The organism is Pirellulales bacterium (assembly GCA_019636345.1).
Lineage (GTDB): Bacteria > Planctomycetota > Planctomycetia > Pirellulales > Lacipirellulaceae.
Genome location: JAHBXQ010000002.1, coordinates 692,058 through 807,400, shown reverse-complemented (window position 1 = coordinate 807,400; position 115,343 = coordinate 692,058). Strand labels below are relative to the sequence as shown.

The following is a 115,343-nucleotide window of genomic DNA, read 5'->3' as shown; positions in this document are numbered from 1 at the left end:
AGTCGATCCCGTGGCGCGCCCGAGCCCGCAGCAGTTCGTTTTGCAATCTCTCTGTCACTAGCGAACTGTGCCGCGGCTGTCTGATCGCCGACGTGCCGGCGATCGTCGGCTCGCTCGACGTCGTCATGGGCGAGATCGACCGGTAGCGCTCCCCCCAATCCGGCCGCTAGATCCGCAAGGCGAAGAATCGCCCATGCGAAAACACCGGGACGCTTTGCTGCGCATCGTCAGCCGCGGGCGAGCGAGGCGTGGTCGCCTCGCTCGCCTCAACAGGGCCTGCGTGTTCTCAGATCATCGGTTTACGCCGCCGACATGCGTCGACTGCGCCGAGTTCGCAGCACGACGGCCAGCCCTGCCGCAGTGATCGCGGCAAGCCCCCCCGTCGCCGGTTCGGGGATCAGGCACTCGTGGATAAACAGGCCTTCCACGAACACCGGTCCCGTTTGGCCACGATTCTCAATGTGAATGCTCACCTGAGGCGGACAGAACGGGATAAGGAATTCCAGGGGCGGAGTCCCGGAAGTTGAGCCGAACGTCATGACCTGACCGGGCTGCAACGGAATCTGCAGAGGCGGGCTGGTGAAGACGTCGTTCGGCGGCGGCACGCGCGGGTCGAGCCAATCGAACCAGAAGTAAACCAAGGCCGGCGCGGACGTACTGCCGTTGCCGATCGATCCCTCGAAGCTGAGCCGCTTCGGATGATCGAGGTCGAACACGTTGGGATAGAACTGTTCGAACGTCCCGCCGGGGGGAATCGAGGTCACGATCGGCTCAATGCCGATCGTGCCGCCCGTTTGAGCCTCGGCGATGGATGTCAACAACGCCACGGCGACGAGCGCCGAGAATCCTTGCGCAATTCTGATCATGAGGTCAGCCTTTTCTTGAAAGCAGAACAATATCGAGAAGCAACGGCTGCGATCAGCAAACAGGACGCCTCCTCAGGGCGGCAAAGAAGCACGCGAATCCGAGCGTCCCGAGCCCGACTGTCGCCGGCTCGGGGATCAGACATTCGTGGATGAAGACCCCGTTGACGGCCAGGGGAAATCCGGGCCCCAACGCCTCGATGTGAATGCTCACCTGCGGCGGGCAATACGGGATGATCCACATTGGCGCGCTCGGGCCGAACAGGTCCGTCGGCACGCCGGGAACGATGGTGTGGACGACCGGGGGCGAAGTCGATATGCCGCCCATGATGTCGAGCCAGTCGAACCAGATGGCGACTTCGCCGGGTCGATTGTTCGGGTCGTCGTTGATGATCACCCCCTCGAAGGTCAGCTTCTTGGGATGATCCAGATCGAACACGTTCGGATAGAACTGTTCGAACGGCTGGCCGGGAACGATGATCACCGGCGCCGTGGGGTCGCCGATCGGCTCGATGCCGATGAGTTGGCCGGAGACTGAAGACGAGAAGGTCGCCGCCAGCAGAAAGCAGACAAGGGCCGCGACTTTGCCGAATGAAGCGTACATGAGCACCTCTTAAGCTGGAGTTCGTTGCCTCGCGGAACCGTCCGCGACGCTCGAATTGCGCCTCTTCTCCAGCATCGGGCGACGAACCCTATTCAGGGCCGCGCCGCAGGACGCTCGACTTCGTGGCTGAGTGGTTCACCGCATAGGCGCATCTCCCGATCGCAAACCCGCCGAACGCGTCCAGCCGGGGGTGCGAACTGCTTGACCAGACTCCGCGACAGAAAAGAAAGACTGAAACAGCATGACGCGATGGCCGGGAGCACAGTCGGCGGTCGCGTCGGCGGCACCTCGGCGCAATCTAACTCGCAAAGCGCAGCAACACAATCAAATTTGCCGTGCGGGGGTGCAGGACGCGCAGAATTCGTCTCGGGCGGCTCGTCGGAGGGGAAAAAACGGCGTTTGGGGGGCTTGTTGTGCGAGCCGACTTCGTGCAATATTTCACGATCTTCCGTGGCGGCGCCTGCACAAGCGCTAAGTGTCGCTGCGTCAAGGTCTTGAGGATTTCGCTCGCCCCTTGCCGCGAGCCTGCCGCCCGTCACGGAAAAACGACACGTGGCTGAGTTTCTCGCCCAGTATTTTCAGTTGCCCGTCTGGTTGGCCTACGCCATCGCCGGGCTCGTCCACGTCGGGCTGATCATCAATTTGGTCGCCGTCGGGGCGCTGGTCTTCATTTGGCTGGAGCGGAAGATCTCCGGCCGCATCCAGGACCGCCTTGGCCCGACCCGCGTCGGCGGCAAGTTCGGGTGGCTGCAGACCCTGGCCGACGGGCTAAAGCTGCTGACCAAGGAAGACCTCATGCCGGCGGGCGCCGACGGCATGCTGTTTCGCGTCGCCCCGTACGTCAGCTTCTGCGCCTCAATCGCGGCATTTCTGGCGATTCCGTTCGCCGGGGGCGAATACCCGTTCATCGTCCAGCACGTCAACGCCGGGGTGTTTTTCGTGTTGGCCGTGTTGGGGCTCGAGGTGTTCGGCGTCATTCTGGCCGGCTATTCCTCGGCGTCCAAGTGGTCGCTGTTCGGGGCGATGCGCGAGGCGGCCCAGGTGGTCAGCTACGAAGTTCCGCTAGGACTTTGCGCAGTCGTGCCGGTGCTGATCGCCGGTTCGATGGATCTGGTGGTCATCGGCGACATGCAGCAGGGCTGGTTCACGAACTGGCACCTCTTTCACGACCCCGCAACGTTCCTCATCTTCTGGGTCTACTTCACCTGCGCCACCGCCAGCGTGAACCGCGCCCCCTTCGACTTGGCCGAGGCGGAAAGCGAGCTCGTGGCCGGGTTCCACACCGAATATTCGGGGCTCCGCTGGAGCTTCTTCTTCATGGCCGAGTACGGGTCGATGTTCTCGGTGAGCCTGCTGGCCTCGATCTTGTTCCTCGGCGGGTGGCACGGGCCCGTGCCGGTCGCCCAGATATTGGGGCTGACCGCGGAAAACGGCAATCTGGCGTGGTATCTGGGCGCGGTGCTCGGGACGGCGAACGTAATTGGCAAGGCGGTCGTCGGCGTGTGCGTGATGATGTGGATTCGCTGGACGCTGCCGCGGTTGCGGATCGACCAAGTGATGACGACCTGCTTGAAGTACTGCACGCCGCTCGCGGCGATGATGTTCGTCGGAGCCGTGGCTTGGCAATGGTCGCTTCCCGATCGGTGCTTCTTCGGCCTGCTCGCCGCTCCCAGCGTCACTGCGGAGATTAGCGAAGGCTGGCATCGCGGCCAGCAGGCAGCGGCTGACGAGGCCGAATCGCAGGACGACTCGGCCGACCAAATCGTCGCGACGCCGACGGGCGCCGCGGCCCTGGCCCTTCAATTCCAGGGAGGCAAGTGACCGTGGGCGACGGAATCTACTGGCCGACCTTCTTGTTTCTGCTGTTCGCGATCCTGGCGTGCGGTTTTGCGCTGGCGGTCGTGTTCTCGCGAAACGTCGTGCGGATGGCGTTTTACTTGGTGCTGTCGCTGGCGAGCACGGCGGGGCTGTTCTTCCTGGCCGGGGAGGACTTCGTCGGCGCCATGCAACTGATGATTTACGTCGGCGGCACGCTGGTGCTGCTGATTTTCGGCGTGATGCTGACCTCTCAGCAGCAGTTCGTCGAGATGAAGACGATGGCCGGCGATTGGGTCGTCGGATTGCTCGCGGGGGGGGCGCTGCTGGCTGTGCTGCTGATCGCCGCGTTCAGCGTCCCCGAGTGGAAGCCGCTCGACCGCGCCGCGGCCGAGGCGGTCGCCGTGCAACCGACCGCCACGCCGATCGGCGTGGCGCTGACCAACGGCCGGGTCGACCAACTTGACCAGCCGGACGAAACGCTGCGAGCCGGGATGTCGTCCTACGTGCTGCCGTTTGAGATCGTTTCGGTCCACCTATTGGTCGTGCTGATCGGCGCAGCCTATCTGGCCCGGGCCAAGCGGCGCACCCCCGAGGCCGCCCTGGGATAGCCGGCGCTCGTCGCCGCTGCTCGCCCCGCCCGCCCCCTCAATTCGCTTTGTTCGCTATGGACCTGCCTCTTGCCAATTTGCTGACCCAGCCCGTCGGGGTCGCCCACTACATGGCCGTCGGGGCGGTGCTGTTCGTGTGCGGAGCGCTGTGCATGGCGCTCAAGCGAAACGCCCTGGGAGTGCTGATGGGGATCGAGCTGGTGCTCAACGGCGCCAATTTGAACTTCATCGCCCTGGGGAGCCGGTTTCTCCGCGGCGACGGAACGGGGTTGGGGCTCGACGGGCCGTTGATGGCCCTGTTCGTCATCGTGCTGGCCGCGGCCGAGGCGGCCGTGGCGCTGGCGATCGTGCTGAATTTTTACAACAACCACGACTCGGTCGACGTCGACCGGGCCGACCAACTGCAAGGTTGATCGCCGGGGAGACCGGGGCCCTGTCGTCCCGCTCGCTGCTGCGTCGAGATCAATGGATATTGAAGTCCTTCCCAATCTGCTGGCGACCGCCTGGCTGCTGCCGTTGGCCTCGTTCGTGCTGATCCTGTTTTTCGGGAAGCGGATGGGCCGCCACGGCGAGGGCGCCGGCAAATTGGCGACCGCCGCGATCGTGACGAGCAGCGTGCTGAGCTTCGTCGCCCTGTTCGGCGTGTGGCTGCCGAACAGGAAGCTGCCGGAACCGCACCACGCCTCAGCCCCCGCCGAGTCGGCGCCAGTTCGATTAGCGAGTACGCCGGCGGACCATCCCGGGCCGTCGCCGTTCCGCCTCGCAGCCGAATCGCACGGCGCCGGCGAGCACGACGACCACGCTCATCTGAAGCCTAACCCGGCTCCGCCGTACGAAACGGGCGTCTTCTACAATCTCGCGACCTTCGGCAAGCTGAAGCTCGACGTCAGCTATTACATCGACTCGCTGACCGTGGCGATGTTCTGCGTCGTGACGCTGATCGCCTCGTGCGTCCATTTCTACGCGATCGGCTACATGCATGACGAGTTGCACGAGGACTACGTCGACCACGAAGTGACGCTCGCCAGCGGCGGGCATCTGCATCGCAAGGGGCGGTTCTATCGCTTCTTTCAGTACCTGTCGCTGTTCTGTTTCAGCATGCTGGGGATCGTCATCGCCGGCAACGTGGCGATGGCGTTCGTGTTCTGGGAACTGGTGGGCATCTGCTCCTATTTCCTGATCGGCTTCTACATCGAACGCCAAAGCGCCTGCAACGCCGCCAACAAGGCGTTCATCGTGAACCGCATCGGCGACTTCGGCATGCTGATCGGCATGATGGCCCTGTGGTCGAGCCTGGGAACCTTCGCCTTCGGCGACCTCAAGAACAAAGAGGGCGAGGTCGTCGAGCAGGGGATCTTCAGCCTTGTGCGGTCCGAGGACAACGAGTACGCCCTCGAACCCACCGAATCGATGGAGGCCGAGGGACGACGAATCGTCGGCCCCGGATCGGACGAGAAGCCGAACAAGGCGGGCCACTGGCTGCTGCTCATCGCGGGCGTGGGGATCTTCTGCGGTTGCGTCGGCAAGAGCGCTCAATTCCCCCTGCACGTATGGCTGCCCGACGCGATGGAGGGGCCGACGCCTGTGTCGGCCTTGGTCCACTCGGCGACGATGGTCGCCGCGGGGGTCTACCTCGTGGGCCGGTTTTACCCGGTCTTCTCGCCGGAAGCGCTGCTGGTGATCGCCGTGGTTGGTTGCATCACGCTGTTCATCGCCGCGACGATCGCCATCACTGCGACAGACATCAAGCGGGTGCTGGCCTACTCCACGGTCAGCCAACTGGGATACATGATGCTCGCCTTGGGCATCGGCGGCTGGTCCGCGGGGATGTTCCACCTGATCACGCACGCGTTTTTCAAGAGCCTGTTGTTCCTCTGCTCGGGCTCAGTAATTCACGCCGTCCACACGAACGACATGACGTTCATGGGGGGCCTGCGAAAGAAAATGCCGGTTACGGCTTTCACGATGCTCGTGGGCTGCCTGGCGATCATCGGGGCCGGCGTTCCGACAACTGCGTTCGGCCTGTCGGGCTACTACTCGAAAGACGCGATCATCGAGCAAGCGTGGAGCTTCGCCGGCGCCAACCGCAGCCATCCGCTGCTGTCGATCCTGCTGTTCGCCCCTGCGGCGGGCGCCGCGATCACGGCGTTTTACATGTTCCGGCTGTGGTACATGACGTTCGCCGGCGAGCCGCGCGATCATCATCGGTACGATCACGCCCACGAATCGCCGCGGGTGATGACGATGCCGCTGGTCGTGCTCGCCGTATTCGCAATCGGCGTCGGCTGGGCCGTGCCGGGAACCAATCTGAGCGTGACCAGCCTGCTGGAACAGGCCCAACCGATCGGCACGGCCGCGGGCGGCAGCGGCGAGTTGTTCGCCGCGCTCGACGTCCCCGCGGAGGCGCTCAGCCATACTCGCGAGATCAAGTTCAAGGCGGGAATGCTCGCGTTCAGCGCCGCGGCGCTCGGCGTGCTTGGGGCGACGATCCTGTACCTCTGGCGTCTGCTCAACCCGGCGGAGATTCGCGACTCGTTCAAGCCGCTTTACAAGTTCCTGTGGAACAAGTGGTGGTTCGACGAGTTGTACGACGCGATCTTCGTGAAGCCGGTCATGCTCGTGTCGAACCTTGCGGCGAAGTTCGATCGCTCGGCGATCGACGGCCTGATTCATGGCACGGCCGCGACCGCCAAGGGCGCTTCGAAGATCGTCGGCCACGTGTTCGACCAGACCGTCGTCGACGGCACGGCCAACGCGATCGCCAACCGCACGTGGGACATCGGCTTGTTGCTCAAGCGGCTGCAGACCGGCAAGGTGCGGCAGTACGTGTTGTTCATCGTCATGGGAACTTGGCTGTTGTATCTGGCGGTCTCGTTCCTGATCGTCGCCCGCGGGGGCGCCGCGTCGACCCCCGTTCCGTCCGCTGAAGTGCGCAACGCCAGCACCGTCATTTCGCATCACGCCCGTTAAGGATCGTCGCGTCACCATGTCTTTCAGCGACCCCGCCCTTTACCTCAGCTTCCTCGTGTTCCTGCCCGCGTTGGCGGCGCTGGCGATCGCGTTTTTTCCGCGCGAGAACGACGAGGCGATCAAGTTCACCTCGTTGGGGGTGACGATCTTCACGTTGCTTTTGACGCTGGGCCTGTTCCGCACCGGCCCGAACAGCGTGAAGTTCGAGGCCGGAGCTGCCGAGATGCAGGAGATGTTCGCCCTGCCGTGGATCCCCTCGTTCGGCATCCAGTATTTGATGGGACTCGACGGGATCAGCTTCCCGCTGGTCGTGCTGACGGCGTTTTTGTCGGTGCTCGCCATGGGCGCCAGTTGGCCGATCAAGAAGCACGTGAAGGCGTACTGCATCCTGTTTCTGCTGTTGGAAACCGGCATGCTGGGCGTGTTCATGGCGCTCGACTTCTTCCTGTTCTACGTGTTCTGGGAAGTCATGCTGCTGCCGATGTACTTTCTCATCGGCGTCTGGGGCGGGCCGCGGCGCGAGTACGCGGCGATCAAATTCTTTCTCTACACGCTCGTCGGCAGCGTGCTGATGCTGATCGCGATTCTGATGCTGTATTTCCACAGCGATCTGTCGCGGCTGACGCCCGAGCAGTTGGCGGCGGCGGGGATCGTCCCCGCGGCGGCCGGGGCCGAGGGAGGCGAGATTCAGGCTGCGCACGACAAATGGCTGGCAAGCGAGGACCCGCTGGCCGTCGCGGTGAAGGCCGCCAAGGCGGAAACCGATCCCGGCCAGAAGAAGGGGGTCCACACCTTCAACATCCTCGCCTTGCAGCAAATGGGGCAGCATACCGACCTGTTCGACGGCGAGATGTGGCTCGGCAAGACGCTGCAGTGGTGGTCGTTCGTGCTGCTGTTCATCGGGTTTGCGATCAAAGTCCCCAGCGTCCCGCTCCACACGTGGTTGCCCGACGCCCACGTCGAGGCCCCGACCCCGATCTCGATGATCCTGGCCGGCGTGCTGCTGAAAATGGGCGGCTACGGCATTTTGCGAATCTGCTACCCGATCTGCCCGCAGGCCGGGTACGACCTCGCCTACGTCGTCTGCCTGATCGGCGTGGTGAGCATGGTCTGGGGCGCCTTCGCCGCGTTGGCTCAAAACGACTTCAAGCGGATGGTCGCGTACAGCTCGGTCAGCCACATGGGCTACGTCGTGCTGGGGTTCGGCGTCTGGAGCCTCGGCGCCACATGGACCTCTGACAGCGGCGCCGTCAGCTACGCCGCGGACTACTGGAAGATGGGCGTCAACGGCGCCATGTTCCAGATGATCGCCCACGGCATCAGTTCGGCCGGCATGTTCTTTATGGTCGGCGTGATCTACGACCGGGTCCATCACCGCAACCTCAACGAGTTCGGCGGGCTGTTCGCCAAGATGCCGGTCTACAGCGGTCTGTCGGTGGCGATCTTCTTCGCGGGTCTCGGCTTGCCGGGGCTGTGCGGATTCATCGGCGAAGTGCTGGTCGTGCTGAGCGTTTGGAAGTACAGCTACGTCCTGGCGATCATCTCGGCCGCGGTCGTGATCCTGACCGCCGGCTATATCCTGTGGGCCATTCAACGGGTCTATCTCGGCGCCGAGTACAAGGGCCCGCACGGCGAAGCGCTGACTCCGATCACCTCGCGCGAGCTGTCCATCGCGGCTCCGTTGGTGGCGCTGGCCGTGCTGCTCGGCGTGTATCCCAATGCGTTGTTCCGCTACATGCAGCCGTCGGTCGACGCCCAAATCGATCAACTTGCTCGCTGGACCGAAGACTTCGACGCCAACCGCGCCACGGTCAATCAGGCGCTGGGAAGCGACGGAGATCAGATGGCGTCTGCGGGCGGGCGACTGCAGTAGGGGCGCTTGGTGCGACCTTGTTTGTTTTCCTTTCCGTTGAACCTTAACCCTCGCCGCCTGCTTTGACTCTGCAATCGATCATCAACGCCCTGGTCAACGACGCGGTCGAGACGAGCCTGCCGCTGTTTCGGCCGGAGTTGACGCTGTGCGTCGCGATCGTCGTCCTGCTGGCGACGCGGTTGATTCCAGGACTGAATCGCATTCCGGCGTTCCCCCTGGCGCTCGTCGGGTCGCTGGCCGCGCTGTGGGCGGCGATCCCGCAGGAAGGGTTGGCCGAGTGGGGCGCCATCGAGCGGCAAGAGCTGTTCACGGGGATGCTCGTCTACGACGCGGTGACCGCGTACGTTCGGCTGTTCCTCATGGCTTTCGGCGTCCTGTTCGTGATCCTCGCCCGGCTGACGGGCATTGCCGACAGGCAGGACGGGCAGGACTTCTATTGCCTCGTGTTCGGCTCGCTCGTGGGCATGTGCCTGATGGCCTCGGCCAATCACCTGCTGATGCTGTTCATGGGGATCGAGATGGCCAGCGTGCCATCCTACGTTCTGGCCGGCGTCGTGAAAGGCCGACGGCGGAGCAGCGAGGCGGCCCTGAAGTACGCCGTCTACGGCGCCGGCACGGCGGGCATTATGCTGTACGGCGTGAGCCTGCTGGCTGGAATCCTGGGGTCAGCCCATCTGCCGACCATGGCTCGGCAACTTGCCGAGTATGACATCGCCGGCAAGCTCGCCTCCGGTGACGGTTACGTGCAAGTGCTCGTCCTGGCCTTGGGAGGAATGATGCTGGGGGTGGGACTGGCGTTCAAGCTGTCGGCAGTGCCGTTCCATTTCTGGTGCCCCGACGTGTTCGAGGGCGCCTCGGCCGAGGTCGACGGATTCCTGTCGGTCGCGTCGAAGGCGGCCGCGCTGGCGCTGCTGGTCCGCGTGGGCTTGGGCTTCGGCCATATCCCCGGCGAGACAAATCCGACGGAGGCGAACATCCCCCGCACCGCCGCGACGCTCGCGGCGACCGACGCCGGCGGACGCGTGCCGGCGCGATTTGCCTCCGACGCCGCAGCGGCGGCTGACGAAGTTCCGGCCGTCGATGCCGGCCCGTTGTCCCCGGCCCGCAGCTTTTTCGTTCACCTCGTGGGGATCGCCTCGGTCGTCACGTGCACGTTCGGCAACTTGGCCGCGTACGGGCAGAAGAACATCAAGCGGATGTTCGCCTATTCGACGATCGCTCACGCCGGCTACATGATGATGCCGGCCGCTGCGGCGGTGGCGCTGGTCGGCCGCGATCAAGCGGCGGCAGGGACTGCGGTGTCGTCGCTGTTGCTCTACGCCGCGTTCTACCTGTTCATGAACTTGGGGGCGTTCGCAATCGTCGCGTTCCTGCGGAACTCGATGCAGAGCGAAGAGATCGAAGATTACGCCGGCCTGATCGGCCGCAGTCCGTTGGTCGCCGTTTGCCTGACGGGCATCCTGGTAAGCTTGGTCGGCATCCCGCCGATGGCCGGGTTTATCGGCAAGTTCCGCATCTTCCAGTCGCTGGTCGAGGCGGGGGGCCCGTTGATGATCTTCATGCTGGTCGCCGCGGGCGTGAACACGGCGATCTCGCTGGTGTACTACCTGCGGGTCGCCAAGACGGTCTGCATTGACAGTCCCCCCGACTCCAGTCGACCGGTCGAACTCGGCTTCTTCCCGGTCGCCTACGTGTTGGCCCTGTCGCTGCCCGTGCTCGTGCTGGGGATCCTCCCGAATCGGGTCGCCGAGTGGGCGCAGCAAGCGACGGCAGGCCTGTTCGGTTAGTCGGCAATCCACGCCCGGCCGCCTCGCGTGCGGCGCCGCATCACGACTTCGTTCGACGGCATGAAACCTGAAATCGTCAACCTGCTCAACCGCCTGCTGGCGATCCAGCTCAAGTCGTTCCCACAATACCTGCGCTGGTCGCGTCCGTACGTCCCCCCAGGGCGCGAGGAGGTGCTGGAGACGCTCGTCGCGGTGGCGACGGATCAGGATTCGATTGCTCGTCGGGTGAGCGACATGGTCAACGACGCCGGCTACCTCCCCCGGCAAGGTGAATTCCCGATGGAATTCACCGACATGCACGACCTGGGGATCGACTTTCTCATCAACGCCGCGGTCGCCTATCAGGAGCAGGACGTCGCCGCGATCGCCGCTCTGGTGGAGCGCCTGCAAACGGCGCCCGCAGGCAAGGCGATCGCCGAGGAAGCCCTCGGCATGGCCAAGGGGCATCTGGAGACCCTCCGCGAGCTGCATGCGACCGCCGCGGGGGCGGCGGGCTGACGCGAGAGAGGCGCTCCGTGAGCGGCGATTGGCGTGCGTTGCCGGCGATTGGTTCGCTTGATCTTCAACCGCTGGCCAGTCGTCGGCGACCAATTGCCAGCGGCAAGTCCTTTTCCCTGCCATGCTCTTCGACACCCACGCTCACCTCGATCAGGATGAGTTCGACGCCGATCGCGACGAGGTTGTCGCGCGGGCTGTTGCCGCGGGAGTGACGGACACTCTGGCCGTGGGAACCACGGTTGCGACGAGCGAAAAGTGCGTCGCTCTGGCTGCAAATTCTCCGCATGTTCACGCGGCGGTCGGCATCCAGCCAAACTACGTCCACGAGGCGGGACATGGCGACTGGGACGCAATCGTGCGGCTGTCGTCGGCGCCGGGAGTCGTCGCCCTCGGCGAGACGGGGCTCGACCGCTACTGGGACGACGCCCCGTTTGCGCTGCAGCAGGACTACTTCGACCGCCACCTGCGGCTGTCTCAGCAGACGCGTCTGCCGTTCATCGTCCACATGCGCGACTGCGAGGCGGACGTCCTGGCGATGCTCCGCGAAGCCGCGAACTGCGGCCCGTTGCGAGGGGTGATGCACAGCTTCACCGGCGACTGGCCGATGGCCGCGGAATGCCTGGCGCTGGGGCTCGACCTGAGCTTCGCGGGGATGGTCACGTACAAGAAATCGCAACCTTTGCGCGACGTCGCGGCTCGGGTCCCGCTCGATCGGCTGCTCGTCGAGACCGACAGCCCTTACTTGTCGCCGGAACCGGTACGCAAGGTGCGGCGCAACGAACCGGCCCATGTCGTCCACACGGCACGGCTGCTGGCGGAGGTCCGGGGGATCTCGCTGGAAGAGCTCGCCGCCGCGACGACGGCCAACGCCCGGCGACTGTTCGGCGTCTAGGCCGGGCTCGTCGGCAGACGCGGTTACCGCGTGCTCGGTTCGCTCGGATCCGGAATCGCCGCCAATTCGGGTACGGCGTTGGGAGCGCGACAGTACCCGGCGTCGCCGGGGCCGAGGTAGTTGCCGTGGCAATCGCACGGTTCGCAGCACGCCGGGGGATCGTTCTGCCACTCGCACCAGTAGAGCTCGCCGCAGCCGCTGCATCCGCTGCATCCGCACAGCGCTCGGGCCCACTTGCCGGAGAAGAGTCCCAGGAATTTCTTGTCGCGACAGCGGCAAGCGCAGCCGTCGCCGGCGCAGCGATCGCATTCTCCGCCGGCGCATGCGTCGCAGGGCTCGTCGCAGCAGGCGTCCGTGCAGGAATCGCAACTGCTGCCGCAGCAGCCCGACGTACATCCGCCGAAGCCGAAGCCGCCGCCGCATTGTTCGCAGCAGGCCTCGTATTTCATTCCGGCGAAGGAGCGGCCATTGCGGCCGGCGGCGCAATCGCCGCTGCCGCAGCAATCGGAGCGGGTTGCGGCGCACCCCAGCCCGCAAGCGACGAGCGAACAGCCCCACAACGCGGCGAGCAGCCGTTGATGCATGAGATTCCCCCCCGAATCGCGGGATTTGGCGTCGTCGCCCCCCTGGCGAGCGGCGCAGTCCCGTGGTGATCATCGTCGACCCGGGTCGCGAGAATCCATGGAATCGCTAAAATTGGCTCCGTCGCTGTCATATGCTAGCGGCGCCCGAGCGGCGACGTGCTTCGCCGCACCGCGTCGTCGCCCCGCCCACTCCCCGCCTCGCCAAGCGTCTTGCCGTGCCCCCTGCCCCGCTCGCTCCTGGCCGCGTGAATCATGTCGCCTTGCCGACGGCCGATCCGGTCGCCGGCGCGCGGTTTTACGTTGAGACGCTGGGATTTCGCGAAACGGAGCGACCGGGCTTTTCGTTTCGCGGCAGTTGGCTGTGGCGCCCCGAGGCGGGTTTGATGATCCACCTGATTCACGACGAGGGTCATCGGCCGCCGACCGGGCCGATCAACACGCGTACGCACCACCTGGCGCTCGAGACGCCCGACTACGACCAAGCGATCGCCCAGTTGCGGGCCCACGGAGTCGAATTCGTCGAGCGCGTCCTCCCCGACTACGGCTATCGCCAAGCATTTTTCCGCGACCCGGACGGCAACGTCCTGGAACTGGGCGAGTGGCCCCCGCCGGAGGTCATGCTGGGGGAGGAGTCGGTAGGCGACGGCCGGTAGGAGGTTGTTGTTGTTGTTGATCGACTCGCTTCAAACGGCTGCCTATCGCTTCCCCTCCCTGCTGCGCCTTCCGCCATTCCTCCTTCCCCCGACAATCGACCACGGACGACAAACGCCCTATGGATCCCTCCGCGAAGAAGTTCTTTCAGCAAATCCTCGAAACGCCGAGCCCCTCGGGATACGAAGAGCCCGTGCAGCGGATTGTGCGCAAATACGCCGAGAAGTTCGCCGACGAAGTGCGGACCGACCTGCACGGCAACGTGATCGCGACCTGCAACCCCGGCGCCCCGCTGCGAGTGATGTACGCGGGCCATGCCGACCAGATCGGGCTGATCGTCAGCTTCATCAGCGACGAGGGGTTCATCTACACCAACACGATCGGCGGCTGGGACCCGCAGCAGCTCATCGGCCAGCGGATGACGATCCACGCGGAGGGGGGACCGATTCCCGCGGTGATCGCCCGCAAAGCAATCCACTTGCTCGACGAGACCGAGCGCAAACAGGTCGTGAAGTCCAAGGAACTGTGGCTCGACATCGGGGCCATGAACAAGGCCGAGGCGGCCGAGGCGGTGCGGATCGGCGACCCGGTGACGTTGCAACTCGGCTATCAGGAGATGCGCAACGGGTTCGCCAACTCGCCCGGCATGGACGACAAGACCGGTCTGTGGGTCGCGTTCGAAGCGTTGCGACGAGCCAAGAAGAAGGGACTCGACGTCTCGCTCACCGCGGTCGCGACGGTGCAGGAAGAGATCGGTCTGCGAGGCGCTCACACGAGCGCCTACGGCGTCGATCCGCACGTCGGGATCGCCATCGACGTGACCCATGCGACCGATTGCCCGACGATCGACAAGACCCAGGAGGGGGACCTCAAACTCGGCGGCGGGCCGGTCGTTTACCGCGGGCCGAACATGAACCCGATCGTGGTGCAACGACTTCGCCAAGCGGCCGAGGTCGAAGAGATCGACGTCCAGTGGGCGGCCAGCGGGCGCGGGACGGGGACCGACGCGAACGCGATCCAACTCTCACGCGCCGGGGTGGCCGCAGGGCTGGTGAGCATCCCCAACCGCTACATGCACAGCGCGGTCGAGATGATCTCGCTGGAGGACCTCGATCAAGCGGCGAATCTGCTCGCGGCATTCGCGACGCAGTTGTCGCCGGGAGATGATTTTACGCCGGTGTGAGGGAGCGGCGAGCGTCAGCTCCCCGGAGAGGACGCACGCCCGTCCCCTCTACGCCGGTTCGTTCTCAAGCATCTGCAGATAGCTCTCGTACCGCCGCACGTCGAGGTAGCCGTCGGCGACCGCATCCTTCACGGCGCACGGTTCCTCGTGATTGTGCGTGCAGTCCGGGTAGCGACATTGGCTGACGTAAGGCCGCAGGTCGCGAAAAAATCCGGCGAGCTCCTTCGGCTCGACGTCCCACAGTTGGAACTGACGGATCCCCGGCGTGTCGACGACGAACCCGCCGCAGGCGAGCGGGATCAACTCCGCGGTGGTCGTCGTGTGGCGGCCCTTCTGGTTTTCGGCGCTCACCTCTCCGACGCGCAGATTCAGCGACGGGTCGACGGCGTTCAACAGGCTGCTCTTGCCGACGCCGCTCTGCCCGGTGATGGCCGACTGGCGACTCGTCAGCAGCGATCGCAGCTCCTCGATCCCCCAGCCCAAGGTCGCCGAGAGCTGGACGACGCGATACCCGTATTGGCTGAAGACCCCCACGAGGGGCTGCAGGTCGGCCCGGTCGACAAGGTCGACCTTGTTGAGACAGATGATCGGCTCGACGCGATGCCGCTCGGCCGCGACAAGATACCGGTCGACGAGATGCGGCTTGAGCGCCGGCTCGGCGACGCTCACCACGATCACGACTTGGTCGACGTTGGCCGCGATGACGTGCTGCCGCCCGCGACTGCCGCGGGCGATGACTCCGTGACGCGGTTCGACCCGCTCGATGATCCCCTCGTCGACCCCTTCGAGACGAACCCACACGCGGTCTCCCGCGACGACGACGTGCCGCTGGTCGGTCGCGAGCGTCTTGAGGATGCGACGCGTCGCACACTTGCGGACTTGGCCGTCGTCGAGCTGGACGAGGTTGACCAAGCCCTGAACGCGCAACACGCTCCCCAGCCGGCAGAGGTCCCGATCCACGCCGGGGAGGAGCTCGGCGCCTTCGTCTCCCTGGTGGACCTCGGCGCCGGCGAGGGTCCGTTTGCGGGTGAGCTCGCCCTTGCCGGAGATGTTCTGCCGGGTGGCAAGATCCGCCACCTCGTCGGCGTGCGGGTCGACGCCCTGCGACCACGTTTTGTCGCGCGGACGGACAGCACGGTTCTTGCGGAAATCGGCGCGAACCTTGCGTTTCTTGCCGCTCATGATCGCATCCTGCGGCACGCCGCGGTCAAACCGGGCGGTCCGGCAATTTGATCTGGCCGGCGCCGTCGTTCAGCACGTCGTAGCGGCTCCCTTGCTGACGCTGGCTGCGACGATCCTCGGGCGAGGCCTTGCTCGACTGCAGCCCGGCCCGCGACAGGAGCGACTCGTTCATGATTTCGGCCGGCAGATCGTCGGCCGGCGGCGGGCCGACGGCGCCGAGATCGGACGGCGAATACATCATCTCGTATTTGTGCTTGGCGACGGCAAACTGGTCGCCCGGGTCAATCCGTTTCTCGGTGACCCGTACGCCGTTGACCTTGACCCCGTTGCGACTGTTCATGTCGCGCACATACCAGTACCCGCCGTTGATGTACAACTGGCAGTGGTGGGCCGAGACGTTGGCAAAACGGAGGACGATGTCACAGCTTTCGCGGCGGCCGATCAACAGTTGCTTCTTCAGCAAGGGGATCGGATCGCCGCCGCCCACGGGAATGAGTTCGCCGTACATAGAGGTTCCACTCTTGCAAGTCGCGCGTCAGGCCCCAAGATGGATACGACGCCGCGCAGGGCGCGGCAAGGTTGCGTCAGGGCGCCCCCTGTCGAGTCGCGGCTGCCCGGCCGGGCTCTCGACGCTGGCCACCTACCACTCTACGAAGTGACCCAAGTGCAGTCAACCAAACCGGTTACGCCCCCCGATTCGGTCCCTTCGTGGCGCGTCGCGGGGCTGCGGTTCTATTCCTACAACCACTTTCTCCGGCAGCGGTTTCGCGGCCGCGTGCAAAAAGTGAGCGTCGACGCCGGGTTCACCTGCCCGAACGTCGACGGCACGGTGGCCGTGGGGGGCTGCACGTTCTGCGACAATCGAAGTTTTAGCCCCAGCCGGCGGCTCCCCCGGGCCGGGATTTTGGGGCAAATCGACCAGAGCATCGCCCGAATGCGGGTCCGGTACGCCGATTGCCGCCAATTTCTCGCCTACTTCCAGCCCGCCACGAATACCTACGGCCCGCTGGACAAGTTGCGGCGGGTCTATGCCGAGGCCCTGACCCATCCCCAGGTCGTGGGACTGGCGATCGGCACCCGCAGCGACTGCGTCCCGGACGAGGTGCTCGATCTGCTGGCCGAGTTCGCCGCCGGCCGATATCTGTCAGTCGAGTACGGGATGCAGACGATGCACAACCGCTCGCTGGAGTGGATGAACCGGGGGCACGACCATGCGTCGTTCGTCGACGCGGTCGAGCGAAGCCGCGACCGGGGGTTCGAGATCTGCGCCCACGTCATGTTGGGGCTGCCGGGCGAATCGCACGAAGACATGCTCGCCACGGCTCGCGAGTTGGCTCGGCTGCGGGTGGACGCGGTGAAGCTCCACAATCTGTACTGCGTCAAGAACACGAAGCTGGCCGAGCAGGTCGCTGCGGGCGAGGTGACGCTCATGGAACGCGACGACTACGTGCGGACGGTCGTCGACGTGCTGGAACTGCTTCCCCCGGAGATGGTCGTCGAGCGGATCAGCGGCGATGCCCCGCCCGACTATTTCGTCGGCCCGGCCTGGTGTCTCGACAAGGGGGGCGTGCGCCGCGAACTCGACGCCGAATTCGCCCGGCGCGACTCGTGGCAGGGAAAACGGTACGGTGCGAATTGAACCGACCAGCAGGCCCAGAAAGCCGTCCAGGTCGCCGTCTCTCGCCTCGAATCCGATTTCCTGCTCCCTGCGACTCTGCGTGAGATCCGTCGCGGAATCGCTGCCGAATGCTCGTGCAAATCGGGCCGAGGCCTGAGGTTCGACTGCCGACGGCGGTCCGCGTACAATGCCTACTCGAACGCGGAGACGACGGGGCGATCGCCGGCGGTGCGGCAACGCATCGCGGGAGGAAAGTCCGGGCGCCGCAGGACAGGATGGTGGGTAACGCCCACCGGCCGCGAGGCCAGGGAAAGTGCCACAGAAAACAGACCGCCGGGGGAGCGGGCCAGGGGAGCTTGGAGCTAATCGCCTCGAGCTCCTCCCGCCCGCTCCCTCGGTAAGGGTGAAACGGTGCGGTAAGAGCGCACCAGCAGGCGGGGCGACTCGCCTGGCTCGGTAAACCCCATCCGGCGCAAGGCCAAGCAGGGAGCAGAATCGGTCCGATTCGCCACGACTCCCGGGTAGGCCGCTCGAGGCGGCGGGCAACCGTCGTCCTAGATGAATGATCGCCGGTCGCGTGCAAACCCGACCACAGAACCCGGCTTACAAGTCGTCTCCGCGTTCGATTTTTTTGCGGTGCTGGTTGACGTTGGCTTTCAGCCGGCCGACTGCAGGACAACGCCCGTATCAGGACTATTTGTAGTTTTTTTTGCCGCGGCGCCGATGATGTCTTCCGTGATTCGGATTCTCTGGGCTTCGCCATGGTCCTTGGCGGGGGCGTCCCTGGGACTCTTGGGACTGGCGACCGGCGGTCGGGCCCAGGTACGTTCCGGGGTGATCGAGTTTCACGGCGGGGCGGTGACGTGGTTGTTGCGTCGGATGCCGTGCATCGAGCCCGTTGCGATGGCGCTGGGGCATACGGTGCTGGGGCAGTCGCCCGCGGCCCTCGACGTTTGCCGCAAGCATGAACTGGTCCATGTGCGGCAGTACGAGCGGTGGGGGCCGCTGTTCGTGCCGGCGTACTTCGCCTGCTCGGCGTGGATCTGGCTGCGGGGAGGCGATCCGTACCACGACAACCCGTTCGAGCGGGAGGCGTATTCGCTCGCCCCATGAGCCTCACGTTCGCTTCCCAAGCTGACCGGCAGTTCGACTGCGTCGTCTGCGGCTCATGCGTCGTCGACGTGCTCGTGCGGCCTGTCGATCTCTCGCGGCCGATTGGGACGGGTACGCTGGTCCGCACGGAACCGCTTGCGCTGAGGACCGGCGGCATCGTCTCGAACGCCGGCATCACGCTCGCCCGGCTTGGCATGCGGACCGCCGCGATGACCTATCTGGGCGACGACGAGTGGGCCGCAGTGATCCGCTCGCGCTACGAGGCCGAGGGCATCGACTGCCGCGGCCTCGCGACTCTCTCCGGCAGTCCGTCCAGCACCAGCGCCGTGCTGATCGACGAGCGGGGCGAACGGAGCTTCCTCCATGCGGTCGGGGCGCCGAAGCGGCTCGACCAGCGGGCGTTTCTGGAGCGGCTTGAGTTGTTCGCCGCCAGCCGGGCGATGCTGCTGGGGTACTACCCGCTGCTGCCGAACTTGCTCCCCGACTTGCCCGCGGTGCTGGCCGCGATCCGTGCAACGGGCTGCGTCACGGCGCTCGACGCCGCGGGGGACGGGGGGGATTGGGAACCGCTGCGGGCGATCCTGCCGCACGTCGACCTGTACGTGCCAAGTCGCGCCGAGGCGGCGCACCAGACAGGGACGTCAGATCCTGCCAAGATGATCGCCGCGTTTCGCGACGCCGGCGCCGCAGGAATCGTCGGCGTCAAGCTCGGGGCGGAAGGGGCCTTGTTAAGTCCAGCCCCCGGCGCGCTCCGACGCATCTCTGCCGTGAAGCCCCCGGGGCCGATCGTCGACACGACGGGCGCGGGAGATTGCTTTCTGGGGGGCTTGCTCGCGGGGCTCTTGCGGGGCCTGCCGTTGGCTGACGCCGGCCGTCTCGCGGCCGCCGCCGGCGCCTGCTGCGTCACGGCGCTCGGCGCCACGACGGCCATTCGCAACTACGACGAAACGGCGCAATTGGCTGGGATAGCAACGACTGCTGAACACGCCGCCAAGAGAATTTGAACCACGACGAGCACGATGCAAGTCATCGCTACGGACTGTTGCATTCGACCCTTGGCGCTCTTGGCGGTTCACGCGGCTCGGCGATTCACGCAGCCGCCGCTCACACGTCGAACTTAATCCCCTGCGCCAGCGGCAGGTCGGTCGAATAGTTGACCGTGTTCGTGGCCCGGCGCATGTATTGCTTCCACGAGTCGCTGCCCGACTCGCGACCGCCGCCGGTTTCCTTCTCTCCGCCGAACGCGCCGCCGATCTCGGCGCCGCTGGGGCTGGTGTTCACGTTGACGATGCCGCAGTCCGAGCCGGCCGGACCGCAGAACTGCTCCGCCTCGCGGACGTCGGCGGTCAGGATCGCCGAAGCGAGCCCCTGCGGCACCGCGTTGTGCATCTCGATGGCCGCGGAAAAGTCGCGGTATCGCAGCAGGTACAGAATCGGGGCGAAGGTTTCCTGCTGGACGATCGGCGCCGCGGGGTCGATCTCGACGATCGCGGGTTGCACGTAGCACCCCCCCGCGGGGACCCCGGCGCGGACCCGCTCGCCGCCGTGGACGACTCCCCCCTGCTCTTTCGCCGCGGCGAGGGCAGAGCGCATCCCTTCGTACGCCGCTTCATCGACCAGCGGACCGACGAGCACCCCCGCCTGCCGCGGGTCGCCGATCGGCAACCGCGAGTACGCAGCCAGCAGACGATCGCGAAGCGAATCGGCGAGCGACTCGTGCACGATCAATCGCCGCAGCGACGTGCAACGCTGGCCGCACGTGCCAACCGCGGCGAACACAATCGAGCGGATCGCCAGTTCCAGATCGGCCGAGGGAGCGACGATCATCCCGTTGTTGCCGCCGAGTTCCAACAGCGACCGCCCCAGGCGACGGGCGACTGCCTCGGCGACGGCGCGACCCATGCGCGTCGATCCCGTTGCGGACACCAGCGGCAATTGCGGCGACTCGGCGAGCATCCGTCCCACGTCGGCGCCGCCGACGACCAAGCACGATACGCCCGCCGGGATTTCGGGCGATTCGGCGAGCGTTTTGGCGACGAGCGCCTGGCAGGCAACCGCGGTGAGCGGGGTCTTTTCCGAGGGTTTCCAAACGACCGGATCGCCGCAGACCCACGCAATCGCGGCGTTCCACGCCCAAACGGCCACGGGGAAGTTGAACGCGGAGATGACGCCGACCGGCCCCAAGGGGAGCCACTGCTCGGCGAGCCGATGGCCGGGTCGTTCGCTGGCGATCGTCTTGCCGTACAGTTGGCGACTGAGCCCCACGGCAAAGTCGCAAACGTCGATCATCTCCTGAACTTCGCCAAGGGCCTCGGTCGCGATCTTGCCCGCTTCGAGGGCGACCAGCGCGGCAAGGTCGGACTTATGCCGGCGAAGCTGCTCGCCGAAGCGGCGGACGAACTCGCCGCGCACCGGGGCGGGGACGACGCGCCACGCGCGAAACGCCTCAGCGGCCTTGGCGATCGCAGCGGCGGTTTGCTCCGAGGTCGCGGCGGGGAGCGTTGCGAGCGGGGCGCCATCGATTGGCGAGCGGACTGCGAGCGACTCGCCGCGGCCGACCTCCCACCGTCCCCCGATGGCGATCGCCGCGGGCTCGCCCGGCATGCCTAATCGCTTCAAGACCTCGGTTGCCTCGCTGCTCATGCCGACACCTCAAGAGACTGACTGGTTGACCGGCGGGCGACGCTCGGGAACGGAGGAACCGCGGATTGTGCTGGGGGAGTCGCGGCGTCGCCGTCACGTCAGCTTGGGGAGCGGAGGGCGTGAGCGCCCTCGTTTTGCGAGATTGTTTGCCTTGTCCTGCTTCGAACCCGCGACTCTCCAAGCTCACCTCGGTTGAAACGGCCGGATCGGCATCGTGCCCGCGCCGGTGCTGAAGCGGGTGGCGCTAGCCGCGTCGTAACGCTTGCCGAACCGGTTGGCGAGAAACTCCTCGAACCCAACCTCTTCTTGACGGACGAAACCCTGGCTTGGCAAGCGCCCCGCTGCGTGCAAGTCGACGACGGCGCAGATGCCCGCGGCGGTCGTAATCTGGATGGCGCTCCAATTCTCGTCGCCGATGAGCTCGTGGTAAATCTTACGGGCGTCGGTCACCTGGACCAGTTGGCCGTTGCGCCAGCCGGTGACGGTGGTGAACGTGACGACGACGTCCTGGAAGGTAATTGGCACGGCCTGCTCGAGGATTTCCTTGAGCAGATCCCGCCTTTCGCCGAGTTGAAGTTCGTTGACCAGCAGCACCATCTGATCGCGATGCCCCTGATAACGGATCGTTTTGTAGTTCAATTCGCGGACCGACTTCTCGAGCGTCTCGCACAAGGTTCCCAGCCCGCCGCTGGTGTTGAACGCCTCGTAACGGACGCCGTCGAGCGAGAAGTTTTCGAGCCCCTCGAGCGGCAACACGTCGATCCGTCGACCGGCGTACACGGCATCGCAGGGGTTGCAGTATTCGTTGATGAGCCCGTCGGTCGACCACGTGAGGTTGTACTTGAGCGACCCGGTGGGAAACTGCGGCAGAGCGCCGACGCGCATCCGCACCGTGTCGAGCTTCTCGAAATACCGGGTCAGATGGTAGGCGACGATCGAAATGAAGCCGGGGGCCAAGCCGCACTGCGGCATGAAGATTTGCCCGGGGCGAGCCTTCGCGGCGATCTCGCGCACCCGACGAGTGGTCTCGACGTCTTCGGTCAGGTCGAAATAGCTCGTCCCCGTCTCCAACGCCGCCTCGGCGACGCGGGGATTGTGGTAGTAACTGAGCGCCGAGACGACCGTGTCGGCCCCGTCGAGCGCCTTGACCAGCGAGGTCTGGTCTTCGACGTTCAACTCGATCGGTTCGACGGCCAGCCCGCGGGCAAGTCGCTCGAGCGCAGCAGGATCGTTGTCCGCGACGCGAACGCGGTAGTCTCCCGAATCGACCAGAAACCGGGCGATCATCCGGCCGATCTTTCCGGCGCCGAGCAAGACGACTGTGTGCATTTCCACCACCTGAAACCCAATTCGCCCGAACCGATGGCGGCCCAAGAGGCGAGGACGGAATTGGTTGCGTTTAGGCGGGCGCAACGCAATTCGGACTAAATCGTACCACCTGCACAAGCGGCGGTCGCCACGCCCTGGCGGTCGCGGCGCGATTTCGCGACGGCGCTGCGCAGAATAGATCGCTTAATCGCCGCAACCTGAAGAACTTCCTTCGCGTCGCGCAGAACGTCGCCTTCGACGCGCAAGGTCAGATCTCGAGTCCGTGAGACCTTCGCGTTCCACGATCGACCGCGAACCTCGCGCAGCGGCGCGCAGGACGGATCTTGCCGGGCAAGAGAAGGAGCGCCGGGGGACGCCAGCCAGTGCCACGTGCGGACGGCTGGACTCGAATCGAACCTTCGCCAGGGCCAATGGTTCGCGGGTGTTCGCGAGTCTCGCGGTACCGACGGGTGCAGCGGTCGGCCAAGGCGCCCTCACTGCGCAGCGGCGAAGCGGCGGAGCGACAAGAACTCGATCGGCAGACGACTCCCCCCGTCGAGGGCCAACTCGGCGAGCGCCTCGCCGAGCGCCGGCGCAAACTTGAATCCGTGTCCGGAGAGCCCCGCGGCAAACACGATCCGCGGGTCGCTCGGCAAGGCGTCGACGAGGAAGTGTTCGTCCGGCGACATCGTGTACATGCAGACCGAGTGGCCGCTTCGCGCGCCATGCACGCCGGGAAGGCGCGCGCGGACGAATTCGTCGAGCGGCTCGGCATCGGCGACGCGGAGACTGCGATCGACGTCGAGCGGGTCGGCAACGTCGTCCCCCCCTGAATGTTCGCCGACCTTGGCCCCTTGATCGTCGAAGGCCGGGAAACCGTAAAAGACCCCCGTCGGCAGTTCGAACAAAAAGCAGGGATAGCCGGCCGCGGCGTGCAACTGTTCGGCGGCGCCGTACCACGCGACCACCTTGCGCCGCACCTGAACGGAAACGTTCGTCTCGGCCAAGAGCGGACCGGCCCACGGCCCGGCGGCGACCACCAGTCGATCGGCGCTGAACGTGCCGACAGTCGTGTTCACGACGAGCGGCGACCCCAAGGACCAGCCGAGGACCTCGGCGTTCATGATGATCTCAGCACCGGCGGCGCGCGCAGCCGTAAGCTGGGCGGCGACGCATCGCTCGACCAACAGCGCCGCGGCGGCCGGCTCGTAGACCGCGGCAAGCCCGTCGGCGGCGAAGCCGGGCCAGCGGCGGCGTACCTGGTCCGATTCCAACTGCTCGACATGCAATTGATGCTCGCGCGCCGCAGTCAGCACGCCGCGCACGACCGCTCCGTCAGCCGGGCCGAATTGCACTAAGCCCGTGTTGTGCCGGAGGGGCTGGCCGCCGGCTTGCTCGAGTTCGTCCCACAAGCGGTAACTTGCGCGGGCCAGCGGCACGTAGTCGGGGTGTTCAAAATACGCCTGTCGCAGGATCCGCGTCTTGCCGTGCGAACTCCCCCGATCATGCGGCGGCGCAAAGCGGTCGATCCCCACGACCGATATTCCTCGCTGGGCCAACCGCCAAAGCGCAGCCGAGCCGACGCCGCCGAGCCCCAGGACGAGGGATTGAAAACGCATTCTCATGAACAAAATCGACCTGTTCCTAGAAGCACTAGGGGTGTTCACGCTACAAGACTGACGTTTCTCATTTTTCGCTTCAATTGTACAATCAACGGGCAAATCGACATCCTTGATATTCTCTCTCCCGACTGGTCCATCATTGGGTGTACGTCTTGACCCGCGATGCAGCGATCAAGGCGAAGGAGGTTTTACGATGTCCGCCTCGCTTGCGTCCTCAGGGCCCGCTGACTCATCGATTGCACCGCTCGTCTGCGATCGATGCAACTGCGCACTGCCGCTTCGATCTGCGGGGCCAGGCGAACATGCCGCGATCTGGTTGTGCGCGAATTGCGGGATTCCGTTTCCGGCAGTCTGCCTGCCGGAACTCTTGGCCTCCCAAAGCGCTCGCGTTGCCCTTGACGACCGCTACTTCGACACGAGTTATCTGCCCCCGATCTCACCTGACTTGTTGCTTGAGATCGGCCAGCTATCTGTTTCGGTCATGGAAAACGGGGCAAAAGCCTACAGCCGCTGCTCACCCCGAGTGACGATGGCATTGGTCGCATCTGCCGTGGAACTTGACAATGATTTCTTCCCGATCAGTCCCACTTTTCAAATGATGGTCGTTAACGTCTCAACCGAAGGGATCGGCCTCGCGGCCAGGGGATCGATCTCGGCCCCGTATCTGGCGGCCAAGCTCCGCTCAACCTATCGAGCAGAGCCGATTCAAGTTGTCATTCGAATCCGCAGACAGGAGGAACTGAAGGCCCCTTTTTACCTCATCGGCGGCGAGTTCGTAGTTCGGCTCGGTTCGTAGGACTGTTGAGTTCCTTTGCGCAGTCCGCGCGGCAGGCGGATGGTGAGCTGGAAGTATCAATCATCAGTGAGCTTTTCGTGCTGCGAGTATTCGGATACCAAGCGGCGCCACGCGATTGGGCCGACGCCGCCTAGCCCCAGGACGAGCGTCTGAAAGTGCACGACCGCTACAACCAAATTGAGGGGAACGAGGTCGCGACCAGGGCCCGCCGAGCACGGAAAAACGCCCCCGCACGCCCGGGGAAGACAACGTATGTTTTCAATGATCGCAAGATTCATTCGCGCCGGCGGATTTGCGAGCCCGTCAACTGGACGGCATAGGGGCAGACTATGTCAAGTTCACTCGCGGCAGCGCCGCCGCTGCACGCCGCCTTCTCGCCGATTGTCTGCAATCGGTGCGAATATGCGCTGCCGTTGCGGTTGGCCGGAGCGGGAGAGCAGGCGTCGGTTTGGCTCTGCGTCGAGTGCGGGCTCCCCTACGCGGCAATGTGCATCCCCAGTCGACTGCGGCAATTGAGCGAACGGGTCGCCTTGGACGACCGGTACTTCGACACCAGTTATCTGCCTCCCATCGCGCCCGACACGCGGGCCGAAATCGCGCGACTCAGCTTTCAACACGATCAAGCCTACGGCTTCAAGGAGCGCCGCCGATCGGCCCGCAGACCTGTCGCCTTGCCTGCGGCGGCGGTGGAACTGGACCATGACCTGAATCCGATCAGCCCCACGTTTCAGATGATGGTCGTCAACGTGTCGACCGAGGGAATCGGGCTGGTGACCAAGGGGTTGATCACGGCCCCCTACTTGGCCGCCAAACTTCGCTCGTCCTACCGGGCGGAGGCGATTCAGGTCGTCATCCAGATCCGGCGGCAGGAGACGCTGCGGCCTCCATTTAACGTGATCGGCGGCGAATTTGTCGTCAGGCTCGGTTCGCGCGGCCGTTGAGGTCGTCAAACTGCGCAAAATGCGGCGATTGGCGAGCCGGCAGACTGTCAGCGGCTGGGGCATGTTCGGGGCTCGCTACTGGTCCCAAAGAACGACCCCGCATCGTCGGCGCCAGCAACACTCGCGTTGCCTCGTTTGCCGCGTTTGAGTAACTTGCTCTCCAGGCGGCTGCGGTGCGCGCAGAACGGCACGGTCGCCGACGCCCTCGAAGAATCTAGGCCTGCGCCCCGGAGCGGGCGACGCGTTGCAAGGATGCAGTCGATGAACGTCACAGGGCTCACGCTGGCCGGCCAGGACGGCCGATCCGATCTCGCCTTCGAGCGACTCGCCCCGCAGGTGAACGTCCTCTACGGCCCCCCGCGGAGCGGCAAGAGCGCCGTCGCTCAATTGCTGGGGCATTTGCTCTACGGCAAGACGCACGTCGGCGATCGATCCGCCGGCGCCACGAAACCCGCGGCGGCCGGGTCGCTCAGCGTCGCCAGTCGCAATGGCCAGTACGTTCTCCGGCGCCATCGCGACGAATCCCCGCTTGGCCGGCTGACGGTCGCGGCGGCCGACAGATCGGCGATCGACGGGCGGAGCATTCAGCGATTGCTCGGCAACGCCCCGCCGCGGCTGCTCGCCCGGCTGTACGCGGTCGACTTCGCCGCAGGGACGCGCGTCGAGGATCTGTTCTCAGCGGCGTTCGCCCGCGATTTTAACGCCCATCTTGCGGCGATTCAGCAACCGGACGCCAACGGTCACGCTCCGGAAGACCGACCGGCTGAGAGCTCTGGCCGGCGCTCGCCGCGGACACGCGACGGCGGCTCCGAATCGATCAACAAACAGCTCGACGCCCTCATTGCTCGTCGCGACGAATTGGCCTTGCAGCTTGAGGGCCAGCTCTCAGGCCGGCGTCACGAAAGCGGCGATCTGCAGCGGCAATCGGCCGAACTGCAGCGCTCGCTGCAGTCACGCCGCGGACAGCGCGAGGACCTGCTCGCCGAGTTGCAGCGTCTGCAGGCCGAGCAAGCCGGGCTGGGGACGCGACTGCGGTACTACGCCTTGGAATCGACCGCCTGCCGCACCGCACCGGGCGACCGCGAAAAACAACAACTCGAACTGGAAACGCTCGACGCCGAGATCGGTCGTTGCCGGCAGACGCTCGCCAATCTGCAGCAACGCGAAGCAACGCTGCGTCGCGAGTTGGCCGAAGCGCATCCCGACGGCGCCGCTCACTCCGAGGACAGCCTCGCCGACCAGCGCGCGACGCTGGGGGTCATCGAACGGCTGCTCGGGGACCTCGATGCGGAAACGGCCCAACTGGCGCGTACGATCGACACGGCTCGCCGTCCGGGAGCCGAGGCCCACGCGCGCATCTCGCCGGTGGCCGACATGCTGCGGCAGCAGGCGTACGCCCTGTGCGGCCAGATCGCCGAGCAGGAGCGCGCCGTTCGTCGTCAACGCCTCAAGGCCGAGGCGCGGCAAGTCTCACGGGCGCAAACCGATCTCGCCGAGCAACTCGAACAACTGCTTGATTCGCGGCAAGGACTGCTCCACCGGCAGCGACTGGAACGCCAGGGAGTCGTGCAGTATCCGCTCGGCCCGATCGACGGGCATTGCCAATGCGAACACCACGGGCGGTTCGTCGTCGAATCGGACGCGATGCTGCTGGGGCGCGGCGACCGGGTCGCGCGCGAAGAGGCGGCACGGCGCGATGCGGCGGAACTGGCGGCGCGGATTGCGCAAGCGGAAGCCGAACTCGACGCGGCCGAGCAAACGCTCGCCGCCGAGCAGCGGGCGTGGGAGCAGCTCCAACGCCGCCGAGCCGAGTTGCTCGGCCCCGAGGCGATCGACCGCATGCGCGACGAACTGCAGCGGCTTGAGGCCGAGATCGGCAGACTGCTGGGCTGCGGCTGCGAGCATCGCCGGCACGAGTCGCCCGCCGGTTGGCGCGCCTCGGACGTGCTCGCCCAGTTGACCGACGGCCGTCTCGTGCAGATTCGCACGCAGCGCGGCGGCGCGGGCGCTGTCGGCGAAGTGATCGATCGCGACGGTCGCCGCCGTTCGTTCTCCGAGCTGACTCCCGCGGAACGCGATCAGGCGTATTTGGCGGTGACGCTCGCCCTGGCCGCGACGCACGCCGATTCAGGAGAGCGGCTGCCGCTTGTGCTCGACGAACCCTTCCTGCGGCAGACCCCCGCCGACGCGGCCGCAATGGCGGGGGTGCTGGCGTCGTTCGCGGCCCGCGGACAGCAGGTGATCGTCGCGACGGCCGACCAGGACGCCGTGCAGCGGTTCGAGGGCTTGGGGGTCGAGATCTTCCGGCTCGATGCGTTGCAAGCGGAACGTCCCTGCGTGGCGTCCGTCACGGCGCCGCAAGTCGAGCCGGAAACGCGAACCTCGATCCGGCTCGTGCGCACGACGACCGATGGTCCCGCCCCGGCCCTGCGGGTCGCCGGCGCATGGCCGAACAACGACGGCAATCGGCCCGTCTACTATCTCACGGAAGACGCCTCGATCGCCGATTTCCCCGTACTGGGCAACAATACGGCAGCGCGGTTTCATGCGGTCGGCGTACGTACGACCGGCGAATTGCTTGCCGCCGATCCGGAACGGATCTCTGCATCGTTGGCCCTGCCGAGCGTGACCGCGGCGGTCGTCCGGTTGTGGCAGACCCACATGCGGCTGATGTGTTTCGTGCCGGACGTGTCGCTGAACGATGCGCAAGTGCTCGGCGCGTGCGGCGTGACGACCCCCGACGAATTGGCCGGCGTTGACGTCGACGACTTGATCGCAACGGTCGATGCGTTCCTGGCGACGGAGCGCGGTCGGCGATTCGCCTCGGCGAGCGACCGCTTCTCGCGAGATCAGCTTCGCAATTGGCGTCGCGCCGCCGAACGACGCAGCGAGCGCTGGCGCCGGTCGTCGGCATTCGCCAGTTGGCAACGCAATCTCCGCGGCGAAGGGATCGCGACCGTTACCCCGATCGTCAAGCCCCACCGACCGGCGCCGACGCCCATACCCTCCGTCAAGGGTGCGCGCGATCGATCGGCCCGCAAGTCCCGCACTGCCGCATCGCCCTCCCAGCGAGCCCAGCGCTACTTCTTGGAACTGGAGAGCCCGGTCGTCGACGCCCCGGCCATCGGCGAGAAGATGTCGCAGGCCCTCGCTGGCGTCGGCATTCGCACGGTGGCCGATCTGCTGGCGTGCGACCCGGGGTCGGTCGCTGAGGAACTGGGGGATCGCCGCATTACGGTCGAGCGGATTCGCGACTGGCAGACACAGGCTTGGCTGGTATGCCGCATCCCCGAGCTGCGCGGAGTCGCGGCTCAACTGCTGGTTGCATGCGGTTACGCCGCCCCGGAGCAGATCGCCGGAGCAAACGCCGGTGAACTTGCCGAGCGCATCGGCACGCTCTGTCGCACGACGGACGGCCAGCGCATTCTGCGGAACAGCCCCGTACCGACGGTCGCCAAGGTGGCGCAGTGGATCGTCAACGCCGGTCGCACGCGGACGCTCGGCGCGGCCTAGTCGAGCAATTCGGGCGTGCCTTGCGGGCGGAATCGTTGCCGATGCGCAACCGGCACCCATGGTTTGCGCAGCATGGCAATGTGAACGCCCAGTCGAGTGCGGCGGGGGACGAGCGAAGCGAGCCCCCCTTCCCCAGAACGACCTCGACCTCACGCCCCGGCCAGCTTGGCGGTAGGCGATGCGCTGCGTCGCATGGTACAACGGGGGGAACGCCGTCGAACTCTTTGGATTTTCGTCCATCGTGCTCGGCGTCGGCGGGCGCGTAACGACGGGCCCGCTCCGCGACTCCGCGAGACTCGCCCGTGCGACTGCGCCGCGAAGTTTGTCGATTGACCGCGTGTGCGTCCCTCGGGACCTGGGCGCTGGTCCTTGCGTTCCCCGGGACGTGTCGTGCAGCCGACGCTCCCGCCCCGCTCTCTCCCGAGGCGCTCGACGCCTTTGAACGCCGCGTGCGTCCGGTGCTGGTCGAGCACTGCTACGAGTGCCACTCCGGCGAGGCGACCGCGGTGAGCGGGGAGTTGCGACTTGATTCGCTGGCCGGGTTGGCCCGCGGAGGGAGTTCGGGGGCGACGATCGATCCGGGCGACGCCGACGCGAGCCTGTTGATCTCGGCCCTTCGCTACGAATCGCTGGAGATGCCGCCGCAAGGCAAACTGCCGGCGGATGTCGTCGACGAGATCGCCGCGTGGGTCGGCGAACTCGACACGAACTTTTTCACAGCCGCCGACGAAGCGACCGGCGGCGATCGACGTGCCGAGCCTGCCGCGAGCGGGCCGTTGTGGTCGCTCCAGCCGCCCCGTCGCGTGGCGCCGCCGAAATTGCGCGACGCCAGTCGCGTGCGGACCGAGGTCGATCGTTTCGTCCTGGCGCGGCTCGAGTCGCACCGCTTGCCGTTGGCGCCCGACGCCGCACCGCGGGACTTGCTGCGGCGGCTCTCGTACGATTTGACAGGGCTGCCGCCCTCGGCCGAGGAGGCCGAGGCGTTTGCGGCCGATCCCAGCGACGACGCTTACGCCGCAGCGGTCCACCGAATGATGACTTCGCCCCAGTACGGAGAGCGCTGGGCTCGGCTCTGGCTCGATCTGGCTCGCTATGCGGACACCAAGGGGTACGTGTTCCAGGAAAGTCGCGACTATCCCGGCGCTTGGAAATACCGCGATTGGGTCGTCGCGGCGCTGAACGCCGACATGCCGTACGACGAGTTTCTCGTCGCACAGCTTGCGGGGGAACAAACGGCCGAACCGACCGCGGCGGCGCCGGCGGCGGGGTTCCTCACGCTCGGCCGGAGGTTTCTGAACAATCCGCACGACATCATCGACGATCGGATCGACGTGACGACGCGATCGCTGTTGGGACTGACCGTGGCGTGCGCCCGCTGCCACGATCACAAATACGATCCGATCCCGACCGCCGACTACTACGCGCTCTACGGCGTGTTCGCCAGCAGCGAGGAAACGGTTCGCGAGGAATTGCCGCCAGGACTGGCGGATCGGGCGACGCCGGTCGAACCCGTCGTATTTCTGCGCGGAAATCCGGGAGCTCACGGCCCGCACGTCGTACGGCGGTTCTTGACCTGTTTGACCGACGCGGAATCGCCGCCGTTTCAGCAGGGGAGCGGTCGTTTGGAACTGGCCCGGAGAATCGCTTCGCCCGACAATCCGCTGACGGCGCGGGTGTGGGTCAATCGCGTCTGGGCTCGACTGCTTGGCCGCGGGCTGGTGACGACTCCCAGCGACTTCGGCACGCGCGGCGAGCCCCCCACGCATCCGGAATTGCTCGACTGGCTGGCGACTGAGTTCGTCGACCGCGGCTGGTCGACCAAGCGGCTGGTGCGGCAGATCGTGCTCTCGACCGCTTACCGCCAATCGACGGTTGCGGACCCGGGCGCACTGGCAATCGCCGAAGCGAGCGATCCCGACAATACGCTGCTGTGGCGTGCGCACCGCAAGCGGCTCGATTTGGAACAATATCGCGACTCGCTGCTCACGGCCGCGGGGCGGCTCGACGCGACCCTCGGCGGAGCGCCTGTTTCGCTCACCGACGGTACGGGGGGCGAACGTCGAGCGCTGTACGGATTCGTCGAGCGGCAGAACCTGCCGGCGTTTTTTCGGACTTTCGACTTTGCGAATCCCAATGCGCACTCGCCGCAGCGAGCACAGACGACGTCGCCTCACCAGGCGCTCTATGCGCTGAACAGTCCCGTCGTCATCGAGGCCGCCTGCGGATTGGCCGCCCGAGCTGCGGAAGGCGACGCGAGCGGCGATCCAGCGCCGCATTCCCGCGCCGCAATCGAGCGATTGTTCCGCAACGCGATCGGCCGCTCGCCCGCCGAGGCCGAGGTCGAAGCGGCCGCAGCTTTCCTCGCCAGTTCCGCCGCGGGAGACGAGGACGCCGTCGCGGCTCGTTCGCCGTGGAGCTACGGCTGGGGGAAGTTCGACGAGGCTTCGCAACGCGTCGAGTTCGCCCCATTTGGGCATTTCACCGGAACCTCGTGGCAAACGGGGCCCGAGTTCCCGCACCCTGAGCTCGCGTACGCGCATTGGAGCGCCGGCGGCGGCCATCCAGGCAGCAGCGTAGATCAGGCCGTCGTGCTGCGGTTTACGGCCGCGAAGGGGGGCTCGTTGCGAGTCTCCGGCCGGTTCGCCCGTCCCTCTGATCAAGGCGACGGCGTTCGCCTGCGGCTTGTCAGCAGCCGGTTGGGACAACTGGCCGCATGGGACCTGACGCACGGCGAGATCCGCCTGGACCCGCCCGCGACGACGGCGGACGTCGGCGAACAGGTCGACCTAGTCGTCGAGTGCCGCGGCGACGACACGTACGACACCTTCGAGCTGGCCGTGGAAGCGAGCGTCGAATCGCCCGGCGAGAAGCGGGTCGTCCACCGCTCGACGGCCGATTTTCACGGCCCCGAGCCCCCGTTGCTCGATCGCTGGCAGCAACTCGCACAGGCGCTGCTTATGAGCAACGAGTTTCTGTTTCTCGATTGACGGTGCAGCGAGATGAGAAACCGCGACGACACGACGAGTACGACGACAAGTGCAACGGGCCCCTTCGCGGCCTTCGTCGTGTCCGTTGCGCCGTCGTCGTGAATCCGAACGTGCGTCCCCGGACTTTGGCTCCCTTGAAAGTTGGTTCCGTGCTCAATCGCCGACAACTGCTGACTCGCTGCGGAATGGGGTTCGGCGCCTTGGCGCTCGGCGACTTGTTCGCCTCGCCGGCGATGGCGGCGGCCGAGAACCCGCTCTTGCCGCGGACGCCCCACTTCGCTCCGCGGGCGAAACGGGTGATTCACCTGTTCATGAACGGGGGACCGTCGCACCTGGACACCTTCGACCCCAAACCGGCGCTGCGGCGGTACGCGGGGCAGGTGCTCCCCGGGGGCGCTCCGCAAACCGAACGCCCCACCGGCGCCGTGTTCGACACGCCGTTCCCATTCCGTCGCTACGGCCAGAGCGGCATCGAGGTGAGCGATCTGTTCCGCCGCACGGCGCAGTCGATCGACGACATTGCCGTCGTTCGCTCAATGCACGCCGACGTGCCGAACCACGAGCCGTCGCTGCTCCTGATGAACTGCGGCGACGCCCGGCAGATTCGCCCCAGTCTGGGCTCGTGGCTGGTGTACGGCCTGGGGGCGGAGAATCAGAACCTGCCGGCGTTCGTGGCGATGTGCCCCGGCGGGTATCCGATCCAGGAGACGCAAAACTGGCAGTCGGGGTTTTTGCCGGGGATTTTCGAGGGGGCCTACCTCGACACGCAGCATGAGGCGATCGAGAAGCTCATCGAAAACATCCGCAGCACGCGAACGGCTCCCAGCCGGCAACGCGCACAGCTTGATCTGATGGCTCGGCTCAACGAGCTCCGCGCCGGTCCGGCGCCCGATGCGACGCTCGACTCGCGGATTCAGTCGTTCGAGCTCGCGTTCCGCATGCAGACCGAGGCGGCCGAGGCGTTTGACGTAAGCCGCGAACCGCAGCATGTACGCGACATGTACGGCCCTGGAGTGCAAGCTCGGCAAATTCTCATCGCCCGACGTCTCGTCGAACGCGGCGTGCGCTTCGTCCAAGTGTGGCACGGCGAGGGGCAGCCGTGGGACAGCCACGACGACATCGAGGTGCAACACCGCAATCTCGCCGGTCAGTGCGATCAAGCGATCGGAGCGCTGCTCGTGGATCTCAAACAGCGAGGACTCCTGGACGAGACGCTGGTGGTCTGGGGCGGCGAGTTCGGCCGCACGCCGACCGTCGAGCTGCCCAAGGAGGGGCTCAACCAAGGCAAAGTGAACGGCCGCGATCACAACCACTACGGATTCACGATGTGGCTCGCCGGCGGGGGGGTGCGCGGCGGGTACGTCCACGGAGCGACCGACGAGTTCGGCTTCCGAGCCGTCGAGAACCGGGTGCACGTTCACGACCTGCACGCGACGATCTTGCACTTGATGGGCTTCGACCACCAGCGGCTCACCTACCGCCACGCGGGACGAGACTTCCGCCTGACGGACGTCCACGGTCGCGTGGTTCACGAACTGATCGCGTGAACGTCGCCGTCGCGTTGCAAGGCGCTCGACCGCCGTTTCATGGCGGTTGTCTTGATCCGCCAACCGCGCCAAGGGCGCGAGAACGAGCCGCAGAATCCGCCGGGGAACGCAGATTCTCGCGAATGTCATCGCGTTCCAGCGTGTTCCTCGGCGGTTCCGTCGTCCGGCGCCTCGGCCGACGCCTGCCGGACCTCGGGATCCGTGGTCGCAGTACGCTCCGCTGCGGCGAGGGCGTCCGCTCGGCGGCGTTCGGCGGCTTCGTGCCGCGGACGTTTCAGGACGTGCCCCGTCGCGGCGCCGGCCAACCTCGGGCCGAGTTCGAACGACGTGAAGACCTGCCCCAGCTGTCCGCCGACTTCGGCCCCGTACTGCGGCGTGAGCACGTCGTACGCCTCGCGGCGCTGGTGCGGGTCGCCCGTGCGGGTCACGTAATCGAGGACGTCGTCTTTGGCGATCTTCTCGGGGAACAGGTTCACCAGCGGCAGCGAGGTGAGCGTCGCGTACGTTCCCGGACGTTCGCGATTGCGAATGTTCTTGGCGTGGGCCGCCTGCTCCATGGCCAGCGGCGGCAGGTCGGAGTAAATGTTCACCGTGTCGGTGTACGGGTTATACGAGTCGCGTCCCAGCAGTCGCCCGGGCAAAATCGTGTAGCCCAGCGTCGTGATTGCCCCGAAGGTGTATCGCCACCCGGCGCCGACCTCCTTGTTCGCCGCCAGTCGCCGCCACTCGTCGCCGGGGGCGTACTGGTTGATGCGCACCTTGGTGGTCGAGAGCCCGTTGACCGCGGCGTACTGGGCAACGGCCGCCTCGGTGTCGGCGGAAACGGCGTGATTGCGTGCTCGGCGGTCCCAGAGGGCCAACTTGTCGAACACGCCGAGCACCGATCCGGCCGTATCAAGCGCACGATGCGGTCGGCCGCGCTCGATCTGACAGGTTGCGCAGTCCTCGTCGCACTGCTGGGCGCGGGCCGTCGTCGTGTCGACGCCCAGCAGCACGACGCCCAGTAACACGACTCCCAGGACGAAGGCGATCGACGACTCGACAGGAAAAACGCTGCGTTTCACGGATCTGTTCCTCGGGATGAGCGTTTTCGAACGTTCGGCCTCCGGCGCCGCAGAATTCGCCGGGAGCTTGTAACACACGGCCGCGGATCGCGACCAGACCGTCCGTGAGTTGTCGGTCGGCGATCGAAAAAGCGGCGGGCGCTCTGGACAAGGGCCTTGCTTGCGCACCATAACGCTAGCGGCCCTGGCGGCGGGCCGCGGCGACTGCGTTGCAGTCGCCTTCGCGAACCACTCGCACCTGACGAGGCCGCCATGCTCGCCCCCGCCGATTTGGTCATCCCGACGCTCGGACCGAACGAAATCCCCTCGCCGCTGAAGCTCGTGTCGAGCACCCCCGGGGACGGCCTGGGGGACTTTGTCTGCGGCAGTTCGCGGGTGAGGCACCAACTCGACCTTTCCCCCGACGCCCCCGGCCAGGATGTCGCGTTCGAACGGGCCGGGCCGCGAGCCAAGGTCTACTTCGACCCGTATTTCACTACCGCCGCAATTGTCACCTGCGGCGGGCTGTGCCCAGGGCTGAACAACGTCGTACGGTCGATCTTTCTAGAACTGCGGCACAACTACGGCGTGCGGCGCGTGTTGGGAATCCGCAACGGCTACCTGGGACTCACCCCCGAGGCGCGGCTCGACCCGATCGAGCTGACTGACGAACGGGTGTCGCACATCCACGACGTCGGCGGAACGATCCTCGGCTCGAGCCGGGGGCCGCAGGACCCGCGTGTCGTCGTCGATTTCCTCCAAGGGTCGCACATCGACGTTCTGTTTTGCGTCGGCGGCGACGGAACGCAGCGCGGCGCTCATGCGATTCACGAGGAAATCCATCGCCGCGGATTGCGGATCGCCGTCGTCGGCATCCCCAAGACGATCGACAACGACATCATGTACGTGTTCCGCACGTTCGGCTTCGCGACCGCGCTTGAGACGGCGCAGAACGCGCTGTCGTGCGCCCATGTCGAGGCAAAGGGAGCCCCGCTCGGGATCGGGTTGGTGAAACTCATGGGCCGCGACGCCGGGTTCATCGCGGCCTGGGCGACGCTCGCCAGCCAGGAAGTGAACTTCTGCCTGGTCCCGGAGATCGAGTTCTGCCTCGACGGCCCCAACGGACTGTTGCCGGCCCTCAAGCAGCGGCTGCTCGAACGCAAACACGCCGTGATCGCGGTGGCCGAGGGCGCCGGCCAGTCGCTCTGCGGCGGGGACGACCAACGGGGGACCGACGCCTCGGGCAACCGAGCCTACGGCGACGTCGGACTGTTCCTGCGGAGCGAGATCAACGCCTATTTCAAGAACGAGGGGATGGACGTCGCTCTCAAGTACATCGACCCCAGCTACCTCATCCGCAGCGTCCCGGCCAATACCGCCGACCGCCTGCTCAGCGACCAGATGGCCCGCTACGGCGTCCACGCCGCAATGGCGGGGAACACCGACATGTTGATCGGCATGGTCAACAACATGTTCGTCCACGTCCCCATCTGCACGGCGATCGCTCACAAGAAGCGAATGGAGGTCACCGGCGATTTGTGGACGAACGTCCTGTTGGCGACAGGACAACCCCCCTGGCCGGCGAGCCAGCCGAACGAGCCGTAGCGTTGCTCTCGCGCTCTCCGAATCCCGGAATCAGTACGGCATGAGGATCGACTCGCCGCTCGATGCATCGAGCCCGGGGAACTCGCCCGCGGCCAGCTTCTCGCCAAGCTGCCCAAGGCGCCGGTAGGAGCTGTTGCTCGGCCGGCGAAATGTGACGCGCTCGGCGAGCTCGGTGCAGAGCACGTCGGCAGCCATGCGCAACACCTCGCTCTCCTGGCGGGCGCCGTACAACGCCGTGCACAGGATCACGATCAGGTCCTGACTGCGTTGCGACAGGTCGACCATCCGACACTGACGGTCTGTCAGCGAAAGCTGGAACTTGCTCATTGTGCCGCTGATCTCAAGGGCCAGCTTTTGCAGTTCCTTGCAAGCGAACTCGGCGTGCGCGCGCAGCTCGCTCGGCATCCGAGCCGGCAACTCGACGCCAGCCGCAAAGCGAAGCTTGCGCCCCAGCAGCCACTTCACATACGGCCAGGCCACCCCCTTGAGCGCCCACGCATGGCGGGGGTTTGCCGGATTGAGCTTCTTGATTTTCGCCGCGGCCAAGGCCTTGCCGACCGGCTCGAAATATCGCTTGCCGTGGTCCTTCACCAGCGACTTGAAGAACCCCATGGCAAGCATCTCCCCCTCCCCCTCGTAGATGCAGGGGGCGAGATACTCGTGGACGTTGTCGCCAAAGGGGTGCCCGTGGAGAAACGATCGCCCGCCGTGGGTTTTCATGAAGATCTCGACGGCGGCCCGCTTCTGAGCCTCGCTGCCGAAGATCTTGGCGACGACGCACTCCATTTCGCCGCGGTAGCCGCGGTCGATCAGCCCCGCGCACCACGCGACCAAGGCGTCGCAGCCGACGATCATCCCCGCGAGTTGGGCGAGCCGCCGCTGGACGAGCTCGCGCTTGGCGATCGTTTCGCCGTAGGTGACGCGGAAGTTCGCCCAGGGGAGCAGCGACGCGAGCATCTGCCGCATCGTGCCGGCGGCGTTCGCGCACAACGCAACGCGGCCCAAGTTGAGCCCGTGGTAGGCGATCGTCAACCCGTCGCCCCGCGGCGGGGCGAGCAAGTTCTCCGCCGGGACGCGGAAATCGCGGAACACAATCCCCTGGTTGTAGGTGTGCTTGAGCGCCCACAGGCCGTATTTGCGAAGCTGGAAGGATTCGTTTTCAGCATGAGGCAATTCCGCCACCAGGACGGCGGGCTTGCCTTCCAACAGACACACCAGCCCGATCGTGCGCCCCGGGACGACGTTGGTGATGAACAGTTTTTCGCCGTTGACGACGAAGTGGTCGCCGTCGCGCCGGGCCGAGGTGCGCAGCGCGGTCAGGTCGCTCCCCGCGCACGGCTCGGTAAGGGCGAACGCGCTGAGCCGCTCGCCGCTCGCGAGCCCGGGCAGAAATCGCTCGCGCTGTTCGACCGTGCCGAATGTACGAACCGGGTCGACGGCGCCAATGCAGCCGTGGACCGACGCCAAACCGGCGATCGTCGGATCGACGGTCGCCATACGAGTCAAAAACGGCGCGAACGAGGCGAAGGGCGCCCCGAGTCCGCCGTACGCGCACGGCACGAGCAACCCCCAGTAGCCCGTCGGCCCCAGATCTGCCAGCACGTTCTCGGCGATCTTGCCCTCGTCGTTGCGAAGCGTCCCCGCGTCGCGATGCCGGCGCACCACGTCCACCGCCGCGTCCATCGCCCCCTGCACGTCGGCGGGGGTGCGGGCAGGCTCGCTCTGGAACAATCCGACCGGCACGCCGCGGTCCCACACGGCGCGATGCGCCGGGCTGTTGACCGTCTGGTACTCGGGGGCGAAGAGCCGTTCGACCTGGTCGTCGGCTGCGTCGATGGCGCCAGTGCGACGAGCTTCGTCGGCGCTCTTGCCTCCCAGCACCAGCGCGGTCTCGGCGAACGACGGGGCGGCGTGATCGGTCTCGGTGGACATGGCGTTCGGAAGAGGGTCAGAGGCGAGAGGACAGGGATCGGAGGCGAGCAGTCGGAGCCCCGGAAAATTCGCGATCAAGCCGCGACCGCGCAGGTCGCCGGCCCGGTACAGGGAAGTTCCCCACGCTGAATTCTACCGCGAAACGTCCTGCAGGGCTGCTGCCTTGCCCGGCTTCGCGGTACAATCCTTCGCGACGCGCGCGGTCGCTTACGACGTTTGCGCGTGGACATCTGCGCCTCGCGCCGTCGGCAATCACGTCCGGTCGCAGCCGCATGACCTCGTGTGCGACTTCGCTCATGACGCCGTCTTACTGGCGTTCGGATCTTCGCGCTCCCCTTCAACCTTTGCTCGCTTGCCATGCATGATCCGCGTATCGACAAATTGGCCGCCCTGCTGCTTGACCACAGTTGCCAACTTGGCGCCGGAGAGCGGGTTCTGATCGAGGCGTTCGACTTGCCCGAACCGCACCTCGTATGCGCCCTGGTCGAGGGGGCCGCCCGGCGGGGGGGGGTTCCGCTGGTGTCGACCAAGAACAACTCCGTATTGCGGTCGTTGTACGCGACGGCCACCGAGGAGAGCATGAAGGCCGCGGCCGAGTTTGAGGGCGCCCGCATGCGGAGCGTGCAGGCGTACATCGGCATCCGCGGCGCCGCGAACAGCTCGCAGTTCGCCGATGTGCCGCAGCCGAAGATGGACCTGTACCAGCAGCACTGGTGGCATCAGGTTCACGGTCAGATTCGCGTCCCCGAAACCAAATGGGTCGTGCTCCGCTACCCGACCGACTCGTTCGCCCAAGCCGCGGGGATGAGCACTGCGGCGTTTGAGGATTTCTTCTTCGACGTCTGCACGGCCGACTACGCCGCGATGGCCAAAGCGCAAGAGCCGCTCGTGGCTCGGATGGAGGCGGCCGATCGCGTGCGGATCGTCTCGCCGGGGACGGAACTCGAATTCTCGATCAAGGGAATCCCCGTGCGGTCGTGCATCGGCGATCGCAACATCCCCGACGGCGAGGTCTTCACCGCCCCGGTGCGCGACAGCATCAACGGAGTCATCTCGTTCAACACGCAAAGCCGGTATCAAGGAACCGTGTTCAGCGACATTCGCTTCGAGTTCAAGGACGGCCAGATCGTCAAGGCGACGGCCAACGACACGCCGAAGCTCAACGCGATCCTCGACTCGGACGAGGGCGCCCGCTACTGCGGCGAGTGGTCGCTGGGGACGAACAACCGGGTCAAGCACCCCATGCTCGACACGCTGTTCGACGAGAAGATCGGCGGCAGTTTCCACCTCACCCCCGGCAAAGCGTACGAAGACGCCGACAACGGCAACCGCAGCCGCATCCACTGGGATCTCGTGCTGATTCAGCGCGAGGACTACGGCGGCGGCGAGATCTGGTTCGACGGCGAACTGGTGCGCAAGAACGGCCGTTTCCTGCCGAAGGAACTGCAGGGGCTCAACGAAGGGCTGTGAGGGCGTCCTCGCGCAGAGGCGGCAGAGGACGCAGTGCAAGGCCGCGGAATCAGTCAATCGCTGCGTTGCTCGCGAGTCGCCCAAGTTGGCCGGCTCCTCGAAGCGATTCTCACAATCAACGGAATGCCATGACGACCTTCGCACCAAGAGTCCGCTCCGTTTCCGTGCTCCTGCCGCTGCTGGCGGGCCTCCTTCTCGCGACGGCCGCAAACGGTCGAGCGACCGCCGTCGAGCCGTTGCGCGTCATGTCGTTCAACGTCCGCTACGGCACGGCGCCCGACGGGGAGAACGCTTGGCCGAAGCGGCGGGACTTGGCGTTCGCCGTCGTCCGAGATTTCGCTCCCGACGTGTTGTGTTTGCAGGAGGCGCTCGATTTTCAAATCGACGAACTGCTGGCAGCGGTTCCTGGGTACGTCCGTCTCGGCGTAGGACGCGATGACGGCAAGAACCAGGGCGAATTCTCGGCGGTCCTCTATCGCAAGGAGCGGCTGCGCGAGTTGGTCAGCGACACGTTCTGGCTTTCCGACACGCCGGACGTTCCCGGATCGAAGCACTGGGGCAATGAAATCACGAGGATCTGCACCTGGACGTCGTTCGTCGACCGCTCGGCGGAGCGATCGCCCCAAGCCGGCGATCCGGCGCTCGGGAAGCCCGTTTCTTTTCGCGTCTACAACACGCATTGGGACCATCAATCGCAACCGGCGCGAGAGCGCAGCGCTCGCTTGATGACGAACACGATCGCCGCGCACATCGCCGACAAGCTCCCGGTCCTCGTGACGGGCGACTTCAACGCCGCTGAAGACAACCCGGCCTTCCGCGCCCTGCTCGGCGGCCCCGCCGGGCTCGCCGATACGTTTCGCAAACTCCATCCCCAGGCGAAGGAAGTCGGCACGTTCCACGGATTCCAAGGGACGGTCGCCGGCGGGAAGATCGACGCGATCCTCGCCTCGCGTCACTGGCAAGTGCTCGATGCGGAGATCGTTCGCACGCAGCGTGACGGCCGCTTTCCATCGGACCACTTCCCCGTGACGGCGGTCGTTCAGTTGCGGGGCGACGGGGAATAGCGGCGCGGCGGAAGCCCGCCTGGCGCCCGCAAGACCGCTACGACCCGTCCGCCGGGACGCCGATTTTCGCAAACGGGAACCTGCGAGCTATTGCGGGGCCCGCCGTTGCACCGCCGGCCGGCTGCCGCAACGAGAATTTCGGCCGATTTGTGGCGCATTCTGCGGCGCGAATTATACTGAGGGTTCCCCGGGGCGGCTCTTCGCTTGGGGGAAACGGGGCTAGGCGCCGGAACCGCCCGCTGGCTTTCGACGCGATCACGGCCGAGTCTTCGGCCCGTGCTCGTTCCCCGGAACAGTGTCTTCGATCACCGTGCAGAGGCGACACCCATGGTATTGACGCGGCGTATTGTCTGCTTGTTCGCACTTTCAGCCCTGGCATGTTCCGCCGCCAGGGCCCAGACCATGCGGTTCGAGACCAGCGTCGGCAACATCGACATGGTGCTCAATCCGACCAACGACGCGAATCTGCAGCCGTTGGTCGACAACATGGTCGCCTACATCGGACTAGGTCGTTACCACTACACGGCGATCAACCGTGCCGCGGAAGACTTCGTACTGCAGATGGGAGGCTTTTTGGGCTTCCAGCCGTTGCCGAACTTGTTCGCCGGCGGGCGAATCTCCGTCGACGCCCTCACGCCGGTCACGACCGACGCCAACGGCGACGGGATGGTCGACTTTTCGACGCTGTCGAACGTCCGCGGCGAGGTCTCGTTGGCCCTGCGAGCGGGGGATCCCAACAGCGGCACAAGCAGCTTCTTCATTAATCTCGGGAACAACTCGTTCTTGGACTCCCAGGGCTTCGTGCCGTTCGCTCGCATCGAGAATATGACGACCATCGACCGGATCATGCAGCTCATGCAATCGGACCAAAGCGGCGGCACGGGCGATCTGTCGCTGAGCGACATCCCCGTGCTCGACAGCGGCCGAATGGTCGTCGTCCAGCGCGTGTTCGTCCTGCAGGCCGATCCGGAGTTTTCGTTCGTCGGCCCGGTGGCGACGGCCCTGGAACTGGCCTCGAGGGACTCGGCCGCCGCGACGGCGACCGCGGCGGCGAGCGAGTCGATCGAGGCCGCCGCACTCGCGGCGATCGCCCCCGTCCCTGAGCCCGCCAGCGTACTCTTGGCCGGACTGGCCGCGTTGGGGTTGTTCGGCGCCCGGCGCTTTGTCCGCTAAGACGCGAGCTGCACGTCGCATAACGCAACGAGCCGGCGAAGTCTCAGGCGACTTTGCCGGCTCGTCGTCGTTTGAGCGACTTCAAGGTCGTTACGGCGTCGGGATGTTGCCGGCGTCGTTGGTAATCGTGCCCGTCAAGTTCACGCCGCCCGTATTGTTGGCGGCCACGTCGGCCAGATCCTCGACCCGGAAGGTCCCCGCGGTGCGGGTCAGGAAGAACCCGTCGCCGCTGGTCGCCGAGGCCGTGTTGCCGTTGAGGTTCAGCCGCGCCAGCGCCGAGCTGCTGGTCGTCCGCATGTCGAACGGAACGCCCGGGGTCGCGTCGTCGTTGGTGAACTGATTGTTCAGCACGTTGGCGTTGAAGGTGGTGCTGGCCCCGATGTTGATGCTGGCCGCCGGCGCCGTGGCGTCGTCGTTGCTAATCGTGTTGCCCTGCATCAGGAAGTTGACGGTCTTGTTCGTGACGTCGGTGGTCGTCAGCAGGAACGCTTCGTCGGCGCTGGTGTTGGCCAGGTTGTTGTTCGTGACGGTGATGTTGGCAGTGGTCGCCGTGCCGTTGATCCGCATCCGGACCGTTTCGTCGGCCGTGTTGCCGATCGAATTGCCGTTGAGCGTCAAGCGCGACGCGGCGGAGGTGCTGACCAGGTAATCGACCCCTTGCGCCCCCGTGGCGTTGATGTTCATGTGATTGATCGACACGTTGGCGGCGTTGGTGACCACGATGGCCGAGCCGGTGGTGTTCTGAATCGTGCCGCCGTCGCCGACGGAGTTGCCCTGCAGGCCGACCGAGACCTGCCCGCCCGTCACGTTGTTGAGCACGATGCCGTTGGTGGCGCCGTCGACCGTGACGCTGTCGAACCGGACTCCGGACGCTCCGACGGCGACCGTGTTGAGGCTCAAGCCGACGCCGGTGGTCGTTTCGATCGTATTGCCGGCGTTGAGCACGGTGACGGTGTGCCCCGCGCTGTTCGCGGCAATGAAGCCGGCGCCAGAGGTCGTCTTGATGTCGATATTGTTGAACTGCGTGCTGCCGGCGGTGTTGCTGGCGATTTCCACGCCCGCGGCGTTCACGTCGTCGATGTCCAGCGTGACCGCTCCGGCGAACAAGACGCTGCCGCCGGTGTTGTTGAACGAGCGGATGCCCAGCCCCGTGCTGTTGATCGTGCTGGTGTTGCTGAACACCACGCTGCCGCCCGTGTTGCCTTCGATCTCGACCGGCCGCGAGGAATTCGTCGTGATGGCGCCGGTGTAGGTGAAATTGGCGCTGGAATTGGCCAACCGCACCGCCGTGCCGGTCGGGTTGGTGATGTCCGTGTCGGAGAACGTGAATGTGCCCGAGGAACCGTTCAGCACGTCAATCCCCGCGTCGCCGCCGTTGAGGACGACCTTGTCGAGGAATTGGTACGAACCGTCGGCGTTGTTGAACTGCAGCCCCGTGCCGGAAGCGACTTCGATCACCCCGTCGCCCGCCGTAAACTCTTCGAACCGCAACGTGCCGGTATGCCCGCCGGTGACGCTGACCGTCGCCACGGCGCCCGCGGTGCGGGTGATCTTGCCGGTGAAGTTCATGCTGGCCGAACCGCCGTCGACGTTGACGGCGACCCCCGAGGGATCGGTGATCTCGGCGTTGGCCAGGCTGATGCTGGCAGCCGAGCCGTTGACAATGTCGATCCCCGCGTCGCCGCCGTTGAGGGTCACCTTGCTGTTGAAGGTGTAAACGCCGTCGGCGTTGTCGAACTGCAGGCCGTCGCCGTTCGTGGCGGTGATCACCCCCGCTCCTGAGGTCGACTCGGTGAAGGTCATCGACCCAGTATGCCCGCCGGCGACCTGCACCACCGAGGCGTTGTTCGCCTGCGTGATGTTGCCGGTGAAGTTCATGTTGGCCGATCCGCCGGTCACTTGAATCGTGTCGCCGCCGGTGTTGGTGACCGTCATGCCGGACAGGGTGTGCGTTCCGGCGCTGTCCTGAATGCGGACGGCATAGCCCGCCGTCTCGGTCGAGGTCGACCGCCCGCCGACGACGACGTTCGTGCCGTTCACCGTGGTCGTGGCCGCGGCAGTGGCGTCCTTGATCAACAAGGCGCCGGCGCCGGTCGTGCCGCCGTCCCAATCCACGTTCGTGATCGTCGTCGACCGACGCATGTCGTCCAGCACGATGCCCGTCCCCGTGCCGTTGGTGCTCTTGTAGTCCGAAATGGCCACCGTTCCGGAGTTCGTCGTTTGCGTCGTCGTCCCGTCCATGTGGATGTCGTCGCCGCCGACGGCGTCGAACGTGACGTCGTCGATCGTGACCGCCATCCGAGCCCGGGTCGTGCTGTTGGCCAGGGTCTCGGTGAGAGGCGTCAAGTCGATACCGTTGCCGGTCGTGTTGGCGATGCTCATCCGGTTGATGTTGACCGAACCGACGCCGGTCGGCGAAGCGATGCCTCGCGTGCCGCCGTCGATGCTCATGTTCGAGATCTCGATTCCGGCGAGCGTCGAGACGTCCGTATTGCCGCCGGCGAGGATAATGGCGTCGCCCAGCGCGTTCTGAATCAGCGGAATCGCCCCCGAGAGCGACCCGGCCGACGTTTCCGGCAGGGCGATCGTTCCCAACAGCGAGGTCACGACGTTGTGCGTCTGATTGCCCCCCTCGCCAAGGAACCGCTGCGCGTCCTGCAACGTCGCCGACTCGCCGGTGAAGCTGCTGCCCGAATGGACAAGGACAATGTCCCCCGTCTGCGAATTGCCCTGGATGTCGTTCAGGCTGTTGAGCGGATTCTCGAACGTGCCGTCGCCGCCGGGAGCCGCCGTGCTGTCGACGTGAACGATCCGGAACTCATTGCCGCTGACGTCGGTCAGGGCCTGGACGCCGACGACGTCGAGCTGCCGAGTGGCGACGTACATGTTGCGGTAGACGTGCTCGCGCATCCGGTCGGCCAAATTGTGGCTCCACGACGACATGCCTGGCGTGGTCCGGCCTGGGGTCCAGATGACCTGAAACACGGTGTTCGTGCCGAAGAGCTCGTCGTCCGTAACGCTCACGTCGACGGCGACGTCGTTGGTGACGTATCCGCGCACGCCCCCCTTGGCGCCCAGGTCGCTGACCCCGCCGCCGTCCATGTAGTACCCGCCGCCGTAGACCCAGGCGTTCAGCCCGAAAATCCGCGGCGCCATCTCGAAGTCGACGATTCGCAGCGAGCGATCGGCGCGGGTCAGGGTCTCGACGCCCAGAATGTTTCCGCCGTACGCGGGAGTCGTCCCGACGCTCGTGTTGCCGCTGAGCTTCTGATCCTCGAGCGGGAAGTAACCGTTGATGCGGAAGTCGCATGACGGGCCGAGCCGTTCGAGACTCACGCCGATCTGATTGAACCAGTTGTTCAGCCGCGTGTCTTCGCCGTCGTACCAAATGCTGGCGCCGAAGATGTTGGGAAAGCCGAACTCCCCGTCGTCAAAGAACCGGAAGCCGAGGCCCGCGTTGGCGCTGACGTCGCTGTCGGAGTTGCCGGCGCGGAGTTGGCCGTCGATGAACGCCAACCCGAATCCGGTCTCGGCCGCCCAGTGGGTGCCCAGGGCGGTTTCCGCCGTTTCCTCGCCGTAGCCGCGGGTCGTGTGCCATACGCGGATCGGCGCCGTGCCGACGTTGAACGTCCCGCCCCCCTGGACGATTGACGGCATCCCTTCAAGCAGGGCTTGGGAACGGGCCGTCGGGGTGCTCAGGGCCGCCCACGACGACAGAGCGCCGAACAACGTCAAAGCCAACGATGTGCGGTGAAACCCGGAAAGCATGGTCAAATCCTTATCCCATGGGCGAGGCGACTAGCCGCGCTGTGCGCTCATACGATCGCTACGACCCGCAAAGTCAATGCAGCTTCTGGACGTGTGTATCGGCGCGCACCCTGGTCGAAACATGAGTGCAACAGGTCAGAAGGCGCCGATTTGGCAAACTTTGACGCTGGCGCCGAAAAAGCGCTCTCGCGACGAATGAAGCGATTTCCTAGTCTCCCGTCCGCCTTGTTCCCCAACTGCGACAAAAGCGCTGGCTGAAGCGCCGACGCCGGGCCCGCAGGTCCGCCGTGAAAGGAGTTTTGCGATGCGTCATCAATCCATCGTGGCAGCCGCAGCCGTCCTGACCGTGCTAGCGACCGGCTGCGGACGCCTCGGCGGCGACGAGCCGACCGCACGCCTCGGCGGGGTGGCCGTGATCGACCTCGATCTCATCGCCGCGCGGTTGGGGAGCGACCGACAAATGGTCGACGCGATCTCGCGCCGCGAATCCGCCCTGAACCAACAGCTTGCCGAAATCGCCCGGTCTTACAGCCAGCAGATCACCGAGAAGAAGATGTCGCTCGCGGACGAGCCGCCGCAGGACGGGGTCACGCTGGCGACGTTCGAGCAGGCCGCGGCGGAAAGTCTTGAGCAGGTGAAGCGACAGGCGGTCCAGGACCTGTCGGCTCACAAGGCCCAACTTGTGCGCCAGTTCCGCGATCAGCTCCGACCTGCGGCCCGACAAGTCGCTCGCGAGCGCGGACTGTCAATCATCGTCACAAAGAACGACGCAGTCGTTTACGACTTCGCCGGCGGGGTCGACATCACGGAAGGCGTGATCGCGGCGCTCCAAGCGGGGACGCCGAGCACAACCCCGAAGACAGCTTCCACGGCGCAGGCGCAATAGCGCTTGAAGCCGTTCTTGCAGCGGCGTCGATCCGAGCGACCGCGGGCTAAAACGTCCGGACCGCAAAGCGATCCCGCCAGGGAACCGCGAGCCGGGCATACAGCTGCTGTTCTGCGCTCTCGATCGATGCACCGCGCGAACTTGCCTGCTTAGCGAGTTTCTCCCAACGCGATTCGCCGAAGCTTGTGAAACTTTTCACAAGGTCGGCCTTGTGAATTTTTTCACAAGTCCTTTTTCGCCGATGCCGCTTTCAAATCGTCCGGGCGCGATGGTATCCTTGAGTTACCGGCCCCCTGGCGACCGCGCACTTGTCGGACTCCGACGCTGCGCCGATCGACGTTGAGCCGCGACTTTTCTTTTTTTGTGACTCTCCCTCCGCCGAGCGAACGTTCGCTCGGCAGCGCCTCGATAGGAGACGCGACAATGTGCCGGCTCACTGCTCGCGATTTCATGGTCACGAAGCTGATCACCCTGCGGCCCGAGATGGACGTCATGAAGGCGGTCCAGTTGCTGCTTAAGAACCGCATCTCGGGCGCCCCGGTCGTCGACGCGGACGGCAAGTATCTCGGCGTCTTCTCGGAGAAGTGCGCCATGCACGTCATCCTCGACGCGGCGTACGACCAACTGCCGACGAACGAAGTGCGGGCGTTCATGGACGCCGAGGCGATGACGATCGGCCCCGACGCCCATCTGCTGACTGTCGCCCAGGCGTTTCTGATGACCAACTTCCGTCGCTTGCCGGTGCTGGAAGAGGATCGCCTGCTCGGCCAAGTCAGCCGGCGCGACGTGCTCAAGGCCGCCATGGCTGATCTCGACCAACCGCGCGCGCAAGACTTCAAGCCGTCGCTTCTGTACCTGAGCGCAATTCGCGGCCGCGACGAGGCGCCGGTTTCCTGACGATTGGCGCCGGTTCGATCGGCGCCGACGCCCTGCATCCTGCGCAACACGGCTCAGCCGCCGAGGATCGCATCGATCGCCGCGAGCTCCTCCGGCGCGAATTGCCGATTGGTCAGGCAGCCGAGGTTCTGATCGAGCTGCGCGACGCTGCTGGCCCCGATCAGCACGGTGGTGATCCGCGGATCTTTGAGCACCCACGCCAGCGCCATCTGGGCCAGCGACTGTCCCCGTCCCGCAGCGATCTCGTTGAGCTTGCGCACCTGCTCGACCCGCTGGGGCGAGACTTGCTCGGCCTTGAGAAAACCGTGCGGCTTCGACGCCCGGCTCCCTGCGGGGATCCCCTGCAGATAGCGATCGGTCAACAGCCCCTGCGCCAGCGGCGAGAACGGAATGCAGCCCACCCCCTCGGCCGCGAGTACGTCGAGCAACTCGGCTTCGACCCACCGTTCGTACATCGAATACTTCGGTTGGTGGATGAGGCACGGGGCGCCGAGATCGCGCAAAATTCGACATGCCTCGCGGGTCTGGTCGGCCGAGTAGTTCGAGATGCCGGCGTACAAGGCCTTCCCCTGTCGGACGGCACTCGCCACGGCGCCGAGAGTCTCCTCGAGCGGCGTGTTCGGGTCGGGGCGATGACTGTAGAAAATGTCGACGTACTCGAGCCCCGTCCGCCGCAGGCTTTGGTCGAGGCTCGCCAGCAAGTTCTTTCGCGAGCCCCACTCGCCGTAGGGGCCGGGCCACATCAAGTAGCCGGCTTTGGTCGAGACGATGATCTCGTCGCGGTACGGCATGAGATCAAGCCGCAGCATCCTGCCGAAGTTCTCCTCGGCGCTCCCCGGCGGCGGGCCGTAGTTGTTGGCCAAGTCGAAGTGGGTCACCCCGCGGTCGAAGGCGGCGCGGACGATCGCTCGCCCGGTCTCGAAGGAGTCGACCCCGCCGAAGTTGTGCCACAGCCCCAGCGACACGCCGGGGAGCAAGAGCCCGCTCCGTCCGCACCGCTGGTAGGTCATCGTGGCGTAGCGGTCGGAGACGGCTTGATACATGGCGGAGGAAGGGATGAGAGGCGATGGGTCGGAGGTCAGAATCGGAACGCTGAAAACTCGCTGGGGTTGCCGCGGGGGTGGTCGCTCGTCGGCAAGCTGCCGAACGGATCACTTCTCGGGCGTCGCGCCGGCGTCCCCCGCGCCTGCGGAATCGCCTTGGCTGCGCCGCACGTAGTCGCGCACCCGCTTGTGGAGGTCGTCGCTGTTCCAGCCTTCGCGTTCCGCAGCGGCCAACATGCGACGCTGCTCCTCGTGCGACAGCCGGGCCACCGCGGCATGCGCGGACCACGACAAGGCAGGCCGGCGATTCTGCGGCGGCACGCGGCGGGCGACCGAAGCATACCGGCTGACCATCTCGGTCGATAGCGTCTCGCCGCAGGCCTCCCCGAATTCCTCGCCGAACAGATCCTCGCCGGCGTTGATCATGTCGCCGATCCACCAGGGACTGGCCCGCTGGCACCACAAGGCGAACTGCAACGGGCCCTTCCACTCGTCGATCGCGGGCTTGCCCGAGACGACCGCACACGCCGGGCGCAGAAAAAACGGTCCGAGGTGGATCTTGGGTTCGTTGGCGGCCATGGCGAAGCGAACGTGCCGTGCGCAAAGGGTCCCCGGACGACCCCGGGCCGGTAGATTTTAAGCCGAAGGGGTTCAATAATGAAACCGCACCACCGAGAGGAACCGCCAAGAGCGCCGGAGGCACGCTGAGCGGCCGGGGCGGCAGTGCAGCGAAGTCCCGGGCGTTCACCGGGGCTCGCTCCGTTCGCCCCCCGCCGCGCGACGCGGACGAACGCAACCACGGCATGCGATCCTTGCAGGTCTGCATTCCTCTGCGTTCTTTGTTCGTCTTGCGTCCCGCGGCGATTCGTTGGCGCAAGTTCGTCGGTTGGGGGTCTCCCTCTGTTTCGTCAGGTTGATTTCGCATGAGCTTTGAACCCGCCGCGTCTGGTCCTTCGTTTCCTACGACGCGGATGCGCCGGCTACGGCGGCACGACTGGTCGCGGCGGCTGGTTCGCGAGGCGGCGCCGTCGGTCGACGATCTGATTTGGCCGTTGTTCGTCTGCGAGGGAGCCGACCGGCGCGTAACGGTTCCTTCCATGCCGGGCGTCGAACGACTCAGCGTCGATTTGATCGTCGACGCGGTCGGCGAAGCGGTCGAACTGGGCCTTCCCGCGGTGGCGCTCTTTCCGGCGACCTCGCCCGCGCTCAAGACCCCCGAATGCGAAGAAGCGGTCAATCCGGACAACCTCGTCTGCCGTGCGGTCCGCGCCGTGAAGCAGGCCCACGGCGACGCGATCGGGGTGATCTGCGACGTGGCGCTCGATCCCTACTCGAGCCACGGCCAGGACGGGCTGGTGCGAACTGGCTACGTCGTCAACGACGAGACGGTCGCCATGCTCTGCCGACAGGCGGTCGTCCAGGCCAAGGCGGGGTGCGACGTCATCGCCCCCAGCGACATGATGGACGGCCGCGTCGGGGCCGTACGCCGAGCCCTCGACGGGGCGGGGTTCGAGAGCGTGCAGATCATGGCCTACGCCGCGAAGTACGCCTCGGCGTTCTATGGCCCGTTCCGCGACGCCGTCGGCTCGGCGACCAATCTGGGGAGCGGCGACAAGCGAACCTACCAAATGGACCCCGCCAACGGCGACGAGGCCCTCCGCGAGGTCGCGCTCGACCTGGCCGAGGGAGCCGACAGCGTGATGGTGAAGCCGGGGATGCCGTATCTCGACATTGTCCGGCGGGTCAAGGACGCGTTCGGCGCCCCGACGTTCGCGTACCAAGTGAGCGGCGAGTACGCGATGATTTGTGCCGCCGCGGCCAACGGCTGGCTCGACCGGGACAAGGTCATGCTCGAAAGCCTCGCCGCGTTCAAACGCGCCGGCGCCGACGGCGTGCTGACCTACTTCGCACGGGACGCGGCGCGGTTGCTCTCGCGCGGTTGACGCATGGTTTGTCCTGATTCAACGTGAACTGGAAGTCTCAGTCTTGACAATTCTCTGCAGTTGACCCGCCGGCATCGCAGGGCCGATCAGTTTTTCGTAATGCCCGAGGAAGCGCAAGAATTTCCGGGGTTGGTAAGCGAAAAGCAGCGACGACCGGACCTGCCGAAACCACGACTCCCCTGTCGTGACGCTTGCCGTACGCCCCAATCCACGCCACCATCAGACATTCCTCCCCGACAACCCGCTGGCCGGATTTGAAGCGCCGATCACGGGCTGGGTTTGAAGCGCCGATTGACACTGTGACGCGCCACACGTTCACGCCACAACCCCGCACGCTCCGGATCAACGCTCCGCGCCATCACAACCTCCTACCAACCGCTTCGGCGAATCGACCCCGGTAGGCTAGCAGGGGCGTCAAGCATGGTTGTGGCGGGCGCTTACAATTCAACCTTTCAACCCGCTAACGTCCGAAGGTCAGAATTCCAGTTCACGCTGAACCAGGACAGTAGTACTAATGCCTAGAAATGTCGGCGGACTCGAATACCCAGTCACCCAAAACGCCAAAGGAAAACTCGTTGGCGGTTGACTCTCCGAGCCGCTGGTCGCGATGGACCAGTAAACGACGGCCGTTCACGCTCACCATCAGGCCCCCTTTCCGACACTCATACTGGATGGTGTTTGTTCTGCCAGAGACAAAGACGGCACCGTATTTCGCAGTGTGATCGCTCCGCGGGTCCTTTCCGTCGACAATGACGCAACTGCCGTCTTCTGCAAGCTGCACAATGAACTCGGTGCCACCTTCTCCAAAGTAAAACGCTACGCAAGTCGACTGCGTAACGCCACTTGGAGTAGCTCGGACGGTTAGACGGAATTGGTCGGGCAGTTTCAATAGAAAAGCAACTGCACCGTCGCCATTATTTCCCGTATACAGCAATTGCCCATTCCTCGTCTGCCAATTGCCCTTCCGAAACAGCGGCGCCGGGCCAACGGTCAACAGATTTGTTGCACCGGATCGAGCGTTCGCGGCAACGAAGCCCTCACGTGGTTTGCCACCCTCCACGTCGCTTCGAGCAACTTCGGCTGAATGGGAGAGAATGATCTCACCCGTTGATACCTTCGTCAGACGAAGATTCGCGAGCAGTCTATCGCCTTCGTCCGAAACTTGCCCAACAACGATAGCCGACGCTCCAAGGAGGCCACCAACTTTCTTTGCTCCGTCTGCACGAAACAAATCAGATTGCTGGATCTCAAGCTCCGTCAGCGCGTCGGCAAGTCGGGTTCGCTCAACGAGAGGTATCCCGGCGTCGGCTAAAGCGGTCGTCAGCTGCTCTGTAAATCGCATGCTATCCGCCGTTACCTCCCCAGAAGCTTCCTCAATCGGGAAGACCGCGATTGTCGGCGGTTGCTTTGGCTCTACCTCGTCGCCGACTTTGAACTCGATTTCAAACTGCCCTGCGTTTCGGCACTTCGAGATTCTGTTTCGCACCTCAACGACCTGCAAATTGCCAATCAGGCGCCGGATTCGATCAAGCACTTCGTTTGTAGTTGGGTCGCGAATCTCCGTCGCACCTCGGTAGACGGCAAGATCCTGCCCGACTTCCAGTCCGTCGTCGATACCCAGGTTCACATAGACAGCCGCAAAATCAACTGTGGCAATGGCACCTTTAGGTATCTTTAGTGGCATCGCCTTTCGGATCTTCCAAGCAAATAGTCGTGTTGGATCCACCCGGCTCGCAATTGCATCCTCTGTCAGCCCCCTTCTGATTTCTTTGAAGTCTTGTGGCGTGACTTGCTTAACCGAGCCAGCCTGGATGTCGAAGACCGTGAGCGACTCATCACTTTCCTGGAGGATTTCAACCGTAATCGGTTTGTTGTGATTTACTGCTGGAAAGAGTCGTGCGTACGGCACATCGTCAACGGCAAAGGCCATGTCCGGCACGATCAGCAGCATGCAAGCTCGAAAGAAGTTTTGCATACACTGGGTCATCGTGATGGTCCTTCTGTCCTGAGTTAGGATACCCACAACCGCTAGGCCAGGAGTCGTGGCTGAGTGCATCTGGAGCCATTCATTTATCGCATTCCATGGCAGGCGACTCAACCGTTTGTGACCGCCATTCCAAAAACGTAGCGCCCGGCAGGAGGGCTGGGTTAGTGTACCCTCTGTTCTGTAAAAGTCCCTGCAGGGGCCGCGTTGGTGCGGGGCGTAGCGACGGCGAGCGTAGCGAGCCGAGCGAAGCCCCGCACCAACGCGGCGCGCGAACTTGGGCGGCTTGAAAGGAGCGGGCCAAGACGGTTTCCTAGTTTGGTTTGGTTCTCAATCAATCCAAGAAAGGAAGCTCCCCCATTACCCGCCCGCTGCAATCTACCGCGATCGACGAAGTTGTCCAGCTCCTCGCCGAGCACGGCTTCGACGGATTGGCCGATGCCGTGACCGTCGTCCTCAACGAAGCGATGAAGATCGAACGAACCCGCGCCCTCGGCGCCCAACCCTACGAGCGGACCCCCGCCCGCCGCGGTCAAGCCAACGGGTTCAAGCCCAAGACCGTCCTGAGTCGCCTCGGCAAGCTCGAATTGAAAGTGCCGCAGACCCGCGACTCGTCGTTCTACCCGTCGGCTCTCGAACGGGGCGAGCGGAGCGAACGGGCTCTCAAGGTCGCCCTGGCCGAGATGTACGTCCAAGGGGTGTCGACCCGCAAGGTGAAGGCGATCGTCGAAGAGCTGTGCGGCAGCGAGGTCTCCAGCACCCAGGTCAGCCGCTGCGCCGCCGAGCTCGACGAAGAATTGACCAAGGGGACGAAAAGGGGACAGGTCCATTTCCTCCACTCCATCTTCCACTTCCTCAGCCCGTGCGGGGCGGGGGAATGTTCGAAAAGCTGCCGACGCCTGTCCGCTGTGTTAATCTGGACCTCCCCCCTTATCCCTCCTGCGGCGACTTCACCTTTGAGGCAGCGGCGGACTGCCCCCCGTCTAGGAGGACGGAGCGTCCAAGGAACGCAGTTCATTTTGTAACGGCTTGACACGGTCCGGTTCGTCTGTCGGCATGCCGCACACTGCTCGCTACGCACTCGATGGGAATGATTTGCGGCGCGCTCAATCGCGCCTTCAGGCCCGGCAGGGTGTCGCCAGGGCCGTGAGGCCCTGATTTCAGGTCGCGCACTCGTGCGCAGAGTCCCGGCACGGGCGACGGGAAATCGGACTCGCCCGGGGCCTGAGATGGGGCGACAAAGAGCGGGCGCGGCGCGCCTAACGTTGCCAATTGCGACATCAGCCCCCGGCTCTGCCGGGGGGTCGGACGACCGCCGCTGCGCAGTGGCGCGTGGCTGGCGAGCGACCCCTGGCCAGAGGCCAGGGCTGCCTGCGCGCGGGAGGCATTTCGTTGCCGCGCGGCGCTCCGTGGGGGGCGGCGGTGGCGGGGAATACTCTTTGCTCGCGCTCTCCCTTGCGGACAAACGGTGCTGCCCGCTATTGCTCCCAAGAGGATCAATGCCAAGCTGCAAGGTTCCGGCACGACGCTTGCGATGCGAAAACCGATCGAATCGCTCTGAAACGCGGGACTGACTCCGATCAACGTGTTCGTGGCATTTAGTACTGTTTCAATGTTCCCCCAACTGCCGCCCGAATCTCTTCGATTCTTACTTGGAAAATCATTCCGGCGATCAAACGAAGTTTCATCCCATTCCGAAGCGTTTCCGCCTAAACCGTAGGCGCCGCTGGGACTTGGAAGCCCAACGTTGGATACGTTGTGTGGACCAAAGTCCAATCCCCCGTCAAAAAACACCGCATCGAAGATCGTGTCCCCAGCGAAGTCAATGCCGTCGGGGACGTTGTCGCTGCCGGTGGGGTAATCCCAGTAGTGACCGGCTACGAGATCGTAATACGCGGCCTTGTGCCACTCGTCGGTGCTCGGCAGAAAGTACTTGGCCTGTTTGTTGCGGTAGAGGTTCGTCGCGTCGTACCCCGGGTCGGTCGGCAGCCAGAGTTGGAAGGCGCCGGCCCCGTCGAACTTGTACGCCGGCGGATGGCCAGCGCTTGTGTTGAGCCAATTGGCGAACGCGGCTGCCTCGAACCACGTGACGCTGGTCGCCGGCTTGTCGGGGCCGCGCGTGTCTGTGGTGATCCCGAGGGCCCCCAAGGCGTTCGCCTTCTCGACCATCTGCTCGCTGATCTCGTACGTGGCGATGCGATAGACGTAGGGGACGGCGCCGGCCGTGTTGGGAAGCGCATCGGGCGGATTCCCCGGCGCGCCGATCGTGACGAACTCGATCGCGAACGCATGCTCGCCGCCGCCGAAGTCGTCGCCCGACGCGGACGAACTGACCGCGGCGAGGATGGCCAAGCCGCTGAGAAGAACCTCTCGAATTCTCATATTCCCCATCGCGGAGTCCCTTGTCGTGATAGCGCGGACTCCCCCCGCGCTTCACCATACGGCTAGCAGGAACTGCTCGCAAACAGAATCGAGGCGAATTGTTTGAGCAGGTTCGCTCGATCCGATTCTTGTGGCATGTCCCCCCCACGTTGGAGGGGTGTTTCGGAACTTGGGAATGCGTGCTCAGTCGGCGCATGGAAGGGCGGCCGTCACGGCAACTGTGTGCCGCTGGCGCGTTCGGGATTTCTTGTAGAAATTGGGCCGCCGCCTCGCGTACAACCAAGATGTTGCGTCACGCGGGCCGAAGTCGGCGGTCGTGCGGTCCCTGGGACGGTCAGGGCTTGTCGGCTTCGCCCGGGGATTCGGCGCGGGGCGACACGAGGAGTTTTGCTCGCCCCCCCGGAGTTCTGCTAGCAAAACTCGGCCACGGCCCCCGGCGGTCGTTCGGCTAAGTCGCCGGCATGTCTGGGGTTAGGACCAGGACCGCACGCGCTGTCCGCTGGGTTTTGCACGAATCACGCATTGAGTTTTGCTCCACGGAGGTCCCGTACGCACCGCCAAGGCGAGCCTCGAACAGCCCGGCGGGACGGCCTCCGCGTTCTCCGCGGCGACGTCGCGCTTGCGAACCAAGACACGCGCTATCGCGACTCGCGATACTGTACGTAGCTGGCGTACCCGCCGCTGAGGTTGGCGGCGTTGAAGCCGTGTTGCAGCAGGAGGCGCGTGGCGAGGTAGCCGCGCATGCCGACTTGGCAGTAGGCGACGATCGGTTGGTCGCGGGGGATCTCGTCGAGCCGGCTGCGCAGTTCTTCGATCGGGATGTTCTTGGCGCCGAAGACGTGGCCGCGGTGGAACTCGGTCGGGGTGCGGACGTCGAGGACGAACCGTTCGGCACGCGGGGGGGGCGAGTACCCGGCGCCTTCGCCCGCGCCGCCGGGGACCGGGCCCTCGAGCAGCTCGGCTGGATCGCCTGTCGGGTGATCGCCGCGAAGCATCCCGGCGCCCACGAACCCGAGCATATTGATCGGGTCCTTGGCCGAGCCGTACTGCGGGGCGTAGGCCAGTTCCATTTCTTCAAGGTCGTAGACGGTCATGCCGGCTTGGATGGCGACGGCCAGGACGTCGATCCGCTTGTCGACCCCCGCGCGGCCGACCCCCTCGGCGCCGAGCAGCTTGCCCGTGTCGGGGGCGAACATGAGTTTGAGCGTCATCGCCTGGGCGCCGGGGTAGTAGCCGGCGTGGTGGCCCGGGTGGATCGTCGCTTTGCGGAACGGGATTCCCGCGGCGGCGAGGGCCTTCTCGCTGAAGCCGGTCATCGCGGCGGTCATGTCGAACACGCCGACCACCGCCGTGCCCTGCGTGCCGCGGTACGCGCTGTCGCGGCCGAACATATGGTCCGCGGCGATGCGGCCCTGCCGATTCGCGGGTCCTCCCAGCGGGATCTGCACGGGCGAGCCGTCGATGACGTGCCGCACCTGGACTGCGTCGCCCACAGCGTAAACGTCGGGGTCGGAGGTTTGCATGTGTCGGTTGACGACGATCCCGCCGCGGGGACCGACTTCGAGCCCGGCATCGACGGCCAGCTTGTTCTCGGGCCGGACGCCGATCGCCAGAACGACGAAGTCGGCTTCCATCGCGGCGCCTGATTTCAGCTTCACGCGCACCTGGCCGTCGGCGAGCTGCTCGATCGCCTCGGCGGCGTCTTGGAGTTTGAGCTCGACGCCGCGATCGCGCAGGTGCTGCGCGACGGGAGCGACCATTTCGGCGTCCCACGGGGGAAGCACCTGCGGGGCGAGCTCGACCACGGAGACCGTGAGCCCGCGGCGGACGAGGTTTTCGGTCATTTCGAGGCCGATGAACCCGGCGCCGACGACGACCGCCCGCTTGGCCGTCGCGGCGAGAGCATGGAGCCGATCGGCGTCGCGGAGGTCGCGGAGCGTGTAGACGCTCGGCAGATCGGCGCCTGGGAAAGGGGGCCTTAGCGGCGAGGCGCCCGGGGCGAGCACCAGCTTGTCGTACGGAAGCGTGCTGACTTCGTCCGTTGTCAGATTGCGCACCGTGACGCTCTTCGCCTGTCGGTCGACGGCGAGGGCCTCGGTCCGGGTGTGGACGGTCAGGCGATACCGGTCGACCAACTGGGCGACGGGCGCCACGAGCAGCTTGTCGCGCGACTCAATCACCCCGCCGATGAAGTAGGGAAGCCCGCAGTTGGCGAACGAGGGGGCTTCGCCGCGCTCGACGAGCGTGATTTCGGCGTGTTCATCCAATCGCCGGGCCCGCGCCGCCGCCGAGGCCCCTCCGGCCACGGCGCCGATGATGACGACTCGCATTATTGTTCGCTCCTTGAAACGCGTGGGTGAACGGTTGTCAGTCGACTTGCCGCAGAGACCACCGAGGGCACGGAGAGGGGCGAGGCCTGAGATCCCTCCTGTGGTCAGAGGAGGAAGGCAAGCTCCCCAGGGAGCTCTTCAGTCCGTCGGATCAAGATGCCGCTTTTGCGATCCTCCCCTCTCCGTGTTCTCCGTGCTCTCTGCGGCGCCATGGTGCGTTGGCCGGCAAGTTCACCGGACCGAACAGCTCGCGGCGTCGCGCACTTGGTTCCAGGGCATCTTGGCCAGCATCAGGCCCATGCCGCAGGTGTCGGTGACGCCGGCGAAGACGAGGCCCGCGCCGACGAACGCGCACAGCCCGACGAAGGCAGGGTGAACGAACCACGCAAGCGCGGCGCCGAGCACGACGAGCGACCCGGCTGCGATACGGACCTGCCGTTCGAGCGAGACGGTTTTCTTGCCGCGGACCACCGGCAGCCCGGCAGCTTCCCAGGCGGCGGTCCCCCCCTCGACGTTGACGACGTTGGCGCAGCCGGCGGCGAGGAGCTTCTCACAAGCCTTCTGTCCTCGCCCGCCGCTGCGGCAGATGACGTAGGCGATCTCGCAGTCGGCGACGTGTTCGGCAGCGAGTTGGTCGAGCGGCACGTTGCGGGCCGGGGTCGCATGGACCTCGCGGAACTCGGCGGGGGTGCGGACGTCGATGACCGTCGCGCCGGCGTTGCGTTGCAGGGCTTCATGAAGTTCTTGAGGCGAGATCGTGGCGATCGCAGCAGTCATCGAAGTGCTCCGGGCGTAAATTGTCAAATTGTCGTGATAGTACGATATGAGTGGCGAAAAAAACTTGCCGCCGATCAAGCGGCCCCGAACCGGCTTTCAATACAGCCCAGAATCGCGGCCAAGTGCGGCTCGGCGATCGTGTAGTAGGTCTTGCGGCCGTCGCGCTCGCTGCCGAGCAGGCCGCAGTGCTTCATGAGTCGCAGGTGCTCCGAGGCCATGTGACTGGCGATGCCGCACGCTTCGGCCAGTTCGCCGACCGTATACTCGCCCTGCAGCAACAACTGGACCATTCGCAACCGATGGGGATGGGCGAGGGTGCGCAGGCACTCGGCCGCCTGCTCAAGAGCGGCAAGATCGAGCAACTTGGGGGGAGATTTCTTCTTGGTCGACATGCGGTTCGCCCGGGAGGACTGTCAATCAAATATATCGTCAGATTACGACATATTCAAGAGGATAGTCCGCGGAAATGCGGGAATTGGCCCTGGCCGGTCGGAGACGGCCTTTCAGGACGAAGGCATGGGCGTTGTAAGTGGCGTGCACTCGACCTGCGCAATCGGTTGGTTTAGCGGCGCCCGTTGCAGGCGATCGCGCCAGCAGCCGCTATGCGGCCAGACGGGCGGGCTGCGACTGTACGGTCGTGCCGTCGGCGAGGGTGAGCCGGCAGACGTTCATCCGGCCGACGGCTTCGACGGAGATCGCTCCGTGCGCAGCCGCCGGGGCGCCCCAGTGCCACGCGGCGACGTGCGGACAGACGCCGATGCGGACATTGAATCGCTGAGCTCGGACGAAGAATTCCAACTCGTTGCCGACGACAAGTTGCGGGTCCCAGCCCCCCATCGCGCGAACCTTGTCGGTCCGCGCAGCGAAGAAATGATGGGCGTAGTCGCACACCTGGTACCCTTCGCCCGCGGTTCGTACGCCGGCGTGGAGGGCGAGGCTCCCCTTGTCCAGTTGGAACGTACCGTGGCCGGGAGCGGGCTCGCGGTTGGTGAGCACCAGCAACTTTTTGCGACAGCGGACCAACTCGCCCGCGGCCAGATCAAGCCGCCCGGCGAGGACGGGGGCGAGCAAGTCGGCCAGGGCCGCGCCGCGATGGAGCTCCAGTTCGTCGCCGACCAGCGCAAAGTGGGGCGTGCGCACCCGAGCCAGCATTGCGTTGCGGGCCGCGCCGGGCGAAATGCCGGCGGCAGTCTTCACCACGTCGACCTCGGGACAGGCCTCGGCGGCGGGCCCGGCGGCGATGAGTCGCGCCGCGGGGTCGATCGCCCGCAAGCTGGCAGCCAAACGAGCCAGTCCCCCCTGGGGGCCGAACGCAGTGCACAGAACGGTCAACGGGACAGCGGGGGCGGACATGGCAGTTCCCTCGGCGTGGTCGACGCAATCCATTGCGTACGCACACCAATATCGCCGCGCGGATGTCCGAAGGTGCAGAGATTTCGACTCCGTGGGCGCCGAGACCGCAAGCTGCCTAGATTCACACAAGGGAGAATCGCGTCGGCTGTCAGGCTGTTGAAAATGAGAACAGACGCGCTCGCGGAAAGCCGCTTTTGTCTATTGGCATTGGTCCGCGAGCCAGTCGCCCTTCTCGACAGGCTGCTACTCGTCCGCATCCCCTGCTAGCAGCGGGGCGAGGTCGAGCGTCGTCGTCGGCAACGCCGAGACCGGGGGCTCGCCGATCGCCAAATGGAGTCGAAGTCCTCGCGGCTCGAACACCATCGTCTGCAGCGTGTTGTCGTCCTGGTGGACCGCGTGCATCAGCCGCTGCACGCCGGCGACGTTCCATTCGCGGCTCGACTGTGCATCGGCGAGCCGATCGTAGCGCCAGCACTTCTCGCCGACCGAAAGTCCGGCGGCGCGGAAGTGGTTCGTGCACCGCAGGACCCCGTCGCCAGGATCGCGGCGGCCGATCGTCGCGGGGGTGATTTCCAGCACGGCCGCGGTGCGGACGTCGCAGACGATCAGGTTCATCCAGGTCGTCGCCTTCTCGGCCCGCAGCAGCGCCTCGGCCTCGTCGACGGTCGTGCATTCCTCGAGCATCCGACGAAAGACGAACGCCAACGGCGTACCGGTCGGGTCGAACTTGCGCGACTTGTCAGCGGAACGTTCGACGTCGAGCGTCGCCACGGCAAGTCCCGCATCATTCATTCCCGACAGGACCCCCCCGAGTCCAGGAAACCCGACCGACGCGAACGCATGCTTGCCGGTCGGTCGGACGACGAACACGATGCTGTATTTGTGGAGGATGCCCAGCGTCGCGAAATCGAAGTTGCGGCCTAGCAGCGGACCATCGCCGGCGGTGCGATCATCCTCCAGGGCGACGGCCGAGCACCCCAGGCGCCGCAATTCGAGCAGCGTGTTGGCCACGGGGAGGACCTCGCACATCGCTGCGTCAATGGCGCCATGGGTCTCGGCCGCGGCCAGTTCGCGACGATAGGGTTCGGGCGCCTGCAACATGAGCGTGCGACCGGCCTGGACCACCAGCGGCCAAAACGCCTCGGCGCCGACCGCGGCGATGAAGCGTTTCGGGAAATCAAGCACGGGGGTCGCCGAGGGTCCCAGAAGCGCGGCGTGCTGCCGGCCGATTTCCTCGGGGGAGCCTTGCAAGAAAACGACGGGGATCGGGCCGTGGTAGACGAGTCGCCCCCCCTCGGCGGCAAGCGGGCGAAAGACTCGCGGCGCAGCGACGGGATCGGCGTCCGGGGCTTCGCGTGCCGGCGCGACTGCGGAGCACGAGGCGACAGCCAGCGCAGGAGCGAGAGTCAGTACGTGTCGGATGGCTCGGCAGATTTGGAAATGCTCGGTTGTCATCAGGATCGCCGATCGACAAGAATCAGTGAGTTCGCCAGCAGTGCGAGTCGACCCGGCCGCGGGGCTCGTCTCGTCGCGTTATAGCTGAAAATTGCGATTCCGTCCGCAGGGCTTTCCGCGGGCGATTTCGTCATCACCCGGTTGAGCAAGCGGTTGTCACGATGTCGATTCAGTTCGTCTATTTTGATCTCGGCGGGGTGCTGCTGTCGTTCTGCCACGACCAAATGTGCCGGCAAATGGCCGCCGTCGCCGGCGTGGAGGCAGCTGCCGTGCGGCGAGCCCTGTTCGACGGGCGCGGCGGGGCGTCGTTTCAGTGGCGGTTGGAGCGAGGCGACGCGACTCGCGAGGAGGCGTACAAGCACTTCTGTCAGGAGACGGGCACGGAGCCAAGTCGCGAGCGACTGTACGCCGCGGCCAGCGACATCTTCGCCCCGATCGAGCCGACGATCTCGTTGGCCCGCGCGTTGCATGCGGCGGGGATGCGGATGGGAATCTTGTCGAACACCAACGCGTTCGACTGGGGGTTCGTGACCGGCGGTCGGTTTCCGTTCGTCGGCGAGCTGTTTCCGCTGGCGGCGCTCAGCTTCGAGGCGCGGGCGATGAAGCCCGAGCCGGAGATCTATCGGTACGCCGCGGAACTCGCCGGGGTCGAACCGGGAGCGATTTTGTTCACCGACGACCGGGAGGAAAACGTCGTCGGCGCTCGGGAGGCGGGGTTCGACGCGGTGCAGTTTCGGGACGCGACCCAACTGAGGGGCGAGCTCGCGGGGCGCGGCATCGACTTGGCGTAGCGGTCGATTCTCGTCTCTAGGGTTCCGAAAAACCGCGGTAGGCGTCGGGTGAAGATTGTGTTAAGACTCGGTGACAGCAGCGATCCTATGTGCTTGCGTTAGCGGGGATTGCGTCGATAGCAAGCAGGGCGCAGCGCGCCTCGGGAGCCGTTCACACGCGACGATGCGCATGGCAGCCAACGACTACAAGACCGGCGATTGGGTGATTTATCGGCTCCAGAAGGTGAGCCCCAGCCCCGGTCCGCGGGCCCAGGACGTGATCCCGGCCGCCCATGGGGACGAATACAGCTATCTGGTCGACAAGTACTGGGTCGTCGAGGAGGTGCTCCCCGACGCTCGACTACGGTTGCGAACCCGGCGGGGGAAGACGCACGTCGTCTCGTCCGACGACCGGCGCCTGCGGCGTCCGCGGTGGTATGAACGGCTGCTGCTTGCCAGTCGGTTCCGGGCCGTGGAATCGGCGACGGTCGACGACTCGCCGAAGGAACAATGACGCGGGCCGACTCGCGTTGCTGGCATCGAGCCGGTCGGGGTATATTGCGCCCGCTCCGAGTGCAATCGCTGCTTTTCGGCGGGGCGAATCCTCGGCAAACTTCTCCTTTCACCCGGCGGCACGGATGCGACTGGGCGTCTTTCTACCGAATTGGATCGGCGACGTCGTCATGGCGACGCCGGCGCTGCGGGCGCTGCGGAAACTTGCCGGACCCGACGGGCGGTTGGTCGGCGTGATGCGACCCTACGTCGCCGAGGTCCTTGCCGGGCAATCGTGGTTCGACGAGATCGTCCTGTCGAGCAAGGACCGGCGCGAACCCGAGCGCGGGTCGGCCGCGACGATCGCGCGGCTGCGCGAACAACGGCTCGACAAGATTGTGTTGCTGACCAACTCGCTGCGAACCGCGTGGTTGGCGTGGCGCTCGGGGGCCCGCGAACGGATCGGCTTCGCCCGGGACGGGCGCAGCCCGCTGTTGACGACGCGGCTCTACGAACCGCGCCGCGGTTGGCGACGGGTTCCCGCGCCGACGATCGATTCGTACTTGCAGGTCGCCATGGCCGCGGGCTGCGACTGGGAGCCGCCGCGGCTGGAGTTGGCGACGACCGCCGAGGACGAAGCGGCCGCGGACCGGGCGTGGGCGGCGCTGGGCTTGCCCGCGGGGGAACGGGTCGTCGTGCTCAACTCGGGGGGAGCGTTCGGCGCCGCCAAGAGCTGGCCTGTCGAGCACTTCGCCGCGCTGGCGGCGCGGCTGGTCGACGAGCGGGGGCTCAGCGTGCTGGTCAACTGCGGACCGGCCGAGCGCGACGCCGCACGCGACATCGTCCGGCAGGCGGCTCGCCCGGCCGTGACGAGTCTGGCCGACTTTGACGTCCCGCTGGGGCTGAGCAAGGGGGTGATCAAGCGCTGTCGGCTGTTGGTCACCACCGACAGCGGGCCGCGATTCTTCGGGGTCGCGTTCGGGCGGCCGGTGGTGACGTTGTTCGGTCCGACGGGGCCCAAGCTAACAGCGACCCACTACGCGGGGGAACAGTGTCTCACGTTGGGGCTCGACTGCCAGCCGTGCATGGCCCGCACCTGCCCGCTGGGGCACCACCGCTGCATGCAGGACCTCTCGGTGGAGCGGGTGCTGGTGGCCGTGGCGAAGGGGCTGGACGGGTCGGCGACGGGCGCCCGTTTTGGTCGCGGGGCGGCTTGAGCCTAGGGAAGCGACTGCTCGCTAAGGGCGAGCTATCTGGAAGCGGGGCGCCATCGGAGGCCGGTGGGCCGCTGGCTGGGGAGCGCGGCTTGCGACTCGGAAGCCTGCGGGCCTGTCGGTCGGAGAAATCGGCATAATCAGACGGGGTTCCCGCGGCTCCCCGCGGAGGCGAGGTCGATTCGTGGACGCTTATGCACGGGCATGTTACCGTGAAAGTACTGTCCCAAGGGGGGACGTTCGCGCGCCGCGTCGCCGTGTTTTCGCCTGATTGACCCGCTCTGCCATGCCCTTTCGACGTGATCGCCGCGGTTGCCGTGCGCTACTACTTGTTGTTCTGATCGCAGGTTGGGCGCTGACGAGTCCGAACCGGGCGGCGGCGCTGGTCGTGCGATTCAATTCGTCGCAGGGGCCGATCCTCGTTCGGCTGTTCCACACGGCAACTCCGCAGACGACCGCCAACTTCCTGGCGTACGTGAACAGCGGGCGGTGGATCGATACGTTCATCCACCGCAGCATTCCTGGGTTTGTCATTCAAGCGGGGGGGTATACGTATCCGTCTGATCTAGTCGGCGTGCAGTCGGTTCCCAAGTATGCAGCGGTGGTCAACGAACCGGGGATCTCCAATCTGCGCGGAACGATCGCCATGGCGAAGACGGCGGACAACCCCAATTCGGCTACGAGCGAGTGGTTCTTCAATCTCTCGGACAGCAATGCCGCGAACCTGGACTTTCAAAACGGCGGCTTCACGGCCTTCGGCCGCGTCGTTGGACCAAACGGCATGAACGCCGTCGACGCTCTTGAGGACTTGCCGGTCTACAATGCTTCGGGCACGTCCAATCCAGACAACTTGTTCGGACGGCTGCCGCTGCAAAACTACTCCGGCGGGTCGATCACCAAGTCCAACCTAGCGTTGTTCTCCACGATCGAGGTGCTGACCGTTCCCGACGCCGATTACACCTTCGACGGCAAGGTGAACGGCTCCGATTTTCTGGCTTGGCAGCGAACGCTCGGCTCGACGGCCAACGTGAACGCCGACGGCAACGGCAACGCCGTCGTCGACGCGGCCGATCTCGCACTCTGGAAGACCGGGTACGGCGCGTCCTCGGCCGTAGCGGCCGTCGCGGGGGTCCCCGAGCCGACTACGCTCGCGCTGATGGCGACGTCGCTGGCGGCGCTCGCCGCGCGGGCTCGTCGTCGTCGGCTCCGTTGCGGCGGTTGACGCGATCTCTGGCGACGCCCGCGTCTGCGTGAAATGGCGTCGGCCGTGCGTTATCAAGACGCTTCTGGCTTCGGCTCGCATCCTCGCGCCCTCCGGCTTGAGCGTTCCGCTGCAGATCGGAAGTCGAATCGCGTCAGGAAATTGACCCCCTCGGCGGCCGCAACTACAACGGCTTCAAGGCGGTCGTTTTCGATCGCTCGTCGGTTCTCGCACGGCGCCCGCGCTTCGTCGAGTTGCATCTTGTCAGGATCGCGCAGCGGCGCGGATGGTATGTCTCGTTCTAATCGCCGAGCCCGTCGGGGCTTGTCTCGTCGTTCCGCTTCTGCGTCTCTGAGTTTCGAACCGCTCGAATCGCGGCTGGCGATGACCGTGGTCGTCACCGAGTTCCTGGCCGAAAACGACTCGGGCATTCGCGACTTCTCCGGCGAGCGGCACGATTGGATCGAACTGCAGAACACGGGCCCTGCGGCGGTCGACGTCAGCGGCTGGTACCTGACCGACGATGCGTCGAATCTGACCAAGTGGCAGATCCCCGCAACCCCGGCAACGACTTCGCTCGCTCCCGGCGCGTTCCTGCTGGTCTTTGCCAGCGACAAAAACGGGGTCTACACGGGCGAACTCCACGCGAATTTCAAACTCGCCCGGTCGGGGGAGGACTTGGCCCTGGTCGAGGCGGACGGGACGACGATCGCCAGCGCGTATCTGTCGTTCCCCGAGCAGTACGCGGACGTGTCGTACGGCCTTGGGGCCGACCGGAGCGCGACGGTCTCCGAAGCGATCATCGCCGATCAGGCGAACGCGACGGTGCGGCCCTACGACGGCCCGAACCCGGCGGTCGACGACCACTGGCGCAAGGTCGACTACGACGACAGCGCGTGGATCCAGACCAAGACGGGGGTCGGCTACGATCGCGACAGCAGTCCCAACAATCTGCTCGATTCGCTGATCTTCCAGGAGCTGACCTCGGGACAGATGAACTTCAACGGCAGCACGGGCCAGATAGCCGCGTACGTGCGCGTCCCCTTCACCGTGGCCGACAAGGAGCAAATGACGTCGCTGGTGCTGGAGCTGCGGTACGACGACGGGTACATCCTGTATCTCAACGATCGGGAAGTGCAGCGGGCGAACGTCCATACGTCGCTGCAGCCGGGCGATACGGTCGAATTGAACGCCCGGACCAATCGTCCTGACGCGACCGTCGTCAGCACGCCCGACGTGATCGACCTGACGGCGTGGCTCGATCGGATCCACAACGGCGACAACGTGCTGGCGATCTACGGGGCCAATCACACGGCGAGCTCGGAGCGCAACGATTTTCTGATCCACCCGCTCCTGAACGCCCAGCGCGCGACCGGCGCCGCGGCGAACACGTACATGACCAGCCCCACCCCCGGCCGCGACAACGGGGCAGGATGGCTGGGGTTGGTCGCCGATACGCAGTTCTCGGTGAAGCGGGGGTTCTACAGTTCGCCCCAGTCGGTCGCGATCACGACCGACACGCCAGGGGCGACGATCCGTTACACGATCGACGGCTCGGCCCCGACCGCGACGACCGGCACGGTCTACGCCGGTCCGATCGCGATCACGACGACGACCACATTGCGAGCCGCGGCGTTCAAGCCGGGGTACTTGCCGACCGACGTCGACACGCAGACGTATCTGTTTCTCGATGACGTGCTGGCTCAAAGCGGCGTCGGTTTGCCGGACTTCGCTTCCTGGGGAAACCCGCCCGACTGGTCGATGGACCCGGCGATCGTCGCGGCGGTCGGGGCCGAACAGCTCAAGAGCGACCTGACGGCGATCCCGACCGTCTCGCTGGTGATGAACTGGCAGGACCTGTTCGGCGACGGAACGAACCACGGCATCTACACCGAGAACGCCGCCTGGAAGAACAAGAGCGATCCGCGGGCCACGTCGATCGAGTTCATCATGGCCGACGGGTCCGAGCACTTTCACGCCGATGCGGCGATTGAAATTCAAGGGCACTCGAGCGTCACCCGTTGGAACACCGACAAGCTGTCGTTCCAGGTGAAGTTCAAGGCGCCGTACGGCGTGGGCGAACTTGACGCACCGCTGTTGTTCGCCAATTCCGCCGTGCCCGGGCACAAGCAGGCCGACAGTTTCGACGGATTTATCCTTGACGCCCACTATAACTACACGTGGTTGCACGCCAACGTGCAACAGCGCGGGGTGGCAAAGTACGTCAACGATCAGGTTGTCGCCGACCTGCAGAACCTCGCCGGCGGGTACGCTCCGCACGGGCGGTGGGTTCACCTGTACCTCAACGGGATGTACTGGGGGATCTACAATCTCCATGAACGGCCGGACGACTCCTTCGCGCAGGAGTATTTCGGCGGTTCCGAGGACGACTACTACGCGGTGAAGGCGGCCGACGGCGTGTCGGGGCATCCGGCCGAGTACGCCTGGGTCGACGGCGGCTTCGCGGCCGAGGCGGCGTACGCAACGCTGTTGAGCCTCGTCGACGGAGACGTGTCGAATCACTCCGCGTTTCAGCAGGTCGAGGCAGTGCTCGACGTCGACGATTTCATCAACTACATGATCGTCCACTATTACGCCGGCAACTGGGATTGGGGCCAGGACAACTGGTACGCGACTTACAACCACGTCGACCCGGCCGGGCGGTGGCGGTTCCACGCTTGGGACCAGGAGCATGCTTGGCCGACCGACGACAATTTGGCCCTCGGCGAATCGAACTTTCGCGTCAACTACGACTCGACTGCGAAGAACGACGCCTACGGACCGACGGGGATCCATCGCAAGCTGATGGGGAGTCCCGAGTACAAGCTGCGATTCGCCGACCGCGTGCAGGAGCTGATGCACAACGGCGGACTGCTGACCCCCGCGGCGGCTGCGGCCGTCTTTCAGTTGCGGGTCGCCGAACTCGACCGGGCGATCAACGGCGAAGCGGCCCGCTGGGGCGACAATCGCGTCGCCTCGGCCTATGACCGGGCCGACTGGCTGGCGAACGTCAACGGCGTGCTCGCCGATTTTTTCCCCGTGCGCACCGGGATCGTGATCGGGCAGTTCAACTCCCGCGGTTGGTTGGCGAGCTTGGCGGCCCCGACGTTCAGCCAATACGGCGGGCAGTTCGTCGGCTCGCTCGCCCTGTCGCTCGGCAATCCGAACGTCGGGGGGACGATCTACTACACGCTCGACGGGTCCGACCCACGGCTGGTCGGCGGCGGGATCTCGCCGACGGCGATTGCGTACACGGGTTCGCCGCTCCAGTTGGATTCCTCGACGCAGGTCCGGGCGCGGGTCCGGAACGGCTCGAGCTGGAGCGCGGCGGTCGACAAGACGTTCCTCGAAGAAGCGTCGTTCCCGCTGCGAATCGTCGAACTCCATTACAACCCGGCCGGGCCGTCGGAGACGACCGAGTTCATCGAACTGCTGAACATCGGCGCCACGACGATCAGTCTCGACGGAGTCACAATTGGCGGGTTCGCGACGAACCCCTACGAATTCCAGGCGGGGCAAACGCTGGCCGCAGGGGAGCGGATCGTCGTGGCTCGCAACCCGAGCGATTTCGTTGCGGCGTACGGCGCCGGGATTCGTCTGGCGACGGGCCCCGGGTATGCCGAAGCGAATCTCAGCAACGGGGGCGAGTTGGTCACTCTGTCGGGGCCGCTGGGCGAGTTGCTGCAGTCGTTCACCTACAGCGACGCGGCGCCCTGGCCCACGGCGGCCGACGGGGACGGTCCGTCGCTGGAGTACGTCGGGCCGCTTTACGCCGGAGAAAACCCTGCGGACGGGGCGCCGCACGATCCGTTCGACGATCCGGCCAACTGGCGCGCGAGTTTAGTCATCGGCGGCACGCCAGGGACCGACGGCAATCCGGTTGCTCCGAATGCCGATTTCAACGGCGACGACCGCGTCGACGGCGGCGACTTCCTGGCTTGGCAGCGCGGCTTCGGCGCGACCAATGCGACGGCAAACGACGGCGATGCCGACGGGAACAAGCTCGTCGACGCGGCAGACTTGACGATCTGGCGCGAGCAGTTTGGGCGGGACTCGGCGTCCGTCTCGCTGGTCGTCGGGGCGGGGGCTTTGCCCGAGTCGGGCGACGACGCGGCGAGATCGTACTGGTTGGAATTGCCGACGAGCGTCGAATCGCGCCCCGAGCGAACCGCCGCTCCGCTGCGGAGGCCGGTGCAGGCCGTGTCTCATATTGCGCCGCGCGAATTGGCATTCGCCAAGTTGCACGACGACGCGGAGCAAACCGCCTGCACTCGTCCCGGGGCGTGGCGGAGCCGCTTTGCCGCGGCGAAGCTCGCAAACGACCTAGCGTCGGCGGCGCTCGACGAAGCGGACGAGCGGATTCTGTAACCCAGCGCGTCAACGCCGCGGGACGATCACGCCGGCGAAAAGCGACTGCGAACTCCCTGGCCGTTGCGGCGGACGAGGGTGCGGTACTTCATGCGAACTTCGAGGTAGCTCCACAGCAGATACGCGTTCCCCGCGATCGAGCCGAACAACAGCACCCACGCGACGACGACGGGAATCATATTGCGTGGACTGGCGGAATCGGCCGAGGAATGATTCGCCCCCGTCTCGGTCGGCTTCGTTCCGCCGCCGCCCGTCATCGTCCAGAGCGGGAACTGGCTGCCGGACGAACCCTCCTCGGAATTGCCCGCAGCGCCGGCCGAAGACTGCGGCGGGGCGACGGCGAACGGATCGGCGTCGAAGGGCGACGGCCGCTTAGTCGTGTCGGCCATTGCGTCGAGCCCCGGAGCGGAAGTTCGTTCCGCACCGCCGGGGGCGTTCGGCCACATGTCGGCGTCGCGCGGGTCGTTGGCGAAAAGCATCTCCTTGGTGACCGCGGGGGGCCCGGACGCGCCGCCAGTTGACGGTCCTTGCGTTGCGGGGAAGCTCGGGCCCTCGGCGCCCGCGGAACCGGTGCGGCTCGGTTGCGACGCGGTTCGCAAAATGCCGTCCTGGTCGTAGTAGGGCCAATCGTTGGGCCAGTCGAGGCCCGCGCCGTTGTGGCCTGCGGAGCCGCCTGCTGCTGCAGAGTTCAGCGAGCTGGACGACTGCGGCCAAGTCGACGGCGTGCTCGTTGCGAGCGAGCCCGGCTGCTGGCTGCGGCCGAGCAGTTCGGGCCAATCGCCGGATCGGCCGGCCGCCGACGCTGCGGACGGCGTGACGCCAGACTGCGGCCACGCGGACGGCGAACCCGGTTGGCTTGCGCCGGCGCCCTGTGAAGCGGGTTGAGCGGTCTGAGAACTGGCCATTGTCCACTGCCCGGCGTCGCGGGGGTCGATCGGCTGGTCGATCCGTTCACGGCCGGCCAGGGCGGCAGGGGGTTGCGACGCGCCCGGATAGGGTTGCCGCGGATCGTTGGCGGCGGTTTGAGATCTGGCTCCGTCCGACCATCCGACGCTCGACGGCGCGGCTGGGCTGGGTTGCTGGCCGGCGGCATAACGCGGGTCGGCGTGCGGCTGCGCGGGCGAACCTTGGCCCCACGTCGCGGGGGTCGGGGCGCCGGGCGCCGCCCAAGGTTCGGCCTGCATCGGCGTCGGGGGCGTGGCCGTGGTGGGCCACGGCGACGAAACGCTCGCGAGATTGGAGGGGCTGGTCGCGGCGCCGAATTGCGATTGGCCCCAGCCGGGCCAAGCCGATGCGGCGTCTTGCCGGAATAATCCCTGGCCGTCGAGCGGCGGCATTGCGTCGCGAAGCAGCCCGCCGCTTTGTTGGCCGACGCTGTCGACGGCCGCCTGGAACGATTGCCCCCAATAGCTGGCCCCGTCGCGCAGCGGCGCCGCGACTTGCTGGATCTGTGATTGCAATTGGGCCTGCAGCGCCGCCGTCGATTGGTTGGCGGCGCTGTGGAACTGATCGACGGCCGCCTGTCCCCAACCGGCCGATGAACTCGGCCAGGGTTGCACCGTAGAAGTCGCAGGTTGAGACAGGGCGGCTCCCCACGAAGCGGGGGGGCTTGCCGACGCTTGCCCGGCCGGTTCGTAGTACTGGGCAAGGACGACCCCGTCTGGAATCTCGGGCTTGAGCAACGTCATTTGCCGCCGCCGGATCGGCGCGGAGCCGCTGGAGTCGACTTGGACTCGCGAGACGGGGGCGATATCGGCAGGCACGTCGACGTCGAGCGCGGACGCACTCCCCTGGGCGAGGCGCTGCGCCGTCGCGGAGTCGACGTGCACGGTCACAACGTACGCGCCGGCGAGCTCGGGGTCGGGCTGCCAGCCGGCGGCGACCGCGCAGTTGAGCCAAGCCGCGACCAGTAGAGAAGCGGTGTCCATACGCGCATCCTGGGAAGCTCAGCCGGGAGGCCGCGGGGGCGAGGCGACCGGCGTCGTCGATCGAACGGGAATCCTGCCGCGTTGTCGTGGACCGTGACCGAAGGACGGGGCGATCGGCCGCCCGCCGTCGGGGCGGAGTACTGTCGGAATCATAGCGGTTCTCGGCAAAAGGGCCTAGACGGACATGCTGGCGACGCTCGCGCTGGCGGCGCCGGCGATCTGTTGACAGCATGTGCTATCGTTGGCGAGAATTCTGGCCGCGGGAGGGCCGTTTTCGGCCCTCCCCGGGACGGGCCGCGGTGCGGCGGACGAATTGCATCTCACATGGTAGGCGGTCGATGGTTTGTTTCTCCGAAACTCCCGGTCTTGAATTCCCGAGCGGCGAGGCGCTTGTCGACCCACGGCGTCGGGGGGATGCATGTCTCGTCCTCGAGCTTCGGACGGGAACAGTTCTGGAACTCGGCTGCGACCCGCTGGTCGGCTCCGCCCTCGCGATCGTCGCCGAGGCGGACGATCCGTTCGACGATTTCGACGACGACGACTTCGACGACGAGTTCGACGATGACTTCGAGGAGGACTGGGAGGACGACCTCACCGAGGACGAAGAGTTCCCCGACACGTTCGGCGGCGAGGAGGAAGAGACCGAGAGCGAGGAGACGGAGGGGTCCCCCTTCTCCGATGATCCGGACTTCGACGAGGACTGAGCCGGACGTTGCGGCGAGCGGAGTTCGCTACGCGCCGATCTGCAGCGGCTGGACGACAGCGGTCGCCGTTCGCTCGGCTGCAGCGAATTGCTTGTCGGGTTCCTCCGCAGCGTTGCCGAAGTAGGCCTCGCTGATCCGGCGGAACTCCGCTTCCCGGGCGATGAACGCCTCGACGACCTCGGGGTCGAACTGCGTGCCGTAGCGCGTCGCGATCCAATCGCGGGCCTCGGCGTGGCAGATGGGGCGCTTGTAGGGGCGGGCCGTCGTCAGCGCGTCGTACACGTCGGCCAAGGCGACGATCCGCGCCGAGAGCGGAATCTCGCTCCCCACGAGTCCGTGGGGATAGCCCCCTCCGTCCCAATGCTCGTGGTGCGACAGCGCAATCGAGCGAGCCAGTTCAAGGAAGTCGTCTTCGCCCAACTGTTTCTGGATCGCCGCGAGGCACTCGCTGCCCAGCAAGGTGTGGAGCTCCATTGCCCGCCGTTCGGAGCCGGTCAGTCGTCCCGGTTTCAGCAGCACCGCGTCGGGGATGCCGACCTTGCCGATATCGTGCAGCGACGACGCGACGGCCAGATCGGCGATAAACTGATGATTGATCTCCGGCCGGTTGCGGGCCAATTCGTTGGCGAGGATCGTCACGTAAGAGCGTATGCGATCGAGATGCAGGCCCGTGTCCTTGTCGCGCGACTCGGCCAGTTTGGCTAGGCCGAACGTGACGGCGTTGCGGGTGCATAGCAGCGACTGGGTCCGCTGGCGAACTTTGCCTTCGAGTTCCTGGTTGGTCTGCGAGAGCGTGTCTTCGTACCGGTTCACGAGCACCACGGTCAGCACCGACGTGGCGCCGACGACCGCGAACGAGAAGATCCAGCCGATCTGCTGCATCGGGCCGACGAGTTGGGCGACGGCTTTCTCGATCAACTCCGACCGCTGCAGCACCAATAGTACGGCGTTCGCCTGCGGCAGGCTGGCCGCGGCGGCCAAGCACAAATCGCCGTCAACCAACATCGTGCCGGCGACCGAACCGTTGTCGTCGACGTCGGCTTTGCGAATCGCGTCCAACAGGGGGCGCGTCCCTTCGGCCGCGACGATCGAGAGGGCTCCGTACGAGCGACGCAGCAGCTTCGGCTCCTCGTCGAGTCGGGGGTGGCAAAGCAACATTCCGGTGTCGCGACGGATGACGCACACGAACCCATCGTACGGCACGTCGACCTGCTGGCAGAGCCGTTGCAGTCTCGACCACCCGCGCGATCCGGGTTCAAGCTCGTCAAGTTGGTCGACGACCAGCCGATTGGCGATTTGTTGGCCGATGGCTCGGCCCTCGGCCGAGGCGCTCGATTCGAACGACCTGGCGAACGACGTCCGCAGCCAAGTCGCGGCCCACATCACCCCCAGCGTCATGCAGCCGAATTGGCACATGACGAGCAGGATCACCAGAAACTCGCGGCGTTTGATCCGCATGATGATTGAGCGGGGGACTGCAGGGTGACGGGAACGACGGCGCCGGCCCCTCCGCAAAGCGGCGAACGGGGCGTCCGCTCACGGCGGACTGTGAAAGATAGCTCGCGAATGCGATCAGGGGTGATCGCACCGGGCAGAGCGTCGGCGACGATTCGTTCGGGACAATCGGCACAACCGGTCCCCCGCCGTCCTCGCAGGAGGCACAGGCGAGAGTGTGGCGAGAGTTCGCGGCAACGAGAGCCACGAAGCGGTCCGGGAGGGATTCGCCCCCCCGGTACGCCGGTTCTCAAGACCGACTTTGTGGCATGGGGTTAATGCTGTACTTGTTGGGCATTTGGGCGGTATCTAGGGGAACTCGATGCCACAGCCCCATGGCGGCATGGCACTCGCAGGCATTACGTGTGTCAGATTTGTGTCAGTTCTCAAACAACCAAAAGGTCCAGTTCTCTTAGCCTCGCGAGATCGGTGCTCAGGTCGCGGAACAAGTCCCACTAGGATCCAATTCCGGGTACGTCGCGAAAGTAAGGCCTGCGCCGCTGCGAACGGGGGTTGCAATGCAAGCGACTCGGCAAAAGAAATCGACAATGGCGGAGAATGCCGTGGCGTCGGTGCTGCAGCTATTGGCCGAGATCGCCAACCGACAATTCGTCCTGTCTGAAGGCTCGGACGCGGTAAATCACTACGTCGTTGCCTCGCACAGCGTATAGAATGCGGTGCGTCGGTCTGCGGCTCAATCCAAAGGAGAATTGCCGCACTGCCAATTGTCGAAGCTCGCGTTCGCGGGCGAGAGGATTTCGTGCCGCCGTTTCGGCAAGCGATCTCATTGCTTCATATGCGGCGACGTACCATCTGGCCGCTTGCTCGGCCGAGCGATGCTTCGCCCACCAGTCGTGGTTGGCGGCCACGTCCCGCGCGGCCGGACCGGTGATAACAACCCGCGGCATCAGACGTCCGGCGAGATCGAGCGATTCTGACGGAAATCGCGATCGAAGTCTTCGAGAGCTTCATAGTCGCCCGCTTCATACGCGGCGATCCCCTCGCGAACGGCCATCACTTCGCGGCGCCCCCAGGCGAGCGTATCCAAGGCCTCGCCGAAGACTGCGGCGGCATCCTGCCCTGGCGTAGCCATCTGCTTGGCCCGTTCAATCAAATCAGCGGGCAAATCAATTTCCATGGCGAATCCTCCGTTGCTTGTCCCAGAATAGCACGGTTCAATTGAGCGCGTCTATATTCGTCCGTGTCAATCGGCGCTCGCCGCATAATCCAACGGCCGGTGAAACAAAGCCCGCGTCGGGCGATCCCATGGGGTTCGCTTCAGTCCGTCCGCATGAGACGGCGACGCTCAGCATGACCGCCAGGAATCAGGGCCGGAGAATCCGGCTACGCCGAGCATGCGACGACCGGGCCTTGGGCGATCGGTTATCAACGTGAGCAAGAGCTTTCGTCCCGGCAGGTCAAGTACCAGGCTGGCCATATGGGGCAGTAGGAAAATGGGAGAGCGGGGAAAGCGCCCTCCATTCTTCTCGACTGTCCGGCGAGCGGCCAGCAATACGAACGCCGACGTGGGTCAGATTCGTGTCAGGTCGCTTTCCCGCGCGACTCGATGGCGAGGAATAATTCGCCGCAAGTCGTTGGTATGAAAAGCGGTCGGGGAGGGATTCGAACCCCCGGTGGGTTTCCCCACGCCGGTTTTCAAGACCGGTGCATTAAACCGCTCTGCCACCCGACCGTGTGCATGTCGCACTCTAGGAAGGGGGGCCTGCAATGTCAATCCGCCCGGGCCGCGGGCTGCAATTCGTTATCATGATCATGAATGAAACGGATCGCCGTGCGCCGGAACGGTCGCGAAGATCGAGCGACGAAAAGCTCAGGAGAGACAGCGCTGCGTTCGCAAGACAATCGCCACACAGCATGCCGTGGAGTCGGTTGGGCGTTCTTGATCGCCTTGTGCGAATTGTGCGCCTCGAGTCCGTTGCAGCGTGAGTGAGCGCCGACGCAACTGTGCGTCGAGTTCAGCCCCGCGCTAGCGCGTCGCTCTGGTCGACGAAGTCGTCCCCCGACCATTGGTCGTCGGCTTGGATCATCTTCTTGGCGTCGTGCTCGGCCTTCTTGGCGGCGCGGGCGGCGGCTTGGCGGGCGACGAGGTCGTAGTGGGTGGTGAAATACTGCACGCTATGGCCGCGGAAGTCGTCGAGCGACTGGAACTTGTGCTTTTCCATGAAGGCGAGCAGCCCGTCGCACATCTCCTTGACCATCGCGTAGCCGAACTTCATGACCCCCGTGCAGACCTGCACGGTGTTGGCGCCCAGCAGGATGAATTGGGCGGCGTCCTCGCCCGTCTCGACGCCGCCGATGCCGCTGATCGACTTGCCCGGATATTCGTTGCGGATGACGCGCGAGATTTCCATGACCATCCGCAGGGCGATCGGCATGACGGCTCGACACGAGTAGCCGCCGGGAGTCGTGTAGCCTTCGACGGTCGGCTCGGGTCGGAGCGTGTCGAGATTGACCCCCAGCACGCTGCGGATGGTGTTGATCGCGCTCACCCCCTCGCAGCCGGCGCGAAACGCGGCGCGGGTCGGGTCCTCGATGTGAGTGACGTTCGGGGTGAGCTTGGCCCAGACCGGCTTCGTGGCCACGGCGTTGACCCAGCCGGAGACTTCCTCGAGGATCTCGGGGTTCTCGCCCATCGCGGCGCCCATCTTCCGCTCGGGGAGGCCGTGGGGGCAGGAGAAGTTCAACTCGAACGCGTCAACGCCGACCGCCTCGCACCGCTCGACGATCTCGACCCACGCGTCCTTGTTGAATTCCTCCATGATCGAGGCGATGAGGACCCCCTCGGGATACTTGTCTTTGACCTCCTTGAGTTCCTCCATCCAAACGTCGAACGAACGGTCGCTGATCAGTTCGATGTTCTCCCAGCCGATGATTTCGTCCGACTGCCGGCCGCGCAGACGGGCGTAACGGGGTTGGACGTTGACGACCTTCGAGGCGTCGAGGCTGATCGTCTTGCAGATGACGGCGCCCCAGCCTTCGTCGAACGCCTTGCCGATGACGTTGCCGTTCGTGCCGGGAGGGCCGGAGCCGATCACGAACGGGTTGGGGAGTTTGAGGCCGTCGACGGTCGTGGCGAGCGTGGGCATGGCGACACTCGGAGTGGGGGCTGGGTGCTCGGGACCAAAGCAGCGGGCCCGAGGGGCGCGGGGCCCTGATCCTATGTTAATCCGTGCGGCAGCGTTGCGCGCGTCGATTCCGGCTGACAACCGATCGCTGACGGCCAGAAGCCCGGCTGAAGCATGAGTCGATCATCGGCGATTCACTTGCTTGAGGCGATCTCGGCGAGCGTTTCGTCGAGCGTGCCGAGGAGGTAATCGGCGTCGTCTTTGGTAATGCACATCGGCGGCTTGATGCGGAGCGTGTTGCCGTACAGGCCCCCTTTGCCGAGCAGCACGCCGCGATGCTTCATAAGTTCCAGTACGTCGGCGGCCTCGGTGTTGGCGGGTTCCTTGGTGACGCGGTCGCGGACGAGTTCGACCCCCAGCATGAGCCCCATCCCGCGGACGTCGCCGATGAGCGCGTGCTTGTCCTGCAGAGCGAGGAAGCCTTGCTTCAGGTGCTCGCCGACGATGAGGGCGTTCTGCTGGATCCCCTCGGCGTCGATCACCTCCAGCGTGGCGAGCCCCTGGGTCATGCTGACGGGATTGCCGCCGAAGGTGTTGAAGTGGATGCGGTTCTTCATCACTTCGGAGATCGACTCGGTCGTAGTGAACCCGCCAAGCGGGGCGCCGTTGCCGATTCCCTTGGCCATGCTGATTCCGTCGGGGACGACGCCCCAGTTTTGGTGCGACCAATAGTGAGTTCCGGTGCGTCCGAACCCGCCTTGCACCTCGTCGGCGATGCAGATGCCGCCGTGTTGGCGGACGATGTCGTAGACGATCTGGAAGTATTCGGGGGGCGGCGTCACCGTGCCGCCGACGCCTTGGATCGGCTCGCCGATGAAGCAGGCGACCTCGCCGCAAGTCTGGTACCGGATGACGTCGCGGACGTCGTGGGCGCACTTGAGATCGCAGGAGGGGTACTCAAGCCCGTACGGGCAGCGGTAGCAGTAGGCCGGCGTGGCGTGGTGGACGCCCATGGTTTGGTTGCTCTTGAACTTCCACGTGCCGTGGGCGGTGAGCCCCATCGTCGTCGCCGTGCCGCCGTGATAGCAGTTGCGCAAGGCGATGACGTCGTAGTTGCCGGTGTGCTCGCGGGCCGAGAGGATCGCAATTTCGTTCGCCTCGCTTCCCGAGTTTGTGAAGTAGCTGCGCGTGAGCCCGGGGGGCATCTTCTCGGACAGACGCTCGGCGAACTCGGCGATCGTCGGGTGGAGATAAATCGTCGTCGTGTGCTGCAGGCGGCCTGCCTGGTCGCGCACGCGCTCAATGACTTTCGGGTGACAGTGACCGACGCTGATCGTGACGATCCCCGCGAAGGCGTCGAGATAGCGCCGGCCGGTCTCGTCCCAGACGTATTGCATGAACCCTTCGACGACCATCAGGGGTTCGCGATAGTAGGTGATGAGCCCCGGGGAAAGATACTGTTTGCGGAGGGCGATCACCTCGTTGCGCGACGGGCCGTCGTACGGAGCGGGCGCGTGGTCGATAATCGGCAATTGCAGCGGACGGGTCGAAGGCGACATGGCGAAGTTCGACTTGGGAGAGGGCGGGAGCCCCGAAGGCGTGCCGGGGCGGGATCAAATGAATCATGCGAGTCAGCGCTCGCGCTCGGGGGGACGTCGGGGCGTGCGGCGCGGGTCCTCGTCGGCAGCGGCTTCGCTGGGGAATTCGCCGGCATCGACGTCGGCCGCCTCGGGAACCAGCACCCCGGGACCGACGGCGAGCCCCCGTTCAGCATGCGATCCGGGGATCAAGTTGTCGAGAAAAATGCCGATGATCGCCGCCACGGCCATGCCGGTCGTTCCGACGGCCAGCACGATGCCGCGAGCTCCTTCGGCCAGCCAAGCGAGGTCGGCACGGCCGGTGACTCCCGGGGCGTCGCTGAAGTAATACGGGACGCTGAGTCCCATGAAGAGCGCCATCCCGCCGATCATGAGATTCCGTTCGCTGTTCAAATCGGCTCGGGCGAACTGCCGCACGCCCACCGCGGCGATCAGCCCGAAGAGCGAGCAATAGAGCCCGCCGACGACCGGCTTGGGAATTGCCGCGGCCACGGCGCCGAACTTGCCGAACAGCCCCAGGGCGATCAGGATCAGCGCTCCCAGTTGCACGACGTAGCGGCTGGCGACCTTGGTGATGCCCACGAGGCCGATGTTCTCGGAATAGCTGGTGCTGCTGAATCCGCCGAAGACGCCGGTCAGCATGCAGCCGATCCCCTCGAAGGCGATGCCGCGGGAAATCTCTCGCGGAGTGGGATCGCCGGCGCGGGCCATGTTCTTGCATGCGTGGTAATCGCCGAACGATTCGATCATCGAGGCGAGGAATCCGGCCAGGACGGCGATGAGCGCTCCCCAGGCGAACTCGGAACTGCGGGGGACGCCCCAGGGGAAACAGACCTTGGTCGACCGAAACCAATCGGCGACGGCGATGGCCGAGGCGTCGACGAACGCCGCGTCCCCTCGGTTGAAATGACCGGTGCGCGACAACGCCCAACAGGCGGTCACGACGATCACGATCGCCGACAGCATGGGAAACAACTGCAGAAACCGCACCTTGCGCGACAACACAAGCGAAAACAGCACGACCAACGCAATGGTCGTCAGCGAAACGGGCCAATTGGTCGCGGCGGTCGGGGCGCCGACGTTGTACAGCGCCAGACCGATCAACATGATCACGGGCCCCACGACGACCGGCGAGAGCGCCTTGCGGATTTGCCCCATCAAACCCGTAAAGCCGACGATGGCCTCGATGGCGCCGCCGATCATGACGGCGATCGCGATCGCTCGCATCCCCGACGCGCCGACTTCCTGCCATTGGTGCATCAGCGGCATGAACAGCGCGCGGTTCGTCTCGCCGGCCAGGAACGGCGACCAATCGATCGCGCTGGCGTCGCGGGTCGCGGCGACGATGCCCAAGAACGCCGTGAGGAAGGAAAACGACACCCCCTGGATAATCGGCAGCCGCGAGCCGAAGGTCGACTGCAGCAGGGTGGCGACGCCGCTGCAGAGCATGACCGACGAGATCAAGGTCGCCGTATTATGCAACTGGGCCGCAGCGAGCATCTTGGCGAGTTGCGGGGGGAGCCCGGCAGGGATCGGCCAGAGCGCGGGCCCGAACATCAACGGCACAGCCACGGTCGAGCCGAACATCGTCAGCACGTGCTGCGAGGCGAGCACGATCGCCCGACCTAGCGGGGGGCGATCGTCCAATCCGTAAAGGACGCCGTTCGGCTTGGGTTCCATGCTCACGACAACAGGATTCGGAGGATCGCAGGAAATGACAGGATCGCGAGAAGGTCGATGTGCGAGATTGCGGTCGCGATCCTTTCGCTGCACAGCGAGCCGTCCGCTCCTGGTTATGGCGCTAAACGCTAGAGCGCCGTGATCGCCTCGTAACTCTCCGGGCGTCGGTCGCGAAAGAACTGCCAAGTGTTCCGCACTTCGCGGATCATGTCGAAGTCCATGTCGGCCAGCACGATCGCGTCCCCGCCGCGGTCGGCTTGAGCGATGAATTGGCCGCGGGGGTCGCAGAAGTAGCTCTGGCCGTAGAATTCGCCGATCCGCCACGGCTCTTCCCAGCCCGGGCGATTGATGGCCCCGACGAAGAACTGGTTGGCCACCGCATGCGCGGGTTGCTCCAGCTTCCACAGGTACTCGCTGAGCCCCGCGACGGTGGCGCTGGGATTGAACACAATCTCGGCGCCGTTGAGCCCCAAGCAGCGGGCGCCTTCGGGGAAGTGGCGGTCGTAGCAGATGTAAACGCCCACTTTGCCCACGGCTGTGTCGAACACCGGATAACCCATGTTGCCGGGGCGGAAGTAGAACTTCTCCCAGAAGCCCGGGTTGCAGTGGGGGATGTGCATCTTGCGGAATTTGCCCAAGTACGATCCGTCGGCGTCGATCACCGCGGCCGTGTTGTAGTAGACCCCCGGCAGGTCTTCCTCGTACATTGGCACGACGATCACCATGCGATGCTTCTTGGCGATCTCCTGCATAAGCTTGGTGGTCGGGCCGTCGGGGACCGGCTCGGTCAGGTGGTACCACTTGGCGTCTTGCTCGGCGCAGAAGTAGGGGCCGTAGAACAGCTCCTGCATGCACGCGACCTGGGCGCCCTGACTGGCGGCTTCGGCGAGCATGGAGACGTGCTTGTCGATCATCGCCTGCTTGATTTTCTCAACAGGCGAGGTGGCGGGTTCGCAGAGGGCGGCCTGCAACAGGGCGCCGCGGACGACTCGAGGCATGCGTCGATCTCCCCATACCAAAGACACGTGAGCCGCAGGCCCTGGCCTGGGGTCGGTCGAGCGGATTCCACGCCGCCGCCGCCCGAGGCGAGCGCCTTCGGCTCACTCGGATACTCGTGTTGCACTTCGGGCCGCGACGGTTTGGCCGATCGCGACGAGTCGCTATGATATCGTGAGCAAGGCGAAGGTCATAACACTTTTTTAACATTTCGAGATTCGAGGCGCCCCATGGCGACGGCTACCCTGGATACGATCCCGGCTCTGATTGGCGGCGAGTGGCGCATCGGCGCCGCTGAGCGAACTGCGGACGTGTACAACCCCTCGACCGGCGAGGTGATCGCTCGCGTCCCGCTGATGACGGCCGAGGAAACGGGGGACGTCGTGGCCGCCGCCGCCGCCGCGCTGCCCGACTGGGCTTCGACTCCCGCAGTCGAGCGAGCGCGGATCATGTTCCAGTTCCGGCACCTCGTGGCCGAGCACTTCGAGGAACTGGCCGCGCTCGTGACCCGGGAGCACGGCAAGACCCTGCCCGAGGCACGGGCCGAAGTGCAACGCGGGCTTGAGATGATCGAGTTCGCCTGCGGGGCGCCGAGCCTGCTGATGGGGGATACGCTCCCCAACATCGCGGCCGAAGTCGACGCCGAGACGATGCGGCACCCGGTCGGGGTGTGCGTGGGGATTACGCCCTACAACTTTCCCTTCATGGTGCCGCTCTGGATGTTTCCCGTAGCGATCGCCTGCGGGAACACGTTCGTGCTGAAGCCGTCGGAGAAGGTGCCGCTGTCCTCGGTGCGGCTGGGCGAATTGTTCGCCGAGGCCGGGTTGCCGCCGGGGGTGTTTAACGTCGCTCACGGCGATCGCGAGTGCGTTGACGCGCTGCTGGTGCATCCGCAGGTCGCGGCAATTTCGTTCGTCGGCTCGACGGCAATCGCCAAGTACATCTACGAAGTCGGCACGAAGCACGGGAAGCGGGTCCAGGCCGCAGGGGGGGCGAAAAACCATCTCGTGATCATGCCCGATGCGGATCTCGATCAATCGGTGAAGGCGCTGGCTGCGTCGGCCTACGGCTGCGCGGGGCAGCGGTGCATGGCCGGCAGCGTGGCCGTGGCGGTGGGCCAGGTGGCCGATCCGCTGGTCGAGCAACTGTGCCAGTACGCCGGCTCGCTCAAAGTGGGGCCTACCGACGGCGTCGAGGGGGTCGACATGGGCCCGGTGATCCGCGCCGAGCATCGCGACCGCGTCGCCGGCTATCTCGATATTGCCGCTCAGGAGGGGGCGACCGTTGCGCTCGACGGCCGCCGCGACTTCAACAGCGGCGGATTCTTGCTCGGACCCAGCGTGATCGACCGCGTCGCGCCCGAGATGCGCGTCGGCCATGAGGAGATCTTCGGCCCCGTGCTGTCAGTCGTGCGGGCTGCTGATCTCGACGAGGCCCTGGCCGTGGGCCGCAACTGTCCCTACGGCAACGGGGCCTCGATCTTCACCCGCGACGGCTACGCCGCCCGGCAGTTCAAGATGCACTTCAACGCCGGCATGATCGGCGTCAACGTCGGCGTGCCCGCGCCGATGGCATGGTTCCCGTTCACCGGTTGGAACCAATCGTTCTTCGGCGACTTGCATATTCAAGGGACCGAGAGCGTCCACTTCTACACGCGGCAGAAGATGACGCTGACCCGCTGGTTCGCCGGGGCGAGCGATTCGCATCACGACCCGGTGTGGAAAACGGTGCGCCGGTAGGGGCCGAAGGTCCCGGATTGCCCCACGACGGCACGACGAGCGCTACGAAATCCTGCCAAGTCCTGAGCAAGAGCGACGTGGCTGGAGCCGCCGCGAAGCCGACGGCGGCTCGCCCGATTGGGCAAACCTTGCCGGTCGGGCGAGCGGTCGGGGATCTGTCGGCGTTGCGGGCTGCGCCGCGAGATTGACCCGGCGGCCGCGACAAAGCGCCTTGTCCCAAGGGCCGACGCCGCTCGATAGTCACTACTGCCGGCACGAGGAGCCCGCCGTCGTCGTCGTGTTGCGACGCGGGGGCGGTTCACGTGTTATCAAGGACGAACCGCATGTCACGGATGTTTGGCGCTGCGCTCGCGGCGGCGATGGTTGCTACTGCGCCTGCGGCGATCGCGCAGTCGTATCTCCCTCCCCAGGCGAGCGCCCCCCCCGGTGCGCCTCAGGCGGAGTGGTACGGCGCCGCGCCCCCTGCGCATGATCGCTCAGGCATGGGCGCCCCCTCGAACTATGGGTGCGATCCCTCCCCGGGCTACGGCCAGCCGTCGTGCGACGGTTACGGCGCCGTGGGGACTTGTCCCTCGTGTCCGGCGCCGGCGATCTGCATGCCGCGGACCTCGATCTGGAACGTCTCGGCCGGGGCTCTGTTTCTGACCCGTGAAGCGCAAGACTCGTACGCATTCTCGTACGACAGCGCGAACGAAGCCGTGCAACTGGTCGATGCGGCCGACGCCGATATGGACTTCTCGCCCGGCGTCGAGGCGACTGTCGGCTGGTACGACCTGTGCCGCCAGACGGGATGGCAGCTTAACTACTGGCAGCTGTTCCCCGAGGCCCAGTCGACGCAATACCTCGGTTCGGCGCTAGGGGCGGGCTCGCTGGACGGCATTCGCAACTACGACCAACTCAACTACTCCGGGGGCGGCGCGGGAGACGGTCCGCTCGCTTCGGACAACGTCAACGATGCGGAGATCCATCGCCTCGCCCGCGATTGGGAAATCTACAACGTCGAGGCGAATCGCGTCTGGTTCTTTCAGCAGCCGTGTTGCGGCCCTTGGCAGTTCACCAGCCTGGTCGGCTTTCGGTTTTTCAAATTCCGCGAGTCGCTGTTGTTCGTCTCCGACCCCAACGACACGATGATCACCGGCGATCCGGACGAATACCGAATCGACGTCCGCACCGACAACCAACTGTACGGCTTCCAACTGGGCGGAATCGCCGAGCGGTGCTGCACGCCGCGATTGAGCCTGCGACTCATCAGCAAGGCGGGGCTGTTCGGCAACCACGCGACGCTCGACTACTTCGAGGGGGGCTCCGCGGGGGCGGCGGTCATCAACAACGGTCCCAACGCCGGGCAGATGATGCGCGTCCACGCCAGCGACGACGATCTGGCGTTTCTCGGCGAACTGGGGGTCGGGTTCGCGTATCGCGTCGGCTGCCGCTGGCGAGTCGGCGCCGACTACCGCGTGATCGGCGTGACCGGCCTCGCCTTGCCGACCGACCAGATCTACTTCGACACCCGCGGCATCAACGACGTCCGCGCGATCGACAACGACGGCAGCCTGCTGCTCCACGGAGCGTTTGTGCATGCCGAGTACTGCTTTTAGCGGTTTTCGCCCTAAGCAGGCAACTGCGGCGAAAGAGTGATTTCGGCCGGCCGGCGTGTTACACTGGCCCCCATGCTGGCCAAGCTGCATACGTTTTCGCTCGTGGGGATTGACGCCGTTGCGGTGGTCGCCGAGGTCGACGTCTCGTATGCGGCGATCCCGAAGACGGTGCTGGTGGGGCTTCCCGACCAAGCGGTGCGCGAGAGCGTCCACCGGATCGAGCGGGCCCTGGCGAACAGCGGGTTCGTGCTGCCGGACAATCGGTGCGTGATCAACCTGGCCCCGGCCGAGCTGCCCAAGCAGGCGTCGTCGTTCGATCTGCCGGTGGCGCTGGGGCTGCTGGCGGCGAGCGGTCAGTTCGCCTCGGACAAGTTGGAACGCTATGCGGTCGTCGGCGAACTGGCCCTCGACGGCGCGATGCGTCCGGTGAAGGGCGCCCTGTCGATGGCGATGGCCGCGGCCAAGCAGCGCGGTCTGCGCGGGTTGATCCTGCCCGCCCAGAACGCCGGCGAGGCGGCGGTCGTCGAGGGGATCGAAGCGATTTCCGTGAGCAGTCTGACCGAGGCGGTCGCGTTTCTGGCCGACGATCTGGCGATCGAACCGACCCCGTCGCGCGTGAGCCAGTTCTTCGAGGAGCACGCCCGCTACGACGACGACTTCGCCGACGTCCGCGGGCAGGAGATGGCCAAGCGGGCCGTCATGCTCGCCGCGGCCGGGGCCCACAATCTGCTCATGGTCGGCAGCCCGGGGACCGGCAAGACGATGCTCGCCAAACGCATGCCGACGATCTTGCCGCAACTCACGGCCGAGGAGTCGATCGAGACGAGCCGCGTATACAGCGTGCTGGGCAAGCTGGCGGCCGATCGTCCGCTGATGGTCCGCCGCCCCTTTCGCGCGCCTCACCACACGATCAGCAACGCGGGGCTCGTGGGGGGCGGCTCGACGCCGACCCCCGGCGAAATCAGCATGGCCCATAACGGCGTGCTGTTTCTCGACGAACTCCCCGAGTTCAACCGGCAAACCCTCGAAGTGCTCCGCCAACCCCTCGAAGACGGCACGGTGTCGATCAGCCGAGCGCTGCGGGCGAGCGAGTTCCCCGCCGACTTCATGCTGATCGCCTCGCTCAACCCGTGTCCCTGCGGGTTTCGCAACGATCCGCGCCGCGAGTGCCATTGCAGCGTGCCGCAGATCGAACGGTACGTCAACAAGATCAGCGGCCCGCTCTTGGATCGGATCGACATTCACATCGAGGTCGCGGCCGTGCCGTTCAAGGAATTGGCCCACGGCCCCCCGGGGACCGACAGTCGCACGATGGGCGAGCAGGTCGCCGCGGCGCGGGCGGTGCAGTCGCAGCGGTTCGCCGGCAGCGGGACGCGGACCAACGGACAGATGACCAGCCGGCAGGTGCGCGAGGTCTGCAAGCTCGACTCGGCGAGTCGCGACATGCTCGAGGCGAGCGTCAACGAAATGGGCCTCTCGGCCCGCGCTCACGACAAGATCCTCCGCGTCGCCCGCACCATCGCCGACGTCGAAGGCGCCGCCGACCTCCGGCAAGAGCACGTCGCCGAAGCGGTGAACTACCGCATGCTCGACCGGCGGTTCTGGAGCTGACGGCTTGCCGACGGCGACAATCCCATTGCCGACAAGCGCCCGCATCGTCTCGGCGGGCAACCTCGCGCCTGTCCCGACTGTCGTCGCGTCAACTCAAGCCCCGCGGTTGTCTAAAAGTCGTGGGCTATCGCGGCGCCGCCGGGTCGACTGCAGCGTCTTGTTGGGCCGTTACGGGCCGGCCCTGATTGCCGCCGCCAAAGTCCCCAAGCCCAGCAGCAGGATTGCCAGAAAGGAGAACGATGACAGCTTGAGATACAAAGCTCTGGAGCTGAAGAAGGAGAGTATGGAGAGCGCGACCATCGACACGCCCAATCCAATCCATATTCCGCACAGCGGATAATAGAGAACGCTGTTGGCCCCGATGGCTCCGACGACCGGCCCGTCGCTCGGTGCTTTTCGAATCACGATGGTGCCGGCGGATAGCCAGTGCAATCCCGTGACGGCATACGCGACCCCAAAAACGGCTAGACCGATGAGCAAACGCTTGTCCAGACGGCCAGTCATAGGTTTCCTCTGGTCCTTTGAGGGACGACGGGGCGCCGGAAGACCGCCGACCCAAAACTTCGCATCATGCAATAGGGTCGATCCAGATGGAGACGCCGCGTTTTGCAGAGCGAGCACACGACGCCTCCCGCGCAATTCCCCGCGCGGCGCTACCACGGCGACAACTCGGCGAGTTGGCGCCAGAAGACGATGTGCACCAATGCCACGCACCACGCAGCCGCGGTCGTCGAGAGCAGGAGCGAGCGCGAGCGGCCGCCGCATGCTCGGACCACGCAACTCACGAGCCCCCAGAGCGCCAGGAAAGTCGGCGTTGCGGTCAAGCCAAGCGACAACAACACAAACGCTCCGGCCAGAAATGCCTTGCTGCGGTGCTGCAGCATGAGGATGTTCGGCGCCACGTTTCGATTCTTCGCGGCGGCAAAGTGAATGGCCGCGGAGGCGACAAGAACGAGAATCCCGAGGGACGCGTGTTGAGCCTGGCGAGGCCCCGTGGACTCAACCCCAGGAGCGGGATGATAGACGTTCCCGTAGAGCACCACGAGCAGCATCGCCGCCAGCACGACGACGCCGAATCGCTTCGGGATGCTCTGCTGATCGAGGTCGAACAATACGATCGTCGTCAGCGCCGCCATCAACAGCAGATGGAGCCCGTAGGTCGCCAGCAGCGGCCCGTGGGGAATCCAAACTGTGCGGAGCGCTCCGGACTGGTCGGCTAGCGGCCCCCCGGGCAGATTGGCGCCGCCGCTGAACAGCTCGACGTACGCCAGCAAGAACGCGACCGCCCCCAGCACAGTCTCGACGATCGCGTAGCGGGGCGAGATCGGGGCCCCGCAGTCGCGGCACTTCCCTCGCAGCCACAACCACCCGAGGATCGGCACGTTGTCGTAGGGGCGAATCGGGTGATCGCACCGGGGACAGTGCGACGGCCGCCACACGACCGACATTCCCAGCGGCAGCCGATACGCGACCACGTTGAGAAAGCTGCCGATGCAAGCCCCCAAGAACCCCAGCCAAACGGCAGTCAACAAATCGATCACAGGCAGGCGACGGAAGGGGGACGACGGAGAAGCGCGAGGAAACGTTCGACATCTTACCACGCTCACGGCAGCCGCTGAGGGGGGCTCCGGCGACCCTGTCGGGCGGGCGCCGGAGCCGTTAAAATACCCTGACTGCAGCATGGAGCTGCCGTTGAGTGGGTCCGGTTCGTAACTCCTTCTCTGGATTCTGCACCATGATCATCGTCCGCCTGCTTGGCGCCTCGCGCTCCGGTTTTCTCGGCCAGAAGTTCGTCCTGACCTTGGCGGCATGCACGCTCGCGCTGGCGACCGGCGTCGCTCCGGCCGCTGAGGAGACCGATCGGGAGGAGGGCTTTGCTCCGCTGCTGGTGAACGCCCCAGCCCACTGGCGCGGCTACGCCGCGGAGAAGTGGCCCGAGAGTTGGGAGGTCGTTGACGGCGTCCTCCGTCGCAAAGGCCCGGGAGGGGACATTATGACCAAGGAGAAGTACGCCGACTTCGACTTGCGGTTCGACTGGAAGGTGGCCCCCGGCGGGAACAGCGGCATCATGTACCGCGTTTCGACCGGCGACGACGCCCCTTACTACTCGGGACCGGAGTACCAAATCCTCGACAACGCCGGCCACGCCGACGGCAAGTCGCAACTGACCTCGACTGGCTCGCTCTACGCCCTCTATCCGCCGACGAAGGACGTCTCGAAGCCGGCCGGAGAGTGGAACTCGGCTCGGATCGTCATCCGCAAGAATCGCGTGCAGCACTATCTCAACGGCGAGTTGGTGGTCGAGGCCGAACTGGGAAGCGACGACTGGATCAAACGGGTCGCCAAGAGCAAGTTCGCCTCGTGGGAAAAGTTCGGCAAGAACTCCGAAGGGCGCCTCGCCTTCCAGGACCACGGCGACGAGGTCTGGTTCCGCAACATCCGCGTGAAGCGACTCACGGACGACGCGAGCGATTCGGCGACCAAGTAAGTCGGCCTGCCGTACATGAGTGCGCTGAAAGCTGAAATAAGGATTGGGAAAAGCTGATCGCATCGGACGCTGACGCGACCAGCCGTCGACAGCCAGCGCCCGCAAGCTAGCACCCGCACTCGAGAAGTTGGGTTTTCACTGCGGTCGCCCCTCCCCGACGGCCGAATAATTCCCAGGACCGGCACAGCTTGTCATCGGGCGCCGGCCTTGTCAGGGGGGAATCTTATGCGACGCTGCCACTGGGCGGCGTGCGCACGGGGGGGGCGTCGCTGTCTGGCGTTTGCGCTGGCGGCGGTCTGCGCCGCCGGTGCGCTCGCGGCCGACGCCAACGAGCGGAACTCCGCCCCGGAAGCGGCCACCGACGCCGCGACGTGCCGCGAAGCGGCCCGGGCGATTCCGCTCGACAAAATCGACGCCGCCTATCGCGAAGCCGTCCGCGAGGTCGTCGCCGACCCGACCATCTTTCGCCGCTTGCCGACGAACGTCGTCGATTGCCGGCCCGAAATGTTCACCTATCTCTGCGAGAATCCTGAGACGCTCGTCGAAATCTGGCGCGAGTTGGGACTGAGCAAGGCGGAACTAAAGCGAACCGGTCCGAACACGTTCGTCCTGCAAGACGGCGCCGGCACGACCGGCGATTTGGTCGTCGTCGAATCGACGTGCGACGAGAACGCACAGAATCGCGTCATCATGTTCGTCGACGGCCGCTACGACGGCAAACCGTTCAACAAGCCCCTTGCCGCGCAGTGCGTGCTGGCGCTGCGAAGCGGGTCGATCGAGGAGACCAACGGCAGGCACTACGTCGCGGTGCGGGTCGACTCGTTCATCCGGCTCGACCGAACCGGGCTGGCATTGCTAGCCAAGGCGATGCATCCGCTGGTAGGAAAGACCGCGGACCGCAATTTCGCCGACACGATCAACTTCGTCAGCAGCCTGTCGTACACCGCCGAGCAACGCCCGGACCGAATCCACGATTTGGGGACTTCGCTCGACCGGGTCGAGCCGCACCGCCGGCGGCAATTCAGCGCGGTCGTCGACCTGTGCCATCAGCACGGGCAGGATTGGCTCAAGACGCGCATCGCGCAAGACAAGCCGACGACGTCGCGGCAGTAGCGCGAACGGCCGCTAAAGGCCGGCTCAATCGCGTGTCGTCACGCGCTTCCCGAGATTTATTCGTCGTGCGAGACTTCGCTTGACGCGCTTCGACGCGACGGTCCACCATACGGGCGCATCCTGCCTTTTCGCCCCCGTAGAAGGACCGCGCCATGTCGGCTGTTCGATGGATCTGCTCCCGCTTCGATTTACGTCTCCCCCTCGCTGGATTCGTGCTTGCCGCCCTTGCGGCCGCTCCCTCCGGCGTCCCCGCACTCGCCGCCGTGACGACGCAGGGAGACGTCACTCCGGCGTTGCCGGCGAACGGCGGGAGCGTGGCGCTAGTCGTCGTCGGCAACTCGACCGCCGGCTTGGCGACGATCGACAACGGCACGGCGCTCACCGGCACGTCCGCCACGGTCGGCAGTCAGACCGGCGGCGTCGGTCAAATGACGATCACGGGATTCGCTTCGCGGTGGGGTCTTAGCGCCACCCTGGCGGTCGGCAGCTCCGGGACGGGACGCATCAACGTCGTCGCCGGCGGCCGGCTCGAAAACGGTGCGCCGACTTTGGGGACCAACGCCAGCGGGTCGGGGCAACTCTCCGTCGACGGGTTCGGCTCGCTCTGGACGAGCGCCGCGACGACCACCGTCGGCGCCGCGGGGTCCGGGACCCTGTTGCTCGCCAACGGCGCCGTCGCCACAGGGACTGCCGCGGTGCTGGGCAACGCCACGACCGGCGTCGGATTCGCTTCGATCAGCGGCAATCAAACCTTGTGGCGCCAATCCGGGGCGATCACAGTCGGAGCCGAGGGGCGCGGTCGCGTCGAGATCAGCGGCGGGGCTCGCATCGAGAGCGCGTCCGGCAGCATCGCCAACGCCGCTTCGTCGCTGGGATCCGTCGTCGTGTCGGGATTTGGCTCGGCGTGGACGAACTCGGCTGGGCTGACCGTCGCCGATGCGGGCGTGGGCGAACTGCTCGTTCAGAACGGCGGCCGCGTTACGAACGCCGCGACCTCGACCGTCATGCTCGCCAACGGCGCCGCCGGCGAGGCGTACCTCGAGGTCAGCGGCGCGGGATCCTTGTGGCGCGGCTCCGGAGGAGTCACGGCAGGTCGCGCCGGACGTGGCGTCGTCCGCGTCCTCGGCGGCGGACGGATCGAAAGCGCCGGCGTCGTGCTGGGCGATCTGGCCACCGCGACCGGCGACCTTCTCGTCGACGGGCTCAATTCCGTGTGGGAAGTCGCCGGATCGTTCGAAGTCGGCAAGTTAGGACTCGCCGCCGCCGCCGTCTCGGCAGGAGGAACCGTCGCCGTGGGTGACAACACGGCCGGCGCAATCACCATCGGCACGCAAGGCCGGCTGACGCTCGCCGGGGGGCGGCTCGTGGCGAGCGGGGCTGCGGCGGCGCTGACCAACTCGGGCATCCTGCAGGGGAGCGGCGTCGTCGACTGCCCCGTCGTCAACACGCCCAACGCGGAAATCCGCACCTCGACCGGCGACCTGCTGCAGCTCGTCGACGATCTGGACAACAAGGGGTTCGTCGACCTGCGGGGCGGCACGCTGGAAGTCGCGGACGCAATCGCCAACTCCGGTCGCATCGCGCTGCAGAACGCCGCGCTCCGCGTCACGCGCCTCGACGGAGCGACGAATCCGCTGACGATCTCCTCGGGCGGGCGGCTTGCCGCGACGGGCGGAACCGTCGACATCCACGCTTCCGTCGCCAACGCCGCGGGGGGGACGATCGTCGTGGGAGGCGAATCGTCGGCGACCTTTCACGACCCGGTGGTCAACAACGGCGTATTTCAGGTGATGCCCGGGTCGAGGGCGCTGCTCTTGCACGATCTGTCGTTCGGCGCGGGGGCGACGACCAACTTGGTGCTGGCGAGTCCCGCGGAAGGCCCTGCCGGCCCCCAGATCGAGATCGGCGGCAACGCGACGCTCGCCGGCGCATTGAGCGTCTCGCTGGCAAGCGACTATCAGCCGGTCGCCGGCGACGCCTTTTCGCTGCTGACCGTCGCAGGGAGTCGCACAGGGGCGTTCACCCTATCCACGCTCCCGGCCCTGACATCCGGGTTGGCGTGGCAGATCGACTCCAGTCCGCAAGTCTTGGCGCTGACCGTCGTGCCGATCGATCCCGCCGACTTCAACGGCGACCGTCTCGTCGATGGCGCCGACCTGGCTGTCTGGCAGATCGGATTCGGCAGCGGCTCCGGTCAATCTGCTGGGGACGCCAACGGCGACGGGCTCGTCGACGGCGGCGACTTTCTCGCTTGGCAACGAGCCGCCGCGGGCGCCAGCGTCGCCGCCGCCGCGTCGGTCCCCGAACCAATCGGCACAACGAGCGTACTGATCGGGGTCGGATTCGTTAGACGCCTGAGAACGTCGGTGCGCCGTACCCGCACAGCGGGGTGATCCCCCCGCGCGAGGGAGCGCCCCGGTCGCTTGGCGGGATGAATTCTTCGCAAGATTCGCCGGCGAACGACGAACTACCGGCAATTGTCGATCGGGCCGCTCTCGGGCAACGTCGCCCGTGCTGGCCATTCCATTGCCGCGGCGGCACAATGAACGTAGGTCGCCGCGGCGCTGTTCCCTCTCATACTGCTTCTTGCGCACGAAAGGACGAGCCATGTTCGCCACCGAGCGATGCTTCCGGTGGTTGACGGCGACCATCGCAGCGTTGATGACGCTCCCGATCGCCTCGACCGCTCCCGCCGCCGACCTGACGCGGGCGATTCCCGTCGAAGCCCACCTGTTCGTTCACGCCCGACATAATCCCGAGCGAGAGTTCCTGGCGAAGCACTACGCCGACGTCTGGCAGACCGTCTGCGACGAGAAGATCGCCGAGCGTCTTCTGGAAATCGTCTCCGGCCATATGAAGGACCAGGATCGCCAGAAAGCCGAGTCGCTCTGGAGCGACGTTCGAACGGCCGCCGCGCCGATCAACTTCCCGGCGCTCGCCAAGGCCGAAGAAGTGGTCATGTTCCAAGTTATGGAAGGCCCCGCCAATCAGACGACCGTGCTGGTGCGGCTGTCGGCCGAAGACGCCGTCGGCTTTGAGGAGGGAGTCATCGAACTGATGAAGCTGGTCGAACGCCGAAGCGGCGGCAAGGTTCCCCTTGGAACCAGCGCCGTCGGCGACGCGACGATCACGGCGTTTCAGTTTCCGCCGCAAGTCCCCATGCGTCCGGCCGTGGCCCGCAAGGGGGACGTCGTGCTGCTCTCGCTGTACGAACCCCTGCTGCACCGCTCGATCGAGATGCTCGACGACTCGGCGTCCGACTCGAAGTACGACGATCCGCGCGTCGCCGAGGCGCTTGCGCACCTTCCCAAGCCGGAAGACGCCTTCGTGTTTTTCGACGGCAAGCAACTGTTCCAGCGACTGCGGGGCGTCGGGACGTTCGTCGCGTCGCAGCGGCCCGAGAGCGCCGAAGCGCAGCGATTCGCCCAGGTGTTCAGCGCCGTCATCGACGAATTCGCCGTCCTCGACTACGAAGCGACCTCGCAGTACACCGATGGAGTTCAATGCCGGTCGATGGTCTACGGCAAACTGGCCGAAGACGCCGGCGAGCGCACCCTTGGCAAGGCGTTCGCCGGAGGAAAGCCGTTCGCCGATTGGCACACGTGGGTCCCCGCGGGGGCGACCAGCTACTCGCTCTCCCGAGGAATCAACCTTCATGAGCTTTATGCCGGCGCTCTGGATCTCGTCAAGCGGGAGTTCCCCGAGGCTGAACCGGGATTGGCTAGGTTCGACGAACTGCAGAATCAATTCGGCGTGCGAATCGACGAAGACGTGCTGCAATCGTTCTCCGGCGAGACCGCGTCGGTCACGTTCCCGGTCGAGCAGCCCGATGGCGGCAGCTCGTCGCAATCCGTCACGGCGCTCCGCTGTTCGAATCCCGACAAGATCCGCGAACTGATGCATCGCGGCGTCGAGGCGCTCAAGCAGATTCCGTTCGTCGCCGCCCAGCAACTCGACGTCGTTGCTTGCAGCGAGCTCGAGGGATTCGAGGAAATCCAGTGCTCGATGTTGGCGATGGTCAAGGCGCGGCCGGTGATCGGGTTTGACGACGGCTGGCTCCTGTGCGGATCGAGCCCCGCCGCAGTCAAGAAGTTCCTGGCCGTGCGCCGCGGCGAAGCGGCGTCGATCGAAGCGGCCGCGAGCCTGGAGAAGTTCGCCCTCACGGCCGACGGCCCGGTGTCGGCGGTCAGTTACTGCGACGTCGGCGCCGGCGTCCGGCAGGCGGCCGACCTCGTCGAGCAGGCCGCGGCAGTGGCCCCCATGGCCCTCGGCATGATCGCCGCGAAGGCTCGCCCCGAGGAAATCAAGCCGATCCAGGACCTTGTCGGCCTGTTGCCGAGCGTCGCAAAGGTCATCCGAAAGTTCGACTTTGTCGAGGAGCAGTTGACGGTCACGCGACCGGGGCCGAAACCGCACACCTATGTGCGCGAGGCCGTCCTGCTGGTCCGTTCGCCCGAGAAGGTCGCTGTGAAATCCGAGTAGCCTCCGCGACTCGCTTCCGCTTCGATTGAGAATGCCGACTCGCGCCCTTCGGCCGCGCCCCTCGCCCGAGACGGCGCGGCCGATTTTGTTTTGCGCGGCAGCGCTGAACTTCTGCGCTCCCGCCGCGACCCCGACTTGCCGGGCAGGCCGCCCCTTGGTGGAATGAACAGCGGGGGAACCCGTCCCCCGTGCAGGATCACGTTCCTTTGGAGCTGCCGTCATGTCCGCTACGACCGCCTCGGCTCTCGACCTTGTCATGGACGGACTCATGCGCCGCTATCGCGAGCGCGTGCCCGACGTCGATCGCGTGATTCGAGGCATGATCGCCGCGGGACATATCTCGCAAGCCGAAGACATTGAGAACGACCACATCGCGTTTCGCACGATGGGCGTGCCTCAATTGGGAATCGCGTCGCTGGAGAAAGCGTTCCTGCACTACGGCTACGAGCGTCGCGACCGGTTTGATTTCACAGGGAAGAAGCTCGACGCGCACTGGTATTCCCCTCCGACGCCGAACTATCCGCGGATTTTCATCAGCCAGCTTCGCGTGGGCGATCTCTCGCCCGAGACGCAGCGGATCATCACGAGCTACACCGACGAGGTGCAGAGCGACCCGGTCGACTCGCTCGACCTGGACGACGGGGCGGCGGTCGACGCCTTTCTGCACACTCCGTTGTGGCGCACCCCGACTTGGGCCGACTACCAGCGACTCGGCGAGGAGAGCGAATACGCCGCGTGGGTGATTTACAATCGGTACTACCTGAATCACTTCACCGTGAGCGTCCATAACTTGCCGGCGGGGGTCGACACGATCGCCAGCTTCAACGAGTTCCTCAAGGGAATCGGCGTCAAGCTCAACAACTCGGGGGGCGAGATCAAGACCAGCGGCGACGGGCTGCTCATCCAAAGCTCGACGGTCGCCGAAATGGTCGACGCGGAGTTCGCCGCCCAGGGGGGAGGGGTCGAGCGGCGCCGCATCAGCGGGTCGTACGTCGAATTCGCCGAACGCCGCGTCCTGCCGCAGTTCGCCGCGCTGCCGCGCGCCGAACTGCGTCGCGAGCATCGTCGCGACGGGTTCGAGACCTCGAACGCCGACAAGATCTTCGAAAGCACCTACAGTACGCAAACGGGGCGCAGTTAGCGGCCCCATCGCAAGGGGGGATGTCACGTCGGCCGTCCCGACAGGATCGGGGGCAAATCGGCGGCACCCCCTACCTGGCCGCCCAGTCCCCTCCAGGCGCGGCCGGCTTGGCGGGCTATTCTGGCCCATTTCTGGGGATTCCCTGCCGCCGAGCGATGGTTACACTGGTGGATTCGGCCGCCCCCGTTCCGGCCCAGTAAGGCCCGCCTCTCCCGGGCGAACCTCCCCGCGATCACCGTCCCCTGCCCACCGGTCAGCAAGCCACTTCCGCGACTTCGTATGATTGTCATCCTCAAAGAATCGGCCACCGACGAGCAGATCGCCCACGCGATCGAGCGAATCGAGGCCCTGGGTTTCTCGGCCCACGTGAGCCGCGGAACCTACCGCACGGTGATCGGGGTCATCGGCGACGAATCGAAGATCGTGCCGCCGCAGCTCGAGGCGATTCCCGGCGTGGCCCAGGTCGTGCCGGTGATGCCGGCCTACAAGCTCGCCAGTCGTGAGGCCCATCCGCAGCCGACGATCGTATCGGTCGGCAAGACGAAGGTCGGCGGCGGGCATCTGGGAATGATCGCCGGGCCGTGCGCGGTCGAGTCGGAGGAGCGGATGGACGCCATCGCCGGGGCCATCGCCAAGGCGGGGGCCAACATCCTTCGCGGCGGCGCGTTCAAGCCCCGCACGAGCCCCTACTCGTTCCAGGGCCTCGGCGAAGAAGGGCTCAAGATCCTCCGCCGCGTCGGTGATCGCCACGGCTTGCCGGTCGTCACCGAGGTGGTCGACCCCCGACATGTCGAGTTGGCGTGCGAGTACACGGACATGCTGCAGCTTGGCGCCCGCAATATGCAGAACTTCGTTCTGTTGACCGAGGTGGGCAAGACGAACAAGCCCGTGCTCCTCAAGCGCGGGATGAGCGCCACGATCAAGGACTGGCTGATGAGCGCCGAGTACGTCATCGCCCAGGGCAATACGAACGTCGTCCTCTGCGAGCGGGGAATCAAGAGCTTCGATCCCTCGACCCGCAATCTGTACGACGTCGCCGCCGTGCCGCAGATTCACGAGTTGTCGCACCTGCCGATCATCGTCGATCCAAGCCATGCGACCGGCCAGCCGGAGCTGATTCCCGCGTGTGCGTTGGCCGGGGTCGCCGCCGGGGCGGACGGCGTGCACATCGAGGTTCACGACAAGCCCGAGGAAGCGCTCAGCGACGGCCCGCAAGCCTTGCTGCCGGAGCAGTACGCCGAGTTGATGACTCAGCTCCGCAAGGTCGCTGCGGCAGTCGGCAAGACGGTTTGACGTTTGATGTGCAATTGCTAACGTCGGAGATCCGCCCGGCGGGGCTTCCGGATGAAGCTCACGTCAATCCATCCAACATGAGATCTCCCCAAATTTAGGCGGACGAAAGGAAGTGCGTCGTGCGTAAGCCACTAATCGCCGGCAATTGGAAGATGAACACCACAGCCGCCAGCGGGGCGGAGCTGGCGGCCGCGGTGGCCGCACAGGCAGGCGGGCTGACGGCCGTCGACCTGCTGGTCTGCCCCCCCAGCGTCTACCTGGCGGGGGTCAAGACTGCGATCGGCTCGGCCGCGGTCGCCCTCGGGGCCCAGAACATGTACCACGAGGCGTCCGGGGCTTTCACCGGCGAGTTGTCGGCCGGAATGCTGCAGGACGTCGGCTGCACCTACGTCATCCTGGGACACAGCGAGCGAAGGCACATCCTCGGCGAGACCGACGCCGACGTGAACAAGAAGACCCTCGCCGCATTGACCGCAGGGCTCGTCCCGATCGTCTGCGTCGGGGAACTGCTCGAAGAGCGCGAGGCAGGCAAGACCGCCGAGGTCATCCGCACCCAGTTCGACGGCTCGCTCGCCGGACTCACGGCCGAGCAGATGGCCAAGACAGTGATCGCTTACGAGCCGGTCTGGGCCATCGGCACCGGCAAGGTGGCCACCCCGGCCCAGGCCCAGGAGGTTCACGCCGACCTTCGCAAGCTGATTGCCGACCGCTACAATGCGTCCACGGCCGACGTCGTGCGGATCCTGTACGGCGGCAGCGTCAAGCCGGACAACGCAGCCGAACTGCTGGGGCAAGCCGACATCGACGGAGCCCTCATCGGCGGCGCCAGTCTCAAGGCGAGCGACTTCCTGGGGATCGCCGCAGCCGGGGCCCAAACGGCCGCGGCCTGACAAGCAGCTTCGCCCCCAGAAACCGCTCGCGCACCGGCCGGCGATTCGCGGCAATCCACAATCCAGGTCAAGCCCCGCGGCACGATCGCGGGCCTCTCTCACGGAGTTCCACACGTGATCGTCCCCATGTTGGGTTTCGTCAGCGGTCTTCTCAGCTTCCTGCTGGCGGCGATGGCCATCTTTCTGATCCTGCTGGTCCTCGTCCAACGGGGTCGCGGCGGCGGGCTGGCCGGCGCCTTGGGAGGCATGGGGGGCTCGAGCGCCTTCGGCGCCAAGGCCGGCGACGTGTTCACCCGGATCACCGCGTGGTCCGCCTTGGTCTGGATCGTCCTCTGCATCCTGGCCGCCAAGTACGGCTCCTCGGGCGGAACCAGCAAGTTCGATCTCAACGCTGAAGCGGCCGAGAGCGGCGGAGCGGCCGCGGGCAGCGCGCTGACCGCCCCGGCCGACGAGTCGAAAGATGGCGCCGCCGAAGGAGAGAAGCCCGCCCAGCCCGCTCCTCAAGTCGACGGGGAATCCGGCGACGATGCGGCGACCAAGTAACGCCCGCTGTTGCGACCGGGCTTGCGTCATCGCCCTCTCCGCCAGGATTCGCCCATGCCGATTTTGAGTATGACCGGCTTCGGCGACGCTCGGCACGAGGTCGCCGACCATGTGATTGCGGTCGAGGTCCGCTCGATCAACAACCGGCACCTCAAGCTCAACGTCCGCGCGACCGAGGGGTACGGCGCGCTCGAATCGCCGATCGAATCGGTCGTTCGCGAAGCAATTCGCCGCGGCACGGTCTACGTGAACGTGCGGATTCGCCACATCAGCGGGGCCGACGATTTCCGCATCAATGCGTCGGTGCTCGAAACCTATCTCGACCAATTGCAGAAGGTCGCCGCTCGACGGAATCTCGACGAACGGCTCCGTCTGGAGCCGCTTGCCCAACTGCCGGGAGTCGTCGAAGAAGCTTCGGCCGAGTCGCACGCCCCCGACGCCGTCTGGCCGCACGTGGAAACGACCCTGCGGACCGCGCTCGACAAGATGACGGAAATGCGCTCTGCCGAAGGCGCCGCGTTGGCGAGCGACCTGACTTCCCAGTGCGGCATTGTCGCAACGAGCGTTGACGCGATCGCCGCTCGGACGCCGGTCGTCGCCGAGTCGTATCGGCAGCGACTGCTGGAGCGAGTGAACGAGGCGCTCGCCCCGTCGAACGTCACGTTGACCGCCGCGGACTTGGTGCGCGAAGTCTGCTTGTTCGTCGATCGCTCGGACATCAGCGAGGAGATCGTTCGCCTCCGGAGTCATCTGCAGCAGTTCGCCGCGGCGCTCGGCGGCGACGACAGCGTCGGCCGGCGGCTGGAGTTCATCTGCCAGGAGATGGGCCGCGAGACGAACACGATCGGCTCGAAAGCCAACGATGCGGAGATCACCCGCCACGTCGTCGAGATCAAGACGACGCTCGAACGAATCCGCGAGCAGATTCAGAACGTCGAATAGCCAAGTCCATAGCCACGAAGCCGCAAAGGACAGGAAGCGAAGCACGACTTGACCACGGGACGAGCAAGACAAGGCGTACGATTCGAGCGCCGATTCCTGCCCGAAACGACCGGCGACGTGACGTCGATCGACATGCGCCGGCTGGAGCGGCTCCGGCGGAGCCCTGACGGCCGAGCTTGCCAGGGCTCAATTTGAGCGCGTCGCCCCGCGTTCCCCCCAGTCCCTTGTCCACGTGCCTACACTCCGCGCATCCGCGGTCCATTTTCTCGATATGCCTGAAAAACCCGGCAAACTCGTCGTCGTCTCCGGCCCGTCGGGGGTGGGCAAGAGCACGGTGGTGCGCGAGGTGATTGCGGCCTGCGCAGGGCGGTTGCGGCTGAGCGTCTCGGCGACGACCCGCCCCCCCCGGCCCGGCGAGCGGGACGGGACGGATTACCACTTTCTGAGCGACGCCGAGTTCCGCCGCCGCCGCGAGGCGGGCGAATTCCTCGAATGCGTCGAGGTTTTCGGCCGCGGACACTGGTACGGCACCCTCTGGGACGAGGTGAGGTCTAGCCTCGCGACCGGCAAATGGGTACTGTTAGAGATTGACGTCGACGGCGCCGCGGACGTGCTGCGCCAATTTCCCGAGGCGGTCACGATCTTCATCCGCCCCGATTCGCTGGAGGAACTCGAGCGCCGGCTGCGCAGCCGGCGCACCGAGAGCGAAGAGGCGATTCGTCGACGACTGGCGGTCGCGCGACACGAGTTGCAACTGGCCGACAGATACGAGTTTCAAGTCGAAAATGTGACCGTGCCCGAGGCGGTGCGGTCGATCTGCGAGATTCTGCGGAGCCGAGGCTTAAGCGATGATTGATGCGTTGAAGGAAGAACATATCGTGAACAAGGTCGGCGGCCGGTTCAAGCTGTCGACGCTGATCCAGAAGCGGCTGGCGGCGCTGAACGCCGGCGCCCGCCCGCTGGTGGACATCGCCTCGAAGGTCCACATGGAGATCGTCGTGCAGGAAATCCTGCAGGACAAGATTTTCCTCGACGCCACGGCCCAGGTGAAGATCGTCGGCGAAATGCCCGAGCCGGTCGCCGGCGGCCCGCCGGAACTCGATCTCTCGGCGATGTAACCCCTCAGACGGCGGAGCCCGTACGCAGGTCGGTTCCCCCGAATTCGCCCTGCCGTCAAGTTTCTCCGAAACTGGCCTCGTGCTTGGTCCGTTCGAGTCTTTGGAGCTGTGTCAAAGCACTCCGCGGTGCGTTCGTTCGGCGTTCAAGCCATGCCCTCCGAAGTTCTCCTCGGCGTCACCGGCGGGATCGCGGCGTACAAGACCGCGGCCCTGGCGAGCGACCTCGTGCAATCCGGGGTCGGGGTGAGCGTCGTGATGACCCGCGCCGCGACCGAGTTCGTCGGCCCGGCGACGTTTCGCGCGCTCACCGGTCGGCCGGTTGCGATCGAATCGTTTGATCCCGACCATTGGCCGCTGGGGCCGCACATTGAACTGGCGCGGCAAGCCCAGGTGCTGTGCGTCGCTCCCGCGACCGCGGACTTTCTGGCGAAAGCCGCCAACGGCCTTGCCGACGATCTCCTGTCGACCTTGTGGCTGTCGTTCACGGGGACCGCGATCGTCGCCCCCGCGATGAACTGCGAAATGTGGGCCAAGCCCGCGGTCCAGCGGAACGTCGCCCAGCTCCGCCACGACGGCGTCGCGCTCGTCGATCCGCAAGAAGGCTGGCTCAGTTGTCGCGAACGGGGCGTCGGCCGCATGGCCGACCCGGCAGAAATCGCCGCGGCGATTCGCAAGGCGCTGCCAACGTCGTAACAGGCTTCGCCGAGGGCGCAAGACGTTTGCCACGAACCGCCGCCCCGAAAGACTTCCAGGGCCTTGCGCCCCTGGCTGCAACATTTCGCCCCTCCGGGGCCCTTTGACGTCAGCCGTTGCCGCATCGTATGGTCCGCATCCTCATCACCTCGGGTCCGACGCGGCAGCACATCGATCCGGTGCGGTATCTGACGAACGCCTCCAGCGGGAGGATGGGCGCCGGACTCGCCGCGGCGGCGCTGGAGTTGGGGCACGAGGTGGTCGTCGTCAGCGGGCCGGTCGACGTCGAGTACCCGGCCGCGGCCCGCGTCGTGCCGGTCGTCTCGACCGAAGAGATGCTCTGCGCCGCGAAGGCCGAGTTCGCCGCCTGCGACGGCCTGATCGGCGCCGCGGCGCCATGCGACTACCGCCCGATCCACGTGGCCGAACACAAGCTCTCAAAGACTGGCCGGCCGCTGACCTTGGAACTTCTCGAGACCGACGACGTCGTCGCCACGCTGGGAGCCGAAAAAGGGAAACGCTGGGTCGTCGGCTTTGCGTTGGAAACGGAAGACCACCGCTTCCGCGCGCTCGCCAAGCTGCAGCGCAAGCACTGCGACCTGATCGTCTCCAACGGCGTCGAAGCAATGCGTGCAGCCGACAACAGCGTCGAGATCATCGACCCCGCGGGCACGGTGCTCGCCGCCTCGGCCGGCGCCAAGGAAGCGGTGGCCCGCGACATCCTGGCGGTCATCCAGTCGCGATTGGTGCAAGAATCTTGACGGCGACTCGGTCGGTCACGCCTATGCCAACGCGGCGCGGCTGCGGATCTTGTCCCACAGCTTCAAGAGCGGGCCGCGACCCCGTTCGCTGCGGCTCGCTTCGGCGGTCAGTTCGGCCACCGCGGCGTCCCAATCCTCGCGACCATCGCTCCCCTGGGGGCAACCGCGGCGAGTCCAAATTTCGAACGCTCGCTGGGCGATCGCCTCGTGCGTGATCGCAGGTCCTTGGGGATTGTAGATCTTGGCCATTGTGCTCTCCTCCGTGCCGCCGTCGCTTGTGGTGGGTGAAACTCGCTCTCACGCCGCCCCAGCAAACGGTTATAGCCCGCGGGGGCGGATTGGTTCAACCCGCATCGCCTCCGACGAGCAAGACGCTTGCTCCTTGGACTCGCGCAACGATAAGCAGTCGCGAAGCGAAGGCTACGAGATCCCCTGCGCGATTGCAGCACACCACATCGATCACAGTGTGCCGAAGCGGAATGTGCAGGGCGAACTTGCGACATGTCCGGCGATTGCGGGGAACTGCGAACTCGTTTGCGGCGGCGAGCATGGAGGCGCCGGCGCAACCGCTCGCGGCTGGACGACCGTGGTCGCAGTCCGTCGAAGATGTCGCTGCGACGAGAATCGTCGTAGCGATCAGTCGCCCCGCGGCGACTCACATGGTCCCGGGAATGACCGCAATCGTCGATATCGCGGTGAAATGGCTCGCAGACCGGCGTTGACCCGATTTTCGGGGTGAAAGTAGAATCCACTGCCAGCAGATTTCGGCGCATCCCTTGCGGCCGCCTGCAGGCCTCAGCCAGTCAGGAGCGCCTCGTCCGATGACCTCCCGCCGTACGCTTCGCCAGTTCGCCCAATTCGCCCTGCTGATCGCCGCAGTCTGCCCGCTAGCGGCCCGGGCTCAGTTCCCCGATTTCGGCGGCATTGGCGGATTCGGCGACCGCAACGAGGCAGGGACCGCGAAGATCTCGGCCCAATTCGCGCCGGCCGTCGGCGATCGTCCCGCGTTGGTGTTCGTGACGGCCGACGTTTCGCGCGGATACCACATCTACTCGGTCGACCAGGGGACGCTTCCCGACGGCAGCGGCCCGCGGCGCACTCATCTGTCGCTCGACTCGTCGAGCGGCGCGAAGCTCCTCGGCCCGTTCCAACCGCTGGCGGCTCCCAAGACGAAGATCGATCGCGAGGCGTTCATCGGCCTGGAGCTGCGCGAGCACGAAGGGATCGTCACCTGGTTCGCTCCGGTAGAGCTTCCCGCGGGGGTCGACGCGACGTCGCTGCAACTGGCCGGGGCGATCGACGCCCAGATCTGCGACGACGTGAAGGGACTGTGCGTGCCGATCGAGGCCGAGTTCACGGCGGCGTTGGGAAAGGGTTTTGACCTGCCGGCCGGGATGGAGATCGTGCTGGGGGTCGCAGACGGCGAAACGAGTCCGCAAGCGGAGATTGCGGCCGGGACCGAAGAATCGCAAGACGCTTGGCAAACCGCTCCCGCGATGCCCGAGGGGCTCGGCGCGAGAACAGGAGCCTACGAACTCGATAAGATCACGCTTACCGAGACGGCCGATCGCTCGGTGGCGTACTACCTGCTCACCGCGCTGTTGGGCGGCATCGTGCTGAACGTCATGCCGTGCGTCTTGCCGGTGATCGGGCTCAAGGTGATGAGCTTCGTCCAGCAGGCGGGCGAGAGCCGCGCTCGAGCGTGGATGCTCAACCTGTGGTACTCGGCGGGGATCCTGGCCGTGTTTCTCGCGCTGGCGACCTTTGCCGTGACGGCGCAGGTCGGCTGGGGCGATCAGTTCGCCAGCACGTGGTTCAACGTGTCGCTGCTGGCCGTCGTCTATGCAATGGCGCTGAGCATGCTGGGGTTGTGGGAGATCCCGATCCCCGGGTTCGTCGGCTCCGGCGCCGCTTTGGACATGGCCGAGAAGGAAGGCCCCGCCGCGGCGTTTCTCAAGGGGATCCTCACCACGCTCTTGGCGACCCCCTGCACGGCGCCGCTGATGGCCAGCGCCCTGGCGTGGGCGGTGCGGCAGCCGGCGTGGGTGACCTTCAGCGTGTTCGGCGCCATGGGGTTGGGGATGGCGTTGCCGTATCTCGTGGTCGGCGCCTTCCCGAGACTCATCCGGTTCCTGCCGAAGCCCGGCATGTGGATGGAGACGTTCAAGAAGGCGATGGGGCTCGTGCTCTTGGGCACGGTGGTCTGGTTCCTGTCGTTCCTCGAACCGCCGCTTGTCGTGCCGACGGTGGCCTTTATGGTCGCCATTGCGGCGGCTTGCTGGTGGATATCGCAAACCCCCAATTACGAACCGTTCGGCACACGGCTGATCGCCTGGACCCAGGCGGGGATGTTCACCGCCGTGGCCGCGATGGCCTGCTACGGGCTGATCTACCAGAAGGCGATGCTGCCGCGGTACGAGCAGGAAATCGCCGCTCGCGTGCAGCGATCGATCACCGGCGAGCGGCTGGCGATTGTCGACCAGTTGGGCAAAGTCGCCGGCCCCGAGGACCTTGCCCGGATTGCGCAGGAACTGGCTGCGTCTGCATACTCGGCCGACCAGCCGTGGCAACCGTTCGATCTCGATCGGCTGGCGGTCACGCTGTTGGGAGACCGCAGAACGGTGCTGGTCGACTTCACCGCCGACTGGTGCGTGAACTGCAAGTACCTGGAAAACGCCGTGCTCAAGTCGAACGAGGTCGAGCGGGAGTTGGCCCGCGCGGGGGTGGTGACGATGGTCGCCGATTACACGAACAAACCGGCTTGGATGAAGCAGATGATCCGCGCTCTGGACGGCAACGGCGTGCCGATCACGGCAATTTTCCCCGCCGACCAGCCGTACAAACCAATCGTGCTGCGGGGCGTGTACGCCAAGGACACGCTGCTGGGGCACCTGCGGGGTCTGCAAGACACGCGAACCGCGGCACGCGCTTCGCAAGGCCGCTGAAGAAGCGGTCGAAAACTTGCCGCCAATTGAGTCTACGAGGCCCAGCGGACTTCGCCGGCGCCGCGAACGGCCCGGCCGATCGACCAGCAGTCGAGTCCCATGGCGACGATGCGCTCCTGCACCGCCTGCGCCTTGTCAGCGGCAACCACTAGGCACAGGCCGACCCCCATGTTGAACACGCGGTCCATCTCCGCGTCGTCGACGTCGCCAAGGCGCTGAAGCCACGCGAAGACCGGCGGGACGGGCCAACTGCCGCGAGCGATTTCGCAGCCGATCGTCGGAGGAAGCACGCGACTGAGGTTCTCGCACAGTCCGCCGCCTGTGATGTGGGCGATTCCGCGGATCGTCTCGCGCGGCGGGAACTCGGCGAGCAGCTTCTGCACCAGTCGCACGTAGAGTCGCGTCGGCTCGAGCAGCACCTCGCCGACCTTGCGGTCGTCGCACTCGGCCACCGGATCGTTGACGTCGAGTCCCGCGTGCTTGAAGACGATCTTGCGGACGAGGCTGAACCCGTTCGAGTGGACGCCGCTCGAGGCGATCCCGAGCACCACGTCCCCCGGTTCGATCGTCGTGCCGTCGACCAGTCGCGGTCGATCGACGACGCCGACGCAGAACCCCGCCAGATCGTAGTCGCCCGGTTGGTAGAGGTCGGGCATGATCGCCGTCTCGCCCCCCACGAGGGCGGCGTCGCTCTCGACGCACCCTGCGCTGATCCCCTCGACGATCTGCTCCAGGAGCGCGGGATCGTCGGCGCCCATAGCGACGTAGTCCAGAAAGAACAGCGGCTCGGCCCCGCAGCAGATCGCGTCGTTGACGCACATGGCCACCAGATCGACGCCGACCGTCGAGTGCCGACCCGCGAGCTGCGCCACCTTGAGCTTGGTCCCCACCCCGTCGGTGCACGACACGAGGACAGGGTCGACGTACTGTCGCGAGAACAATTTGCCGGGGAAGTCGAGCGTAAAAAGCCCCGCGAACCCGTCGGCCCACGGCACGACGCGCGGACAGTGGGTTCGATTGAGCAATCGCGGCAGCCGCGACATGCTCTCGGCGTAAACGTCGAGATCGACGCCGGAGTCTTTGTAAGTGATTTTCGACATGCGACTTAGCGACTGTTGCGGCCCGGGTTGAGTCGCGATTCTACGGGGCTCGCCGAAGGAGTGTCAACGAGCCGCCTCGACCTGCGCTCAACCACGACGACACGACGGGCACGACGAGCAGCAAAGCCCCGCGAGCTCCTGATTCGGTCGTGCTCGTCGTGTCGTCGTGATCCCCCGCCAAGGGACTTGTCGGGGCCGGGCGGGTCGCATTCCAGGGGCTCCCGAGTTACGATTGCACGGTCCCTACGGGTTGTGCGCCGGTCGCCAGGCAAGCCGGCGTGCGCACCGTGCGGGGTTCGGGAACCCTGCCGACTGGCGCGGCCGGCGCGGGTGGTCCGACCGAGCTATGTTGAAGCGGCGGCAGCGGTTAACGAGCACGGGCCGGCAGGCGAAGGTCTGCCGCGGCTCGGCGAGGAACTAATTTTCGCACAGTCGGAGCGTCGAAGGACAGAAGCGTCAGCGTATCGAACCGCCCCGCTCGCGCAAGCGGGATCCGCCAGGGACGTGCGGAGGTTTCGATGTAGGCGACGCCGACGATCGTCCTGAATCCGCCCCGATGTCCCGCGAGTTGTTCCTCCCCATGCTCATTGAATGGACGCCGACCCTCACCACCACCGACGTAGTCCCGGTCATGCCTGTTCCGCAGCGGTTCATGCAGTTCCGCTACCCGCTTCCCTACGGAGCGATTCTCCAAGACGGGGGCGTGCAGTTTGCGGTCTACAGCAAGAGCGCCAAAGCGATGCGCGTGCTGCTGTATCGCCGCGCGACTGATCCCGACCCCCACCGCGTCATTGAATTCGACCCCGTCAACGACCGCTGGGGAGACATTTGGAGCGTGTTCGTCCCGGGCCTTGCCGCGGGGCAGCTCTATCACTTCCAGGCCGACGGACCGTACAACCCCGAGCGGGGCCACCGGTTCAACCCGCAGGCCCGGCTGATCGACCCCTACGCCCGGGCCTTGGCCGGCGAGTTCCTGCCCGCCAACGACGGAGTCATCCGCCCTCCCAAGTGCGTCGTCGTCGACGACACGTTCGATTGGAAGGGGGACCGACATCTCAAGCGGCCGCTGGCCGATTCGGTCATCTACGAGATGCACGTCCGCGGCTTGACGCGCCATCACACCAGCGGCGTCGATTCGCCCGGAACGTATTTGGGCGTCATCGAGAAGATTCCCTATCTGCAGTCGCTGGGAGTCACGGCCGTCGAGCTGATGCCGGTCCACGAGTTCCCGGTCCGCGACCCCAACGGCAACCGCCACGTGCGGGGCAACTACTGGGGTTACGACTCGCTGGCGTTCTTTTCGCCGCACCGCGGATACATGCACGGCAACGAGCCGGGGGATCAGGTCCGGCAGTTCAAGGAGATGGTCCGCGCCCTGCATGCCGCGGGAATCGAAGTGATTCTCGACGTCGTGTTCAACCACACGGCGGAGGGAAATCACTTGGGCCCCACGCTCAGCTTCAAGGGGCTCGAGAACCGCGTCTACTACATGCTGACCGACGACGGGCAGTACAAGAACTACTCCGGCTGCGGCAACACAGTCAACGGCAACCACCCGATCGTCCGCGAGATGATTTTTCATTGCCTGCGGCATTGGGTGTACAACTACCACATCGACGGGTTCCGGTTCGATCTGGCGTCGATCCTCAGCCGCAATCGGTACGGGGAGTTGGTCCCGAATCCGCCGCTGGTGGAGCTGATTGCCGAAGACCCGATGCTGGCCGACACGAAGATCATCGCTGAGGCGTGGGACGCCGCTGGGGCGTTCCAGGTCGGTTCCTTCGCCAACCTGCGGTGGGCCGAATGGAACGGGCATTACCGCGACGACGTGCGGCGATTCTGGCGCGGCGATCCGGGCATGATCGGGCCGATCGCGACCCGCATCTCAGGCTCCAGCGACCTCTACCAGCCGAGCGGCCGACATCCGTACCACAGCATCAACTTCGTCACCTCGCACGACGGCTACACGCTGAACGATCTGGTGAGTTACGAACGGAAGCACAACCAGGAAAACGGCGAAGACAACCGCGACGGCGACAACAACAACTACAGCAGCAACTACGGCGTCGAAGGTCCGACGCGCCGCAAGCACGTCGTCGAACTGCGGCGGCGACAGTGCAAGAACATCATGGCCACGTTGCTGTTGAGCGAGGGAACGCCGATGATCGTCGCCGGCGACGAGATTCTTCGCACCCAGCGCGGCAACAACAACGCCTACTGCCAGGACAACGACATCAGCTGGTTCAACTGGACCTTCGTCGAAAAGAACGCCGAGATGCTGCGGTTCATGCAGGCGTTGATCGCGTTCCGGCGGAGCCAGCCGAACGTCCGTCGGCCGATGTTCCTCACCGGCGCCGCCCCCAGCGAAGGCGAACTCCCCGACGTCAGTTGGTACGGCCCCGCGGGGACGACGGTCGACTGGAACGCCCCGTCGCGAAGCCTGACCTGCGTTCTGGGGACCGCGGGGCTCGACGATCCGGCCGCCCGCAACGTGATGATCCTGATGCACGCCGGGGGCGATTCGCAGGAATTCGTCATCCCCAGCAACCTGCGCAAGCTGCCGTGGAAGCTGCTGATCGACACGGCGGCCGAGGCCCCCGGGGACATCTACCCCGGGGCCAACGGGCCGCCGCTGCCGGCCGCGGGCAAGGTGAAGCTGGTGCATCACGCCCTGCGGTGCTACGTGGCGTGATCCGCACGAAACGAGACCGTCTGAACAAGCGGGGGGCGCGAGCCCCCCGCTCTCGTTTTGTTCGCTCCGGCAAATGCCAAGGCGAGCGTGTTCTCGGCCCTCGCGTGCCGTGCCGGCGGCCAGCGCCGTCCGCTCCAATTTAGGACCAGCCCCGACGCCGGTCGGACCAGGGCCGGGGCGAATGTGCGGCCGCCGTTGACGCAGGCTCGGGGGTCGGTCGGATTGGGCCCAACGCGACTGGAGCGAACGACCCGCGAGCGTTACCTTGGTAGGTGCCATTGCAACCCGGTCCTTTCGAGAACGGCCGCGACTTCCCGCCTCCCGACTCCCGCCTGACAGCGCCACGTCCTATGTCCGCCCCTCCGGTTTCGATCATCGGCCTCGGCGACGACGGCCTCGAAGGCGCCCCGCAGAACGTGCGGCAGTTGATCCTCGACGCCGATCTGCTGGTGGGCGCCGAGCGGATCCTGACGCTCATCCCCCAGACTTCGGCGCAACGGTTCGTCCTGGGCGCCGACATGGACGCCGCGGCGACGGCGATCGGCAAGGCCCGGGGCCGAACGGCCGTGCTCGTCTCGGGCGACCCGCTCTATTACGGTCTGGCCCGATATTTCTGCGACAAGCTGGGGCAGGATCGCTGCGAGATCATTCCGCATGTCAGCAGCATGCAGTTGGCGTTCGCGCGGGTGAAGGAAAGCTGGGACGAGGCGTATCTGACGAATCTCGCCAATCATTCCCTGGAGGCGGTCGTCGAGCGAATTCGCACCGTCGCCAAGGCGGGCCTGTTCACGACCGAAGAGTGCGGTCCCGACGCGGTGGCCCGGGGGCTGCTCGATCGGCGGATCGACTACTTCACCGCCTACGTTTGCGAGAACCTCGGCGCCCGCAACGAATGCGTCACGCGCGGCTCGCTCGCCGACATCGCCGGGCAGAAGTTCGGGCCGCTCAACGTGATGATCCTGGTCCGCACAGGGAGCGCCCCCGACCAACCTCGCGACCCGGCGATCCGCAGCCTGTTCGGCAACCCGGACGAGTTGTTCGTCCAGTCGAAGCCGAAGCACGGATTGTTGACCCCCGCCGAAGTGCGGGCCGTGGCCCTCGCCCAGCTTGCGCTCGGCTCGCAAGGAGTCGTGTGGGACGTCGGCGCGGGGAGCGGGTCGGTGAGCGTCGAGGCGGCCCAGATCTCCCCCGGCGGTCAGGTATTCGCGATCGAACAAGACGGCGAGGACATTGAACTCATCCGCGAGAACGCCGCTCGGTTCGGCGTGGGCAACGTGACTCCCGTTCTCGGTCGTGCCCCCGAGTGCTGGGAATCGCTCCCCGCTCCCGACGCGGTGTTCATCGAGGGGAGCGGCCGCGAGGTCGCCCGGCTGGCCGAACTGGCCTTCGCTCGGCTGCGCTCCGGGGGACGACTGGTGGCGAGCGTGCGAAGCCTCGAGAGCGTCCACGAGGCTCGCGTCGCGCTCAAGGACAAAGCCGCGGAAGTCGCCGTGCTGATGCTCAACCTTTCGCGGGGGGCCGAACAACTCGATCGCCTGTATTTCGACGCCCTCAACCCGGCGTTTCTGGTAACGGCGAGCAAGGCGTAGATCAACTCGAGATGGACGAGACCGCTCCGGAACCGAGCGCTGGCGACCTCCCCGCAGCAGGGCGGGCCGAGTTCAAAGCTCGTGTGAGAATCCGCACCGCCGTCGTCTCCGATGCCGCCACGATCCTGACCCTGATCCGCGAGTTGGCCGAATACGAGCAGTTGACGCACGAGGTCGTCGTCACCGAGGACCTGCTGCAGGCGACGATGTTCGGCCCGCAATCGGCGACTTCGGCGTTGTTGGCCGAAACGGACGACGGCGAGACCGTCGGGACAGCGATCTACTTCCGCACCTACTCGACGTTCCTGGGACGCGAGGGAATTTATCTGGAAGATCTCTTCGTGCGGCCCGAGTATCGAGGACGCGGGGCCGGGTCGCAGCTTCTGGCGGCGGTGGCGGCCGAAGCGGCGCAGCTCGGCGGCCGACTCGAATGGGCCGTCCTCGATTGGAATCAGTCGGCGATCGACGTCTACGAATCGCTCGGCGCCGTGCGGCACTCGGAGTGGCTGCGGTATCGCCTCGTCGGCGACCCGCTGGCAGCGCTGGCAAAACGAGCCGAGGCCGTGGCGCCGAGCGAGCCGGGCCAATCCCTTGGCTGACGAGTCCGTACGAACCGCTCAGGTCGTGTAATCTGCGTTGAGCCGCACGTACTCGGCAGTCAGGTCCGAGGTCCAAAAGCGGGCCGATTGCTCGCCTTCCTCCAGAATGAGAACCAACCCGCAATTGCGGTCGGCTTTCATCGCCGCTGAAACGGCCGCGGCGTCGAACACGACGGGAGCACCGTGCTCGTAGAGCAGCGAGCCGTTCAGCAGCAAGCTGACCTTGGTCGGGTCGAACGGAACCCCCGCATAGCCGGCGGCCGAGACGATGCGGCCCCAGTTGGGGTCGTGCCCCGTGACTGCGGTCTTCACCAGCGGGCTGTCGGCGATCGTCCGGGCGATCTTCACCGCATCGGTGCGCGTGCGGCAGCCGTGAACCTCGACGGTGATCAAATGCGTGGCTCCCTCGCCGTCGCTGGGAATCATGATCGCCAGTTCCTCGCAGACCTCGACCAGAGTAGCTTGGAACTTGGCGAGCCCCGTCCCGGAAAGGCGCGGCCCCCCCGCGGCGCCGTTGGCCAACAGGACCACCGTATCGTTGGTGCTCGTGTGCCCCTCGACGCTGATGCAGTTGAACGACTCGTCGGCGGCGTCCTTGAGCCCCGCCTGTGCGTCGGCGGGCGACAGCGCGGCGTCAGTGCAAACGACTGCGAGCATCGTCGCCAAATTGGGACCGATCATCGCCGCGCCCTTGGCCATGCCGGCCACGACGATCGGCGTGCCGTCGATCTCGATCCGCCGCGAACAGAGCTTCGGATGCGTGTCGGTGGTCATCATGCCGCGCGCGGCCCGCTCGAAGTGCTCGAGGGTGGCGCTCAATTCCCCTGCGGCCAGAGCGACTCCGGCGGCGATCTTATCCATCGGCATGAGTCGCCCGATGACGCCGGTCGACAGGACAAGCGTCGCCGCGGGGTCGACGTCGCAGGCGATCCCCACGTGACCGGCCGTCTCGGCGGCGTCGCGATCTCCTTGGTCGCCGGTGCAGGCGTTGGCGTTGCCCGAATTGACGACGACGGCCCGCAGCCCTTCGCCCGGCACCCGCTCGCGACAGAGCTTCACCGGCGCCGCGCAGACGAGATTCTGGGTGAAGACGCCCGCGGCCGTCGCGGGGCGGTCGGAAAGCACCAGCGACAAGTCCTGCTTCTGCGGATTCCGCTTCACCCCCGAGTGGACCCCCGCCCACCGAAATCCCTGCGGCAAATGCTCGACCATCAATCGTTCCTCTCTGAGTTGGGTCGCTAAGCCGATTGCCGAAAGACACGCGGTCGGGACGAGCGCTTTGTCAACTCGTGCTTTGTTGGGTTCTATGAAAGCGCTCGGCGAGCGAGGCTTGCTCCGGGCCGCGGATCGCTCGCTCGTGTCGCCGTCAATCGTCGAATGCCAGTTCTGCCTCGTTGACCGCATCGCCACGGGACCTTGCCCCGATCAAAGCAGCGCCGTCGTTTCCTCGAAACCGTACATCAAATTGAGGTTCTGCACGGCGGCGCCCGAAGCGCCTTTCACCAGATTGTCGATCACGCTCAGCACCAGCAACCGGCCGCGGACCAACCGCACGGTCAGGTCGCACCAATTGCCGCCGACGACGTTCTTGGTGGCCGGCAAATCGTCGAGCACACGGACGAACGGCTCGTCGACATAGAACCGCCGCAGTTCCGCCAAGGCGTCGTTCGCCGTCACGTCGGGGCCGGTCGGCAGTGCATACGCTGCGGTGAAGATGCCTCGATCCATCGGCACAAGGTGAGGCGTGAAGACGACCTCGGTCGGTTGGCCGCCGAAGTCCGTCAGCACCTGATCGATTTCCGGCGTGTGGCGGTGGCTGCCGACGCCGTAGGCCGAGACGCTCTCGTTGCACTCGGGGTAATGGAACGCCGGCTTGGGAGTTCGTCCCCCGCCGCTGACGCCGCTCTTGCTGTCGATAATGATCCCCTCAGACGCGGCGAGCCCCGCTTTCAGCAAGGGCGCCAACGCCAAGATCGCCGAGGTTGGGTAGCACCCGGGGTTCGCCACAAGGTCGGCCGGCCTGATCCGCTCGCGGTACAACTCCGGCAGCCCGTAGACCGTCGTCGGCAGCCGCGCGGGGTCGGGGTGCTCGTGCTGGTACCACGTCTGGTAAACGGCCGGATCGTCGAGCCGATAGTCGGCGCTGAAGTCGACCACCCGCTTGCCCAGGTCCAACAGCGGGGCGACCGCCTCTGCGCTCGCCGCGTGGGGAAGGCAGCAGAAAACGCAATCGGCTCGCTCGGCGACCGCCTCCAGCGAAAGGTTCTCCAACCGGAGATCGAGCAGCCCCCGCAGCCAGGGGTGCTCCTCGGCGACATGGGGACGGGAGTCCTGCCGGGTGGTCAGGGCCGTGACTTCGACCTGAGGATGCCGCACCAGCAACTTGAGCAGCTCGCGGGCTCCGTAACCGCTGGCCCCCAAAACGGCGACGCGCACCATGTCAACTTCGCGTGGTTTGTGCTTGTGATCGCGACGGTCCGCCTCCCCCCACGCTGCCCATGGGAAGGGCCGAGAAACGCCCAATATAACCGCCTCCCGGCAGGGCGGCTACCACGGGTGACAGCGGGCGGAGGTCGCACAGGCTCCTCGCGAAGCGTGGCGGAAGTCCGTCATGCAACGAAGCCCCCAGGCCACGCCTCGACGCCTCCAACGGGGCGTAGACACCGCCCCGCTCCCCAGTGTTCGCGGCCGTTCTCGACGAGACTGACGCCCTCAGAACTGGGTTGGGAGCGCGGCCAACCGTTCGGTCAATCGGCCCAGCCGGCGCCACCCTGGCTGGGCAGCGGCGCCGCTGAAACGACCGGACGCGGGGCCAAGCCACCGCAGCCACCGCGCTGCAGCCAGAACGAGCCCGCTGGTGCGCAACGGCTCCAGAGAATCCTGCTCGGCTGATTCGAGCGGGCGGACTGCCTCGTAGGCGGCCTGCCCGACGTGCCAGCGCTCGCGGTCGGCTCCGCACCAGCTCTCCAGCAGCCTCGCCGTATCGGCCGCAAGGGCGTCGACCGACGCGGCGCCAAAATCGACGAGGCCGGCGACTTGGCCGGCGGCGTACAGAAAATGCTCGCGGCGAGGGTCGCCGTGGCGCCACGCAAGGGGCAGTTCCCGACGCAGCCAGGGATGCAACTGCCGAACGACCTCCGGCAGCAGCCGGCGAACCTGTCCCAGTGCGACCAGCGCAGCCTCCCGCTGCTGCGGAGCGGCTGCGGGCCAGCCCGCGGTCGCGATCTCACTGAGCTCGCCCCGCAGCAGCCGCTCGGCCAGAGCGGCGCGCTCGGCCAGCGTCGGGGAGATTCCGTTCCGCGCCCCCCTCCCCTGCTCATCGAGCGGCGCCCCGGTCGCCGCGGCAAGATGCAGTTGCGCAAGGGCGGCCGCCGCCTGCCGCAGCGGCTCGTCCGAAGGCTCGCTCAAATCGGGCTCGCCGGGTCGCCATGTTTCCAGGTGCCACAGCGCCCCGGCTTGCTCCCACGTCGTGCCCCCGTGCATGGTCGAGACGGGATGGGGCGTGAATTGGACGCCGCGCTGACCGACATGACGCAGAAAACGATGCACGGCCTCGATCCGCGCTCGCCCGGGATTGGTCGAGGGCCAGCGTCGCAAGGCATACGCGGCGTCTCCCGCGACGATTCGCCAGATGCGAGCCCCGCTGAACGCTCCGGGAACCGTCAGCGACTCAATTGCCGAGACCGGCCGCTCGGCAAGCCACCGAGAGGCCAGGGCACGGACCAGCGGTTCTTCGCTGTCGCCAATCATCCTGGTTCGTTCTCCACGCCCCGGTTCGCAAGTGTGCTCCGCTTGTCGGCCTGTCGAGGTCGGCTATGCTAAGCTCCACGCCGAGAACCTCCGCCGCGGGCCAGCCGCCGCCACGCCCCATGAAACTGCTCATCGCCGTCATCCAGCCGACCAAACTCGAAGCCGTCCAGCAGGCGCTGCGGCAAATCGGCGTGACGCGGTTCACGGTCGCCGACGCGATGGGGTTCGCCCGGCAGCGGGGCCTCGACGAAATGTACCGCGGCGCGGAGTACAAGACGAACCTGTTGCGAAAGGTTTCGCTGGAAATCGCCGTCAACGACGACTTCGTCGAGCGGACCGTCGAGTGCCTGGAAAAGGTCGCCCGCACGCCCGGCGGCGGGAATATCGGCGACGGCAAAATCTTCGTTTTGCCGCTCGAGCGGACGATCCAAATCAGCGACGGCCAAATCGGCCCCGGCGCCGTCTAGGCGTTCAACGAGCCGCCCAGCACCGAGCCATGATGCAACTGGGGCTTGTCAGCACCGATCTCATGCTCGCCTCGCGGCTCGCCGGGGTCGCGACGGCGTTGGAGTTGCGGCTCGTCACCGCCGGGTCGGCCAGCGTTGCGCTCGACTGGAACGCTGCCGAGACCGCGGTCGTCGTCGTCGATCTGCGAACCGTCGGCAGCGGGATTCGTGACTTCGCCGCCGCTTGGCATTCCGCTTCCGACTCTCCGCCGCTGGTGGCCTGCGGCCCCCATGTTCATGAGCAGTTGCTCGCCGCGGCGCAAGCGGCCGGCTGTGCAGCGGTCGTCACCCGCGGCCAATTCGATCGCGACGCCGAACAGATCCTGCGAGCAGTTCTGCAGACCTGAAGCGCACCGCAGCGGCGACTCTGCGAGCGAACTGCGAAGGGTGCGTTACTCGGTCGCCCCCTCCGGCGCCGGGTCGACCTGCGGGACGCCCGTTTGCGGATCGTCGATCAGCTTGGGAATGCGCGGCTCGGGGGATCCTTCGTCAAACGCGGCTTCGTCGAGTTCGGTCGAGTCGACCATCCGTCGCATGAGCAAGTAGATCCCCACGCCGGTCGACCACAGATACGCGACCGCGAACGCCGGCGGGACGGCCGACAGCAGGCCGTTCCATGCTCGCATGCCGCGCCCCGCGGCCGCCAGGAGCACGCCCGGCTGCTCGTCGCCTGCGGCCTCGGCCGTGAGCTCGGCGACTCGTTCGGCCCCCGCGCCCCAGCTCAATCCGAACTCGGTCCCCGCGACAGCCCACTGGACCAAGAGCACGAGAACCGCTTCGGCCAACAGCCCGATGAGCGACGCGAACGCGACGAACGTCGCCAAATGGAGCGGCCGCGAGTAGGAGTAAGCCCAGGCCCGGCTCACCGCGTCGAAGGCGTCGGTCCGCTCCACGGCGACGGTCGCCCACATGAACGGGAACCCGACGAGGTGCAACAGGGTCAACCCCGCCCCGATGACCCCGAAGGCCAACGCGACGAACCAGAACAGGCCTCCCAAGGCCGCCAGGACGTCAACCCGCATCAGGAACCCCGCAACAGCCAGCACGGCGCATGTGGCGGCGATCAAGGAGAAGCTGAACGTCGGCGCCCCGGCGGTCGCGGTCCAGCGGGTTGCCGCCGCTTGCAGCGCCGCGAGCGGTCCGATCGATTCTCCCCGGGCAAGCGACAGGGCGGCGATCCGCGCAATGGCCCCGCCGAACAAGGCCCACGCCGCGATCGTCCAGACCCCGGCCAGCAGGAACCCAACGACCTGTCGCCACCCGCTTGCGTCGACCAGCCGCGTGAGCGGCTGAATCGCCCAGGCCCACGCTCGCACGAGCGGGCCCACCCAGATGTGCGGCGCGAGCGATTCGTAGAGCCGGTCCGAGGCCACAGGCGCGTCGTCAGCAACCCTCGGGAACACCGCGGGCGGCGACTGCAATTGAGAAAACGAGGGGCCCGGATCAGGCTGGACGATCGCCGCGTCAACGAGGCGCCAGCCGACTTGAACGGTCGCGACCCCCAGCATCGCCA

The 115,343-nt window shown here is 65.9% G+C and carries 92 protein-coding genes, 1 tRNA gene and 1 other RNA gene (2 of these 94 cut by a window edge); 56 read left to right on the top strand and 38 right to left on the bottom strand.

Annotated features, from left to right (window positions below; all coding sequences use genetic code 11):
- Positions 1-146: the 3' end of an NADH-quinone oxidoreductase subunit D gene (locus tag KF688_07070; GenBank protein ID MBX3425423.1), read on the top strand. The gene continues 1,060 nt to the left of window position 1, outside the view; only the last 146 of its 1,206 coding nucleotides appear in the window; its start codon lies off the left edge, out of view; the stop codon is at positions 144-146.
- Between the two features lie 153 nt (positions 147-299).
- Here KF688_07070 and KF688_07065 read toward each other — a convergent pair whose 3' ends face one another.
- Entirely contained in the window at positions 300-866 is a 567-nt protein-coding gene (locus KF688_07065) for a hypothetical protein (GenBank protein ID MBX3425422.1), read from the bottom strand.
- Positions 867-918: 52 nt separating this feature from the next.
- Complete coding sequence (locus tag KF688_07060) at positions 919-1,467, bottom strand: PEP-CTERM sorting domain-containing protein (protein ID MBX3425421.1); 549 nt, start codon at positions 1,465-1,467, stop codon at positions 919-921.
- 552 nt (positions 1,468-2,019) lie between these two features.
- On the opposite strand from KF688_07060, the gene KF688_07055 reads away from it, so the two are divergent.
- The 8 genes from KF688_07055 (at position 2,020) to KF688_07020 (ending at position 11,913) form a co-directional block, all read left to right on the top strand.
- The gene (locus KF688_07055) at positions 2,020-3,288 is read left to right on the top strand and encodes an NADH-quinone oxidoreductase subunit H (GenBank protein ID MBX3425420.1); all 1,269 of its coding nucleotides are present in this window, start codon (positions 2,020-2,022) and stop codon (positions 3,286-3,288) included.
- A 2-nt stretch (positions 3,289-3,290) separates the two neighbouring features.
- Positions 3,291-3,893, top strand: coding sequence for an NADH-quinone oxidoreductase subunit J (locus KF688_07050; GenBank protein MBX3425419.1), 603 nt, complete (start codon positions 3,291-3,293; stop codon positions 3,891-3,893).
- Between the two features lie 56 nt (positions 3,894-3,949).
- Positions 3,950-4,306 (top strand): NADH-quinone oxidoreductase subunit NuoK, encoded by a 357-nt coding sequence (gene nuoK, locus KF688_07045; protein ID MBX3425418.1) that lies wholly within the window; start codon positions 3,950-3,952, stop codon positions 4,304-4,306.
- Positions 4,307-4,358: 52 nt separating this feature from the next.
- Positions 4,359-6,863, top strand: a complete 2,505-nt coding sequence (gene nuoL, locus KF688_07040; GenBank protein MBX3425417.1) for an NADH-quinone oxidoreductase subunit L — start codon at positions 4,359-4,361, stop codon at positions 6,861-6,863.
- A 16-nt stretch (positions 6,864-6,879) separates the two neighbouring features.
- A complete protein-coding gene (locus KF688_07035; GenBank protein MBX3425416.1) occupies positions 6,880-8,736 on the top strand; it encodes an NADH-quinone oxidoreductase subunit M in 1,857 nt (618 codons plus the stop codon).
- Between the two features lie 62 nt (positions 8,737-8,798).
- Entirely contained in the window at positions 8,799-10,523 is a 1,725-nt protein-coding gene (locus KF688_07030; GenBank protein MBX3425415.1) for an NADH-quinone oxidoreductase subunit N, read from the top strand.
- Positions 10,524-10,583: 60 nt separating this feature from the next.
- Complete coding sequence (locus tag KF688_07025; GenBank protein MBX3425414.1) at positions 10,584-11,021, top strand: hypothetical protein; 438 nt, start codon at positions 10,584-10,586, stop codon at positions 11,019-11,021.
- 121 nt (positions 11,022-11,142) lie between these two features.
- A complete protein-coding gene (locus KF688_07020) occupies positions 11,143-11,913 on the top strand; it encodes a TatD family hydrolase (GenBank protein MBX3425413.1) in 771 nt (256 codons plus the stop codon).
- A gap of 23 nt (positions 11,914-11,936) precedes the next feature.
- On the opposite strand, the gene KF688_07015 is transcribed toward KF688_07020, so the two are convergent.
- A complete protein-coding gene (locus tag KF688_07015) occupies positions 11,937-12,497 on the bottom strand; it encodes a hypothetical protein (protein ID MBX3425412.1) in 561 nt (186 codons plus the stop codon).
- A 215-nt stretch (positions 12,498-12,712) separates the two neighbouring features.
- On the opposite strand from KF688_07015, the gene KF688_07010 reads away from it, so the two are divergent.
- Both KF688_07010 and KF688_07005 read left to right on the top strand, forming a co-directional pair.
- The gene (locus KF688_07010; GenBank protein ID MBX3425411.1) at positions 12,713-13,150 is read left to right on the top strand and encodes a VOC family protein; all 438 of its coding nucleotides are present in this window, start codon (positions 12,713-12,715) and stop codon (positions 13,148-13,150) included.
- A 119-nt stretch (positions 13,151-13,269) separates the two neighbouring features.
- Entirely contained in the window at positions 13,270-14,331 is a 1,062-nt protein-coding gene (locus KF688_07005; protein MBX3425410.1) for a M42 family metallopeptidase, read from the top strand.
- A gap of 48 nt (positions 14,332-14,379) precedes the next feature.
- Here the strand turns inward: KF688_07005 and rsgA are convergent, their stop codons facing one another.
- Positions 14,380-15,513: a ribosome small subunit-dependent GTPase A gene (gene rsgA / locus KF688_07000; protein MBX3425409.1), complete on the bottom strand. Its 1,134-nt coding sequence runs from the start codon at positions 15,511-15,513 to the stop codon at positions 14,380-14,382.
- Positions 15,514-15,538: 25 nt separating this feature from the next.
- The gene (locus KF688_06995; GenBank protein MBX3425408.1) at positions 15,539-16,021 is read right to left on the bottom strand and encodes an FHA domain-containing protein; all 483 of its coding nucleotides are present in this window, start codon (positions 16,019-16,021) and stop codon (positions 15,539-15,541) included.
- 39 nt (positions 16,022-16,060) lie between these two features.
- On the opposite strand from KF688_06995, the gene KF688_06990 reads away from it, so the two are divergent.
- The 4 genes from KF688_06990 to KF688_06975 all read left to right on the top strand — a co-directional run bounded on the left by KF688_06990 (position 16,061) and on the right by KF688_06975 (position 19,248).
- Positions 16,061-17,152 (top strand): TIGR01212 family radical SAM protein, encoded by a 1,092-nt coding sequence (locus KF688_06990; GenBank protein ID MBX3425407.1) that lies wholly within the window; start codon positions 16,061-16,063, stop codon positions 17,150-17,152.
- 182 nt (positions 17,153-17,334) lie between these two features.
- Positions 17,335-17,753, top strand: an RNA gene (gene rnpB / locus KF688_06985) — RNase P RNA component class A.
- Between the two features lie 104 nt (positions 17,754-17,857).
- Positions 17,858-18,244, top strand: a complete 387-nt coding sequence (locus KF688_06980; GenBank protein MBX3425406.1) for a hypothetical protein — start codon at positions 17,858-17,860, stop codon at positions 18,242-18,244.
- Complete coding sequence (locus KF688_06975; protein MBX3425405.1) at positions 18,241-19,248, top strand: carbohydrate kinase family protein; 1,008 nt, start codon at positions 18,241-18,243, stop codon at positions 19,246-19,248. Before KF688_06980 ends, KF688_06975 begins: the two co-directional genes overlap by 4 nt.
- A gap of 100 nt (positions 19,249-19,348) precedes the next feature.
- Here KF688_06975 and KF688_06970 read toward each other — a convergent pair whose 3' ends face one another.
- From KF688_06970 to solA, 4 genes are all read right to left on the bottom strand, one after another.
- A complete protein-coding gene (locus tag KF688_06970) occupies positions 19,349-20,887 on the bottom strand; it encodes an aldehyde dehydrogenase family protein (GenBank protein MBX3425404.1) in 1,539 nt (512 codons plus the stop codon).
- A gap of 183 nt (positions 20,888-21,070) precedes the next feature.
- Positions 21,071-22,216 carry a saccharopine dehydrogenase NADP-binding domain-containing protein gene (locus KF688_06965; GenBank protein ID MBX3425403.1) on the bottom strand — a complete coding sequence of 382 codons (1,146 nt, stop codon included), beginning with the start codon at positions 22,214-22,216 and terminating at the stop codon, positions 21,071-21,073.
- A 95-nt stretch (positions 22,217-22,311) separates the two neighbouring features.
- Positions 22,312-22,461, bottom strand: a complete 150-nt coding sequence (locus tag KF688_06960) for a hypothetical protein (GenBank protein MBX3425402.1) — start codon at positions 22,459-22,461, stop codon at positions 22,312-22,314.
- A 228-nt stretch (positions 22,462-22,689) separates the two neighbouring features.
- Positions 22,690-23,820, bottom strand: coding sequence for an N-methyl-L-tryptophan oxidase (gene solA / locus KF688_06955; protein ID MBX3425401.1), 1,131 nt, complete (start codon positions 23,818-23,820; stop codon positions 22,690-22,692).
- 190 nt (positions 23,821-24,010) lie between these two features.
- On the opposite strand from solA, the gene KF688_06950 reads away from it, so the two are divergent.
- The 5 genes from KF688_06950 to KF688_06930 all read left to right on the top strand — a co-directional run bounded on the left by KF688_06950 (position 24,011) and on the right by KF688_06930 (position 33,601).
- Entirely contained in the window at positions 24,011-24,613 is a 603-nt protein-coding gene (locus KF688_06950; protein ID MBX3425400.1) for a hypothetical protein, read from the top strand.
- Between the two features lie 329 nt (positions 24,614-24,942).
- Positions 24,943-25,554, top strand: coding sequence for a hypothetical protein (locus KF688_06945; GenBank protein MBX3425399.1), 612 nt, complete (start codon positions 24,943-24,945; stop codon positions 25,552-25,554).
- A 261-nt stretch (positions 25,555-25,815) separates the two neighbouring features.
- Positions 25,816-29,067, top strand: a complete 3,252-nt coding sequence (locus KF688_06940; GenBank protein ID MBX3425398.1) for a DUF4332 domain-containing protein — start codon at positions 25,816-25,818, stop codon at positions 29,065-29,067.
- Between the two features lie 302 nt (positions 29,068-29,369).
- Positions 29,370-32,054, top strand: coding sequence for a PSD1 domain-containing protein (locus tag KF688_06935; GenBank protein ID MBX3425397.1), 2,685 nt, complete (start codon positions 29,370-29,372; stop codon positions 32,052-32,054).
- A gap of 185 nt (positions 32,055-32,239) precedes the next feature.
- Positions 32,240-33,601 carry a DUF1501 domain-containing protein gene (locus KF688_06930; GenBank protein MBX3425396.1) on the top strand — a complete coding sequence of 454 codons (1,362 nt, stop codon included), beginning with the start codon at positions 32,240-32,242 and terminating at the stop codon, positions 33,599-33,601.
- Between the two features lie 125 nt (positions 33,602-33,726).
- On the opposite strand, the gene KF688_06925 is transcribed toward KF688_06930, so the two are convergent.
- Positions 33,727-34,665: a hypothetical protein gene (locus tag KF688_06925; GenBank protein MBX3425395.1), complete on the bottom strand. Its 939-nt coding sequence runs from the start codon at positions 34,663-34,665 to the stop codon at positions 33,727-33,729.
- A 252-nt stretch (positions 34,666-34,917) separates the two neighbouring features.
- Between KF688_06925 and KF688_06920 the strand changes: the two genes are divergently transcribed.
- Entirely contained in the window at positions 34,918-36,249 is a 1,332-nt protein-coding gene (locus KF688_06920) for an ATP-dependent 6-phosphofructokinase (protein MBX3425394.1), read from the top strand.
- 30 nt (positions 36,250-36,279) lie between these two features.
- On the opposite strand, the gene KF688_06915 is transcribed toward KF688_06920, so the two are convergent.
- Entirely contained in the window at positions 36,280-38,181 is a 1,902-nt protein-coding gene (locus KF688_06915) for an acyl-CoA/acyl-ACP dehydrogenase (GenBank protein ID MBX3425393.1), read from the bottom strand.
- A 357-nt stretch (positions 38,182-38,538) separates the two neighbouring features.
- On the opposite strand from KF688_06915, the gene KF688_06910 reads away from it, so the two are divergent.
- The 3 genes from KF688_06910 (at position 38,539) to KF688_06900 (ending at position 41,888) form a co-directional block, all read left to right on the top strand.
- Positions 38,539-39,651 carry an aminopeptidase gene (locus KF688_06910; protein MBX3425392.1) on the top strand — a complete coding sequence of 371 codons (1,113 nt, stop codon included), beginning with the start codon at positions 38,539-38,541 and terminating at the stop codon, positions 39,649-39,651.
- A 128-nt stretch (positions 39,652-39,779) separates the two neighbouring features.
- Positions 39,780-40,715 carry an endonuclease/exonuclease/phosphatase family protein gene (locus KF688_06905; protein ID MBX3425391.1) on the top strand — a complete coding sequence of 312 codons (936 nt, stop codon included), beginning with the start codon at positions 39,780-39,782 and terminating at the stop codon, positions 40,713-40,715.
- A 402-nt stretch (positions 40,716-41,117) separates the two neighbouring features.
- Complete coding sequence (locus tag KF688_06900) at positions 41,118-41,888, top strand: peptidylprolyl isomerase (GenBank protein ID MBX3425390.1); 771 nt, start codon at positions 41,118-41,120, stop codon at positions 41,886-41,888.
- Between the two features lie 90 nt (positions 41,889-41,978).
- Here the strand turns inward: KF688_06900 and KF688_06895 are convergent, their stop codons facing one another.
- Positions 41,979-45,656, bottom strand: a complete 3,678-nt coding sequence (locus KF688_06895) for a hypothetical protein (protein MBX3425389.1) — start codon at positions 45,654-45,656, stop codon at positions 41,979-41,981.
- Positions 45,657-45,960: 304 nt separating this feature from the next.
- On the opposite strand from KF688_06895, the gene KF688_06890 reads away from it, so the two are divergent.
- Entirely contained in the window at positions 45,961-46,542 is a 582-nt protein-coding gene (locus KF688_06890; GenBank protein ID MBX3425388.1) for an OmpH family outer membrane protein, read from the top strand.
- Between the two features lie 423 nt (positions 46,543-46,965).
- Positions 46,966-47,439, top strand: coding sequence for a CBS domain-containing protein (locus tag KF688_06885; GenBank protein MBX3425387.1), 474 nt, complete (start codon positions 46,966-46,968; stop codon positions 47,437-47,439).
- A gap of 53 nt (positions 47,440-47,492) precedes the next feature.
- On the opposite strand, the gene mgrA is transcribed toward KF688_06885, so the two are convergent.
- Both mgrA and KF688_06875 read right to left on the bottom strand, forming a co-directional pair.
- Positions 47,493-48,482, bottom strand: a complete 990-nt coding sequence (gene mgrA / locus KF688_06880) for an L-glyceraldehyde 3-phosphate reductase (GenBank protein ID MBX3425386.1) — start codon at positions 48,480-48,482, stop codon at positions 47,493-47,495.
- A gap of 108 nt (positions 48,483-48,590) precedes the next feature.
- The gene (locus KF688_06875; protein ID MBX3425385.1) at positions 48,591-49,061 is read right to left on the bottom strand and encodes a hypothetical protein; all 471 of its coding nucleotides are present in this window, start codon (positions 49,059-49,061) and stop codon (positions 48,591-48,593) included.
- Between the two features lie 392 nt (positions 49,062-49,453).
- Between KF688_06875 and hemB the strand changes: the two genes are divergently transcribed.
- Positions 49,454-50,425 carry a porphobilinogen synthase gene (hemB, locus tag KF688_06870; GenBank protein ID MBX3425384.1) on the top strand — a complete coding sequence of 324 codons (972 nt, stop codon included), beginning with the start codon at positions 49,454-49,456 and terminating at the stop codon, positions 50,423-50,425.
- Between the two features lie 511 nt (positions 50,426-50,936).
- Here the strand turns inward: hemB and KF688_06865 are convergent.
- Complete coding sequence (locus KF688_06865; protein ID MBX3425383.1) at positions 50,937-52,400, bottom strand: hypothetical protein; 1,464 nt, start codon at positions 52,398-52,400, stop codon at positions 50,937-50,939.
- A gap of 332 nt (positions 52,401-52,732) precedes the next feature.
- On the opposite strand from KF688_06865, the gene KF688_06860 reads away from it, so the two are divergent.
- Entirely contained in the window at positions 52,733-53,434 is a 702-nt protein-coding gene (locus KF688_06860; protein ID MBX3425382.1) for a transposase, read from the top strand.
- On the opposite strand, the gene KF688_06855 is transcribed toward KF688_06860, so the two are convergent.
- The 6 genes from KF688_06855 to KF688_06830 all read right to left on the bottom strand — a co-directional run bounded on the left by KF688_06855 (position 53,424) and on the right by KF688_06830 (position 60,706).
- Positions 53,424-54,791 (bottom strand): SUMF1/EgtB/PvdO family nonheme iron enzyme, encoded by a 1,368-nt coding sequence (locus KF688_06855; protein MBX3425381.1) that lies wholly within the window; start codon positions 54,789-54,791, stop codon positions 53,424-53,426. The two genes, KF688_06860 and KF688_06855, sit on opposite strands and share 11 nt — an antisense overlap.
- Before the next feature lie 638 nt (positions 54,792-55,429).
- Entirely contained in the window at positions 55,430-57,121 is a 1,692-nt protein-coding gene (locus tag KF688_06850) for an FAD-dependent oxidoreductase (GenBank protein ID MBX3425380.1), read from the bottom strand.
- Positions 57,122-57,352: 231 nt separating this feature from the next.
- Entirely contained in the window at positions 57,353-57,886 is a 534-nt protein-coding gene (locus tag KF688_06845; protein MBX3425379.1) for a DUF2892 domain-containing protein, read from the bottom strand.
- Between the two features lie 86 nt (positions 57,887-57,972).
- Positions 57,973-58,290 carry a helix-turn-helix transcriptional regulator gene (locus KF688_06840; protein ID MBX3425378.1) on the bottom strand — a complete coding sequence of 106 codons (318 nt, stop codon included), beginning with the start codon at positions 58,288-58,290 and terminating at the stop codon, positions 57,973-57,975.
- Positions 58,291-58,498: 208 nt separating this feature from the next.
- A complete protein-coding gene (locus tag KF688_06835; protein ID MBX3425377.1) occupies positions 58,499-59,251 on the bottom strand; it encodes a hypothetical protein in 753 nt (250 codons plus the stop codon).
- A 243-nt stretch (positions 59,252-59,494) separates the two neighbouring features.
- Positions 59,495-60,706: a hypothetical protein gene (locus KF688_06830; protein MBX3425376.1), complete on the bottom strand. Its 1,212-nt coding sequence runs from the start codon at positions 60,704-60,706 to the stop codon at positions 59,495-59,497.
- A 161-nt stretch (positions 60,707-60,867) separates the two neighbouring features.
- On the opposite strand from KF688_06830, the gene KF688_06825 reads away from it, so the two are divergent.
- The 5 genes from KF688_06825 to KF688_06805 all read left to right on the top strand — a co-directional run bounded on the left by KF688_06825 (position 60,868) and on the right by KF688_06805 (position 68,751).
- Entirely contained in the window at positions 60,868-61,497 is a 630-nt protein-coding gene (locus KF688_06825; GenBank protein ID MBX3425375.1) for an HAD family phosphatase, read from the top strand.
- 169 nt (positions 61,498-61,666) lie between these two features.
- Positions 61,667-61,990: a hypothetical protein gene (locus KF688_06820; protein MBX3425374.1), complete on the top strand. Its 324-nt coding sequence runs from the start codon at positions 61,667-61,669 to the stop codon at positions 61,988-61,990.
- A 124-nt stretch (positions 61,991-62,114) separates the two neighbouring features.
- A complete protein-coding gene (gene waaF, locus KF688_06815; GenBank protein MBX3425373.1) occupies positions 62,115-63,185 on the top strand; it encodes a lipopolysaccharide heptosyltransferase II in 1,071 nt (356 codons plus the stop codon).
- 283 nt (positions 63,186-63,468) lie between these two features.
- Complete coding sequence (locus tag KF688_06810) at positions 63,469-64,404, top strand: peptidylprolyl isomerase (GenBank protein ID MBX3425372.1); 936 nt, start codon at positions 63,469-63,471, stop codon at positions 64,402-64,404.
- Between the two features lie 303 nt (positions 64,405-64,707).
- Complete coding sequence (locus KF688_06805; protein MBX3425371.1) at positions 64,708-68,751, top strand: CotH kinase family protein; 4,044 nt, start codon at positions 64,708-64,710, stop codon at positions 68,749-68,751.
- 26 nt (positions 68,752-68,777) lie between these two features.
- Here the strand turns inward: KF688_06805 and KF688_06800 are convergent, their stop codons facing one another.
- Positions 68,778-70,679: a hypothetical protein gene (locus KF688_06800; GenBank protein MBX3425370.1), complete on the bottom strand. Its 1,902-nt coding sequence runs from the start codon at positions 70,677-70,679 to the stop codon at positions 68,778-68,780.
- 338 nt (positions 70,680-71,017) lie between these two features.
- Between KF688_06800 and KF688_06795 the strand changes: the two genes are divergently transcribed.
- Positions 71,018-71,383, top strand: a complete 366-nt coding sequence (locus KF688_06795) for a hypothetical protein (GenBank protein ID MBX3425369.1) — start codon at positions 71,018-71,020, stop codon at positions 71,381-71,383.
- 27 nt (positions 71,384-71,410) lie between these two features.
- On the opposite strand, the gene KF688_06790 is transcribed toward KF688_06795, so the two are convergent.
- From KF688_06790 to KF688_06755, 8 genes are all read right to left on the bottom strand, one after another.
- The gene (locus tag KF688_06790) at positions 71,411-72,841 is read right to left on the bottom strand and encodes an HD domain-containing protein (GenBank protein ID MBX3425368.1); all 1,431 of its coding nucleotides are present in this window, start codon (positions 72,839-72,841) and stop codon (positions 71,411-71,413) included.
- 617 nt (positions 72,842-73,458) lie between these two features.
- Entirely contained in the window at positions 73,459-73,746 is a 288-nt protein-coding gene (locus tag KF688_06785; GenBank protein MBX3425367.1) for a type II toxin-antitoxin system RelE/ParE family toxin, read from the bottom strand.
- A gap of 38 nt (positions 73,747-73,784) precedes the next feature.
- A complete protein-coding gene (locus tag KF688_06780; protein ID MBX3425366.1) occupies positions 73,785-74,015 on the bottom strand; it encodes a hypothetical protein in 231 nt (76 codons plus the stop codon).
- Positions 74,016-74,485: 470 nt separating this feature from the next.
- Positions 74,486-74,570, bottom strand: a tRNA-Ser gene (locus KF688_06775).
- Positions 74,571-74,853: 283 nt separating this feature from the next.
- Positions 74,854-75,984, bottom strand: a complete 1,131-nt coding sequence (gene preA / locus KF688_06770) for an NAD-dependent dihydropyrimidine dehydrogenase subunit PreA (GenBank protein MBX3425365.1) — start codon at positions 75,982-75,984, stop codon at positions 74,854-74,856.
- A gap of 173 nt (positions 75,985-76,157) precedes the next feature.
- Positions 76,158-77,522 carry an aspartate aminotransferase family protein gene (locus KF688_06765; protein MBX3425364.1) on the bottom strand — a complete coding sequence of 455 codons (1,365 nt, stop codon included), beginning with the start codon at positions 77,520-77,522 and terminating at the stop codon, positions 76,158-76,160.
- Positions 77,523-77,594: 72 nt separating this feature from the next.
- Positions 77,595-79,247, bottom strand: a complete 1,653-nt coding sequence (locus KF688_06760) for a hypothetical protein (GenBank protein MBX3425363.1) — start codon at positions 79,245-79,247, stop codon at positions 77,595-77,597.
- A gap of 122 nt (positions 79,248-79,369) precedes the next feature.
- Entirely contained in the window at positions 79,370-80,239 is an 870-nt protein-coding gene (locus KF688_06755; GenBank protein ID MBX3425362.1) for an acyltransferase, read from the bottom strand.
- A gap of 228 nt (positions 80,240-80,467) precedes the next feature.
- Here KF688_06755 and KF688_06750 point away from each other — a divergent pair, with 228 nt between their 5' ends.
- From KF688_06750 to KF688_06740, 3 genes are all read left to right on the top strand, one after another.
- Positions 80,468-81,976 (top strand): CoA-acylating methylmalonate-semialdehyde dehydrogenase, encoded by a 1,509-nt coding sequence (locus KF688_06750; GenBank protein ID MBX3425361.1) that lies wholly within the window; start codon positions 80,468-80,470, stop codon positions 81,974-81,976.
- A gap of 323 nt (positions 81,977-82,299) precedes the next feature.
- Positions 82,300-83,574 (top strand): BBP7 family outer membrane beta-barrel protein, encoded by a 1,275-nt coding sequence (locus KF688_06745; GenBank protein ID MBX3425360.1) that lies wholly within the window; start codon positions 82,300-82,302, stop codon positions 83,572-83,574.
- Between the two features lie 72 nt (positions 83,575-83,646).
- The gene (locus tag KF688_06740) at positions 83,647-85,185 is read left to right on the top strand and encodes a YifB family Mg chelatase-like AAA ATPase (protein ID MBX3425359.1); all 1,539 of its coding nucleotides are present in this window, start codon (positions 83,647-83,649) and stop codon (positions 85,183-85,185) included.
- A gap of 168 nt (positions 85,186-85,353) precedes the next feature.
- Here KF688_06740 and KF688_06735 read toward each other — a convergent pair whose 3' ends face one another.
- Positions 85,354-85,689, bottom strand: a complete 336-nt coding sequence (locus KF688_06735; GenBank protein MBX3425358.1) for a hypothetical protein — start codon at positions 85,687-85,689, stop codon at positions 85,354-85,356.
- 149 nt (positions 85,690-85,838) lie between these two features.
- Complete coding sequence (locus KF688_06730) at positions 85,839-86,867, bottom strand: prepilin peptidase (protein MBX3425357.1); 1,029 nt, start codon at positions 86,865-86,867, stop codon at positions 85,839-85,841.
- A gap of 53 nt (positions 86,868-86,920) precedes the next feature.
- Between KF688_06730 and KF688_06725 the strand changes: the two genes are divergently transcribed.
- From KF688_06725 to KF688_06665, 13 genes are all read left to right on the top strand, one after another.
- Entirely contained in the window at positions 86,921-87,673 is a 753-nt protein-coding gene (locus tag KF688_06725) for a DUF1080 domain-containing protein (GenBank protein MBX3425356.1), read from the top strand.
- 225 nt (positions 87,674-87,898) lie between these two features.
- Positions 87,899-88,786 (top strand): hypothetical protein, encoded by an 888-nt coding sequence (locus KF688_06720; protein MBX3425355.1) that lies wholly within the window; start codon positions 87,899-87,901, stop codon positions 88,784-88,786.
- Between the two features lie 212 nt (positions 88,787-88,998).
- A complete protein-coding gene (locus tag KF688_06715) occupies positions 88,999-91,179 on the top strand; it encodes a hypothetical protein (GenBank protein MBX3425354.1) in 2,181 nt (726 codons plus the stop codon).
- 214 nt (positions 91,180-91,393) lie between these two features.
- Entirely contained in the window at positions 91,394-93,268 is a 1,875-nt protein-coding gene (locus KF688_06710; protein MBX3425353.1) for a hypothetical protein, read from the top strand.
- A gap of 220 nt (positions 93,269-93,488) precedes the next feature.
- On the top strand, positions 93,489-94,409 hold the full coding sequence (locus KF688_06705) for a DUF1338 domain-containing protein (GenBank protein MBX3425352.1): 921 nt from the start codon (positions 93,489-93,491) through the stop codon (positions 94,407-94,409).
- A gap of 279 nt (positions 94,410-94,688) precedes the next feature.
- Positions 94,689-95,702, top strand: a complete 1,014-nt coding sequence (gene aroF, locus KF688_06700; protein MBX3425351.1) for a 3-deoxy-7-phosphoheptulonate synthase — start codon at positions 94,689-94,691, stop codon at positions 95,700-95,702.
- A 152-nt stretch (positions 95,703-95,854) separates the two neighbouring features.
- On the top strand, positions 95,855-96,592 hold the full coding sequence (gene tpiA / locus KF688_06695) for a triose-phosphate isomerase (protein MBX3425350.1): 738 nt from the start codon (positions 95,855-95,857) through the stop codon (positions 96,590-96,592).
- 126 nt (positions 96,593-96,718) lie between these two features.
- Positions 96,719-97,135: a preprotein translocase subunit SecG gene (gene secG, locus KF688_06690; protein MBX3425349.1), complete on the top strand. Its 417-nt coding sequence runs from the start codon at positions 96,719-96,721 to the stop codon at positions 97,133-97,135.
- A gap of 69 nt (positions 97,136-97,204) precedes the next feature.
- A complete protein-coding gene (locus KF688_06685) occupies positions 97,205-98,077 on the top strand; it encodes a YicC family protein (GenBank protein ID MBX3425348.1) in 873 nt (290 codons plus the stop codon).
- A gap of 271 nt (positions 98,078-98,348) precedes the next feature.
- Positions 98,349-98,933 carry a guanylate kinase gene (gene gmk, locus KF688_06680; GenBank protein ID MBX3425347.1) on the top strand — a complete coding sequence of 195 codons (585 nt, stop codon included), beginning with the start codon at positions 98,349-98,351 and terminating at the stop codon, positions 98,931-98,933.
- Complete coding sequence (locus tag KF688_06675) at positions 98,926-99,195, top strand: DNA-directed RNA polymerase subunit omega (GenBank protein MBX3425346.1); 270 nt, start codon at positions 98,926-98,928, stop codon at positions 99,193-99,195. Before gmk ends, KF688_06675 begins: the two co-directional genes overlap by 8 nt.
- A gap of 150 nt (positions 99,196-99,345) precedes the next feature.
- Positions 99,346-99,888: a phosphopantothenoylcysteine decarboxylase gene (locus KF688_06670; protein ID MBX3425345.1), complete on the top strand. Its 543-nt coding sequence runs from the start codon at positions 99,346-99,348 to the stop codon at positions 99,886-99,888.
- Between the two features lie 128 nt (positions 99,889-100,016).
- On the top strand, positions 100,017-100,649 hold the full coding sequence (locus KF688_06665) for a phosphopantothenoylcysteine decarboxylase (protein MBX3425344.1): 633 nt from the start codon (positions 100,017-100,019) through the stop codon (positions 100,647-100,649).
- A gap of 21 nt (positions 100,650-100,670) precedes the next feature.
- Here KF688_06665 and KF688_06660 read toward each other — a convergent pair whose 3' ends face one another.
- Positions 100,671-100,898: a DUF2934 domain-containing protein gene (locus tag KF688_06660; GenBank protein MBX3425343.1), complete on the bottom strand. Its 228-nt coding sequence runs from the start codon at positions 100,896-100,898 to the stop codon at positions 100,671-100,673.
- A 572-nt stretch (positions 100,899-101,470) separates the two neighbouring features.
- On the opposite strand from KF688_06660, the gene KF688_06655 reads away from it, so the two are divergent.
- Positions 101,471-103,594, top strand: a complete 2,124-nt coding sequence (locus KF688_06655) for a thioredoxin family protein (GenBank protein ID MBX3425342.1) — start codon at positions 101,471-101,473, stop codon at positions 103,592-103,594.
- 32 nt (positions 103,595-103,626) lie between these two features.
- Here the strand turns inward: KF688_06655 and purM are convergent, their stop codons facing one another.
- Entirely contained in the window at positions 103,627-104,694 is a 1,068-nt protein-coding gene (purM, locus tag KF688_06650) for a phosphoribosylformylglycinamidine cyclo-ligase (GenBank protein ID MBX3425341.1), read from the bottom strand.
- A 556-nt stretch (positions 104,695-105,250) separates the two neighbouring features.
- Here purM and glgX point away from each other — a divergent pair.
- From glgX to KF688_06635, 3 genes are all read left to right on the top strand, one after another.
- A complete protein-coding gene (glgX, locus tag KF688_06645; protein ID MBX3425340.1) occupies positions 105,251-107,386 on the top strand; it encodes a glycogen debranching protein GlgX in 2,136 nt (711 codons plus the stop codon).
- Between the two features lie 350 nt (positions 107,387-107,736).
- The gene (gene cbiE / locus KF688_06640) at positions 107,737-108,975 is read left to right on the top strand and encodes a precorrin-6y C5,15-methyltransferase (decarboxylating) subunit CbiE (protein MBX3425339.1); all 1,239 of its coding nucleotides are present in this window, start codon (positions 107,737-107,739) and stop codon (positions 108,973-108,975) included.
- 11 nt (positions 108,976-108,986) lie between these two features.
- Entirely contained in the window at positions 108,987-109,574 is a 588-nt protein-coding gene (locus KF688_06635; GenBank protein MBX3425338.1) for a GNAT family N-acetyltransferase, read from the top strand.
- Between the two features lie 18 nt (positions 109,575-109,592).
- On the opposite strand, the gene argJ is transcribed toward KF688_06635, so the two are convergent.
- From argJ to KF688_06620, 3 genes are all read right to left on the bottom strand, one after another.
- The gene (gene argJ, locus KF688_06630) at positions 109,593-110,786 is read right to left on the bottom strand and encodes a bifunctional glutamate N-acetyltransferase/amino-acid acetyltransferase ArgJ (GenBank protein ID MBX3425337.1); all 1,194 of its coding nucleotides are present in this window, start codon (positions 110,784-110,786) and stop codon (positions 109,593-109,595) included.
- A 213-nt stretch (positions 110,787-110,999) separates the two neighbouring features.
- Positions 111,000-112,013 (bottom strand): N-acetyl-gamma-glutamyl-phosphate reductase, encoded by a 1,014-nt coding sequence (gene argC / locus KF688_06625; GenBank protein MBX3425336.1) that lies wholly within the window; start codon positions 112,011-112,013, stop codon positions 111,000-111,002.
- Positions 112,014-112,286: 273 nt separating this feature from the next.
- The gene (locus KF688_06620) at positions 112,287-113,324 is read right to left on the bottom strand and encodes a phosphotransferase (protein ID MBX3425335.1); all 1,038 of its coding nucleotides are present in this window, start codon (positions 113,322-113,324) and stop codon (positions 112,287-112,289) included.
- A 119-nt stretch (positions 113,325-113,443) separates the two neighbouring features.
- Here KF688_06620 and KF688_06615 point away from each other — a divergent pair, with 119 nt between their 5' ends.
- Together KF688_06615 and KF688_06610 are read left to right on the top strand one after the other, a co-directional pair.
- The gene (locus KF688_06615) at positions 113,444-113,791 is read left to right on the top strand and encodes a P-II family nitrogen regulator (protein MBX3425334.1); all 348 of its coding nucleotides are present in this window, start codon (positions 113,444-113,446) and stop codon (positions 113,789-113,791) included.
- A 29-nt stretch (positions 113,792-113,820) separates the two neighbouring features.
- A complete protein-coding gene (locus KF688_06610; protein MBX3425333.1) occupies positions 113,821-114,177 on the top strand; it encodes a hypothetical protein in 357 nt (118 codons plus the stop codon).
- 45 nt (positions 114,178-114,222) lie between these two features.
- Here the strand turns inward: KF688_06610 and KF688_06605 are convergent, their stop codons facing one another.
- Positions 114,223-115,343: the 3' portion of a hypothetical protein gene (locus KF688_06605; GenBank protein MBX3425332.1), read on the bottom strand. 112 nt of this gene lie beyond the right edge of the window; 1,121 of the gene's 1,233 nt are visible here — the last part of the coding sequence; the start codon falls outside the window, past its right edge — the gene reads right to left on this strand; it ends in the stop codon at positions 114,223-114,225.

Excerpts from the sequence above, each read along its gene's own strand:
- KF688_07065 (MBX3425422.1), bottom strand. The coding sequence starts at position 866 with ATGATCAGAATTGCGCAAGGATTCTCGGCGCTCGTCGCCGTGGCGTTG.
- KF688_07060 (MBX3425421.1), bottom strand. The coding sequence starts at position 1,467 with ATGTACGCTTCATTCGGCAAAGTCGCGGCCCTTGTCTGCTTTCTGCTG.
- nuoK (MBX3425418.1), top strand. The coding sequence starts at position 3,950 with ATGGACCTGCCTCTTGCCAATTTGCTGACCCAGCCCGTCGGGGTCGCC.
- nuoL (MBX3425417.1), top strand. The coding sequence starts at position 4,359 with ATGGATATTGAAGTCCTTCCCAATCTGCTGGCGACCGCCTGGCTGCTG.
- KF688_07035 (MBX3425416.1), top strand. The coding sequence starts at position 6,880 with ATGTCTTTCAGCGACCCCGCCCTTTACCTCAGCTTCCTCGTGTTCCTG.
- KF688_07025 (MBX3425414.1), top strand. The coding sequence starts at position 10,584 with ATGAAACCTGAAATCGTCAACCTGCTCAACCGCCTGCTGGCGATCCAG.
- KF688_07020 (MBX3425413.1), top strand. The coding sequence starts at position 11,143 with ATGCTCTTCGACACCCACGCTCACCTCGATCAGGATGAGTTCGACGCC.
- KF688_07015 (MBX3425412.1), bottom strand. The coding sequence starts at position 12,497 with ATGCATCAACGGCTGCTCGCCGCGTTGTGGGGCTGTTCGCTCGTCGCT.
- KF688_07005 (MBX3425410.1), top strand. The coding sequence starts at position 13,270 with ATGGATCCCTCCGCGAAGAAGTTCTTTCAGCAAATCCTCGAAACGCCG.
- rsgA (MBX3425409.1), bottom strand. The coding sequence starts at position 15,513 with ATGAGCGGCAAGAAACGCAAGGTTCGCGCCGATTTCCGCAAGAACCGT.
- KF688_06995 (MBX3425408.1), bottom strand. The coding sequence starts at position 16,021 with ATGTACGGCGAACTCATTCCCGTGGGCGGCGGCGATCCGATCCCCTTG.
- KF688_06990 (MBX3425407.1), top strand. The coding sequence starts at position 16,061 with ATGGATACGACGCCGCGCAGGGCGCGGCAAGGTTGCGTCAGGGCGCCC.
- KF688_06980 (MBX3425406.1), top strand. The coding sequence starts at position 17,858 with ATGTCTTCCGTGATTCGGATTCTCTGGGCTTCGCCATGGTCCTTGGCG.
- KF688_06975 (MBX3425405.1), top strand. The coding sequence starts at position 18,241 with ATGAGCCTCACGTTCGCTTCCCAAGCTGACCGGCAGTTCGACTGCGTC.
- KF688_06970 (MBX3425404.1), bottom strand. The coding sequence starts at position 20,887 with ATGAGCAGCGAGGCAACCGAGGTCTTGAAGCGATTAGGCATGCCGGGC.
- KF688_06965 (MBX3425403.1), bottom strand. The coding sequence starts at position 22,216 with ATGCACACAGTCGTCTTGCTCGGCGCCGGAAAGATCGGCCGGATGATC.
- solA (MBX3425401.1), bottom strand. The coding sequence starts at position 23,820 with ATGAGAATGCGTTTTCAATCCCTCGTCCTGGGGCTCGGCGGCGTCGGC.
- KF688_06950 (MBX3425400.1), top strand. The coding sequence starts at position 24,011 with ATGTCCGCCTCGCTTGCGTCCTCAGGGCCCGCTGACTCATCGATTGCA.
- KF688_06945 (MBX3425399.1), top strand. The coding sequence starts at position 24,943 with ATGTCAAGTTCACTCGCGGCAGCGCCGCCGCTGCACGCCGCCTTCTCG.
- KF688_06940 (MBX3425398.1), top strand. The coding sequence starts at position 25,816 with ATGAACGTCACAGGGCTCACGCTGGCCGGCCAGGACGGCCGATCCGAT.
- KF688_06930 (MBX3425396.1), top strand. The coding sequence starts at position 32,240 with ATGGGGTTCGGCGCCTTGGCGCTCGGCGACTTGTTCGCCTCGCCGGCG.
- KF688_06920 (MBX3425394.1), top strand. The coding sequence starts at position 34,918 with ATGCTCGCCCCCGCCGATTTGGTCATCCCGACGCTCGGACCGAACGAA.
- KF688_06915 (MBX3425393.1), bottom strand. The coding sequence starts at position 38,181 with ATGTCCACCGAGACCGATCACGCCGCCCCGTCGTTCGCCGAGACCGCG.
- KF688_06910 (MBX3425392.1), top strand. The coding sequence starts at position 38,539 with ATGCATGATCCGCGTATCGACAAATTGGCCGCCCTGCTGCTTGACCAC.
- KF688_06905 (MBX3425391.1), top strand. The coding sequence starts at position 39,780 with ATGACGACCTTCGCACCAAGAGTCCGCTCCGTTTCCGTGCTCCTGCCG.
- KF688_06900 (MBX3425390.1), top strand. The coding sequence starts at position 41,118 with ATGCGGTTCGAGACCAGCGTCGGCAACATCGACATGGTGCTCAATCCG.
- KF688_06895 (MBX3425389.1), bottom strand. The coding sequence starts at position 45,656 with ATGCTTTCCGGGTTTCACCGCACATCGTTGGCTTTGACGTTGTTCGGC.
- KF688_06890 (MBX3425388.1), top strand. The coding sequence starts at position 45,961 with ATGCGTCATCAATCCATCGTGGCAGCCGCAGCCGTCCTGACCGTGCTA.
- KF688_06885 (MBX3425387.1), top strand. The coding sequence starts at position 46,966 with ATGTGCCGGCTCACTGCTCGCGATTTCATGGTCACGAAGCTGATCACC.
- mgrA (MBX3425386.1), bottom strand. The coding sequence starts at position 48,482 with ATGTATCAAGCCGTCTCCGACCGCTACGCCACGATGACCTACCAGCGG.
- KF688_06875 (MBX3425385.1), bottom strand. The coding sequence starts at position 49,061 with ATGGCCGCCAACGAACCCAAGATCCACCTCGGACCGTTTTTTCTGCGC.
- hemB (MBX3425384.1), top strand. The coding sequence starts at position 49,454 with ATGCGCCGGCTACGGCGGCACGACTGGTCGCGGCGGCTGGTTCGCGAG.
- KF688_06865 (MBX3425383.1), bottom strand. The coding sequence starts at position 52,400 with ATGCAAAACTTCTTTCGAGCTTGCATGCTGCTGATCGTGCCGGACATG.
- KF688_06855 (MBX3425381.1), bottom strand. The coding sequence starts at position 54,791 with ATGAGAATTCGAGAGGTTCTTCTCAGCGGCTTGGCCATCCTCGCCGCG.
- KF688_06850 (MBX3425380.1), bottom strand. The coding sequence starts at position 57,121 with ATGCGAGTCGTCATCATCGGCGCCGTGGCCGGAGGGGCCTCGGCGGCG.
- KF688_06840 (MBX3425378.1), bottom strand. The coding sequence starts at position 58,290 with ATGTCGACCAAGAAGAAATCTCCCCCCAAGTTGCTCGATCTTGCCGCT.
- KF688_06835 (MBX3425377.1), bottom strand. The coding sequence starts at position 59,251 with ATGTCCGCCCCCGCTGTCCCGTTGACCGTTCTGTGCACTGCGTTCGGC.
- KF688_06830 (MBX3425376.1), bottom strand. The coding sequence starts at position 60,706 with ATGACAACCGAGCATTTCCAAATCTGCCGAGCCATCCGACACGTACTG.
- KF688_06825 (MBX3425375.1), top strand. The coding sequence starts at position 60,868 with ATGTCGATTCAGTTCGTCTATTTTGATCTCGGCGGGGTGCTGCTGTCG.
- KF688_06820 (MBX3425374.1), top strand. The coding sequence starts at position 61,667 with ATGGCAGCCAACGACTACAAGACCGGCGATTGGGTGATTTATCGGCTC.
- waaF (MBX3425373.1), top strand. The coding sequence starts at position 62,115 with ATGCGACTGGGCGTCTTTCTACCGAATTGGATCGGCGACGTCGTCATG.
- KF688_06810 (MBX3425372.1), top strand. The coding sequence starts at position 63,469 with ATGCCCTTTCGACGTGATCGCCGCGGTTGCCGTGCGCTACTACTTGTT.
- KF688_06800 (MBX3425370.1), bottom strand. The coding sequence starts at position 70,679 with ATGGACACCGCTTCTCTACTGGTCGCGGCTTGGCTCAACTGCGCGGTC.
- KF688_06795 (MBX3425369.1), top strand. The coding sequence starts at position 71,018 with ATGGTTTGTTTCTCCGAAACTCCCGGTCTTGAATTCCCGAGCGGCGAG.
- KF688_06790 (MBX3425368.1), bottom strand. The coding sequence starts at position 72,841 with ATGCGGATCAAACGCCGCGAGTTTCTGGTGATCCTGCTCGTCATGTGC.
- KF688_06780 (MBX3425366.1), bottom strand. The coding sequence starts at position 74,015 with ATGGAAATTGATTTGCCCGCTGATTTGATTGAACGGGCCAAGCAGATG.
- preA (MBX3425365.1), bottom strand. The coding sequence starts at position 75,984 with ATGCCCACGCTCGCCACGACCGTCGACGGCCTCAAACTCCCCAACCCG.
- KF688_06765 (MBX3425364.1), bottom strand. The coding sequence starts at position 77,522 with ATGTCGCCTTCGACCCGTCCGCTGCAATTGCCGATTATCGACCACGCG.
- KF688_06755 (MBX3425362.1), bottom strand. The coding sequence starts at position 80,239 with ATGCCTCGAGTCGTCCGCGGCGCCCTGTTGCAGGCCGCCCTCTGCGAA.
- KF688_06750 (MBX3425361.1), top strand. The coding sequence starts at position 80,468 with ATGGCGACGGCTACCCTGGATACGATCCCGGCTCTGATTGGCGGCGAG.
- KF688_06745 (MBX3425360.1), top strand. The coding sequence starts at position 82,300 with ATGTCACGGATGTTTGGCGCTGCGCTCGCGGCGGCGATGGTTGCTACT.
- KF688_06740 (MBX3425359.1), top strand. The coding sequence starts at position 83,647 with ATGCTGGCCAAGCTGCATACGTTTTCGCTCGTGGGGATTGACGCCGTT.
- KF688_06735 (MBX3425358.1), bottom strand. The coding sequence starts at position 85,689 with ATGACTGGCCGTCTGGACAAGCGTTTGCTCATCGGTCTAGCCGTTTTT.
- KF688_06730 (MBX3425357.1), bottom strand. The coding sequence starts at position 86,867 with ATGCTGCAGTCAGGGTATTTTAACGGCTCCGGCGCCCGCCCGACAGGG.
- KF688_06725 (MBX3425356.1), top strand. The coding sequence starts at position 86,921 with ATGATCATCGTCCGCCTGCTTGGCGCCTCGCGCTCCGGTTTTCTCGGC.
- KF688_06720 (MBX3425355.1), top strand. The coding sequence starts at position 87,899 with ATGCGACGCTGCCACTGGGCGGCGTGCGCACGGGGGGGGCGTCGCTGT.
- KF688_06710 (MBX3425353.1), top strand. The coding sequence starts at position 91,394 with ATGTTCGCCACCGAGCGATGCTTCCGGTGGTTGACGGCGACCATCGCA.
- KF688_06705 (MBX3425352.1), top strand. The coding sequence starts at position 93,489 with ATGTCCGCTACGACCGCCTCGGCTCTCGACCTTGTCATGGACGGACTC.
- aroF (MBX3425351.1), top strand. The coding sequence starts at position 94,689 with ATGATTGTCATCCTCAAAGAATCGGCCACCGACGAGCAGATCGCCCAC.
- tpiA (MBX3425350.1), top strand. The coding sequence starts at position 95,855 with ATGAACACCACAGCCGCCAGCGGGGCGGAGCTGGCGGCCGCGGTGGCC.
- secG (MBX3425349.1), top strand. The coding sequence starts at position 96,719 with ATGTTGGGTTTCGTCAGCGGTCTTCTCAGCTTCCTGCTGGCGGCGATG.
- KF688_06685 (MBX3425348.1), top strand. The coding sequence starts at position 97,205 with ATGACCGGCTTCGGCGACGCTCGGCACGAGGTCGCCGACCATGTGATT.
- gmk (MBX3425347.1), top strand. The coding sequence starts at position 98,349 with ATGCCTGAAAAACCCGGCAAACTCGTCGTCGTCTCCGGCCCGTCGGGG.
- KF688_06675 (MBX3425346.1), top strand. The coding sequence starts at position 98,926 with ATGATTGATGCGTTGAAGGAAGAACATATCGTGAACAAGGTCGGCGGC.
- KF688_06670 (MBX3425345.1), top strand. The coding sequence starts at position 99,346 with ATGCCCTCCGAAGTTCTCCTCGGCGTCACCGGCGGGATCGCGGCGTAC.
- KF688_06665 (MBX3425344.1), top strand. The coding sequence starts at position 100,017 with ATGGTCCGCATCCTCATCACCTCGGGTCCGACGCGGCAGCACATCGAT.
- KF688_06660 (MBX3425343.1), bottom strand. The coding sequence starts at position 100,898 with ATGGCCAAGATCTACAATCCCCAAGGACCTGCGATCACGCACGAGGCG.
- KF688_06655 (MBX3425342.1), top strand. The coding sequence starts at position 101,471 with ATGACCTCCCGCCGTACGCTTCGCCAGTTCGCCCAATTCGCCCTGCTG.
- purM (MBX3425341.1), bottom strand. The coding sequence starts at position 104,694 with ATGTCGAAAATCACTTACAAAGACTCCGGCGTCGATCTCGACGTTTAC.
- glgX (MBX3425340.1), top strand. The coding sequence starts at position 105,251 with ATGTCCCGCGAGTTGTTCCTCCCCATGCTCATTGAATGGACGCCGACC.
- cbiE (MBX3425339.1), top strand. The coding sequence starts at position 107,737 with ATGTCCGCCCCTCCGGTTTCGATCATCGGCCTCGGCGACGACGGCCTC.
- KF688_06635 (MBX3425338.1), top strand. The coding sequence starts at position 108,987 with ATGGACGAGACCGCTCCGGAACCGAGCGCTGGCGACCTCCCCGCAGCA.
- argJ (MBX3425337.1), bottom strand. The coding sequence starts at position 110,786 with ATGGTCGAGCATTTGCCGCAGGGATTTCGGTGGGCGGGGGTCCACTCG.
- argC (MBX3425336.1), bottom strand. The coding sequence starts at position 112,013 with ATGGTGCGCGTCGCCGTTTTGGGGGCCAGCGGTTACGGAGCCCGCGAG.
- KF688_06620 (MBX3425335.1), bottom strand. The coding sequence starts at position 113,324 with ATGATTGGCGACAGCGAAGAACCGCTGGTCCGTGCCCTGGCCTCTCGG.
- KF688_06615 (MBX3425334.1), top strand. The coding sequence starts at position 113,444 with ATGAAACTGCTCATCGCCGTCATCCAGCCGACCAAACTCGAAGCCGTC.
- KF688_06610 (MBX3425333.1), top strand. The coding sequence starts at position 113,821 with ATGATGCAACTGGGGCTTGTCAGCACCGATCTCATGCTCGCCTCGCGG.